At 71.5% G+C, this 105,508-nt stretch carries 85 protein-coding genes and 1 pseudogene (1 of these 86 only partly in view); 51 read left to right on the forward strand and 35 right to left on the reverse strand.

Translation table 11 applies throughout. The features are described 5' to 3' along the window. The 4 genes from adh to NQU54_RS15290 all read right to left on the reverse strand — a co-directional run. Positions 1 to 868 carry the 5' portion of an aldehyde dehydrogenase gene (gene adh / locus NQU54_RS15275; protein WP_257631533.1) on the reverse strand. 656 nt of this gene lie to the left of the window's left edge, so 868 of the gene's 1,524 nt are visible here — the first part of the coding sequence; its start codon is at positions 866 to 868; the stop codon falls past the left edge of the window. A gap of 258 nt (positions 869 to 1,126) precedes the next feature. Then, positions 1,127 to 2,476 (reverse strand): GAF domain-containing protein, encoded by a 1,350-nt coding sequence (locus NQU54_RS15280; RefSeq protein WP_257631534.1) that lies wholly within the window; start codon positions 2,474 to 2,476, stop codon positions 1,127 to 1,129. Positions 2,477 to 2,566: 90 nt separating this feature from the next. Next, complete coding sequence (locus NQU54_RS15285) at positions 2,567 to 2,701, reverse strand: hypothetical protein (RefSeq protein ID WP_257631535.1); 135 nt, start codon at positions 2,699 to 2,701, stop codon at positions 2,567 to 2,569. Positions 2,702 to 3,025: 324 nt separating this feature from the next. Further along, on the reverse strand, positions 3,026 to 4,288 hold the full coding sequence (locus NQU54_RS15290) for a glycoside hydrolase family 18 protein (RefSeq protein ID WP_257631536.1): 1,263 nt from the start codon (positions 4,286 to 4,288) through the stop codon (positions 3,026 to 3,028). A gap of 382 nt (positions 4,289 to 4,670) precedes the next feature. Between NQU54_RS15290 and NQU54_RS15295 the strand changes: the two genes are divergently transcribed. Next, on the forward strand, positions 4,671 to 5,843 hold the full coding sequence (locus tag NQU54_RS15295; RefSeq protein ID WP_257631537.1) for an acyl-CoA dehydrogenase family protein: 1,173 nt from the start codon (positions 4,671 to 4,673) through the stop codon (positions 5,841 to 5,843). Positions 5,844 to 5,889: 46 nt separating this feature from the next. On the opposite strand, the gene NQU54_RS15300 is transcribed toward NQU54_RS15295, so the two are convergent. Next, positions 5,890 to 6,255, reverse strand: coding sequence for a hypothetical protein (locus NQU54_RS15300; protein ID WP_069867502.1), 366 nt, complete (start codon positions 6,253 to 6,255; stop codon positions 5,890 to 5,892). 218 nt (positions 6,256 to 6,473) lie between these two features. Here NQU54_RS15300 and NQU54_RS15305 point away from each other — a divergent pair, with 218 nt between their 5' ends. The 5 genes from NQU54_RS15305 (at position 6,474) to NQU54_RS15325 (ending at position 12,573) form a co-directional block, all read left to right on the forward strand. Then, positions 6,474 to 6,914: an Lrp/AsnC family transcriptional regulator gene (locus NQU54_RS15305; protein WP_069867501.1), complete on the forward strand. Its 441-nt coding sequence runs from the start codon at positions 6,474 to 6,476 to the stop codon at positions 6,912 to 6,914. A gap of 123 nt (positions 6,915 to 7,037) precedes the next feature. After that, entirely contained in the window at positions 7,038 to 8,690 is a 1,653-nt protein-coding gene (locus tag NQU54_RS15310; protein WP_257631538.1) for an amidohydrolase, read from the forward strand. A gap of 575 nt (positions 8,691 to 9,265) precedes the next feature. After that, positions 9,266 to 11,101 (forward strand): apolipoprotein N-acyltransferase, encoded by a 1,836-nt coding sequence (gene lnt / locus NQU54_RS15315; protein WP_257631539.1) that lies wholly within the window; start codon positions 9,266 to 9,268, stop codon positions 11,099 to 11,101. 320 nt (positions 11,102 to 11,421) lie between these two features. Then, complete coding sequence (locus NQU54_RS15320) at positions 11,422 to 12,243, forward strand: polyprenol monophosphomannose synthase (RefSeq protein ID WP_257631601.1); 822 nt, start codon at positions 11,422 to 11,424, stop codon at positions 12,241 to 12,243. 141 nt (positions 12,244 to 12,384) lie between these two features. Continuing rightward, entirely contained in the window at positions 12,385 to 12,573 is a 189-nt protein-coding gene (locus NQU54_RS15325) for a Rho termination factor N-terminal domain-containing protein (protein ID WP_069867498.1), read from the forward strand. Positions 12,574 to 12,607: 34 nt separating this feature from the next. Here the strand turns inward: NQU54_RS15325 and NQU54_RS15330 are convergent, their stop codons facing one another. Next, positions 12,608 to 12,838 carry a hypothetical protein gene (locus NQU54_RS15330; RefSeq protein ID WP_257631540.1) on the reverse strand — a complete coding sequence of 77 codons (231 nt, stop codon included), beginning with the start codon at positions 12,836 to 12,838 and terminating at the stop codon, positions 12,608 to 12,610. Between the two features lie 603 nt (positions 12,839 to 13,441). On the opposite strand from NQU54_RS15330, the gene fxsA reads away from it, so the two are divergent. Further along, a complete protein-coding gene (gene fxsA, locus NQU54_RS15335) occupies positions 13,442 to 14,044 on the forward strand; it encodes an FxsA family membrane protein (protein ID WP_441005745.1) in 603 nt (200 codons plus the stop codon). Positions 14,045 to 14,354: 310 nt separating this feature from the next. On the opposite strand, the gene NQU54_RS15340 is transcribed toward fxsA, so the two are convergent. Together NQU54_RS15340 and yczE are read right to left on the reverse strand one after the other, a co-directional pair. After that, entirely contained in the window at positions 14,355 to 14,729 is a 375-nt protein-coding gene (locus tag NQU54_RS15340; protein ID WP_014056358.1) for an RNA polymerase-binding protein RbpA, read from the reverse strand. A 256-nt stretch (positions 14,730 to 14,985) separates the two neighbouring features. Then, the gene (gene yczE, locus NQU54_RS15345) at positions 14,986 to 15,654 is read right to left on the reverse strand and encodes a membrane protein YczE (RefSeq protein WP_441005746.1); all 669 of its coding nucleotides are present in this window, start codon (positions 15,652 to 15,654) and stop codon (positions 14,986 to 14,988) included. Between the two features lie 96 nt (positions 15,655 to 15,750). Here yczE and NQU54_RS15350 point away from each other — a divergent pair, with 96 nt between their 5' ends. Further along, positions 15,751 to 17,274, forward strand: coding sequence for an SCO1417 family PLP biosynthesis transcription factor (locus NQU54_RS15350; RefSeq protein ID WP_257631541.1), 1,524 nt, complete (start codon positions 15,751 to 15,753; stop codon positions 17,272 to 17,274). A gap of 101 nt (positions 17,275 to 17,375) precedes the next feature. On the opposite strand, the gene NQU54_RS15355 is transcribed toward NQU54_RS15350, so the two are convergent. Both NQU54_RS15355 and NQU54_RS15360 read right to left on the reverse strand, forming a co-directional pair. Beyond that, positions 17,376 to 19,007: an ATP-binding protein gene (locus NQU54_RS15355; protein ID WP_257631542.1), complete on the reverse strand. Its 1,632-nt coding sequence runs from the start codon at positions 19,005 to 19,007 to the stop codon at positions 17,376 to 17,378. Between the two features lies 1 nt (position 19,008). Further along, the gene (locus NQU54_RS15360; protein WP_069867492.1) at positions 19,009 to 19,203 is read right to left on the reverse strand and encodes a hypothetical protein; all 195 of its coding nucleotides are present in this window, start codon (positions 19,201 to 19,203) and stop codon (positions 19,009 to 19,011) included. Positions 19,204 to 19,401: 198 nt separating this feature from the next. On the opposite strand from NQU54_RS15360, the gene NQU54_RS15365 reads away from it, so the two are divergent. The 6 genes from NQU54_RS15365 to NQU54_RS15390 all read left to right on the forward strand — a co-directional run bounded on the left by NQU54_RS15365 (position 19,402) and on the right by NQU54_RS15390 (position 24,720). Beyond that, positions 19,402 to 19,824, forward strand: coding sequence for an ankyrin repeat domain-containing protein (locus NQU54_RS15365; protein WP_069867491.1), 423 nt, complete (start codon positions 19,402 to 19,404; stop codon positions 19,822 to 19,824). 141 nt (positions 19,825 to 19,965) lie between these two features. Further along, a complete protein-coding gene (locus tag NQU54_RS15370) occupies positions 19,966 to 21,246 on the forward strand; it encodes an ROK family transcriptional regulator (RefSeq protein ID WP_257631543.1) in 1,281 nt (426 codons plus the stop codon). Positions 21,247 to 21,375: 129 nt separating this feature from the next. Continuing rightward, positions 21,376 to 22,635, forward strand: coding sequence for an ROK family protein (locus NQU54_RS15375; protein WP_257631544.1), 1,260 nt, complete (start codon positions 21,376 to 21,378; stop codon positions 22,633 to 22,635). Positions 22,636 to 22,742: 107 nt separating this feature from the next. Next, a complete protein-coding gene (locus tag NQU54_RS15380; RefSeq protein WP_257631545.1) occupies positions 22,743 to 23,600 on the forward strand; it encodes a glycoside hydrolase family 16 protein in 858 nt (285 codons plus the stop codon). A 295-nt stretch (positions 23,601 to 23,895) separates the two neighbouring features. Then, positions 23,896 to 24,204, forward strand: a complete 309-nt coding sequence (locus tag NQU54_RS15385) for a hypothetical protein (protein ID WP_079259703.1) — start codon at positions 23,896 to 23,898, stop codon at positions 24,202 to 24,204. Between the two features lie 60 nt (positions 24,205 to 24,264). Beyond that, positions 24,265 to 24,720, forward strand: a complete 456-nt coding sequence (locus NQU54_RS15390) for a peroxiredoxin (RefSeq protein ID WP_257631546.1) — start codon at positions 24,265 to 24,267, stop codon at positions 24,718 to 24,720. Positions 24,721 to 25,170: 450 nt separating this feature from the next. Here NQU54_RS15390 and NQU54_RS15395 read toward each other — a convergent pair whose 3' ends face one another. Further along, positions 25,171 to 28,101 (reverse strand): glycoside hydrolase family 2 TIM barrel-domain containing protein, encoded by a 2,931-nt coding sequence (locus NQU54_RS15395; protein WP_257631547.1) that lies wholly within the window; start codon positions 28,099 to 28,101, stop codon positions 25,171 to 25,173. A gap of 151 nt (positions 28,102 to 28,252) precedes the next feature. Here NQU54_RS15395 and NQU54_RS15400 point away from each other — a divergent pair, with 151 nt between their 5' ends. Further along, positions 28,253 to 28,615: a DUF4180 domain-containing protein gene (locus NQU54_RS15400; RefSeq protein WP_257631548.1), complete on the forward strand. Its 363-nt coding sequence runs from the start codon at positions 28,253 to 28,255 to the stop codon at positions 28,613 to 28,615. A 52-nt stretch (positions 28,616 to 28,667) separates the two neighbouring features. Here NQU54_RS15400 and NQU54_RS15405 read toward each other — a convergent pair whose 3' ends face one another. The 9 genes from NQU54_RS15405 to NQU54_RS15445 form a co-directional block, all read right to left on the reverse strand. Beyond that, a complete protein-coding gene (locus NQU54_RS15405) occupies positions 28,668 to 30,269 on the reverse strand; it encodes a penicillin-binding transpeptidase domain-containing protein (RefSeq protein ID WP_257631549.1) in 1,602 nt (533 codons plus the stop codon). Between the two features lie 70 nt (positions 30,270 to 30,339). Then, complete coding sequence (locus NQU54_RS15410; protein ID WP_257631550.1) at positions 30,340 to 30,531, reverse strand: hypothetical protein; 192 nt, start codon at positions 30,529 to 30,531, stop codon at positions 30,340 to 30,342. Positions 30,532 to 30,721: 190 nt separating this feature from the next. Beyond that, a complete protein-coding gene (locus tag NQU54_RS15415) occupies positions 30,722 to 31,414 on the reverse strand; it encodes a LutC/YkgG family protein (RefSeq protein WP_257631603.1) in 693 nt (230 codons plus the stop codon). Between the two features lie 143 nt (positions 31,415 to 31,557). Then, positions 31,558 to 33,027, reverse strand: a complete 1,470-nt coding sequence (locus NQU54_RS15420) for a lactate utilization protein B (protein ID WP_257631604.1) — start codon at positions 33,025 to 33,027, stop codon at positions 31,558 to 31,560. A gap of 29 nt (positions 33,028 to 33,056) precedes the next feature. Further along, a complete protein-coding gene (locus NQU54_RS15425) occupies positions 33,057 to 33,809 on the reverse strand; it encodes a (Fe-S)-binding protein (RefSeq protein ID WP_257631551.1) in 753 nt (250 codons plus the stop codon). Then, positions 33,800 to 35,341, reverse strand: coding sequence for a rhamnulokinase (locus NQU54_RS15430; RefSeq protein ID WP_257631552.1), 1,542 nt, complete (start codon positions 35,339 to 35,341; stop codon positions 33,800 to 33,802). The genes NQU54_RS15425 and NQU54_RS15430 overlap by 10 nt, the downstream gene beginning before the upstream one ends. A gap of 225 nt (positions 35,342 to 35,566) precedes the next feature. Then, positions 35,567 to 37,606, reverse strand: a complete 2,040-nt coding sequence (locus NQU54_RS15435) for a bifunctional aldolase/short-chain dehydrogenase (protein ID WP_257631553.1) — start codon at positions 37,604 to 37,606, stop codon at positions 35,567 to 35,569. 228 nt (positions 37,607 to 37,834) lie between these two features. Continuing rightward, on the reverse strand, positions 37,835 to 38,995 hold the full coding sequence (gene rhaI, locus NQU54_RS15440) for an L-rhamnose isomerase (protein ID WP_257631554.1): 1,161 nt from the start codon (positions 38,993 to 38,995) through the stop codon (positions 37,835 to 37,837). 30 nt (positions 38,996 to 39,025) lie between these two features. Next, positions 39,026 to 42,229, reverse strand: a complete 3,204-nt coding sequence (locus NQU54_RS15445; RefSeq protein WP_257631555.1) for an alpha-L-rhamnosidase — start codon at positions 42,227 to 42,229, stop codon at positions 39,026 to 39,028. Between the two features lie 318 nt (positions 42,230 to 42,547). On the opposite strand from NQU54_RS15445, the gene NQU54_RS15450 reads away from it, so the two are divergent. The 6 genes from NQU54_RS15450 to NQU54_RS15475 all read left to right on the forward strand — a co-directional run bounded on the left by NQU54_RS15450 (position 42,548) and on the right by NQU54_RS15475 (position 49,815). Beyond that, positions 42,548 to 44,317, forward strand: a complete 1,770-nt coding sequence (locus NQU54_RS15450) for a sugar ABC transporter ATP-binding protein (protein WP_441005747.1) — start codon at positions 42,548 to 42,550, stop codon at positions 44,315 to 44,317. Further along, positions 44,314 to 45,366, forward strand: a complete 1,053-nt coding sequence (locus NQU54_RS15455; protein WP_257631556.1) for an ABC transporter permease — start codon at positions 44,314 to 44,316, stop codon at positions 45,364 to 45,366. Before NQU54_RS15450 ends, NQU54_RS15455 begins: the two co-directional genes overlap by 4 nt. Next, a complete protein-coding gene (locus NQU54_RS15460) occupies positions 45,363 to 46,334 on the forward strand; it encodes an ABC transporter permease (protein ID WP_206333771.1) in 972 nt (323 codons plus the stop codon). Before NQU54_RS15455 ends, NQU54_RS15460 begins: the two co-directional genes overlap by 4 nt. A gap of 51 nt (positions 46,335 to 46,385) precedes the next feature. Beyond that, the gene (gene rhaS, locus NQU54_RS15465; protein ID WP_257631557.1) at positions 46,386 to 47,459 is read left to right on the forward strand and encodes a rhamnose ABC transporter substrate-binding protein; all 1,074 of its coding nucleotides are present in this window, start codon (positions 46,386 to 46,388) and stop codon (positions 47,457 to 47,459) included. Positions 47,460 to 47,647: 188 nt separating this feature from the next. Continuing rightward, complete coding sequence (locus tag NQU54_RS15470; protein ID WP_257631558.1) at positions 47,648 to 48,673, forward strand: LacI family DNA-binding transcriptional regulator; 1,026 nt, start codon at positions 47,648 to 47,650, stop codon at positions 48,671 to 48,673. A gap of 122 nt (positions 48,674 to 48,795) precedes the next feature. Beyond that, positions 48,796 to 49,815: a LacI family DNA-binding transcriptional regulator gene (locus NQU54_RS15475; protein WP_257631605.1), complete on the forward strand. Its 1,020-nt coding sequence runs from the start codon at positions 48,796 to 48,798 to the stop codon at positions 49,813 to 49,815. Positions 49,816 to 49,869: 54 nt separating this feature from the next. Here NQU54_RS15475 and NQU54_RS15480 read toward each other — a convergent pair whose 3' ends face one another. After that, on the reverse strand, positions 49,870 to 50,967 hold the full coding sequence (locus tag NQU54_RS15480) for an NAD(P)-binding domain-containing protein (RefSeq protein ID WP_257631559.1): 1,098 nt from the start codon (positions 50,965 to 50,967) through the stop codon (positions 49,870 to 49,872). Positions 50,968 to 50,974: 7 nt separating this feature from the next. Continuing rightward, entirely contained in the window at positions 50,975 to 51,286 is a 312-nt protein-coding gene (locus tag NQU54_RS15485) for a hypothetical protein (RefSeq protein WP_257631560.1), read from the reverse strand. A 255-nt stretch (positions 51,287 to 51,541) separates the two neighbouring features. Here NQU54_RS15485 and NQU54_RS15490 point away from each other — a divergent pair, with 255 nt between their 5' ends. From NQU54_RS15490 to NQU54_RS15500, 3 genes are all read left to right on the forward strand, one after another. Next, positions 51,542 to 52,372, forward strand: a complete 831-nt coding sequence (locus NQU54_RS15490) for a helix-turn-helix domain-containing protein (protein ID WP_257631561.1) — start codon at positions 51,542 to 51,544, stop codon at positions 52,370 to 52,372. 1 nt (position 52,373) lies between these two features. After that, the gene (locus tag NQU54_RS15495; RefSeq protein ID WP_257631562.1) at positions 52,374 to 52,586 is read left to right on the forward strand and encodes a DUF397 domain-containing protein; all 213 of its coding nucleotides are present in this window, start codon (positions 52,374 to 52,376) and stop codon (positions 52,584 to 52,586) included. Between the two features lie 462 nt (positions 52,587 to 53,048). Further along, positions 53,049 to 53,681, forward strand: coding sequence for a class I SAM-dependent methyltransferase (locus tag NQU54_RS15500; protein ID WP_257631563.1), 633 nt, complete (start codon positions 53,049 to 53,051; stop codon positions 53,679 to 53,681). A gap of 360 nt (positions 53,682 to 54,041) precedes the next feature. Here NQU54_RS15500 and NQU54_RS15505 read toward each other — a convergent pair whose 3' ends face one another. Together NQU54_RS15505 and NQU54_RS15510 are read right to left on the reverse strand one after the other, a co-directional pair. After that, positions 54,042 to 55,256, reverse strand: coding sequence for an RNA-guided endonuclease InsQ/TnpB family protein (locus tag NQU54_RS15505; RefSeq protein WP_257631564.1), 1,215 nt, complete (start codon positions 55,254 to 55,256; stop codon positions 54,042 to 54,044). A gap of 18 nt (positions 55,257 to 55,274) precedes the next feature. Further along, positions 55,275 to 57,149 carry a LamG-like jellyroll fold domain-containing protein gene (locus NQU54_RS15510; RefSeq protein WP_257631565.1) on the reverse strand — a complete coding sequence of 625 codons (1,875 nt, stop codon included), beginning with the start codon at positions 57,147 to 57,149 and terminating at the stop codon, positions 55,275 to 55,277. A 654-nt stretch (positions 57,150 to 57,803) separates the two neighbouring features. Between NQU54_RS15510 and NQU54_RS15515 the strand changes: the two genes are divergently transcribed. The 4 genes from NQU54_RS15515 to dmpG all read left to right on the forward strand — a co-directional run bounded on the left by NQU54_RS15515 (position 57,804) and on the right by dmpG (position 62,079). Then, a complete protein-coding gene (locus tag NQU54_RS15515) occupies positions 57,804 to 58,925 on the forward strand; it encodes a 50S ribosomal protein L11 methyltransferase (protein ID WP_257631566.1) in 1,122 nt (373 codons plus the stop codon). A gap of 273 nt (positions 58,926 to 59,198) precedes the next feature. Then, positions 59,199 to 60,065 carry a 2-keto-4-pentenoate hydratase gene (gene mhpD, locus NQU54_RS15520; protein WP_306278733.1) on the forward strand — a complete coding sequence of 289 codons (867 nt, stop codon included), beginning with the start codon at positions 59,199 to 59,201 and terminating at the stop codon, positions 60,063 to 60,065. Continuing rightward, positions 60,062 to 61,027, forward strand: a complete 966-nt coding sequence (locus NQU54_RS15525; RefSeq protein ID WP_257631567.1) for an acetaldehyde dehydrogenase (acetylating) — start codon at positions 60,062 to 60,064, stop codon at positions 61,025 to 61,027. The genes mhpD and NQU54_RS15525 overlap by 4 nt, the downstream gene beginning before the upstream one ends. After that, a complete protein-coding gene (dmpG, locus tag NQU54_RS15530; protein ID WP_257631568.1) occupies positions 61,024 to 62,079 on the forward strand; it encodes a 4-hydroxy-2-oxovalerate aldolase in 1,056 nt (351 codons plus the stop codon). The genes NQU54_RS15525 and dmpG overlap by 4 nt, the downstream gene beginning before the upstream one ends. 195 nt (positions 62,080 to 62,274) lie before the next feature. On the opposite strand, the gene NQU54_RS15535 is transcribed toward dmpG, so the two are convergent. Together NQU54_RS15535 and NQU54_RS15540 are read right to left on the reverse strand one after the other, a co-directional pair. Beyond that, the gene (locus tag NQU54_RS15535; protein ID WP_257631569.1) at positions 62,275 to 63,009 is read right to left on the reverse strand and encodes a polysaccharide deacetylase family protein; all 735 of its coding nucleotides are present in this window, start codon (positions 63,007 to 63,009) and stop codon (positions 62,275 to 62,277) included. Positions 63,010 to 63,049: 40 nt separating this feature from the next. Continuing rightward, positions 63,050 to 64,438 carry a glycoside hydrolase family 10 protein gene (locus tag NQU54_RS15540; protein WP_257631570.1) on the reverse strand — a complete coding sequence of 463 codons (1,389 nt, stop codon included), beginning with the start codon at positions 64,436 to 64,438 and terminating at the stop codon, positions 63,050 to 63,052. 339 nt (positions 64,439 to 64,777) lie between these two features. On the opposite strand from NQU54_RS15540, the pseudogene NQU54_RS15545 reads away from it, so the two are divergent. From NQU54_RS15545 to NQU54_RS15605, 13 genes and pseudogenes are all read left to right on the forward strand, one after another. After that, positions 64,778 to 65,302 (forward strand): annotated as a pseudogene (locus tag NQU54_RS15545) (carboxylesterase family protein); the annotation flags it as partial. A 220-nt stretch (positions 65,303 to 65,522) separates the two neighbouring features. Further along, the gene (locus NQU54_RS15550; protein WP_257631571.1) at positions 65,523 to 66,812 is read left to right on the forward strand and encodes an ABC transporter substrate-binding protein; all 1,290 of its coding nucleotides are present in this window, start codon (positions 65,523 to 65,525) and stop codon (positions 66,810 to 66,812) included. A gap of 52 nt (positions 66,813 to 66,864) precedes the next feature. Continuing rightward, entirely contained in the window at positions 66,865 to 67,803 is a 939-nt protein-coding gene (locus tag NQU54_RS15555) for a carbohydrate ABC transporter permease (RefSeq protein WP_079259729.1), read from the forward strand. Positions 67,804 to 67,819: 16 nt separating this feature from the next. Next, positions 67,820 to 68,647 carry a carbohydrate ABC transporter permease gene (locus tag NQU54_RS15560; RefSeq protein WP_069867456.1) on the forward strand — a complete coding sequence of 276 codons (828 nt, stop codon included), beginning with the start codon at positions 67,820 to 67,822 and terminating at the stop codon, positions 68,645 to 68,647. Further along, positions 68,644 to 69,687: a LacI family DNA-binding transcriptional regulator gene (locus tag NQU54_RS15565; RefSeq protein ID WP_257631572.1), complete on the forward strand. Its 1,044-nt coding sequence runs from the start codon at positions 68,644 to 68,646 to the stop codon at positions 69,685 to 69,687. The genes NQU54_RS15560 and NQU54_RS15565 overlap by 4 nt, the downstream gene beginning before the upstream one ends. Before the next feature lie 72 nt (positions 69,688 to 69,759). After that, positions 69,760 to 71,694: a glycoside hydrolase 5 family protein gene (locus NQU54_RS15570; protein ID WP_257631573.1), complete on the forward strand. Its 1,935-nt coding sequence runs from the start codon at positions 69,760 to 69,762 to the stop codon at positions 71,692 to 71,694. After that, the gene (locus NQU54_RS15575) at positions 71,691 to 73,961 is read left to right on the forward strand and encodes a glycoside hydrolase family 3 N-terminal domain-containing protein (RefSeq protein ID WP_257631574.1); all 2,271 of its coding nucleotides are present in this window, start codon (positions 71,691 to 71,693) and stop codon (positions 73,959 to 73,961) included. The genes NQU54_RS15570 and NQU54_RS15575 overlap by 4 nt, the downstream gene beginning before the upstream one ends. 109 nt (positions 73,962 to 74,070) lie before the next feature. Then, positions 74,071 to 76,011: a glycoside hydrolase family 5 protein gene (locus NQU54_RS15580; RefSeq protein WP_257631575.1), complete on the forward strand. Its 1,941-nt coding sequence runs from the start codon at positions 74,071 to 74,073 to the stop codon at positions 76,009 to 76,011. Between the two features lie 244 nt (positions 76,012 to 76,255). Then, complete coding sequence (locus NQU54_RS15585) at positions 76,256 to 77,083, forward strand: ABC transporter ATP-binding protein (RefSeq protein ID WP_257631607.1); 828 nt, start codon at positions 76,256 to 76,258, stop codon at positions 77,081 to 77,083. Further along, positions 77,080 to 77,985 (forward strand): ABC transporter permease, encoded by a 906-nt coding sequence (locus tag NQU54_RS15590; protein WP_257631576.1) that lies wholly within the window; start codon positions 77,080 to 77,082, stop codon positions 77,983 to 77,985. The genes NQU54_RS15585 and NQU54_RS15590 overlap by 4 nt, the downstream gene beginning before the upstream one ends. A 44-nt stretch (positions 77,986 to 78,029) precedes the next feature. After that, entirely contained in the window at positions 78,030 to 79,184 is a 1,155-nt protein-coding gene (locus NQU54_RS15595; RefSeq protein WP_257631577.1) for an ABC transporter substrate-binding protein, read from the forward strand. A gap of 168 nt (positions 79,185 to 79,352) precedes the next feature. After that, positions 79,353 to 80,741, forward strand: a complete 1,389-nt coding sequence (locus tag NQU54_RS15600; RefSeq protein WP_257631578.1) for a cytochrome P450 — start codon at positions 79,353 to 79,355, stop codon at positions 80,739 to 80,741. 176 nt (positions 80,742 to 80,917) lie between these two features. Beyond that, positions 80,918 to 81,988 carry a fatty acid desaturase family protein gene (locus NQU54_RS15605; RefSeq protein ID WP_257631579.1) on the forward strand — a complete coding sequence of 357 codons (1,071 nt, stop codon included), beginning with the start codon at positions 80,918 to 80,920 and terminating at the stop codon, positions 81,986 to 81,988. 117 nt (positions 81,989 to 82,105) lie between these two features. Here NQU54_RS15605 and NQU54_RS15610 read toward each other — a convergent pair whose 3' ends face one another. Together NQU54_RS15610 and NQU54_RS15615 are read right to left on the reverse strand one after the other, a co-directional pair. Further along, positions 82,106 to 82,321, reverse strand: a complete 216-nt coding sequence (locus NQU54_RS15610) for a hypothetical protein (protein WP_257631580.1) — start codon at positions 82,319 to 82,321, stop codon at positions 82,106 to 82,108. After that, positions 82,314 to 82,619, reverse strand: coding sequence for a hypothetical protein (locus NQU54_RS15615; protein ID WP_257631581.1), 306 nt, complete (start codon positions 82,617 to 82,619; stop codon positions 82,314 to 82,316). The genes NQU54_RS15610 and NQU54_RS15615 overlap by 8 nt, the downstream gene beginning before the upstream one ends. On the opposite strand from NQU54_RS15615, the gene NQU54_RS15620 reads away from it, so the two are divergent. The 4 genes from NQU54_RS15620 to NQU54_RS15635 all read left to right on the forward strand — a co-directional run bounded on the left by NQU54_RS15620 (position 82,560) and on the right by NQU54_RS15635 (position 88,298). Further along, on the forward strand, positions 82,560 to 83,408 hold the full coding sequence (locus NQU54_RS15620; RefSeq protein ID WP_257631582.1) for a helix-turn-helix domain-containing protein: 849 nt from the start codon (positions 82,560 to 82,562) through the stop codon (positions 83,406 to 83,408). The genes NQU54_RS15615 and NQU54_RS15620 overlap by 60 nt on opposite strands. After that, positions 83,405 to 83,614 carry a DUF397 domain-containing protein gene (locus tag NQU54_RS15625; RefSeq protein WP_257631583.1) on the forward strand — a complete coding sequence of 70 codons (210 nt, stop codon included), beginning with the start codon at positions 83,405 to 83,407 and terminating at the stop codon, positions 83,612 to 83,614. Before NQU54_RS15620 ends, NQU54_RS15625 begins: the two co-directional genes overlap by 4 nt. 272 nt (positions 83,615 to 83,886) lie before the next feature. Next, positions 83,887 to 84,828 (forward strand): NAD-dependent epimerase/dehydratase family protein, encoded by a 942-nt coding sequence (locus tag NQU54_RS15630; RefSeq protein WP_257631584.1) that lies wholly within the window; start codon positions 83,887 to 83,889, stop codon positions 84,826 to 84,828. Positions 84,829 to 84,899: 71 nt separating this feature from the next. Beyond that, the gene (locus NQU54_RS15635) at positions 84,900 to 88,298 is read left to right on the forward strand and encodes an aminotransferase class I/II-fold pyridoxal phosphate-dependent enzyme (RefSeq protein WP_257631585.1); all 3,399 of its coding nucleotides are present in this window, start codon (positions 84,900 to 84,902) and stop codon (positions 88,296 to 88,298) included. A gap of 22 nt (positions 88,299 to 88,320) precedes the next feature. Here the strand turns inward: NQU54_RS15635 and NQU54_RS15640 are convergent, their stop codons facing one another. From NQU54_RS15640 to NQU54_RS15655, 4 genes are all read right to left on the reverse strand, one after another. Beyond that, entirely contained in the window at positions 88,321 to 88,890 is a 570-nt protein-coding gene (locus tag NQU54_RS15640) for a toxin (RefSeq protein WP_069867448.1), read from the reverse strand. Positions 88,891 to 88,903: 13 nt separating this feature from the next. Continuing rightward, positions 88,904 to 89,344: a helix-turn-helix domain-containing protein gene (locus tag NQU54_RS15645; RefSeq protein WP_257631586.1), complete on the reverse strand. Its 441-nt coding sequence runs from the start codon at positions 89,342 to 89,344 to the stop codon at positions 88,904 to 88,906. Positions 89,345 to 89,663: 319 nt separating this feature from the next. After that, positions 89,664 to 90,824, reverse strand: a complete 1,161-nt coding sequence (locus NQU54_RS15650) for an MAB_1171c family putative transporter (protein ID WP_257631587.1) — start codon at positions 90,822 to 90,824, stop codon at positions 89,664 to 89,666. Between the two features lie 40 nt (positions 90,825 to 90,864). Further along, positions 90,865 to 91,593 (reverse strand): TetR-like C-terminal domain-containing protein, encoded by a 729-nt coding sequence (locus NQU54_RS15655; RefSeq protein WP_257631588.1) that lies wholly within the window; start codon positions 91,591 to 91,593, stop codon positions 90,865 to 90,867. A gap of 157 nt (positions 91,594 to 91,750) precedes the next feature. On the opposite strand from NQU54_RS15655, the gene NQU54_RS15660 reads away from it, so the two are divergent. The 5 genes from NQU54_RS15660 (at position 91,751) to NQU54_RS15680 (ending at position 100,484) form a co-directional block, all read left to right on the forward strand. Beyond that, on the forward strand, positions 91,751 to 94,972 hold the full coding sequence (locus NQU54_RS15660; protein WP_257631589.1) for an NACHT domain-containing protein: 3,222 nt from the start codon (positions 91,751 to 91,753) through the stop codon (positions 94,970 to 94,972). A 181-nt stretch (positions 94,973 to 95,153) separates the two neighbouring features. Continuing rightward, a complete protein-coding gene (locus NQU54_RS15665) occupies positions 95,154 to 97,214 on the forward strand; it encodes a P-loop NTPase family protein (protein ID WP_257631590.1) in 2,061 nt (686 codons plus the stop codon). Between the two features lie 6 nt (positions 97,215 to 97,220). Further along, entirely contained in the window at positions 97,221 to 98,810 is a 1,590-nt protein-coding gene (locus tag NQU54_RS15670) for an ABC transporter substrate-binding protein (RefSeq protein ID WP_257631591.1), read from the forward strand. Positions 98,811 to 98,907: 97 nt separating this feature from the next. After that, entirely contained in the window at positions 98,908 to 99,849 is a 942-nt protein-coding gene (locus tag NQU54_RS15675; RefSeq protein WP_257631592.1) for a quinone oxidoreductase family protein, read from the forward strand. A 41-nt stretch (positions 99,850 to 99,890) separates the two neighbouring features. Then, positions 99,891 to 100,484 (forward strand): TetR/AcrR family transcriptional regulator, encoded by a 594-nt coding sequence (locus NQU54_RS15680; RefSeq protein ID WP_257631593.1) that lies wholly within the window; start codon positions 99,891 to 99,893, stop codon positions 100,482 to 100,484. Positions 100,485 to 100,517: 33 nt separating this feature from the next. Here the strand turns inward: NQU54_RS15680 and NQU54_RS15685 are convergent, their stop codons facing one another. Then, positions 100,518 to 101,315, reverse strand: coding sequence for an SAM-dependent methyltransferase (locus tag NQU54_RS15685; RefSeq protein WP_257631594.1), 798 nt, complete (start codon positions 101,313 to 101,315; stop codon positions 100,518 to 100,520). A 207-nt stretch (positions 101,316 to 101,522) separates the two neighbouring features. Continuing rightward, on the reverse strand, positions 101,523 to 102,404 hold the full coding sequence (locus NQU54_RS15690) for a VC0807 family protein (RefSeq protein ID WP_257631595.1): 882 nt from the start codon (positions 102,402 to 102,404) through the stop codon (positions 101,523 to 101,525). A gap of 420 nt (positions 102,405 to 102,824) precedes the next feature. On the opposite strand from NQU54_RS15690, the gene NQU54_RS15695 reads away from it, so the two are divergent. Further along, positions 102,825 to 105,020 carry an MMPL family transporter gene (locus tag NQU54_RS15695; protein ID WP_257631596.1) on the forward strand — a complete coding sequence of 732 codons (2,196 nt, stop codon included), beginning with the start codon at positions 102,825 to 102,827 and terminating at the stop codon, positions 105,018 to 105,020. On the opposite strand, the gene NQU54_RS15700 is transcribed toward NQU54_RS15695, so the two are convergent. Then, the coding region (locus tag NQU54_RS15700) for a hypothetical protein (RefSeq protein WP_257631597.1) at positions 104,997 to 105,508 on the reverse strand (512 nt) is incomplete at its 5' end. The two genes, NQU54_RS15695 and NQU54_RS15700, sit on opposite strands and share 24 nt — an antisense overlap.

Genomic DNA, 105,508 nt, shown 5'->3' on the forward strand with positions numbered 1-105,508 from the left:
CTTCGAGCGCCTTGTCCAGGAAGTCGTCGTCGGTGGCCGAGACGTCGTCGAAGAAGATGTTCGGGCTCTTGCCGCCGAGTTCCAGGGTGACCGGGATCAGGTTCTCGCTCGCGTACTGCATGATCAGCCGGCCGGTGGTGGTCTCCCCGGTGAAGGCGACCTTGGCCACCCGGGAGTTGGACGCCAGTGGCTTTCCGGCTTCCACGCCGAAGCCGTTGACGATGTTGACCACACCCGGCGGCAGCAGATCGGCCACCAGGCTCATCCACAGGTGGATCGAGGCGGGCGTCTGCTCGGCCGGCTTCAGCACCACCGCGTTGCCCGCGGCCAGCGCCGGGGCCAGCTTCCAGGTGGCCATCAGGATCGGGAAGTTCCACGGGATGATCTGGGCGACCACGCCGAGCGGCTCGTGGAAGTGGTACGCGACCGTGTCGTGGTCGATCTCGGAGAGGCTGCCCTCCTGGGCCCGGATCGCGCCCGCGAAGTAGCGGAAGTGGTCGATGGCCAGCGGGATGTCGGCGGCCAGGGTCTCCCGGACCGGTTTGCCGTTCTCCCAGCTCTCCGCGACCGCGAGGGCCTCCAGGTTCTGCTCCATCCGATCGGCGATCTTCAGGAGCACCGAGGCGCGCTCCGCGGGCGCCGTACGGCCCCAGGCGGGTGCGGCGGCGTGGGCGGCGTCCAGGGCCCGCTCGACGTCCTCGGCGGTGCCCCGGGCGATCTCCGTGAACGGCTGTCCGTTGACGGGTGTCGGGTTCTCGAAATAGCGGCCCCGGGCCGGCGGTATGTACTCCCCGCCGATCCAGTGGTCATAGCGCGGCTGATAGCTGACGACCGAGCCCTCGGAGCCGGGGCTTGCGAAACGCGTCATGGGGCGGCCTCCCGTGGTGTACGCGTGGTGGGTCTCGTTGCCGGGACGCGGCTTGGCACATCCCGGCTCCGCCCGCGCCGACACGGGCGGAGCCGACGGGGAGGCTAGGGGCGGTTACGTTGCGCGGACGTTGCGTCCCGGTGGCCGTCCCCTTGCCGTGGAGCCCGGCCTTCCTGGTGGGTGCCCCCCGGCCGTAGAGCTCGGCCTTCCTGGTGGGCGCCCCGGCCGCCGGGCCCTGACTTCCGAGCGGGCACGCCTTCACCGTCGGGCCCCGCCGCCCTGGCGGGCGCTCCCTCCGTGGTGGGCTCCGCCGCCCTGGAGCGCGCCGTCTTCGTGGTCGAGGCCGCCCAGTCCGTACAGCTCCCGCAGCCGCCGCACCCGGGCCGCCGGGACCGCCCGGCCCGGCGCATGGGCCGGAAGCGCGGTCAGCAGCGCCTCCGCGACCTCCAGATCCTCCTCGCCCCACGGCGTCTGCGCCCAGCGCCGCAGCAGTTCCGGATCGCCGTGGGACAGCACGGCGCGCCGCAATCCGTCCTCCAGCACCTGCCGCATCCGGCACACCCCCGGCGCCTCCGACAGCGGCAGCAGCGGCCCCGGGTACGCCCGCAGCGCCGTATACGCGTCACCGGAGGCCAATGCCTCGGCGGCGTCCGCCAGATCGGTGCGCACGGGTCCGCAGAGCCGGTACGGGCGCGAGCCCAGCAGCGGGCCCACCAGGCGGCGCAGCCGCGACAGCTCGGCCCGCAGCGTCACCGGGGAGCGATCGTCGGCCCGAGGGCCGTAGAGCTCGAGCGTCAGCTGGTCGCCGGACAGCCCCTCGGGATGGCCGGCCAGCAGCACCATGATCTCGCTGTGCCGCCGTCCGAGCCGCAGCCGCCGCCCGTCGACGGCCAGCAGCGCCTCGTCCCGGCCCAGCGCGGTCAGCGAGATCCGCGGGCCGCGCGTCCGCGGCGCCTCGGCGAGCAGCTGGGCCTCGGCGGCGCGGGCCGTCGCCTGGACCAGGGCCAGGCTGTGCGGGGCGGCCAGATGGTCCCCGCCGGTGATGTCCACCGCGCCCAGCAGCCGTCCGGTGTGCGGATCGTGGACGGGGGCGGCGGCGCAGGTCCACGGCTGCACGGTGCGGTTGAAGTGCTCGGTGGCGAAGATCTGCACCGCATGGTCGACGGTGAGCGCCGTCCCTGGCGCGTTGGTGCCCGCATGGCGCTCGTCCCAGCGCGCCCCGGCCACGAAGTTCATCCGCTCGGCCCGGTTGCGTACGCCCGCGTGCCCCTCCACCCACAGCAGCCGGCCCTGTTCGTCGCAGACCGCGAGCAGATGGGCCCCGTCGTAGGCGATGGTGCCCAGCAGCTCCCGGAACAGCGGCATCACCCGGGCCAGCGGATGGTCCGCGCGGTAGGTGTCCAGCGCGTCGTCCGCCAGGTCGATCGGTGCGCTGCCCTCCTGGGTGACCCGCGCGTCGGCCGAGCGCCGCCAGGATTCCGCCACCACCGGCCGTACGGCCGGACCCACCGCCTCTCCGGTCAGGAACGCCTCATGGGCGCGGCGCACGGCGCGGGTGCGCTCAGCGGGGTCGGTGCCGGACGCCATCGCCAGCCAGGGATTGACCATGGTGCCTCGCTCAGCGGTACGGAGGGGCGGAGTGGAGGGGTTCGCGCTGTCAGGCTTTCATGGATCGGGCCGGGTGGAGCAGTCGGCGGGTCAGGTACGGGCGGGGAGTGAAGGGGCGGGCACGACCCCGGGCGGGGAGGCATAGCCGCAAGAGTGGCAGATCTTCCACCCGTCCTGGTTCACGGCGAGTTGGCCGCCACAGCTCGGGCACTGCTCGGAGCTCATGTTCGTTCCTTTGGTTCATGCGCACCAGGTGGTGCGGGCCACCCGTGCGCTCAGATTTCCTTGTGGGGCGGATGCCCCGCAATACTCAGAACAAGCCGCGTTGGGGTACGAGCCCTGGATGGAGCGCGTTCACAGGGGGTGCGCGGCGCTGCCGCGGGATCTCCCCGCATACACTCCCCGCGCCCCCTCGCACCCCGCTTGAACGTGTCGCAGCGGTCGGCCTGCCGATTTTGCCCGGTGCGCGCCTCGCCCGGGGCGCACGACGAAGCGGGCGGGGAGCCGGTGAGGGCTCCCCGCCCGCGTCGTCAGGGGGTGCGTATGGGGTCAGTTGATGGACTTGATCAGCTCACCGTTCGAGGTGTCGCCGCTGAGCTCCCAGAAGAAGGTGCCGCCCAGGCCCTGCTGGCGCTTGTAGTCCATCTTCCCGCCGATGGTGGAGGGGGTGTCATAGCTCCACCACTGGTTGCCGCAGTGGGCGTAGGCCGTTCCCGCGACCGTGCCGTTGGCCGGGCAGGAGTTCTTGAGCACCTTGTAGTCCTCGATGCCCGCCTCGTAGGTGCCGGGTGCGGCACCGGTCGCCGTGCCACCGGGGGCGTCCTGGGTGACACCGCTCCAGCCGCGTCCGTAGAAGCCGATGCCCAGCAGCAGTTTCGACGCCGGGATGCCGAGGCCCTTGAGCTTCTGGATGGCGGCGTCGGTGTTGAAGCCCTGCTGCGGGATGCCGTTGTAGGAGTTGAGCGGGGAGTGCGGGGCGGTGGGGCCCTGTGCGGCCCATGCGCCGAAGAAGTCGTACGTCATCGGGTTGTACCAGTCGACGTACTGCGCGGCGCCGGCGTAGTCGGCGGCCTCGATCTTGCCGCCGGAGGAGCCGTCGGCCGTGATCGCGGCGGTCACCAGGTTGGACGAACCGAACTTGGCGCGCATGGCGGACATCAGGTTCTTGAAGGCGTCCTTGCCGCTGGTGTCACAGGTGAGACCACAGGCGTTGGGGTACTCCCAGTCGATGTCGATGCCGTCGAAGACATCTGCCCAGCGCGGGTCCTCGACCAGGTCGTAGCAGGACTGGGCGAAGGCCGCGGGGTTCTTCGCGGCCTCGGTGAACCCGGAGGACCAGGTCCAGCCGCCGAAGGACCACAGCACCTTCAGGCCCGGGTGGAGCTTCTTCAGCTTGCGCAGCTGGTTGAAGTTGCCGCGCAGCGCGCCCGCGTCCCAGGTGTCGGCCTGGCCGTCGACGCTGCTCGCCGCGTCGTACGCCTTGTCGTAGTCGGCGTAGGAGTCGCCGATGGCGCACTTGCCCCCGGTGACATTGCCGAAGGCGTAGTTGATGTGGGTGAGCTTGGCGGCCGAGCCGGAGGTCTCGACGTTCTTGACGTGGTAGTTGCGCTGGTAGATGCCCCATTCGGTGAAGTAGCCGACGACCTTGTCACCGGCGGCCTTCGTGGTGGGGGTCTGGGCGGCCTTGGAGGTGGCCTGGGGGGTACCGGCGCTCCGGGGTTCACCGGCGGCGGCCGAGCCCGCGAGCAGAGTGGCGGTCAGGACCGCCGTACACACCGCCGCGAGCGCGGCGGACAGTCTGGGTCTGAGCATGGAATCTCCTCGGTGGGGGGTGAGGGGAGAGTGAACTGCCCGACGACCTGCCCATAGCTTGACATGAACGCGCAGGACAGGGTGGGGAAACGGTAGAAGGACTAGACCACTCGGGTCAATGGTCTGGGCCAATCTGTTCCGCCGTGCGACGTTGGTGGGAGAGCGGGTAGGAAGGTGGTGGGCGTACCTGTGCGAAGTTGGTTGAAGCTCGGGCAACCGGTGCCGGAGCGCTCCGGATCGGGCATACTCCAACCGCCGTAGTGCAGGTCATCACCGATCGCGATCCGACGGGGCGGCCGGCCGGCGGCAGCAACACCGGCGGCGCCGCCTCACCCCGGCGAACGTCGCCGCAGCGCCTGACTAGGGGAGAGGAGAGCGCGCCATGACCGACCACGTCCCGCTGCCGGTGGAACGCGAATTGCCCACCGAAGAGGCCCGCGACCTGATGTCGCTCGTCCGCGAGCTGATCGAACGGGAGATCAAGCCCCGGGCCGCCGAGGAGGAGGCCGCCGGGCGCTTCCCCCGCGAGCTGTTCACCCTGTTGTCGCGGTCCGGGCTGCTGGGGCTGGTCCACCCCGAGGAGTTCGGCGGTGGCGGCCAGCCGTACGAGGTCTACCTCCAGGTCCTCGAGGAGTTCGCCGCGGCCCGGCTGCCCGTCGGCCTCGGCATCAGCGTCCACACCCTGGCCTGCCACGCCCTCGCCGGCTACGGCAGCAAGGAGCAGCTGGCCGAGCACCTTCCCGCGATGCTGGGCGGCGGTCTGCTCGGCGCGTACTGCCTCTCCGAGCCCTCCTCCGGCTCCGACGCGGCCGGGCTCACCACCCGGGCCACCCGCGACGGGGACACCTGGACGATCGAGGGCACCAAGGCGTGGATCACCCACGGTGGCATCGCCGACTTCTACACCGTGCTCGCCCGCACCGGCGCCGAGCGCACCCGTGGCATCAGCGCCTTCCTGGTCCCCGCCGACGCCCCGGGGCTTTCGGCGGCCGCGCCCGAGCACAAGATGGGCATGGCCGGTTCGCCGACCTCCCAGATCCATCTCGACGGGGTGCGGGTCCCCGACGCCCGCCGCATCGGCGAGGAGGGTCAGGGGTTCGCGATCGCCCTGTCCGCCCTCGACGCGGGCCGTCTTGGCATCGCGGCCTGCGCCGTCGGCGTCGCCCAGGCGGCGCTGGACGAGGCGCTCGCGTACACCGCGCAGCGACGGCAGTTCGGCAGGCCGATAGCCGACTTCCAGGGGCTGCGCTTCATGCTCGCCGACATGGCCACGCAGATCGAGGCCGGGCGCGCCCTGTACCTGGCGGCGGCACGACTCCGGGACGCGGGGCGGCCGTTCTCCAAGCAGGCGGCGATGGCCAAGCTGTTCTGCACGGACGCCGCGATGCGGATCACCACCGACGCCGTCCAACTGCTGGGCGGATACGGCTACACGGCGGACTTCCCGGTCGAGCGCTATATGCGCGAGGCGAAGGTCCTCCAGATCGTGGAGGGCACCAACCAGATTCAGCGAGTGGTGATCGCCCGCGCTCTCGCGGGGCCCGAGACCGGCTGAGCCGGACGTTTCGGTTGGGGGCGCGGCATGCGCCCCCGCCGCTTCGCTACCGCTGTGCCACCGGGAACCGGACCGGGCGGGAGCCGGGGCCGCCGAGGTGGGAGAACGGCTGCATCCGCCAGTCAAGGCCCGCCGGAAGCGTCAGCAGCAGCGCCGCGTTCTGCTCATGCGCCTCCAGCGACGCGTCGGCGGGCGCGGCGTCGGCCGCCCGGCGGCCGGTGCCGGCGCAGACCGTGAGCCCGAACGGGTCCCACGGGGAGGAGCACAGCGCGTGCTCGGGAAGAACGTCCTCGTCGGCGAGGAGTGCGATGGGACGGGCGCAGTCCGGGCAGATCACCCGGAACATCTCATAGGTGTCGTTGATGTCTTCGGTATCGATGTCGCCTGCGTCGAGGCGCTCGAGATGAGGCATGAGTTTCCCCCTCGGGTGGGCTGGTCAGGCGCGTCGGCCTCGACCACAGCAAGCATTTCCCTCGCGGCCGCATAGGTAATCGCCGCATCTCATAGGACACCCATGAGGAGATGTGGTGTTCGTCACATGCCCGATGCGGATGCGCCCGTACCAGCGTCTCCGTCCGCTGTGCCGACCCGTTGTGCCCGAGCGCCCCCGACCACATAAGGTGATCGGCTGTGGAGGAGTTGGACAGACAGATCGTGGAGCTGCTCGTCAAGGACGGCCGGATGAGCTACACGGACCTGGGCAAGGCCACCGGCCTGTCCACATCGGCCGTGCACCAGCGGGTTCGGCGCCTCGAACAACGGGGTGTGATCCGCGGCTACGCCGCCGTCGTGGACCCCGAGGCCGTCGGGCTCCCCCTTACCGCGTTCATCTCGGTCAAACCCTTCGACCCCAGCGCGCCGGACGACATCTCCGAGCGGCTCGCCGACGTGCCCGAGATCGAGGCGTGCCACAGCGTCGCGGGCGATGAGAACTACATCCTCAAGGTGCGCGTCGCGACCCCGCTGGAGCTGGAGCACCTGCTCAGCCGGATCCGCTCGCTGGCCGGTGTCTCCACGCGCACCACCGTGGTCCTCTCCACGCCCTACGAGGCGCGCCCGCCGCGCGTCTGAACGCCGGGTTCCTGAACGCCGGGCGCCTGCTGAACGCGCCCCACCCTGCTGAACGCGCTCCATCTCCGCTCCGAACACACCCCGTATACGTCCCATCCGACACCCCAGCCGAGGCAGCCCGCCGTGAACGACCCGACCCCCGCCCAGGCCCCCGAAAGCCGTACCGTCCTGCTGCGCGGAGGTGAGGTCCACAGCCCCGCCGATCCGTTCGCGACCGCGATGGTCGTCGAACGCGGCACCATCGCCTGGGTCGGCTCCGAAGGGGCCGCGGACGGTTTCGCGGACGGTGTGGACGAGGTCATCCAGCTGGACGGGGCGCTTGTCACCCCCGCCTTCACCGATGCGCATGTGCACACCACCGCAACGGGGCTCGCCCTCACCGGACTCGACCTCAGCGGCGCCCGTACGCTCGCCGACGCGCTGGAGCGGGTGCGTGCCCACGCCGCCGCCCACCCCGGCGACCGGGTGCTGCTCGGCCATGGCTGGGACGCCGCCCGCTGGCCCGAGGGACGACCGCCCTCCCGGGCCGAACTGGACGAGGCGACCGGCGGCCGCGCCCTCTACCTCACCCGCATCGATGTGCACTCCGCCGTCGTCACCACCGCGCTCCTGGACCTTGTGCCCGGCGTGTCGGACCTGGCCGGCCACCATCCCGGTCGGAGCGGCGCCCCCCTGACCGGCGCCGCCCACCACGCCGTCCGGGCCGCCGCCCACGCGGGCGTCACCGAACGGCAGCGCACCGACGCCCAGCGCGCCGCCCTCGCCCGCGCCGCCTCGCTCGGCATCGGCACCCTCCACGAATGCGCCGGGCCCGACATCTCCTCCGAGGACGACCTCACCGGGCTGCTGAAGCTCGCCGCCGGTGAGCCGGGGCCGCGGGTGTACGGCTACTGGGCCGAGGCCGCGAGCAGCGCCTCCGACCTGGACAAGGTGCGCGAACTCGGCGCCATCGGCGCGGCCGGCGACCTCTTCGTCGACGGGGCGCTCGGCTCGCATACGGCGTGTCTCCACCAGCCCTACGCCGACACGCCGCACACCGGCACCGCCTATCTGGACGCGGCGGCCGTCGCCGCCCATGTCATCGCCTGCACCGAGGCCGGGATCCAGGCCGGTTTCCACGCCATCGGCGACGCCGCCGTCACGGCCGTCGTCGAGGGCGTACGGGCCGCCGCCGACACGGCCGGGCTCGCCCGCGTCCGCGCCGCCCGCCACCGCGTCGAACACGCCGAGATGCTCACCCCCGAGACCATCGCGGCCTTCGCCGACCTCGGCCTCACCGCCTCCGTCCAGCCCGCCTTCGACGCCCTCTGGGGCGGCGAGGACGGTATGTACGCCCAGCGGCTCGGCCCCGAGCGGGCCCGCACCCTCAACCCTTACGCGGCGCTGCTGCGCGCCGGAGTGCCCCTGGCGCTCGGCTCGGACAGCCCCGTCACCCCGCTCGACCCCTGGGGCACCGTGCGTGCCGCCGCCTTCCACCGCACCCCGGAGCACCGGATCTCCGTCCGCGCCGCCTTCACCGCCCACACCCGCGGCGGCTGGCGGGCCATCGGACGGGACGACGCGGGCGTTCTGGTGCCCGGCGCGCCCGCCGACTACGCGATCTGGCGGACCGGTGAGCTCATCGTGCAGGTGCCCGACACGCGGGTCGCCGGATGGTCGACCGATCCGCGCTCCGGCACGCCCGGACTGCCCGACCTCACCCCCGGCGGCCAACTGCCCGTCTGCGTGCGCACGGTGGTGGGTGGACGCACCGTCCACCTCCGGCCGGACGAGTGACGCGCGGACGCCCCGTACCGCCGAACGATGAGCCCCCGGCCTGTCGTGGCATCTGAACACCGTCCGTACTGACCTGGTCATTTGAGGAAACGGCGCAGGTCATGCGGCTGTTGACAGGGTGCGGTCGGTGGCGGGTAGGTTCGGCCTCGTCCACCACAGGACGCCCGACCGGGGAATCTTCACGCAGTCGTCGAACGCCGCTGGGCCAGAGGGAGACGCGCCACCGCGGTGCGCCACCACTGGGAGCCAGGTCCAGTGCACGGGGGCGAGGGAGGGACGCCCGGGTCGGCAGGTGCGACCCGGGAGGGGCCCGGACGCTCAGTAGACAACGGCTCTCGGTCGATCCGCAGCCAGCGGGTCCCAGGTCGGCCCGAAGGGCGTCGGGCCCCCACTCCGCTCGCGCACACGGCGGGACCGCCCCCGGCGCGGGGGCGGGCCGCCGCCGGGACAGGGAACCCCCGCCATGGCCGAAGCGTTCCGTACCGCGAGGTCACAATCCGCACCTCGGGACCACTTCCGCGCGCCCGCGTTATACGGTCACCTCACCACAGCACGACCTGTAGGAAGGCCGCACCGTGCCATCGGGTTCCGACACCACCGCCGAAGCCGCCCCCACCGGGCCGGACGCAGACCGCCCGGGCCAGCGGCCCGGCTCCGCCGCCACGCCGCCCACCGGTGGTGCCGTGGAGGGCCGTGACGCCGCCGAGAGCGGCGAATCCGGCGCGGCCGGGACGACCGGGACCACCGGGGCCGGGACCACCGGGGCCGGGACGGCCGGTGCGGCCGGTGCGGCCGGGACCGGGGTCGCGCCGTCCACCGGAGAGCGGCGGCCCGGCCGGCTGCGCCGTCTGGGCCTGCTCGCCCGCCGCGAGGCGCGGCGCAGCGCGCTCGCGGCGGTCAGCGGGCTCGCGCTCGGCCTCGCCTTCCCGCCGTTCGGGGTGTGGCCGCTGTCCCTGGTGGCCGTCGCCGCCCTGGCCCTGCTCACCCACGGCCGGACCGCCCGCCAGGGCGCCTGGACGGGCTTCGCCTTCGGGCTGCCGTTCTTCCTGCTGCTGCTGAAGTGGCTCAGCGTGGTGGGCTGGGATGCGGTGGTGGGCCTGTCCATCATCGAGGCGGTCTTCCTCGCGCTGATGGGCGCGGGCCTGGCCCTGGTCTCCCGGCTGCCGGTACCGGCCCTGTGGCCGCTGTGGACGGCCTGTCTGTGGGTCGCCGAGGAGTGGGCCCGCGACCGGGTGCCCTTCGGCGGCTTCCCCTGGGGCCGGCTCGCCTTCGCCAACACCGGCTCGCCCTACACCCCGCTCGCCGCGCTGGGCGGCGCTCCACTGGTCACCTTCGGCGTGGCGCTGACGGGCGGGGCGCTCGCCTGCGCCGCGCTCGTCCTGTGGCGGCTGCGCGGCGCCGGGGGCTTCTCGGCGCGCCGCGCCCTGCCCGCCGCCGGGGCCGTGGCCGTCGCCGCCGCCGTGACGGCGGCCGGATTCGCGGTGCCCATCCCCACCGCCGCCGACGACTCGGTCGACATCGCCGTCGTCCAGGGCAATGTGCAGCAGCCCGGGATGGACTTCCTGGGCCGCCCCATGATGATCCTCGACAACCACGCGAAGGCGACCCTGAACCTGGCGAAGGACGTCAAGGCCGGCCGGATCGCCAAGCCCGATCTCGTCATATGGCCGGAAAACGCCTCCGACCTCGACCCCTTCCAGTACCGGGAGGCATACGCCCGGATCGACGAGGCCGTGCAGGCGATCGGTGTTCCGGTGCTGGTCGGCGCCCTGGTCGACCATCCGACCAAACAGGGCTATGTGGAGAACCAGGGCATCGTCTGGGACCCGAAGAGCGGTCCCGGCGCCTCGTACACCAAGCAGCATCCGGTGCCCTTCGGTGAGTACGTCCCCTTCCGCCAGGAGCTCAGCAAGATCATCACCCGGCTCCAGCGGGTGCCCCGCGACTTCTACCCCGGCGACCACACCGGTGTCCTCAAGGTCGGCCCGGCCCGGCTCGGCGATGTGATCTGCTTCGAGGTCGCCTACGACGAGATCGTGCGCGACACGGTCAACGCGGGCGCGCGGGCGATCGTCGTCCAGACCAACAACGCCACCTACGGTCGCAGCGGCCAGCCCGAGCAGCAGCTGGTCATGTCCAAGCTGAGGGCGATCGAACACGGCCGGCCGGTGATCACCGCGGCCACGAGTGGGATCAGCGCCGTGGTCTCCCCGGATGGCACGATCGAGCAGCGGACGAAAGAATTCACGCAAGATGTGCTCACCGCGCGCATCCCGCTGCGTGACGGCAAGACCCTGGCCGACCGCGTCGGTGCGATCCCCGAGTGGGTGCTCGCTATGGTGGGCGTTCTGTCCTGCGCGGCCGCGATCATGATCGGCCGTCGGGGACGTACGGACGAGAAGGGGCAGTAGCCGTGAGCGACGCACGCGAGGCCGACGAGCCGCGCCGGAGCAACGACCGTGATGACTCGCCTCGCGGGCGGAGAAGCGAGCAATCCGATGCCGTGAGCGACGCACGCGAGGCCGACGAGCCGCGCCGGAGCAACGACCGTGATGACTCGCCTCGCGGGCGGAGAAGCGAGCAATCCGATGCTGCGAGCGACGCACGCGAGGCCGAGGAGTCTGGCGCCAAGGCCGAGGAGCTGAGCACCAAGGCCGACGAGCCGAGCACGAAGGCAGGCGAGCCTGGCGCCGAGGCCGACGAGCCGCGTAGCGGAGCCGACGAACCGGGAATCGAAGGCGCGGAATCGGGGCCGCGCCGTGCGCGTCAGGATGACGGTGGCCGGCGGAAGTACGGGCTGCTCGGTTCGACCTTGGTGATCATTCCGACCTATAACGAGGCGGAGAACATCAGGCCGATCGTCACGCGGGTCCGGGAGTCCGTTCCGGACGCGCACATCCTCGTCGCGGACGACAACAGCCCGGACGGCACGGGCAAGGTCGCCGATGAGCTGGCTGTCGAGGACGACCACGTCAAGGTGTTGCACCGCAAGGGCAAGGAGGGCCTCGGCGCCGCGTATCTGGCCGGGTTCCGCTGGGGCATCGAGCACGGCTACGGCGTGCTGGTGGAGATGGACGCCGACGGCTCCCACCAGCCCGAGGAGCTGCCCCGGCTGCTCACCGCGCTCAAGGGCGCGGATCTGGTGATCGGTTCCCGCTGGGTGCCCGGCGGCCGCATCGTGAACTGGCCCAAGTCCCGCGAGTTCATCTCCCGGGGCGGCAGTACGTACTCCCGCCTCCTCCTCGACGTCCCGATCCGCGATATGACGGCCGGGTACCGCGCGTTCCGCAAGGAGACGATCGAGGGCATCGGCATGGACGAGGTCGCCTCCCAGGGCTACTGCTTCCAGATCGACCTGGCCTGGCGGGCCATCAAGGCGGGCTTCCACGTCATCGAGGTTCCGGTCACCTTCATCGAACGCGAGCGCGGCGAGAGCAAGATGAGCCGCGACATCGTCACGGAGGCGGCCTGGCGGGTCATGTCCTGGGGCGTGGGCACACGGGTCAACAAGGTGCTGGGCCGCAAGGACTCCAGGGACTCCAAGGACTTCTAGGCCCGCATCCCGGGCCTGGGACTCCCGGGCCCGCATCCCCGCCCTCGCCGCGGCCGTCCGATCCCCGGCTCCGCGCTCGGAGTAGTCCCGCGGGCGTTGTTCCGCCCCGTACCGGACACTTGAGGCGGAAGGAGGCGGAACATGGCTAAAGCGACCGCCAAGAGCGGGAAGACGACGGCGCGCGGCTCGATGGCCCGCGGAAGCGCCAAGTCGGGCAGCATGGAGACGCGGACCAAGGAGGACCTGTACCGCGAGGCCCAGAAGGCGGGCATCGAGGGCCGGTCCCAGATGTCCAAGAGCCAGCTGATCTCGGCACTGCGCCACCGCTGACCACGGGGACCACGGGATCGGGCCCGGCTCGGTCTCAGCGGATCCCCGGGACGGTCAGCACCGTGAGCAGTGCCGTCCCGGCGACCAGCCAGGCGACGTAGTCGCCGATATGCCCGGACTGGAGTCGCCGTAGGGGCGCGAGTAGCGCGGCCGTCCCGGTGTGGACCGGCCGCCGTACCGCGAGTGTGGCCAGGGTGATGGCGAGGGCCGTGGAGAGCAGCCCGAGCAGGATCCCGGTCGTCTGCCAGTGCGGCGGCACATACACCGGGGCGGCCGCGGCGCGTCCGTCGAGGAGCGTGCGCCGGTAGCCACCGGTGTGGGTGAACAGCGCCCCGGCCCGGCCCCACCGCGGACGCCACGGCCGGGATCACCCCGACGGCCGGCGACGCGGCCGGCAGCGCGGCGGGCACCGCAAGCAGCGGCACCGGGATGCGCCGGAGGCGGCCGCTGGTCTCGGGCTCCTCCTCACCGGTGGTCTCCGGTCCGCTGTCCTTCTCGCCCCGGGGCCTGCGGCCCGCTCCGGTGAAGATCCGCAGCCCGGCGCGCAGCACCGCGCCCCCGGTCACCGCCGACACCCGGTCAGCGCCGCCCACCACACGAGGACCTCCAGCACACCGGTCATTCGACACCTCCGCCGGCGGCGGGTACCCACGACCGCCGCGGCCGATTCTTCGCGATCCGCTGCCCTCGCGATCAGCTGTCCTCGCGTCGGCACGTCCTTGCGACCTCGCGGATTCGGTGCGGTCTTCTCCGGACTTCCGGACCCTCCGGGACCCGTCGCACGTTGGAACCCATGAGATCTCCTCGATCCCCATGACCATGCGACCCGGGCTCCAGATCGCTCACGGCCCCGGGCACACTTGGAGGCATGATGACCGGCGCATCGCAGCAGAGCGACCCGACCCGCCCGAAGCGCTCACGCGCCCGCACCTTCGTACCGCTGGGGATCGCCGCCTGGCTGGTGCTGGAGATCTGGCTGCTGACCCTGGTGGCGGACCTGGCCGGCGGGGTGACCGTCTTCCTGCTGCTGGTGGCGGGCGTGGTGGTGGGCGGGGCCGTGGTCAAGCGCGGCGGCCGCCGGGCGTGGCAGAGCCTGGCCGGGTCGATGCGGCCGGGCGCCGGGGAGCCCTCGGCGCGGCCCGGAAGCTCCTTCACGATGCTCGGCGGGCTGCTGCTCATGGTGCCTGGGCTGATCTCGGACGTGGCCGCGCTGCTGTGCCTGTTCCCGCCGACTCAGGCGCTGCTGCGGCACCGCGTGGAGAGCGCGCTGTCGCGCCGGATGGGCTTCGTCCCCGGATCGCCGTCCGACCCGTTCCGCCAGGCGCGTGAGGAGTGGGACCGCCGGAACGGGCAGGAGCCTCCGGAGCGGGGCACGGTCATCCAGGGCGAGGTGATCCAGGACGGGGACGACCGGGGCCGGGGCGGTGACGGAGAGCCGGGTCCCGGGCTGCGGCCGCGCGACCGGGGCTGAGACCACCGGGGGCCGTGGCCCGGCCGGACGCGAACCGGGGGCCATGGCCCCAACGGACGCGGACCGGGGCCATGGGCCCACCGGACGCGGACCGGGGGCGCCATTGCCCCGCGCCACCACGGCGCCCTGGCCCCGTCGGACGTGGACCGGGGGCCGTCGCCCCGCTGGGCGTAAACCGGGGGCCATGGCCCCACCGGACGTGGACCGGGGGCCGGCGCCCCGCCGGACGCGAACAAGGGCCGGGGCCACTGCTCAGCAGTGGCCCCGGCCCTCATTACCTCTGGTGTTATCGCAGTGCTGCCGCTCGCACTCAGGCAGACTTACGGGTGTCCCGCGGATGCACGGCGATGTTCATGGCTCCGGAGCGCAGGACCGCCAGCCGCTCGGCCAGCACTTCCTCCAACTCCTCGCGGGTGCGCCGCTCCATGAGCATGTCCCAATGCGTGCGCGCTGGCTTGCCCTTCTTCTCCTCAGGACCATCGCCGTCGACGAGGAGTGCCATGGCGCCGCACGCCTTGCACTCCCACTCCGGCGGGATCTCCGCCTCTACCGAGAACGGCATCTCGAATCGATGGCCGTTCTGGCATGCGTACTCCACCGCCTGGCGCGGGGCCAGATCGATGCCGCGGTCGGTCTCGTAGCTGGTCACCACGAGTCGCGTGCCGCGAAGAGCTCGCTCACTCATGAATCGTGCCTCCCGGGCTTGTCGCCCACAGGACAGGTGTCGCTGTCGTCGTCATCCGGTCAACGTCCGGTCGGCGGTGAAGATTCCCGTATTGGGACATGCGTCGCCCGTCGTGCCGCCCCGTTGTTCTACCCACAGGCGCCCGGTTTGTCACATCTGGCAGCAGATGTCACCCAGCGTTTCTGGTACTTTAGCGCGCAGTAACGGTCCGCCTGGTAGGCCAAGGGCGTACACTACCGCCCCGACCGCGTCAGCTCTAAATCAGGTCCCGGACCTGGGGCTCGACGGCGCCCTGTGCCACGATTCCGGACCCCGTCCCGGCGGGTGCGGGAATCGCGAAGACGCGCAGGAAGAGCTGCGACAGCGGCCCGATGGCCAGCGCGAACAGCACCGTGCCCACCCCCACCGACCCGCCCAGTGCGAAGCCGGTGGCCAGCACCGCCAGCTCGATCCCGGTCCGCACCAGCCGGATCGACCACCCGGTGCGCTGGTGCAGCCCCGTCATCAGCCCGTCCCGTGGGCCCGGCCCGAACCGCGCCGAGATATAGAGCCCGGTGGCCACGCCGCACAGCACGATCGCGAAGAGCAGCAGCGGGATCCGCGCCGCCAGCGCCTCAGGCTGTGGTGTGAGCCACAACGTGGCGTCCATCACGGGCCCGACCACCAGCACGTTCGACACCGTGCCAAGACCCGGCCGCTGGCGCAGCGGGATCCACAGCAGCAGCGCGGCGACCCCGACGGCGACCGTGACCGTGCCGATCGACAGCGGGGTGTGCTCGGTCACGCCCTGGTGGAAGACGTCCCACGGGTCGAGGCCGAGGTTGGCGCGCAACTGGAGCCCCATGGACGCCCCGTAGAAGACGAGCCCCACATACAGCTGGACCAGACGGCGCGGAAGGCGACGGCGCGGACGGCGATCGGACAATGCGTGCTCCTGGTGTGAGTGGCCTGCGGCATGTCACTCTGTGGCCCGGAACCAGTCCAGTTCCACGGCCAATTCCCGAAAGGTGGACCGCTTTCGATGAGTCCATGGACGTCCGCGGTCGGGGCACCCCAACTGGCCCGGCTGCTCGGGTCGCAGCACACCCGCGACGGCGTGGTCGCCGGGGCCGCGGCCTCGCTGACCGGGGGCCGCCGCGTGCCCGCCTACCGCTCCCTCGCCGATGGCGTACGGCTGCTCATCCTGGAGGGCCGGGTCGCGGTCGCGGCACGCCTCCCCGCCGAGCGCGAGCTGGCCACGGCGCTCGCGGTCAGCCGCACCACCGTCGCCGCCGCCTACGAGGCGCTGCGCGGCGAGGGGTTCCTGGAGTCCCGGCGCGGCGCCGGGAGCTGGACCGCCATGCCCGCCGGAAGCCCGCTGCCCACCCGGGGGCTCGATCCGCTGCCGCCCGAGGCCGCCGCCTCCGTGATCGACCTCGGCTGCGCCGCGCTGCCCGCCCCCGAGCCATGGCTCACCCGCGCGATGCGCGGCGCCCTCGACGAACTGCCGCCCCACGCCCGCACCCACGGCGACTACCCCGCCGGGCTGCCCGCCCTGCGCCAGGCGCTCGCCGATCGCTACACCGCCCGTGGCATCCCGACCATGCCCGAGCAGATCATGGTCACCACCGGCGCCATGGGGGCCGTGGCCGCCACCTATCAGCTGATGGTCAGGCCCGGGGAGCGGGTCGCCGTGGAGTCGCCCAGTTACGCCAACATCCTCCAGCTGATGCGGGAGGCGGGCGCCCGGCTCGTCCCCGTGGCCATGGCCGACCGGCTCGCGGGCTGGGACATCCCGTCCTGGCGCCAGGTCCTCAGCGCCGCCTCACCCCGGCTGGCCTATGTCGTGGCCGACTTCCACAACCCCACCGGCGCCCTCGCCACCGAGGAGCAGCGCAGGCAGCTCGTCGAGGCGGCCCGCTCGGCCGGAACGATCCTGGTCGCCGACGAGACCATGGCCGAACTGCGGCTGGACGAGGAGGTGGAGCTGCCCCGCCCCGTCTGCGCCTTCGACCCGGCGGGCAGTACCGTGATCACGATCGGTTCGGCGAGCAAGTCGTTCTGGGCGGGTCTGCGCATCGGCTGGGTGCGCGCCGCGCCCGATGTCATCCGCAGCCTGGTCGCCGCCCGCGCCTACGCGGACCTGGGCACCCCCGTCATCGAACAGCTCGCCGTCGCCTGGCTGCTGAACACCGGGGGCTGGGAGCAGGCCGTCGAGGTGCGCCGCGACCTCGCGCGCAGCAACCGGAACGACCTCGTCGACGCCCTCCGGCGCCATCTGCCCGACTGGGAGTTCACCGTTCCGCACGGCGGGCTCATGCTCTGGGCCCGCACCGGCGGCCTCTCCGGCTCCCGTATCGCGGAGGCGGGCGCCCGGCTGGGGGTCCGGGTGCCGTCGGGGCCCCGCTTCGGGGTGGACGGCGCGTTCGAGGGGTACGTACGGCTTCCGTTCACCGTCGCGGGAGCGGTCGCCGACAAGGCCGCCACCCGGCTGGCCGCGGCCGCCGACCTGGTGGCCACGGGCGCCACGTTCGAGGCCGAGTCGCCCCGTACGTACGTGGCCTGACCGGCCGTCGCCGCTCGCCCCGATACGTCACCCCGGCGGGCCATCCCGGCGCACCCCCGGCGGTTCAACCGTGGCGCGGCATCCCGGCACGCCCCGGCCGCTCACCCCCCGACGGGTGCCGGGGCCGCCGGCGCCGCGGGGTCCGGGGCGGGCAGCAGCCGGAGCACTGCCTGCCGCTCGGCCTCGCTGGCCGCCTCGTCGTACGGATCGGGCGTGGCCGGCACCTGGAGGCGGTGCACCGGCCCCGCGCCCAGGCGGGCGTAGCCGCGGCCCGGTGGGACCTCGGGCGTCGGCGTGGTGTGCGGTGGCGCCCCGAGGACGGCCGCCACCCGCTCGGCCGAGACCGGGCCCAGCACCACCCGGGCCCGGGTGTGGCTCCGCACGGCCTCGCTCAGCGCCTCCGCGGCGTCCAGCTGATCGGCCACCACGACCCGTACGTTCGCCGCCCGTCCGTGCCGCAGCGGCACGGCCAGCAGCTCCTGCGGATCGGTGCGGCCGTCGGCCGCCGCGAGATGGCTCATCACCGACGGCCGGTCCAGCAGGATCCACAGCGGGCGCCGGATGTCCTCCGGCGGGGGATGCCGCAGCTGGCGGGCGCGGTTGGCGGCGATCAGCCGGCGCTCGGTCTCATGCCCCGCCCACTCCAGCGTGGCCAGCATTCCGGCCAGCCCGCACTCCACCGCCAGCACCCCCGTCCGTCCGCTCAGACACGCGTACTCGCCGGTGCCGCCGCCGTCCACCACCAGCACCTCGCCATGGGGCAGCGCCTGAAGCGCGATGGAGCGCAGCAGGGTCGTGGTGCCGCTTCCGGGCTCGCCGAGCGCGAGCAGATGCGGCTCGGTGGAGCGCGGGCCGGTGCGCCAGACCACCGGGGGCACGTCATGGGTCTCCGGTTCGTCCCCCGCCGCCTTCTCGAGGCCCACGCCCGGTGTTGTGCCGTCCGAGCTCTCCTCGCACGTCTCCGGAGCCGCCAGCACCGGCAGCGTCCGCTGCACCGACGACGGGTCGGTGAAGCCCAGCACCGTCTCGCCGGGCGTGGTGACGAAGCGCTGGGCGTGGATCGTGGTGGACAGGGCGGGGAGCACGGTGAGGGTGAGGCCGTTGGCCTCCTCGTCCCACTCGAACAGATATTCACGGCCGCGTCCCGACTTCGCGTACAGCAGTTGCTCGATCCGGGTGCGGGCCGCGGGCTCGCCGTCGGTGAAGTACGCGGGGTACTGGAGATGCAGCCGGGTGAGCCGTCCGCCCTCGTCGAAGGTGAAGGAGTCGAACGCCTTGGACCAGTCGCCGCCGTGGCTGTAGAGCGGGCTGGGGTCCTCGGCGGCGGAGAAGTACGGCACCAGGGCCTCGTAGAGCGTGCGCAGCCGCTCGGCACCGTCCGCGCCGGGCGTCCGCGGTTCGGCGGTGGCGCGCCCCCGTCCGGCCCAGCCCGCCGCGCCGATCAGGCTGATGGCCGCCGCCAGTGGGCCGTACGGCAGCAGGAAGAGAACGAAGCCGCAGGCGACCACGAGGACGAACACCGGTCCGCGGCGGTCACCCGGCAGCTCCACCCATTTGCGCCGCCCGGCGGTGGCGAGCACGCGCAGCCCCCGGGAGAGCGCGACCAGGGGGTGGAGCACATCGGCGACGCCGTCGGCCGCCGTGCGGGCGAACGCGCGGCCGCGGACGAGCGGGACGAGCGAGGAACCCGCGGTGCTGCCGAGGCGGAGGCGGGGGAGCGGTCTCCGGGCCACGTCAGATCTTGATCCCACCCAGGAGACTGGCGAGGCTCGCGCCGCCCGCCTTGATGCTCGGAGCGATCGCGGTGGACGCGAGATAGAAGCCGAAGAGCGCGCAGATGATCGCGTGCGTTCCCTTCAGGCCGTCCTTGCGGAAGAAGATGAAGACGATGATGCCGAGCAGTACGACGCCGGAAATGGACAGGATCATCACGGTCTCCTGGCTGATGGGGGACGGTCAGTCACCATGAGGGGTTCCAGGATCACAGCATGTATCCGCCGGGCGAAAGGTGCAATTGGGTGGATTATCGGTGTAATCATCACCATGGAGGCGTGGCGCTCCGAGCCGACCGCCGTCCTTAGGGTGGGTGATCACATACCCAGGTAGCGAAGCCGGAGGCGACAGGCCATGACCGAATCGAACCCCGAGAGCGAGCCCGCACACGACCCGGAGGTGCTCCAGCTGGCGGCCAAGGTCTTCGACCTGGCCCGGCAGGGTGACACCGATACGCTCGCCGCCTATGTGGACGCGGGCGTCCCGGCCAACCTCACCAACGACAAGGGCGACTCCCTGCTCATGCTCGCGGCCTACTACGGCCATCCCGCGGCGGTGTCGGCCCTGTTGGAGCGCGGCGCCGACCCCAATCGGGTGAACGAACGGGGCCAGACGCCCATCGCCGGGGCCGCGTTCAAGGGTGAGGAGGAGGTGCTGAGGGTGCTGCTGGCCAAGGGTGCCGACCCTCGTGCCGGGTCGCCCTCGGCCGTCGAGACGGCGCGGATGTTCGGGCGGGAGGATCTGCTCGCGCTGTTCCGGGCCCCGGGTGCGGAGTAGCGGGGTATTGGGACGGCAGTCCCCATTGACCGTTCAAAAAGTGAAGCGCGAGACTTCATTCAGACCGTGAGTTAAGCGATGAAACCAGTCGGCGTCAAGAGCGGTCGCGTCAGGTAGGTTCGGGCAGGGGGAAGGAGCCCGATGGGTCAGATGAACCGACGGACCGTCCGCGACCTGCGGCGCGGCAACCGCTCGACGCTGCTGCGCCAGCTGTACTTCCAGGGCCCGGTGAGCCGTCAGGAACTGGGGACGCTCACCGGGCTCAGCTCGGGTTCGGTCAGCAATGTCGTCGGCGAACTGCTCGCCGACGGGCTGGTGGAGGAGGCCGGGTCCGTCGAGTCCGACGGCGGCCGCCCCCGTACGCTGCTGCGGGTCGCGCCGGGCAGCGGCCAGCTCATCGGGGTCGACGTCGGCGAGACCCATGTCCGCGTGGAGCTGTTCGACCTCACGCTGACCGAACTGGCCAGGTGGGAGCATCCGCTGACGCCCGGAGGGCTGGAGCGGGAGCCGGAGCCGGTCGTCGGCCACATCCTGACCGGCCTCGACGCGGTGGTCGCCAAGAGCGGCGCGGAGCCCGGGAAGGTCGTCGGCGTCGGGGTCGGTGTCCCCGGCGTCGTCGAACAGGGGGACGAGGCGCTCGTCCACGGCCCGACCGCCGGCCGGGACGCGGTGCCGCTGGAGCGGCTGCTGCGCACCGGCACCGAACTGCCGCTGTTCATCGACAACGGCGCCACCGCGCAGGGCCAGGCCGAGATGTGGTTCGGGGCGGGCCGCGGCGCGGACAACGCGGTGATCGCCTTGATCGGCTCCGGGGTCGGCGCCGCCATCGTGACGGCCGGGATGCCGTACCGCGGCGCGACCAGCAGCGCGGGGGAGTGGGGACATACGGTCGTCCAGGTCGGCGGGCGCGCCTGCCGGTGCGGCGCGGTCGGCTGTCTGGAGGCGTACGTCGGGGCGCAGGCGGTGCTCGACCGCTACGGGCGCCGGGCGGGCGGCGTGTACGGGGGCGCCGAGGAGGACGCGGCCGCCGCCGGTGCCGCCGCCGGTGCCGCCGCCGGTGTCGGTGCCTGTCTCGGTGCCGGTGAGGACCAGCAGGCCGCGTTCGCCGCGATCGTCGGGGCCGCCGGAACCGAGGCGTGGGCGCGCGAGGTGCTGGAGGAGACCGCCGCCTACCTCGGCGCCGGTATCGCCGATCTGATCAATCTCTTCAACCCGGAGCGGATCATCCTCGGCGGCTGGGCCGGGCTGCTCCTCGGCGGCCGGATGCTCCCCAGGATCCGGGCCGCCACCGCCGCGTACGCCCTGCACCGGCCGTACGCACAGACCGAGATCGGCCTTGCCGAACTGGGTCCCGACGCGGTGGCGCTGGGCGCGGCCACGCTTCCGCTGGCGCACTTCCTCGCCACCGGCAGAGCCCGCTGAGGGTTCGACTTCTGTCGGTTCAGGGGGAGTTGGGCCGGAGCCCGCCTCAAATTCTTTGATGCAAGAAGGTCCAGACCTATTGACATGCATCGAACAGGGCTGGACATTGTGTCTCCCCGGAGGTGACCGATGACGGCCCAGGCGCAGGCAGCCCAGCCCTCGCTGCGCACCACCGTGCGCAATCCGCGGCGCGTCAGCCGCTCAGCACTGCTGTGGACGCTGTACCTCCGCGCTCCGCTCACCCGTCAGGAACTCGTCCGCCATACGGAGCTCAGCGCCACCACCGTGAACGCGGTCATCGGCGAACTGATCGCCGAAGGCGTCGTCACCGAGGTGGAACCGGACCCCGGCGCCGGGGTCCGGCGGACCCGGGCCCGCTTACGGCTGGTTCCCGAGCACCGGTACGTCATCGGCGTCGACATCGCCGATACCCGGGTGCGCGTCGGGCTGTTCGACCTCGCCCGCACCCAACGGGCCGGTGTCAGCTACCCGTTGCCCTCGGACGGGTACGACGCCCGGATCGTCGTCGGCCGTATCCTCACCGGCCTCGACGCCGTCGTCGAGGCGGCCGGCATCCCCCAGGGGCACATCGTCGGCATCGGCATCGGCGTGTCGGTCACCGGCTGGGACGCCGTCCCCCTGGAAGGGCTGCTGCGCACCGGTACCGCGCTGCCCCTGCACATCGACAGCGCCGCCGAGGCCATGGGCCGGGCCGAGATGTGGTTCGGCGCCGGACGCGGTGTCCAGCACGCCGTCGTGGCGCTCATCGGCTCCGGTGTCGGCGCGAGCGTCATCACCCACGGCGCCTCCTACCGGGGCGCCACCAACAGCGCGGGCCAGTGGGGCCACACCACCGTCCAGGCCGGGGGCCGCAGCTGCCGGTGCGGCGCCCGCGGCTGTCTGGAGGCGTACGTCGGCGCCGACGCGGTCCTGGAGCGCTTCCGCCAGGCCCGGCGCGGCCGCATAGCCCCCGGCGCGGACAAGGAGTCCGCGTTCGCCGCGCTGCTCGCGGCCGCCGACACCTCGACCGCCGCACAGCGCGTCCTGGAGGAGGCGGCGGTGTACCTGGGCGCCGGAATCGCCAACCTCGTCAATCTCTTCAACCCCCAGCGGATCATCCTCGGTGGCTGGGCCGGGCTGCTGTTCGGCGCCCGTATGCTGCCCCGGATCCGCGAGACGGTCGCCGCGCAGGCGCTGCGCCGGCCGTACGCCCACACCGACATCGGGCTGTGCGGGCTCGGCCCCCACGCCGTGGCGCTCGGCGCCGCCGCCCTGCCCGTCCGCCACTTCCTCACCGAGGGCGCGCAGCGTGCCGCCCGCCGCCCGGCCACCACCCCCCGAGGAGCGCGGACGCGCGCCGCCCCTACCACCCGTATGCCGGTGCCCTAGCACCCGTGGACCCCGGCCGCGGCCAGCTGCCGGAGCCCCACCTTCCCCCCCCACCGGACCGGCACCCAGCCGGTCCCATCCCCCACACAGGAAGGCACCACCGTTCGATGAGAAAAACCGTGCGCAACACCGTGATCGGTCTGCTCTCCGCGACCGCGCTCGCCGCCACTCCCTGGTTGACCGCCCCGGCCACGGCCACGACCACCCCCCAGGCGAAAGCCGCCGCGGCCGAGTTCACCGACAACTTCGACGGCGCGGCGGGCAGCGCGGTCGACGGCTCCAAGTGGGGCCTGGAGACCGGTGACAACGTCAACAACCACGAGCGGCAGTACTACACCGACGGCAACAAGAACGCGGCGCTGGACGGCAACGGCAACCTTGTCATCACCGCCCGCAAGGAGAACCCGGCCAACTACAACTGCTGGTACGGCCAGTGTGAGTACACCTCCGCGCGGCTGAACACCGCGCAGAAGTTCACCACCGCCTCCGGCCATGTCGAGGCCCGGATGAAGCTGCCCCAGGGCCAGGGCATGTGGCCCGCCTTCTGGATGCTCGGCGACGACATCGGCAGCGCGGGCTGGCCCAACTGCGGTGAGATAGACATCATGGAGAACGTGGGCTTCGAGCCCAGCACCGTCCACGGCACCCTGCACGGCCCCGGCTACTCCGGCGAGGGCGGCATCGGCGCCGGCTACACCCTGCCCGACGGCGGCAAGTTCTCCGACGGCTTCCACACCTTCGCCATCGACTGGTCGCCCAACAAGATCACCTGGTCCGTCGACGGCAACGTCTACCAGACCCGCACCCCCTCGGACCTCAACGGCAACCGCTGGGTCTTCGACCACCCCTTCTACATCATCCTCAACCTGGCCGTCGGCGGTTACTGGCCCGGCGACCCGGACGGCAACACCTCCTTCCCGCAGCAGCTGGTCGTCGACTACGTCAAGGTGACGGGCGGCAGCTGACGTCTGCTGCCGATGTGGAAGCCCACTGAGCGGTGGCTTCGCTGGTCAGCATGGGGCGGACCGCCTCCGGGACCACCGCGACGAGGGCTTCCACATCGGCCCCCGGGGTGAACCAGCCGCCCGGCACGACCGGGGGACGGACGCCGCCGAAGACGACGAACGGACCGTCGTACGTGGCCCGGTCGGGGGCGGGCGAGCGGCTACGGGGATGGGCCTCGATGCGGAGTCGGTCCTCGTTCGGCCCTCCGCACCCGTATGATTGGTATCCACTCCCATGTACGGAGTTGGGGGCCAGATGACTGCCACGTGGTGGCTTATGCAAGGTGAGGCCGCGGTCGGCGAGTTGCGGCAGTACGGGGTCGACCAGCCCGTTTTTCTGTGTCACTTCACGCCGGGACCGGCCTGGGAGGCCGTCCGGGAACAGTTCGAGGCGTGGTCCGCGCTGCGTGGACCGGACCCCGACGGCAGCCGTACTGCCAAGGTCATCCGGTCCATCATGGACCTCGGACTGCGGCTTGTGCCCACCGACGACAGCCCGTCGATGGCGCTGTTCACCGAATGCATCCTGCGCATCGACGGCCATACCGCCCGGTTGCGCTATTGACTCGGCGGCTCGTGAGGAGTCCGTGCGGCAGGGGCTGGGATCGCCCGGTAGCGTGCGGTCATGAACATCGGTGATGTGGTCGAGGACTTCGAACTGCCGGATGAGACCGGCGCTGTCCGTTCGCTCAGTGGGCTGTTGGTGGACGGTCCGGTGGTGCTGTTCTTCTATCCGGCGGCCTTCACCCCCGGCTGTACCAAACAGGCGTGTCACTTCCGGGACATCGCGGCGGAGTTCAAGGCGCTCGGCGCCCAGCCGGTCGGGATCAGCGCCGATTCGGTCGAGAAGCAGGCGGAGTTCGCCCATGCGTACTCCTTCGGCTATCCGCTGCTGTCGGACCCGGAGGGGACCGTGCGGGCGCGGTTCGGGGTGAAGCGGGGGATCGCGGCGGTGCCGACCAAGCGGGTCACCTTTGTGATTGATACCGATCGCAAGGTGCTGGAGATCGTCAAGAGTGAGTTTCGGATGGGTGTGCACGCGGATCGGGCAATTGAGGCTTTGCGCGGCAGAAGCGCGTAAGGCCGCGGGACGCGGGGGTCCTTCCCCACCCCGCCCCTCCCCGAAACCGGGGCCCAGCCCCGGCCCCCACCGGGGCTCCGCCCCACCCCCCACTCCGGGGCTCCGCCCCCGAGCCCCCGCTTGGGTTCCGCCCCGGACGCCCCTTCGGGGGCTGCGCCCCCGGCCCCCGCCGGAGCTTCACCTCAGCCCCTTTCGGGGGCTTCGCCCCCCAACCCCCGCCGAGGGCTGCGTCCCAGACTCCGTTCGCGGGGCTCCGTCCCCCGACCCCGCCGAACCCAGCCCCGCCCCTTGGGCTGTCCCTGGTGGGCTCGCTACGGGGGCATGGGCCGGGGCCGCGATTGCTATGCGTTCGGGGCGGGTCGAGGGGCTGCCGTCGCGCTTGTTTGGGGGGTGGGGGCGTACGGTCGGGTTGGGTGTTGGGGGGCGGCCCGACCGTACGTAACCGTCGGGTCAGGTCAGCCGCGAGAAGGTGAACGAGAACTCCGCGGACGTCGCGTTCAGGCGGTGTTCGGCCAGCACTCCCGGGCCGCAGGACTGGCTGCCGATGCCGTGCTGGCCGTGGTCCAGGTTCAGCCACACCGTGTCGTTCGACGGGTCGAGATCCGGTGTGTGCTCGGCCGCGTCGAGCTGCTCGGTGGTCCAGCGGCGCGCGGTGAACCAGAAGGCCGGGTCGCCCTCGATCCGGACCCCCGAGCCGTCGGGCGCGGTCAGCCGCGCCCAGCGGACGTCGATCCGGGCGCCGTTCTCCTGGGGGCGGACGTATGGCGTCTGGAGTTCGTCCACCGGCAGCGCCCACCGCCCCACCCGGGCGGCCGTGCGGGTGTCCGGGTACGCCTCGCCGGGGCCGCCGCCGAACCACTCGGCGTCGCCCAGTGCCGCCGGGACCCCGAGCCGCAGGCCCAGGCGCGGCAGTGGGCAGGGCCACTCGCCCAGCGGGGTGACGGAGACGGCCAGGCTCAGCCGTCCGGCCGCGTCGGCGGTCCAGCGGTAGACCGTCTCCAGGCCGATGTCCACGGCGGCGGGCGCGACACGGGTACGGACGGTCAGCGCACCGTCCGGTGTCGTCTCCACCGCGTCGGTGCGGTGCCGCACCCGATGCAGGCCGAGCCGGCGCCAGATGACGCCCCAGCGCTCGTCCGGCTGCCAGGACGCGCCGTTGTCGTTGTCGGTGGGCGCGCGCCAGATGTCCAGGCGGGGCGGCTCGGTGACGGGGAGCCCGCCGAGGGACGTCAGGGCGCCGGTGGCCGCGTCGAAGACGCCGGGGCCGAGCACGATCCGGTCGCCTTCGCGGCGCGGCGCCTCCCCGGAGGCGAGGGCGCGCGCCCCGGCGCCAGGGGCGGTGGCGGGGAGCTGGGCCCAGGCCACCGTATGGCCCGCCTCCGCCCACGCCGTCGCGGCCGCGAGCCGCGCCTCGACGGTCCACCAGGTCTCCGCCCCCGCCTCGGCGCCGGGCGGCGGGGCCGGGAGCTTCAGCTCGACGGACTCGCCCGGGGGCAGCGGCGGCACCGTCAGTTCACCCGAGCCGATCGCCTCGCCCTCGGCCTCATAGGTCCAGGTGAAGGCTAGATGGGATAGATCGGCGAAGTCGTGGCCGTTCGTGATCCGGACCGTGCCATCCGCCTCGTCGCCCTCGATCCGCACCGGCTCGATGACCTTCTTGTACTCGATCAAGCCGGGGGAGGGGGTGCGGTCGGGGAAGACCAGCCCGTCGCATACGAAGTTCCCGTCGTGCAGCTCTTCGCCGAAGTCCCCGCCGTACACATGGTAGAAGCGGCCGTCGGGGGCGCGCCGGGTGAAGCCGTGGTCGATCCACTCCCACACGAAACCGCCCTGGCAGCGCTCATGCGCCTCGAAGAGCCGCTGGTACTCGCTCAGCCCGCCAGGACCGTTGCCCATGGCGTGGGCGTATTCGCACTGGATGAACGGCAGCGCCCGGCGCTTCGCGTCCAGCTCCGGATCGCTCCACGGCGGCTCGGTGCGCCGGCCGATCAGGTCGACCTCCTCGTGCGGCGCGTACATCCGTGAGTAGACGTCCGTGTCGGCGCAGGAGTGGTCGCCCTCGTAGTGGATCACCCGGGACGGGTCGCGCTCCCGGATCCAGTCGGCCATGGCGGACAGCCCGCGCCCCGTGCCGCACTCATTGCCCAGCGACCACATCACCACGGCCGGGTGGTTCTTGTCCCGCTCGACCATCCGCTCGGCGCGGTCGAGCAGCGCCGGGGTCCAGCGGTCGTCGTCCACCGGGTTGTTCCGCCAGTCCAGCACGCCGAAGCCATGGGTCTCCAGATCGCATTCGTCGATGACCCACAGCCCCAGCTCGTCGCAGAGCCCGAGGAAGGCCGGATGCGGCGGATAGTGGCTGGTGCGCACGGCGTTGATGTTGTGCCGCTTCATCAGCACCAGATCGCGGCGCATGGTCGCGAGGTCCACGGCCCGCCCGTTTTCCGGGTGGAACTCATGCCGGTTGACGCCACGGAAGAGCACCCGCCGGCCGTTGACCTTGAGCAGCCCGTCCTCGATCACCACGGTACGGAACCCCACGCGCAGCGAGACGCTCTCGCCCACCGTGGTCAGCCACGCCTCGTACAGCCGGGGCGTCTCCGCCGTCCACGGCTCGACGGGGACGGTGGCGCTCTCCCCGGTGGCCAGGTCGAGCCCCAGCTCGGGGACGGTGATCCGGCCGCCGGGGTCGGAGTCGATCCGCAGGGTGCCCTCGCCGGTGGTGTGGTCGTACGAGGCGTGGACGAAGTAGTCGGCGAGCGAGCCCTCGGGGCGGTGCTCCAGCGTCACCTCGCGGAAGATGCCGGGCAGCCACCACTGGTCCTGGTCCTCGAGATAGCTTCCGGAGGACCACTGGTGGACGCGGACGGCCAGCACGTTCCCCGACGGCTCGAGCAGACCCCCGACCGGGAACTCATGCGGCAGCCGGCTGCCCTTGAAGGTGCCGAGCTCCTCGCCGTTGAGCCAGACCCGGGCGCAGGATTCGACGCCCTCGAAGCGCAGCACCGCGTCCCCGCCGTCCGGCCAGTCGCGGGGCAGGTCGAAGACGCGCAGATGGTCGCCGGTCGGGTTCTCGGCGGGGACGTGCGGCGGGTCCACCGGGAAGGGGTAGCGCACATTGGTGTAGATCGGCGCCCCGTGGCCGTGCAGCACCCAGTGGCCGGGCACCGGGATCTCGTCCCAGCCGCGGGCGTCGTAGCCGGGGCGGGCGAAGGCGTCGTCCTCGGTGGTGGCGGTCGGTGACAGCCGGAAGGACCACGTCCCGTTCAGGCTCAGCCGCGCGGCGTCGGAGGACGGGGTCCAGGGTCGGGGCGGCAGCGTTCCCGCGCCGGGGGAGACGTCCTCGTAGTAGGGCAGTGGCGTGTGCTGCGTGGAGCTCATCGTTCTCCTCGGTCAGCCCTTGATACCGGTCTGTGCCACACCCTGCACCAGTCGGCGCCGGAGGGACACGAAGACCACCGAAGACGAGGACAAGTGGCGGGACTCGTAATGCCGTCGACCGCGCCCGTGTGCGGCAATTAGCCTGGCCGCCATGAGCGACCTGCGAACGATCCATGACGTCCCCGTCCTGATGTGCGCCGCCGACGGCGAGACCATCGGCGCCGAACGCGACGCGCTGGATCTCATCGGCAACGCCTCGTACCAGGGTGCCCAGTGGGTCGTGGTCCCGGCCGAGCGGTTCGACGAGGCGTTCTTCCGGCTGAGCACGCGCGTCGCCGGGGACATCGTCCAGAAGTTCGTCACCTACCGGATGGGGCTGGTCGTCCTCGGTGACATCTCCCGCCATACGGAGGGCAGTTCGGCGCTGCGGGACTTCGTCCGTGAGTGCAACCGGGGGCGGCAGACGTGGTTCCTGGCGGACGTCGAGGAGCTGCGGGAGCGGCTCAAGAGCTGATCGGCCGAAGTGCTCAGCGGCCGAGGCACCGACGGGGAACTCGGGGGAGGGGTCAGCCCGCTTCGAGTACGGCGCGGACGACCGGCCCGGCGGCGTCCCCGCCGTGCCCACCGCCGGTGACCACGGCGGCGGCCGCCACATCGTTCCGATAGGCGGTGAACCAGGCGTTGGTCTTGGGCTGGCCGTCGATCTCGGCCGAACCCGTCTTGGCGCCTATGTCACCGGTGAGCCCGGACATCGCGCGGGCGGCGGTGCCGCTGGTCGCGGTCAGCCGCATCATGGCCTTGAGCTGCGACACGGTGGCCGGGCTGAGGCTGCGGTCGCTGGTGGCGATCTCCCGGTGGTCCACGGAGCGCGGCACGATGACGGGCTGTTTGAAGGTGCCGGTCCGGGCGGTGGCCGTGACGGAGGCGATGGTGAGCGGATTCATCTGGACCGCGCCCTGGCCGATCATGGCGGCGGCCTTGTCGTCGCCACTTCCGCCCGGCACCTCGCCGTCGAAGGTGGTGACGCCCACCCGCCAGTTCAGCCCGAGCCCGAACACGGTGCGCGCCTCCTGGGCCAGCGCGCCATCGGGCACGGCTCCGGCGAGCGAGACGAACGCGGTGTTGCAGGACGCCGCGAAGTCCTGTGCGAAGGTGGCGCCGGGGTTCGCGCTCCCCTCGACGTTGTGGAACGTCATGCCCTGTGCGTACGCCGCCGTCCTCGGGCAGGGCACCGGGCGGCTCGGGCTGACCGTGCCCGCCTCCAGCAGGGTGGCCGCGGTGACTATCTTGAACGTCGACCCCGGCGCCGTCTGCCCCTGCAACGCGGCGTTGAACTCGGCCTGATCGGAGTTGGCCACCGCCAGGATCTCGCCGGTGCTGGGTTCGAGCGCCACCACGGAGGCGCCGTCGCGGGTGGCCACCGCCTTCTCCGCGCTCTTCTGCACCCCGGCGTCGAGTGTGGTGCGCAGCGTGCCCGGGGTGCCCTTCGTCACCACATGAAGCGTCGCCCCGGAGGTGCCGTCGGGCTTGACCGCCGCCACCTCCACCCGCGCCGTGCCGCCCGCGTCCGCCCCGTATCTCGCGCGCAGCGCGATCAGCACCGGGTCGAGCGAGGGGTAGCGGCCCTGCCGCAGCTCCTTGCCGTCGCGGTCCAGCACCCGCACCGGTGGATTGTCGGCCAGGTCCGTCCGCAGGGACTCATCGGCGCCCAGTCGGGGATGGAGGACGGAGGGCCTCCAGTCGACCAGCGGCTTCTTGGTCGTCCGGCCGCGCACCACGGTCAGCCGCGACTCATACGTCCAGCTCGATCGGGCCTTGCCGAAGGTCACCTCGGCCTTGACGGTGAACGGCACCGTGGTGCCCCGCGCCGCGCCCGGGGTGGTCGTCACCCTCTTCACATGGCCGTCGTCGCGATAGCCGCTCAGCGCGCCGATGGCCGACTCGGCGTCATTGGTGAGTCCGGCGGCGAGCATGTCATTGCCGTCCGCCCATGCGTCCAGGAACTCCCGCGCGGTCCGCCGGGTCTCGTCCGCGGTCACCGGACCGTCATGGGCCGCGGTGGTGTCGCCGCCGGTCACGCCCGTGTAGAGGTTGTATCCGCCGTATCCGGCGATCCCCAGGAGCCCCGTTAAGACCGCCCCGAAGACGACCTTCCCCACCGCCCGCATGGCGTCCCCCCGATGTTCAACTGTGACCGCTTTTCAGCTGTGGTCGGCTTGTGCGCCGCCCAGTCGCCGCTCAGGCGGCCTTCTCCACCTCGCAGCGCAGCGCCCGGGTGTAGACCTTCAGCAACCGGCTGTACTCGGCCCGCTCCGAAGGCCGCAGTGCCCGGCCCGCCCGGGCCCGCAGAAAGACGCGAATCGCCTCGTTGGCCTGATCGGTGGAGGAGGTGGTCAGTAAGCCGGGTTGTTGAGTAGGAGTCGGACGCATGCCATAAGACTAGATGCCCCTACCGACAACGGCACCGGCGTAAACCGCCCAACAGCGGTGTTACCGCCGGTATGTGAGGAACGCCGCATCGTCCGCACGGGTGTTCCCCCTCCATGCCCCCATGGCATATGCCCCGCCACGGCCGGGGTATGCCTCCTGGAGCCCACGGTGCTCGGCAGCCGCTTCTCCATCAGCTCCGACCAGCGGTTTGCGGCCCGACGAGGATCACTTCGAGAGTGCGGGGGCCGTGGACGCCTTCGACGCGGTCGAGTTCGATATCGCTGGTCGCGGACGGGCCCGAGATCCAGGTCAACGGGCGGGCCGGGTCGAGGCGTTCGAGCGCCTCCGGGACGGAACCCACGACCTGGTCCGGGACGCGGATCACACAGATGTGGTGGTCGGGCACCAGGGTGATATGGCGTCGTCCCTGGTCGGGGGCGGCGTCCAGGACCACCGTGCCGGTCTCCGCGATGGCCACCGCGCAGGCCGTCACCACGCTGGAGACCGCGTCCAGGTCGTGCGGAGTCAGCTCCGCCGCGTCCGGAACCCGGCGCACCGCGTCGGGGACGTCGGACAGCCAGGAGGCGGGGAGGCCCGGGGGCACGGCCACGCTGGTCGCGCCGCGGTCGGCGAGGAGACGGGCGATCAGGGCCGGGAGGGACGGGGCGCCAGGGGCGCCGGGGGCCTCGGGGGCGCCGGTGTGGTCGGGGGTGTCGGCGCGGTGGACGATCGCGCGGTAGTCGGCCAGGTGCTCCGCGAGGAGGTCCACGGTCTCGGCGGAGCCGCGGTCGCCGTGGACGCGGTGGTAGGTGCGCTCGACCGGCACCTCACCGGGCGTCTCGGCGCGCGGCACATCGGCCAGGGCGCGGCGGATGCGGGCCATGACCAGGGCACGGGAGCCGAGGCCGGGGGCACCTGGGGCGTGGGGGCCGGGGTCCTGGGTGCTCCGCGTGCCGGGGGCGTGGGCGCCCTGGGCGCCGGGGTTGCCGGGGTCGTCGGGGTTCCGGGAGCCGGGGTCTCGCGGGGTCATGTGGTCTTCCTTCCCTCCGTGCGGCTCCCGCCCCGGGTGCGCTGCCACCAGTCGCGGAACGACTCCTCCGGCACGCTCGGCAGCTCACGCGTATCGCTCCACGCCCGCCCGGGACCGGGCAGCCGGCGCGGATGGAAGCGGCGGGTGCGGGAGGCCAGGCGCTGGCCGGTGCGCAGCACCAGGGGGTGGTCCAGGGCCCAGCGGGCGGCGCGCATCGCGGCACGCTCGGCGGCGTGGCCCTTGGCGGGTTTGATGACCGCACGGGTGCCGCGGACGGAGGCGGGCCCGCCCTCGACCACGCGCTCACGCAGATGGACCAGGACCTCCGGGATGTCGATGGCCACCGGGCACACCTCGTAGCACGCCCCGCACAGGGACGACGCGTACGGCAGCGAGGCGTCCACCTCGCTCTGGGTGCCGCGCAGTTGGGGGGTGAGGATCGCGCCGATCGGCCCCGGATACGCCGATCCGTAGGCGTGGCCGCCCGCCCGCTCGTACACCGGGCACACATTGAGACACGCCGAGCAGCGGATGCAGCGCAGCGCCTGGCGGCCCACGGTGTCGGCGAGGGTGTCGGTGCGGCCGTTGTCCAGCAGCACCAGATGGAAGGTGCTCGGCCCGTCCGCGTCCGTGGTGCCGGTCCAGGTGGAGGTGTACGGGTTCATCCGCTCGGCGGTCGAGGAGCGGGGCAGGAGCTGGAGGAAGACCTCCAGGTCCTGGAAGGTGGGGACGATCTTCTCGATGCCCACGACGGAGATCAGCGTCTCGGGGAGGGTCAGGCACATCCGCCCGTTGCCCTCGGATTCCACGACCACGAGTGTGCCGGTCTCCGCGACCATGAAGTTGGCGCCGGAGATCCCCACCTTGGCGTTCAGGAACTTCTCGCGGAGGTGTAGCCGCGCGGCCTCCGCCAGGTCGGCGGGCGCGTCGGTCAGCCCCTCCGGGGCCGGGCGGCCCCACTGGGCCATCTTCGCCGCGAAGATGTCGCGGATCTCGCCCCGGTTGCGGTGGATCGCGGGCACGAGGATGTGGGAGGGGAGGTCGTCGCCGAGCTGCACGATCAGCTCGGCGAGATCGGTCTCGTACGCCGTGATCCCGGCCGTGGCGAGCGCGTTGTTCAGACCGATCTCCTGCGTGGCCATCGACTTGACCTTGACGACCTCGCGTTCGCCCGTCGCCCGCACCAGCTCCGTGACGATGCGGTTCGCCTCGTCCGCGTCCGCCGCCCAGTGCACATGGCCACCGGCCGCCGTGACCGCGCTCTCCAGCCGCTCCAGATAGTGGTCGAGATGGCGCAGCGTACGGTCCTTGATGGCCGCGCCCGCGGCGCGCAGCCGCGACCAGTCGTCCAGTTCGGCCACCGCCGAGGCGCGCTTGGCGCGGATGGTGTGCGTGGCGTGGCGGAGGTTGGCGCGCAGCTGGGTGTTGCGGGTCGAGGCGTCGGCGGCCGTCGGGAAGGCGGGCATCCCGAGGTAGGTGGCCTGATGGGGTGCGTTCACCAGACGTCTCCTTCCGTGCTGGCCAGGATCTCGGCGAGGTGGATGGGACGGACCGTGGATCCCTGGCGGGCGAGTGTGCCGCCGATGTGCATCTGGCAGGAGTTGTCGAGCGTGCACACGGCCTCGGCGCCGGTCGCCGTGATGTTGCGCGCCTTGTCCGCCCCCATGGCCGCCGAGACCGCCGCGTTCTTGACGGCGAACGTACCGCCGAAGCCGCAGCACTCCTCGGCGCCCGGCAGCTCCACCAGGTTCAGCCCCCGCACGGCGGCGAGGAGCGAGCGCGGGCGGTCGCCGAGCCGCAGCATCCGCAGCCCGTGGCAGGTGGGGTGGTAGGTCACGGTGTGCGGGTAGTACGCACCGACATCGGTGACCTTCAGGACGTCGGTGAGGAATTCGGTGAGCTCGTACGTCTTGGGGACGGCCTCGGCCGCCGCCTCCGCGAGCTCCTGGCCGCGCCCCTCGGCGGCGGCCTTGGCACCCATCCGGGGGTAGTTGTCGCGCACCATCGCCGCGCACGACCCCGAGGGGGTCACCACGTATTCATAGTCCCGGAACGCCCTGGCGTAGCGGAGCAGCAGCGGTTCGGTCTGGTGGCGGTAGCCGGTGTTGAACTGCGGCTGGCCGCAGCAGCTCTGCCCGTCCGGGAAGCCGACCTCCACACCGAGCCGTTCGAGGAGCGTGACCACGGCCTGGCCGGTGCGTGGATAGAGGGTGTCGTTGACGCAGGTGATGAAGAGCGCTACGCGCACGGTTCCTCCTCGTCGCCCTGGCCGGTGGCGGCCCCTGTGACCTGCGCGTCCCCCAACCGGGCGGCTGCCCGGTCCCACGCCGAATGATCACCTGTGGGCTCATACTGCCTCAGCGGCTGGGTGCTGTGAAGCAGCGCGCGCAAGTCGGTCAGACCACCGGTGATCGCTCCGGCCGTCCGGGCCTGGACCAGTACGTTTCCCAGGGCCGCCGCCTCGGCCGGGCCCGCGACGACGGGGAGTCCGCAGGCGTCGGCGGTGAGCTGGCACAACAGTGTGTTGTGCACCCCGCCGCCGACGATGTGCACGGTGCGGACCGTACGGCCGGACAGACGGGTGGCGTCCTCGATCGCCCGGCGGTGTGCCAGGGCCAGGGAGTCCAGGACGCAGCGGGTGGTCTCGGCCGGGGTGCGGGGGACGGGCTGGCCGGTGCGGCGGCAGGCGTCGGCGATGCGGTCGGGCATATGGTCCGGGGCGATGAAGGCGGGGTCGCCGGCGTCGACCACGGAGCGGAGGGGGGTGGCTCGGGCCGCCTCTTGGAGCAGCGCGGTGAGGTCCGTGCCGGCGCCTCGGGTGTGCTCGGCGTTCCAGGTGCGGACGCACTCCTGGAGCATCCACAGGCCCATGATGTTGCGCAGGTAGCGGACCGTGCCGTCCACGCCCAGCTCGTTCGTGAAGTTCGCCGCGCGGCTCGCCTCCGTGAGCACCGGCGCGTCCAGTTCGAGCCCGGCGAGGGACCAGGTGCCGGTGGCGATGTACGCGAAGTCGGGTGTGGTGGCCGGGACGCCGACGACGGCGGACGCGGTGTCGTGCGAGCCGACGGCGGTTACGGGGACGGGGCCGGCGAGCCCCGTTTCGGCGAGGACTTCCGGGCGCAGGGTTCCGGCGGGGTCGCCCGGGTGGCGCAGCGGCGGGAAGAGCGACAGATCGATGCCCAGGGCCGCTGCCACGGGGGTGGCCCAGCCGCGGGTACGGGGGTCGATCAGCTGGGTGGTGGACGCGTTCGTCAGTTCGGTGCCGAGCTCGCCGGTCAGCCAGTACGAGATGAGGTCGGGGATGAGGAGGAGGCGGTGGGCGGCGGTGCGGGCGGAGGTGCCCTGGGCCGCCATGAGCTGGTAGATGGTGTTGAAGGGGAGGTGCTGGATGCCGGTGGCGGCGTAGAGGGCCCGGGGCGGGAGCGCCGCCGCGACCCTCTCGGCGGCGCCGGTGGTGCGGGTGTCGCGGTAGTGCACGGGGTTGGCGAGCAGGGTGCCGTCGGCGGCCAGCAGTCCGTAGTCCACGGCCCAGGTGTCGATGCCGATGCTGGTCAGGCGGTTGTGCGCGGTGTGCGCCGCGGCCGCGTTCAGCCCTTCGAGCACGCCCTGGTACAGGGACAGGACGTTCCAGTGCAGGGTGCCCAGGACGCGGGTGGGCTGGTTGGGGAAGCGGTGCGCCTCGTGGAGGGTCAGCCGGTCGGGGGCGACCTCGCCGACGATGACGCGGCCGCTGGACGCACCGAGGTCCACGGCGGCGAAGCAGTGTTCTGTGGTGGGCACGTGGACCTCGTGGTGGGTGGGGCGCGTGGGTGGTTGCTGTGGTTCGTACGGGCGGGGGCCGGGGCCTCCGGGGCGGGGCCCTGGACCGTATATTTACGGCGCCGACGGCCGTTGAGCGTTGGGTTGGCCGGAGATTGGCGCCACAAATACGCCCCTGGCCTTCGGCATGGGGAACCCCGAGCGTCCAGGACCCCACCCCTGCGACCCCGTCCCCTCACGCGCGTGTCAGCGCAGGAACGCCGCCGCGACCCCCGCGTCGACCGGGATGTGCAGACCCGTGGTGTGGGTCAGATCGCCGCCCACGAGTGCGAAGACCGCGTTCGCCACATGGGCCGGGAGTACTTCGCGCTTGAGCAGGGTGCGCTGGGCGTAGAACTCGCCCAGCTTCTCTTCGGGGACGCCGTAGACCGCCGCGCGCTGTGCGCCCCAGCCGCCTGCGAAGATGCCGCTGCCCTGGACGACGCCATCGGGGTTCACACCGTTGACACGGATGCCGTGCTCGCCCAATTCGGCGGCGAGGAGGCGGACTTGGTGGGCCTGGTCGGCCTTGATGGCGGAGTACGCGATGTTGTTCGGGCCCGCGAACACCGCGTTCTTGGAGGTGATGTACACGATGTCACCGCCCATGTTCTGGGCGATGAATGTCTTTGCGGCCTCGCGGGATGCCAGGAAGCTGCCTCGCGCCATGATGTCGTGCTGGAGGTCCCAGTCCTCGGTGGTTGTTTCGAGGAGGGGCTTGGAGATGCTGATCCCGGCGTTGTTGATGAGGATGTCCACGCCGCCGAAGTCCAGCGCGGCTTGGGCGAATGCCGACTTGATCTGTTGTTCCGAGGTGACGTCGGCGGTTACGGCGGTGGCCTTGTCCGGGCCGCCCAGTTCTTGTGCGACGGCCGTGGCCGAGTCCGCGTTGTTATCCGCGACCACTACGCATGCGCCCTCGGCCACGAGGCGGTGGGCGATCGCCTTGCCGATGCCTGAGCCCGCGCCGGTCACCAGGGCGATACGGGTCGCGAGGGGCTTCGGCTGCGGCATGCGCCGGAGCTTGGCCTCTTCGAGCGCCCAGTACTCGATGCGGAACTTCTCCGACTCCTCGATGGGGGAGTAGGTGGAGACGGCTTCCGCACCGCGCATGACATTGATCGCGTTGATGTAGAACTCGCCCGCCACGCGGGCTGTTTGCTTGTCCTTGCCGTAGCTGAACATGCCGATGCCGGGTATCAGCACGATGGCGGGGTCCGCGCCGCGCATGGCGGGGGAGTCTGGAGTGGCGTGGCGTTCGTAGTAGGCCGCGTAGTCGGTGCGGTACTCGGCGTGGAGCTCCTTGAGACGGGTGATCGTCTCGTCCAGGGGCGTATCCGGGGGAAGGTCGAGGACCAGGGGGCGGACCTTCGTACGGAGGAAGTGGTCCGGGCAGGAGGTGCCGAGGGCCGCGAGGCGTGGGTGTTCGGCGCGGGAGATGAAGTCCAGGACGGTGCCGGAGTCCGTGAAGTGGCCGACCTGGGGGCGGTCCGTGGAGGCCAGACCGCGGATCACGGGAGCCAGGGCGGCGGCTCGGGCGCGACGCTCGGACTCGGGCGGGGTGGGGTGGATGACCGGGCCGAACGGATCCGCCTTGCCGCGTGTGGTGAGGAACTCCTCGGCGGTGCGGATGATGCGGAGGGAGTTCGCCTCGCATTCGGCGGAGGTGGCGCCCCAGGCGGTGATGCCGTGGCCGCCGAGGACGCAGCCGATGGCCTGCGGATTGGCCTTCTTGACGGCGGCGATGTCCAGGCCCAGCTGGAAGCCGGGGCGGCGCCAGGGCACCCACACGACGCGGTTGCCGAAACACTCCTTGGTGAGCGCCTCACCGTCGGCCGCGCAGGCGAGGGCGATACCGGAGTCGGGGTGGAGGTGGTCGACATGGGCGGCGTCGACCAGGCCGTGCATGGCGGTGTCGATGGACGGCGCGGCGCCACCCTTGCCATGCAGGCAGTAGTCGAAGGCCGCGACCATCTCGTCCTCGCGCTCCACCCCCGGGTAGACCCCGGTGAGGGCCCGGAGCCGGTCCAGACGGAGCGCGGCGAGGCCGGAGTGGGTGAGCGTACCCAGATCGCCACCGGAGCCCTTGACCCACATCAACTCGACGTCCCGCCCCGTGACGGGATCGATCGCCGTGCCCTTGGCGGAGGTGTTCCCGCCCGCGTAGTTGGTATTGCGAGGATCGGCGCCCAAGCGATGCGAACGCTCCAGCAGCGCGGCCGCCTCGGAGTGAGGTTCTGCGGTCATGTCGTCCTCATGGTGTCAGTGGCCCTGTCTCAGCGAATGCGATGAAGCGAGGCGCGCCCCCCGCGCAAGTCCGCCCCGGGGGCGGACCCGGGCCCGGGGCGGCCGGTCGGGCGAATGTGGCGCCCCGGGGGTTTGGGGGCGGAGCCCCCGCCGGGGTTCGGGGCGGAGCCCCGAGGGGGGCCGGGGGCTCCGCCCCCGGTTTTCCGGGAAGCACACGGCGCCAAGGCGCTACGCGCCCCACCCCGCCTGCCGTCCCCCCACCCGCTCCGCCACGATCCGCTCCGCCCACCCCGAGTCCCGGTACGCCCCCATCGGGTCGGGGTCGATGCCCAGTTCCTCGCGGACCTCGGCGAGCAGCGGCCGTACGTCGGTGTTGTACGCGTCCATCAGGACCGCGTTGGCACCGAGGACGTCCCCGCCGCGCTGGGCCGCCGCGAGGGCGTCGCGGTCGACCAGGAGCGCCTTGGCCGTGGCCTCCTGGACGTTCATGACGGAGCGGATGATCGCCGGGATCTTGGGCTCGATGTTGTGGCACTGGTCGAGCATGAAGGCGACCCCCGAGGTCAGCCCGCCGCCGCGGACCACCTCGTACATGATGCGGAAGAGCTGGAAGGGGTCGGCGGCGCCCACCATCAGGTCGTCGTCCGCGTAGAAGCGGGAGTTGAAGTCGAAGGCGCCGAGCTTCTTCTCGCGCAGGAGGAGGGCGACGATGAACTCGATGTTGGTGCCGGGGGCGTGGTGGCCGGTGTCCACGCAGACCTGGGCCTTGGGCCCCAGCTTGAGGCAGTGGGCGTAGGCGGTGCCCCAGTCGGGCACGTCCGTGGCGTAGAAGGCGGGCTCGAAGAACTTGTACTCCAGCAGCATGCGCTGCTCCTCGCCGAGCCGCTCGTAGACGGCGCTCAGCGCCTCGGCGAGGCGGTCCTGACGGGCCGCGATGTCATCCTGCCCGGGATAGTTCGTGCCGTCGGAGAACCAGAGCTTGAGATCGCGGGAGCCGGTGGCGTCCATGATGTCGACGCACTCCAGGAGGTGGTCCAGCGCCTTGCGGCGGACCGCGGGGTCGGGATGGGTGACCGAGCCCAGCTTGTAGTCGTCGTCCTGGAAGACGTTGGAGTTGATGGCGCCCAGTTTCAGTCCGCGTTCCTCCGCGTATTTGGCGAGCGCCCCGTAGTCCTCCACCGTGTCCCAGGGGATGTGGAGGGCGACGGTGGGTGCCACTCCGGTGAAGGTGTGCACCTGGGCGGCGTCGTCCAGCTTTTCCTGGGGGGAGCGCGGCACACCGGGCTGGGCGAAGACCTTGAAGCGGGTTCCGGAGTTGCCGTACGCCCATGACGGCGTCTCGACCGCCTGGCTCTTGAGGGCCGCCTTCACGGCTGGAACGTCAGACATGAATCTCCTTCATGAAACGATTCAAGAAACCTAGCCGCGCGGTCCGCCACGCGTCAAGAAGTGGTGCGTCCCCGACCCCGCGGCGAACACCGCGCAGCCGTCCGCCAGTCGCAGGAAGCGTGCGCCGCGGCTGGTCACATCCGCCGCGCGGCGCGCGGGGACCCAGACCTCTGCGGTGGTGTTGACCGGGATGGACACCGTGAGGCTGAAGTCCTCGCCCTGCGACCAGCGGGTGGTGACCGGGCCGTGCGGGGAGTCGTAGCGGCCCTCGGCGGAGCGCACTTCGCCGCCGGGGCGGGGCCGGATGAGGATCTCTCGGAAGCCGGGGGCGGCGGGGGCGATCCCGGTGATGTTCTGGTACATCCACTCGCCGACCGAGCCGTAGGCGTAGTGGTTGAAGGAGTTCATCCCGACGTCCTGGAAGCTGCCGTCCGGTTTGATGGAGTCCCAGCGCTCCCACATCGTGGTCGCCCCCCGGTCGATCTGGTACCCCCAGGAGGGGAAGGTGCGCTGGTGGAGCAGGCGGTAGGCGACGTCGGTGTGACCGGTCCCGGTGAGGGTCGGAAGCAGCCGCGGGGTGCCGAGGAAGCCGGTGGACAGATGCCAGTCGCGGTCCTGGACGAGGGCCACGAGCCGGTCGGCGGCGGGCTTGCGGAGGTCGGCGGGGAGCAGGTCCATGGAGAGCGCCAGGACGTACGCCGTCTGGGTGTCGCCCTTGACCCTGCCGTCGGCGGAGACATAGGCGCGGTTGAAGGCCGCCTTGATACGGACCAGGAGGTCTTCGTACGGGGCCGGGTCCTCGCCCAGGACGTGTGCGGTGCGGGCGACGAGGTCGGTGGCGTGTGCGAAGTAGGCGGTGGCGATGACGTCCTTGGGGGTGTCCGCCTCGACGCTGAGCCAGTCGCCGTAGCCCTCGGCGGGCCGCAGCAGATCGGTGCTGTGCCGCTCCAGGTAGGTGATCCAGCGCCGCATGGCCGGCCAGTTCTCGCGCAGCACCCGGGTGTCGCCGTACGCCTGGTAGAGGTTCCAGGGCACGGTCACCCCGGCGTCGCCCCAGCCCGCCGCGCCGTTGCCGACGTCGCCGAGGTGGGGTGCCACATCGGGGAAGGAGCCCTCCTCGGTCTGGCCGTCGCGCAGGTCCTGGAGCCACTTGGTGAGGAAGCGGGCGGACTCCACGGTGTAGGCGGCGGTGCTGGAGAACACGTTGATGTCGCCGGTCCAGCCGAGCCGTTCGTCCCGCGCCGGGGTGTCGGTGGGGATGGAGAGGAAGTTGCCGCGCAGCCCCCAGGTGATGTTGGAGTGCAGCTGGTTGAGCATCGCCGAGTCGGTGTGGAAGGACATCGTGAACGGGGCGTCGGTGTGCATGACCCGGCCGGTGACCGCGTCGAGGGGAGGCTTTCCGGGGTAGCCGGTGACCTCGACGTAGCGGAAGCCGTGGAAGGTGAAGCGCGGCTCGTAGGTCTCGGGGCCGCCGCCCTTGAGGGTGTAGGTGTCGACGGGACGGGCGGTGCGCAGATTGGGCGTGTAGGCGGTGCCATCCGGGCCCAGTACCTCGGCGTGGCGGATCCGGACCTTGCGGCCGGCCGGGCCGGAGACGGTGAGGCGGACGCTGCCGACCATGTTCTGGCCCAGGTCGAAGAGGTGGACACCGGGGGCGGGTTCGGTGACCTCGACCGGCTTGAGCTCGCGTTCCACCCGGGTCGGGGCGTCGGTCTGGGCCACGACCTCGGCCGTGATGTCCGCGGCCGTGACGGCGGGCTGCCAGCCGGTGTCGTCGAAGCCCGGTGAGGTCCAGCCCGGGGTCTCCTTACGGGCGTCGTACTCCTCGCCCATTAGCAGATCGGCCGTCAGCAGCGGGCCGGTGGCCGCGCGCCACTGCTGGTCGGTGGTGATGCGCTCGGTGCTGCCGTCGGTGTACGTGACCTCCAGCTGGGCGAGCACCGCGGGGTGGTCGCCGTAGCGGCCCTGGCCGAACCAGGCGATGTTCCCGGCGTACCAGCCGGGCGCGAGGGTCACCCCGAGGGCGTTGGCCCCGCGACGGAGGGCGTCGGTGACGTCGTAGGTCTGGTACGCCACGCGCTTGCGGTAGTCGGTCCAGCCGGGCGCCAGTTGGTCGCGGCCGACGCGGACGCCGTTGAGGTGGGCTTCGTAGAGGCCCAGCGCCGTGGAGTGGAGCCGGGCGCGTGCGACGGGCTTGGTGAGCCGGAAGGTGCGCCGGAGTTGGGCGGGGGACTGGAGGGGGAACACCCTGCCCCAGGGGCCGCTGCCCCAGGGTGCCAGCTCCTTGGCGGTGGCCCAGCCGCTGTCGTCGTAGTCCGGATCCGCCCAGCCGGCGGGCGGTTCGGCGTCGGTCGTGCGCCAGGTGGCGTCCGTGTGGTGGTGGGTGGTGGTGCCGTCCTCGGTGGTGAGCTCCAGGGTGGCCAGCAGCCCCGCCGGGCCCCGCTCGGCGTTGGTGGCCGCGATGGCCAGGGTGGCGGCGCCCCGGCGCAGGAATTCGGTGATGTCGACGGTGACCGGATGGCTCCACGCCTTGAGCACGCCCAGCGCCTTGCGGGCGGCGACCTCCGTGCCGTTCACCTGGGCGGTGAAGCCGTCGTCGGCCGCCACCACCAGCCGGGCGCGGCGGATGGCGCCCGCGGCGTGGACGGAGCCGCGGAACCACCGGGTGGCCGCGGGGGCGTCGGCGGCCGGATCCCCTTCGGGGAACCAGATCCAGGAGGCGCCGTCCAGGGCCGGGGGCGCGGTCAGCGCGGCGGGCGCGGTGATCCAGCGGGCCCGCCACCGCTCGGCGCCCAGCAGTCCGGTCTCCCACCAGGCGGGGGCGGACCACGGGGAGGGGCGGCCGTGGCCGTCCCAGACCCGCACCGACCAGTGGTACCGGGTGCTCGGGCGCAGGGCCGGACCGTCGTAGGGGACCAGGACCGACTGGTGTGCTGCCGTCCTGCCGCTGTCCCAGACGTCGGGGTCGCCGAGCCGGTCGGGGGAAGTGGCGACCCGGATGTGGTACGCGCTCTGCACCTGGTCGTTCGCGTCCGAGTCGAGGACCCAACTCAGGCGGGGGCGGGGGGTGTCGAGGCCGAGCGGATGGGGTGCGTACTCCACCGTCGTGCTCCGGACCCGCAGCCCGGCGCCGGGCCGTTCCCCGGCGGTGGCGGACGGGGTGAGTGCGGGCAGACCCGTGAGGGCCGTACCGGTGGCGGCGGTGGTGGCGAGCAGGTGGCGTCTGCTGATCACGAGCGTCCTCCAGTGACGACTGGGTACGGCTGGGTACGGCTGGATTTCCAGGAACGGTTGACCGAGTCACGCAGGAACGGTTGGCCGGGCCACGCGGGAACGGTTGGCCGGGCCACGAAGACGAGAGAGACGAAAAACGATTCAACCCAAGGCGCCTGGACCGTAGGGCCGGACGTCAGGGTGCGTCAAGGGGGCTGAATCGATATGGGCATATCCCGTGCGCACCCCCTTGACGGCCGCATAGTGCAGGGCTAGCTTCCCGGAATCCGGCATTGAAACATTTCATTTATTGCCCCTGCGTACGCGTCAGGAGACTCCGTGAGCCAGCCTGCTACGACCGGTGTGCCGGTCCTCGCCCTCGAGGGGGTGAACAAATCCTTCGGCGCCGTACGGGCCCTCCGGGACGTCTCGCTCGAGCTCTTCGCCGGTGAGGCCCATGCCCTGGCCGGTGAGAACGGGGCGGGCAAGTCCACGCTCATCAAAACCCTCGCCGGGGTGCACCGGCCCGACTCCGGCCGGGTGCTGCTGGACGGCGAGCCGGTGGTCTTCCACGGCCCCGCCGGAGCGCGTGACGTCGGCATCGCCGTCATCTACCAGGAGCCGACGCTCTTCCCCGATCTGTCCATCGCCGAGAACATCTTCATGGGCCGTCAGCCCCGCCGGGCGCTCGGCCGGATCGACCACAAGGCGGTACGGACCTCCACCGCCGCCCTGATGGCGCGGCTCGGCGTCGAACTCGACCCGGACCGGCCCGCCAGGGGCCTGTCCATCGCCGATCAGCAGATCGTCGAGATCGCCAAGGCGCTCTCCTTCGACGCCCGGGTGCTGATCATGGACGAGCCGACGGCGGCGCTCACCGGAAGCGAGACCGCCCGGCTCTTCTCGGTGGTCGAGACGCTGCGCGCCGAGGGCGCCGCCGTGCTGTTCATCTCCCACCGCCTGGAGGAGATCTTCGAACTCTGCCAGCGGGTCACGGTCCTGAGGGACGGCCGGTGGGTGGCCTCCGAGCCGCTGGCGGGGCTGACCCAGGACGATCTCGTCCGCCGCATGGTGGGCCGGGACCTGGCCGAGCTCTACCCCAAACAGGACAGCCGGGTCGGCGAAACCGCGCTGTCGGTGCGGCGGCTGACCCGTGAGGGCGTCTTCCGGGACGTCTCCTTCGATGTGCGGCGCGGTGAGATCGTCGCGCTCGCCGGGCTGGTCGGCGCCGGGCGCACCGAGGTCGCCCAGGCCGTCTTCGGGGTGGACCGGGCGGACGCGGGCGAGGTGCGGGTCGGCGGGTCGGCGCTGCGGCCCGGTTCGCCGACCGCCGCCATGGACGCCGGGCTCGCGCTCGTCCCCGAGGACCGGCGCCAGCGGGGCCTGGTGATGGAGATGTCCATCGAACGCAACATCGGGCTCACCGGCCTGGACCGGCTGGGCCGCGCGGGGCTGGTGAAACGGGCGCTGGAGCGCGGCCGCGCGGCCGACTGGGCGGTCCGGCTCCAACTGAAGTACGGCAGCCTCGCCGACCACGTCGGGGTGCTCTCCGGCGGCAATCAGCAGAAGGTCGTGCTCGCCAAGTGGCTGGCCACCGAGCCCACGGTGCTCATCGTCGACGAGCCCACGCGCGGGATCGACGTGGGCACCAAGGCCGAGGTGCACCGGCTGCTGTCGTCGCTGGCCGCCGATGGCCTCGCGGTGCTGATGATCTCCTCCGATCTGCCCGAGGTGCTGGGCATGGCCGACCGGGTCCTGGTGATGCACGAGGGTCGGCTGGTCGCCGAGATCCCGCGCGCCGAGGCCACCGAGGAGTCGGTGATGGCCGCCGCGACCGGGCTCACGGATGGCGCCGATGGCGCCGGTGAGGCCGGTGAGGCCGGTGAGGCCGACGCCACCGGGCTCCCCCGCGACGCCGACGCGACCGGGCCCACTGGCGACCCCGCGGCGATCGGGCACACCGACGCCACCGGTGACACGGGCGCCAACGGGCCCACCGGCGCCACTGGGCCCACCGGGGCCACCGGCACGAGCGGGCACCCCCACGCCACCGGTGACACGGGCGCTACCGGGCCCACCGGCGCCACCGCAGAAGGGACCCGCACGTGAGCGTGACCATCGAGAAACCCGAGAAACCAGACCAGCCCGCCGCCGCGCCGGAGACGGCACGCTCGGCGCGCTCGCTCGTCGACGCCGTCTTCCGCGCCCGGGAGATCAGCATCGCCGGGGCCCTCGTCCTGCTGGTGCTGTTCACATGGATCGCCGAGCCGCGCTTCCTCAATGACCAGGGCATCAAGGACCTGCTGCTCAACGCAGCGATCCTGGTGCTGCTCGCGGTCGGGCAGTCGGTGGTGGTCATCACCCGCAACATCGATCTGTCGGTCGGCTCCGTGGTGGGCCTGTCCGCCTTCGCCTGCGGGAAGTTCGTCTCCGGCACCGACCACGGGGTGCTGACGGTCCTGGCTCTCGGCATCCTCGTCGGCGCGGCCTGCGGCATCGTCAGCGGTGCGCTGGTGAGCTTCGGGCGGGTGCCCGCGCTGGTGGTGACCCTCGGAATGCTCTACATCATCCAGGGCGTCGACTACTGGTGGGCGCAGGGGGAGCAGATCAACGCGGCCGATGTGCCGCAGCCCGTGCTGGACCTCGGCAGCGGCAGCGTGCTGGGCATTCCGTACCTGCCGCTGATCGCCTTCGCGGCGCTCGCCGGGACCGCGTACGTCCTGCGCACCTACCGCGCGGGCCGTGAGCTGCACGCCATCGGCTCCAGCCCGGAGGCCGCCCGGCTGGCCGGGGTGCCGATCCGGCGGCGGGTGCTCGCCGCGTATCTGTTCTCCGGCGCCGTCTCGGGCTTCGCGGGCGCGCTGTGGCTGGCCCGCTTCGGCACCGTCGTCGCGGACAACGCCCACGGCTGGGAGCTGACCGTGGTCAGCGCGGTGGTGGTCGGTGGCGTCGCCATCGTCGGCGGCACCGGCACCGTGTGGGGTGCCGCGCTGGGCGCGCTGCTGCTCACCACCATCGGCAGCGCCCTGGCCGTGCTGAAGGTCGACTCCTTCTGGCAGGACGCCATCGCCGGTGCGCTGCTGCTGGCGGCCATCAGCGTGGACCGGATCGTGAGGGTGCGCATGACCCGTGCGCTGAGGAAGAGGAGCGCCCGATGAAGCTCAGGTGGGACACCGCCGTCGGGGTGCTGCTGGTGGCCGTCTTCCTCACCGGCCTCGGCACCACGGACGGCTTCGCGAGCCACGACAACCTCGCCTTCGCCTTCAACGACATCGCCGAGGTGGCGCTGATGGCGCTGCCGATGACGCTGCTGGTGGTGGCCGGGCAGGTGGATCTGTCGGTGGCCTCGATGCTCGGTCTTGGCAGCGCGCTCACCGGCCAACTGTGGGACGCGGGCTGGGCGTTCGAGACCATCGTGCCGATCGTGCTGCTGGTCGGGGTGGCCGGCGGGCTGCTCAACGGCTGGCTGGTCACCCGGGTCGGGCTGCCCTCGCTCGCCGTCACCATCGGGACGCTCGCCCTCTACCGGGGGCTGGCCTCGGTGGTGCTCGGCACGGGCGCCATCACCGACTTCCCCGAGACGTACGCCAAGTGGGCCGTGGACACCACCACCGTGCCCGGCACCTTCCTCACCTATCCGGTGGCGCTGTTCATCGTGCTGGCCGTCATCGCCGCCGTGGTGCTGCACGCCACGGGCCTGGGCCGGTCGCTGTTCGCCATCGGCGCCCAGGAGGACGCCGCGTACTTCGCGGGCATCCGCGTCAAACGCGTCAAGCTGCTGCTGTTCGTCGTCAGCGGGCTGATCTCGGCCTTCGCGGGGGTGGTGTTCACCCTGCGGTACGGCAGCGCACGGGCCGACAACGGCCAGGGCTTCGAAATGCTCGTCATCGCCTCCGTCCTGCTCGGCGGGGTCGACTTCGACGGCGGGAAGGGCACGCTGTTCGGCGCCGTGGCCGGGGTGCTGCTCATCGGCGTCCTGAAGAATCTGCTGACCCTCAACGACGTGGCCAACGAGGTCCAGGTGATCGTCACCGGGCTGCTGCTGGTGGCCTCAGTCCTCACCCCCCGTCTGATCACCACCGTGAGCGCCTGGCGTCACCGGCGCGCCGCCGCCTCGACCAGCTGATCCGCGCACCCCACGCACCCCACGACCCCACGCACCTCGAAAGGTCCCTCCATGATGAGCTTCCCCGGACGCCGCGCCGCCACCGCCGCCGCGGTCTGTGCCCTGGCCGTGGCCCTGGCCGGCTGCGGCGGCACCACCAAGAAGGACAACGACAACGGCGGCGCCGCCAGGAGCGACGCCAAGGCCGACCCCGACGCGCCCCTGAAGAAGGGCCTCAAGCTGGCCTTTCTGCCCAAGCAGATCAACAACCCCTACGAGAAGCTCGTCGACGAGGCGGGGATCGCGGCCGTCGGGGAGTTCGGCGGCAAGGGCAAGGAGGTCGGCCCGTCCGACGCCAGCGCCTCCTCTCAGGTGTCCTACATCAACACCCTGATCCAGCAGCGGCAGGACGCCATCCTGATCGCGGCCAACGACCCCAACGCGGTGTGCGGCCCGCTCAAGCAGGCCATGAAGAAGGACATCAAGGTGGTGGCGTACGACTCCGACACCGCCCCGGCCTGCCGTCAGCTCTTCATCAACCAGGCCAGCTCCGAGGAGATCGGCCGCAGCCAGGTCCAGCACCTCGCCAAGCAGCTGGACTACAAGGGCCAGATCGCGATCCTCTCCGCGACCCAGAACGCCACCAACCAGAACACCTGGATCCGCTTCATGAAGGACGAGCTGAGCAAGCCCGCCTACAAGAACATGAAGCTGGTCAAGACGGTGTACGGGGACGACGACGACCAGAAGTCCTTCCAGGAGACCCAGGGCCTGCTCAAGGCATACCCCAAGCTGAAGGGCATCATCGCGCCCACCACGGTCGGCATCGCCGCGGCCGCCCGCTACATCAGCGGCTCCTCGTACAAGGGCGAGGTCGTGCTGAACGGACTCGGCACGCCCAACCAGATGCGCAAGTACGTCAAGGACGGCACCGTCGAGCAGTTCGCGCTCTGGGACCCCAAGAAGCTGGGCTACCTCGGTTCGTTCGCCGCGGCCGCGCTCGCCTCCGGGCAGATCACCGGGGCCGAGGGGGAGAAGTTCAAGGCCGGGAAGCTGGGCGAGTACACGGTCGGCAAGGACGGCGAGGTCATCCTCGGCCCGCCCACCGTCTTCGACAAGGCCAATATCGACAAGTTCCACTTCTGATTCCGAGGCGGTCGGCGATATCGACACAGTCCCGCGCCCCTTCGGGGCGCTGCCGAACCGTAGCGGACTTTCTCCGAAACCGTATGTCCAACGACGCAGAACGGAGACGCCCGGATGAGACCCCTCGCCGCCGTCGCCCTCGCCACCTCCCGGTTCCGCGTCATCGACTTCGCACCCCCCTCCTGACGATGGCACCAGGGGTGGGCATCAAGGAGGTGGCGCGTGCGGCCGGGGTCTCGGTCGGCACCGTCTCCAACGTCATCAACCGCCCGGAGTCGGTGTCCGAGGCCACGCGCGACCGGGTGCAGGCGGTGATCGAGCGCCTGGGCTATGTACGCCAGGAGTCGGCGCGTCAGCTGCGGGCCGGTCACAGCCGGATCATCGCGCTGCTGGTGCTGGACATGGCGAATCCGTTCTTCGTGGACGTCGCGCGGGGTGCGGAGCGGGCGGCGCGGGAGGCGGGGCTGGGGGTGATGGTGTGCAACAGCGCCCAGAGCCCGGATGAGGAGGCCGACTACCTCGGGCTCTTCGCCGAGCAGCGGGTGCGCGGGGTGCTGATGACACCGGCCGATATGACCGGGCGCAACCTCGCCTCGTTCCGGCGGCAGCCCATCCCCTTCGTGCTGGTCGACCGGGTGCTGCCCAGCGCCGAGGGGTGTTCGGTGTCGGTCGACGATGTCACCGGCGGTGAACTCGCCGTCCGCCATCTGCTGGACCTGGGCCATCGCGGCGTGGCCTATGTGAGCGGGCCGATGCGGCTGGCCCAGTGCCGCGACCGCCGCGATGGCGCGCTGCGCGCCCTGGGCGAGCGGGGGCTCGGCGAGTCCGCGCTGCGCCATGTCGAGGTGGAGCGGCTGGACGTGGCCTCGGGCCGGGACGCGGGGGCCCGGCTGCTGGGCATGTCACCGCGGCCGACGGCGGTGTTCTGCGCCAACGACCTGCTGGCCCTCGGGGTGCTCCAGTCGATGTACGGGGCGGGGGTTTCGGTGCCGGGAGAGGTGGCGCTGGTGGGCTACGACGACATCGAGTTCGCGGCGGCGGCCGCGGTGCCGCTGACGTCGGTGCGGCAACCCGCCTTCCGGATGGGTCGTACGGCGGCCGAGCTGCTGATCGAGGAGACGGGGGAGCGGGCCGGGGACCACCGCCACCAGCGGATCGTCCTCCAGCCCGAACTCGTCGTCCGCGGGTCGAGCCTGGTCCGCGCCCGCGGCTGAGGAGGCGGCTGGGCGGGCATCTGGGAGGTGACGGTCCTGCCCGACCGGTCGAACAGAGCACTACGATGTTCCCGCGACCGCGGTAGGTCGCGGGAAGGCGGAGGGCCCGGGTCGTGGGACGCATGGTGGGGATCAAGGACGTCGCGCGGCAGGCGGGAGTGTCGGTGGGCACCGTCTCGAACGTGATCAACCGGCCCGAGATGGTCGCCGAGACCACCCGCGACCGGGTGCAGGCGGTGATCGAGCGCCTGGGCTACGTACGCCAGGAGTCCGCGCGCCAGCTGCGCGCGGGGCGCAGCCGGATCATCGCGCTGTTGGTGCTGGACATGGCGAACCCGTTCTTCGTGGATGTGGCGAGCGGTGCGGAGCGGGCGGCGCGGGAGGCGGGGCTGGGGGTGATGGTGTGCAACAGCGCGCAGAGCCCGGATGAGGAGGCCGACTACCTCGGGCTCTTCGCCGAGCACCGGGTGCGCGGGGTGCTCGTCACCCCGGCCGATGTCACCGGCGGCAACCTGGACGGCTTCCGGCGCCATGACATCCCGTTCGTCTTCGTGGACCGCGAGGTGCCCAGCGCCGAGGGGTGTTCGGTGTCGGTCGACGACATCGAGGGCGGTGCGCTCGCCGGCCGCCATCTGATCGCCCAGGGCCACCGCTCGGTGGTCTACGTCAGCGGTCCGATGCTGCTCCCGCAGTGCCAGGACCGGCGCGCCGGGCTGCTCAGCGCGTTCGCGGAGGAGGGACTGCCCGCGGAGACGATGATCCACATCGAGGCCGAGCGGCTGGACGTGGCCTCCGGCCGGGACGCGGGCGCGCGGCTGCTGGGGATCTCACCGCGGCCGACGGCGGTGTTCTGCGCCAACGACCTGCTGGCCCTGGGGGTGCTCCAGGCCCTCTTCGCGGCCGGGGTTTCGGTGCCGGGGGAGGTGGCGCTGGTGGGGTACGACGACATCGAGTTCGCGGCGGCGGCCGCGGTGCCGCTGACGTCGGTGCGGCAGCCCGCCTTCCGGATGGGGCACACGGCCGCTGAGCTGCTGATCGAGGAGACCGGCGAGGACGCGGACATCCATCACCACCGGCGCATTGTGCTCCAGCCGGAACTGGTGGTCAGGGACTCGACGTTCGCCCCCAAACCGGTGGCTTGACCATCGCCTCGGCGGGGCCGGCCCCCTCGGCACCGTTGTGCACCCCGGGCGGGGCTAAGAGGAATACGCCGGGGCCAGGGGCGATGCCGGAGCGGCGGTCAGCAGCGCCTTGATGTCCCGTACGGCGGTGCGCCCCGCGCGGTTGGCCCCGACCGTGCTGGCCGACGGCCCGTAGCCGACCAGATGCACGCGCGGATCGCGGACCGCCCCGGTCCCCTCGACGGCGATCCCGCCACCCTGTTCGCGCAGCCTCAGCGGGGCGAGGTGGTCGATCGCGGCGCGGAAGCCGGTGGCCCACAGGATCGTGTCCGCCTCGACATGGCGCCCGTCCGCCCAGACCACCCCGTCCGGGGTGATCCGCTCGAACATCGGCAGCCGGTCGAGTATCCCCTGCTCACGGGCGCGCAGCATCGCCTCCGTCAGAGGCAGCCCGGTCACGGACACCACACTCCGCGGCGGCAGGCCCTGCCGTACCCGCTGCTCGACCATCGCCACGGCCTCCCGCCCCTGCACCTCGCCGAACGGCCCCTCGCGGAACACCGGCGGGCGCCGGGTCACCCAGGTCGTCTCGGCGGCCACTTCGGCGATCTCCAGCAGATGCTGCACCCCGGAGGCCCCGCCCCCGACGACGATCACCCGCCGCCCGGCGAACGCCTCTGGCCCGGGGTACTGCGCGGTGTGCAGCTGCCGCCCCCGAAAGGTCTCCTGGCCGGGGTAGCGGGGCCAGAACGGCCGGTCCCAGGTCCCGGTCGCGTTGATCAGCGCCCGTGCGGACCAGGTCCCGGCCGAGGTCTCGACCAGCAGCCGCCCATCGTCCCCGTCCCGTACGGCGGTGACATGCACAGGGCGGACAACCCGCAGATCGAAGGCGCGCTCATAGCGTGTGAAGTACGCGGGGATCACCTCGGACGAGGGCCGCTCGGCATCCGCCTCGTCGGTGGTCAGCCGCATACCGGGCAGGTCGTACATCCCGTGGACCTTGCCGTACGTCAGCGACGGCCACCGGAACTGCCACGCCCCGCCGGGCGCGGGCGCGTGGTCGAGCACCACGAAGCCGGTGCCGGGCTCGTACCCGGCCCGCCGCAGGTGGTAGGCGGCGGACAAGCCCGCCTGCCCGGCACCGATGACCACGACGTCCACGCTGTTGTTCATGCTTCTACTAACTCTGCTCGGGTGCGGTCTCTTCCCGGTCCTCCAGCCGCCGCCCCCGGCTCTCGGCCACCCGCAGCGCGTCATGCAGCGCCTCGGCGAGCCGATGTCCCACAAAGCGCAGCTCAAAGGCGTCGGCCTTGCGGTCCCGGAGCAGCGGCCGGGCATGCCCGAGAAGGTCGGCCCCGGTCTGTAGCTGTACGGCCTCCATCTCGTCGGCCAGCCGGGAGAGGTAGCTGGTGCCGGTGTTGTCGGTGACGAGGAAGCAGGGCTGCCCGTTCAGTCCGGGCCAGGGCAGCAGACGAGGGCGTGATGAAGGCATGAGGGCTCCATGGCGTTCCGAGGTTCGGCTACCGCGAGTGATGGGGCGGTGGCGGAAACAGCTTCACGGTCGTGAGACTTGCTGTGCAAGGGTGATTGAATTTCTCGCTTGAGATGGCATATGTGACCGAGTGGGCTGTTGTCAGAACAAAGCGGGTTCTCGGTGCCAGACTCGGAACTCGCACCACGGCATGGCAGGCTCAACCCACCGGGAGGCATACTCGTGGCAGCGCCAACAGGACCCACGGTCCGTCGCATGCAACTCGGCTGGGAGCTCAAGCGGTTGAGGGACAAGGCCGGATTCACTCTCGCGGAGGCGGTGGACGGGTTGACGTTCTCCCCTTCGAAGCTCCATCGCGTGGAGAACGGGCTGACCGGCCTCAAGACCACCGCGGAGCTGCGGACTTTGCTGGACCGCTACGGAGTCGAGGACGAGGAAGACGTGGACTTCCTGGTCGAGATCCACCGGGACTCGCTCAACCGGGGGTGGTGGTCGCTCTATCGCAGCGTGCTGCCGTCCGGCATGGGGATGTACATCGGGCTGGAGAGCGGTGCTCGGAGCATCCGGGCTTGGCAACCGAATGTGGTCCTCGGGTTGTTGCAGACCGAGCGATACGCCCGTGAGTTGTTTCAGGCGGCGAAGTCCATCGAGGAGACGACGACTGAGTTCGTCGAGCGGCACATCCAGATCCGTATGGAACGTAAGCGGGCCCTCACTCGCAGGGAGGACCCGCTGGAGCTGTGGGTCATCCAGGACGAAGCCTCGCTGCGCCGGGTGGTCGGGAGCCCGGACGTGATGCGCGAGCAGTACGAGGAGATCATCAGGGTCGCTCAACTCGACAACGTGACGGTGCAGATCCTCCCCATGTCCACGCCCACCTACCGTCCAGGTGCCAACTTCACCCTCCTGGAGTTCGGCTCCCCATTGCCGACGGTTGTGCAATCCGACGTCGCCGATGGGTCCGACATCAGCGACAAAGACACCACGATCTGGTCCTTCTCTCGCAGGTTCGAGGGCTTGCGCGCAGCGGCTCTCGCCCCTGTTGAGACACCAGCATTCCTGCAACGACTAGCACGAGAGGTCTGACATGACCCACCGCATAGCATCCGACACCGCACCGGAACGCGCCTGGTTCAAGTCCTCCTACAGTGAGGCGAACGGCACCGCGTGCGTCGAGATCGCCCACCTGCGCCACACCGCTCAGGTCGGCATCCGCGACTCCAAGGACAAGAACGGCCCCGCCCTGGTCGTCCCCTCCGGGGCCTGGGCGGAGTTCGTCGCCGCAGTACGCAAGGTCTGACGGCGCTGGGGAGGGGCGACCAGGCGCGGGCATCGTCTCGCGCCTTCGGCGCATGTGAGCAGCGGGGCAGGGGGTGCCGGGCCGGGCTCGCGTCGCCGGCCGCCGGGCTGGGTGGGGCGTGGCGCCGGTGGCGGCTTCTGTGCTCGGTGGCCGGGGCCCCTCCGGAGCGCGGGCGACGGGGGTTCGGTACCCCCTTCTTAAAAACGCTTGATCTGGCGCAACTAATTTGTCAAACGTTTTCCAGGGGTACCCCACCCCCCGCCGCAGTCCGGACCGGTCCTCAACATGGGCCGACGGAGGCCGCCACCGGGCCTCGCCCCCACAGGCCCGGTGGTCGGCGACGGAGCCTGGCCAGGGCACCCCCGGACCCATGCTCAAAGGCGCCGGAGGCGCGAACGGCGCCGCACCGACGCACGAAAACCGTTCGCGGAACGCGCCCGCCCCGAACTACCGTGCCTGGCCGTGGACATTGACGACCCCAAGGACGTGGTCAGGCGCGGTTACGACGCGCTCTCCCGCCACTACGAGCAGTCCTACGCCACCGAGACCAAGTACCAGCCCTGGCTCGGTGCCCTCCAACAGCGCATCCCGGCCGCCGCCACCGTGCTGGACCTGGGGTGCGGCAGCGGCGTACCGGTGGCCCGCACCCTGGCCTCCGCCGGGCACCGTGTGACCGGTGTCGACATCAGCGGGGAGCAGATCCGCCGGGCGCGGCAGCTCGTGCCGGAGGCCGAGTTCCGCCGGGCCGACGCCACGGCCGTGGAGTTCCCGGCCGCCACCTTCGACGCGGTGGTCTCCCTCTACGCCCTGATCCACATCCCGCTGGCCGAACAGCCTCCCCTCCTCGCCAGGATCGCCACCTGGCTCCGCCCCGGCGGCTGGTTCCTGGCCACCACCGGGCACACCGCCTGGACCGGCACCGATGACAACTGGCTCGGCGGTGGCACCACGATGTGGTGGAGCCACGCCGACGCCGCGACCTACCGGGACTGGCTCACCCAGGCCGGACTGACCGTCGAGGGCGAGGAGTTCGTTCCCGAGGGCGACGGCGGCCACGCGCTGTTCTGGGCGCGGCGGCCGTCGGCGGGGGAGTGACGCAACGGGTTCAGTCGACCGGGCCGTCCTCGCCGGGCTTCTGCCAGGCGCAGATCCCGAGCGTGGCCCGTCCCTTCTCGACCAGCGGGTCGGCGATCGGGGCGGGTGGCATGGTGCTGTGGCCCCGGTAGCAGATGACCGTGCGGTCCGTGTGTCCGGCGAGGTCTACGAGGATCTGGTCCCATTGACCTCCTCCATCGCCCTAAGGGGCGAGGATTTTCCGTCGGGGGGTGGTCCTCATGGGTGGGGACCGCCCGCTTCGGGTGGGTTCCTGGTTCCTTCCCACCTGGGTGGGGGTTGTGCGCGCTGCCGGGCTGCTGCCTGGTCTTACGTGCGCTCCGCAGGCGTTTACCGCTGCCGTTACCGGCGTCGGGCCCCAGGTCCTGGGGTGGGTGGTGCTGTCGCCGCGAGGATGCGGCGGCCTTCAAGGCGAACGTTCTTGCCAGCGTTCCAGTCGCGGTCGTGCGGGGTGTCGCAGTTCGGGCACGTCCACTCGCGTACATGCAGCGGCTTGGGTCCGTCCCGGAAGCCGCAGGCGGAACAGATCTGCGACGACGGGAAGTGCCGGTCGACTTTGGCGAAGGAGCGACCACGCCGGGCCGTCTTGTACTCCAGCATCGTCACGAACTGTGTCCAGCCCGCGTCGTGCACGCCCTTGGCCAGGCGGGTACGCGCCAGTCCACGCACGTTCAGGGTCTCGGTGAAGACGGCTTGGTTCTCGCTCGTCAGCTTGTGAGACCACTGGTGATGGAAGTTGCGGCGCGCGTCCGCCACGGCGGCGTGTGCGCGGGCGATCTTGGTCCGGGCCTTGTCCCGGTTGCTGGATCCCTTCTTCTTCCGCGACAGCTCACGCTGCCGCTTCTTCAGCTTCTTTTCTGCCCTTCGCAGGTACTTCGGGGAGGCGATGTGCGAGCCGTCCGCGAGGACGGCGAACCGGGTCAAGCCCAGGTCGATTCCCTGGTCCCCGTCCGCAGGCGGCAGGATGTCGGCGGCAGGGTCGGTCTCCACGACAAAGGATGCCCAGTACCGGCCGGAACGGTCCTTGATCAGTGTTACCGAGCTGGGTGCGGACGGCAGGTCCCGGGTCCACTTCACTGTGAGGTCGCCTATTTTCGGCAGCCTCAGTTTGCCGTTCTCGGTGATTAACCACCGGTCGGAGCGGGTGAACCGTGCGCTTTGCCGGTTGTCCTTGCGGGACTTGTACTTCGGCGGGGCGACCTTCGGTCCCTTCCGCTTGCCGGTCTTGGAGTCCTCGTGCGCCTTCCATGCCGCGTCCAGATCCCGGAGCGTCTGCTGGAGTACACCGACCGGCGCGTGGGACAGGAATACCCGCCCGGGGGTCTTCTTCGCGTCAGTGATCAGGGTTTTGGCCAGGTCCGGGTTCTTCGGGACCAGCCGGTACGGGCCCTGGGCGATCCGGTTCTTCGGGTTCCCGAGCAGCTTGTTCGACGCCTTGACCGGTTTGATCCGGGCCAGGGCGTCATTCCAGACCACACGCCTGCACCCGAAAACCCTGGCCGCGCGGATGCGCTGACCGGGCGTCGGGCAGACGCGGAACTGGTAACGAAGCTGCATACACGTGATCGTAAGACACTAGGCGCGGGCCGTCATGAAGTCCTTCGGCGCCAGGGCTCGTTTGACGATGCGGGTGTCGCCGATCCAGCCGTAGAAGCCCTGGCCGAACTTCTCCTCGAACTGGGTGGCACCGATCACAAAGGGCTTGCCGAGGGTGGCGATGCCCGTCGAGGGCTGGCCGGGGTTGCGGGCGATCTTCGAGCCGTCGACGTACACCACGGTGTGGTGGCCGTCGTTGACGACGGCGATATGGGTCCACCGGCCCACGGGCAGGGCGTGGCTCCAGGAGGTGGGATCGGCGTCCTGCACCTGGGGGTAGACCACGAACTGGAGGAAGCGTTCGGGGGTCACATTGAGGCTGCACGTGGGCTCGTCGGGGGACCAGCCGGTGGTCTTGCCCGCGTCGCCGTTGCGGCCCTCCCAGCTGAGGATGCCCATCCAGGCGTGGTCGCCCTCGAAGGGTTCCGGGAGCTTGATGAATGTCTCGATGGTGTAGCCGCTCGTGAACTTCTCGGAGTTCAGCGGTGCGGTGGCGGAGGTGGTCAGGGTCGCGCCGCGGTCGGGCGCCTTGCCGCCGTCGAAGCGCAGACTGGCGTGGGCGGGCTGGTCGCGGTGGTGGTCGCCGGACCACGTCAGGATCTCGGGCTTGCTGTCGTGCAGCCGTGTCACCCGGAGGTCGTTGCCGTGGCCGGACAGGTCGCGGACCACCGTTTCCGTTCCGACCGGTCCGTCCGCGCCCGCGCGGGAGGCGGTGCCCGAGGCGTCGAAGCGCCAGTACGCGAGGGTGCCGCGCGGCATGACCTCGGAAGCCGGGCGCGGCTTCCGCGGCACGACCGGCGCGAAGCCGGAGAAGCGGCGCTCGAAGTCGATGCCGAGGCTGAACCGGTCGGTGGGGCCGGTCAGCTCGATGGTCTCCGCCTCCAGAGGTGTTCTCTTCTCCGGGTCGCGGCTGAGGAACCAGGGCGAGAACGTCTCGACGTCGATCACGTTGCGGACGAGGTCGAAGGCGTAGAGGCGGATCATCCCGGCGCCGCCGTAGTACCGGTCCTGGTAGTTGGTGATGTGGACGTGGACATCGTTGCCCTCGTCGTTGGTCAGGACGGTGCGCCCCGGGGGCCAGTAGTGGCCGCCGAGGGCGAGGAAGATCTGGTCGTTGCCGCGGATGAGGCCGTCCCACAGCCGGCGGCCGTTGTCCGAGAGCTGTGCGCTGCCCTCGTCGTCGGCCCAGACCAGGTCGTGGGTGGTGAGGATCGCGGGCAGTGTGGGGTGCGCGTCGAGCACCTTCTGCGCCCAGCTCAGCCCGGAGGCGGAGAGCCGCCAGTCGAGGGCGAGGACCAGCCACTCGCGCCCGCCCGCGGTCAGGACGTGGTAGCTGTTGTAGCCGTCGGACGAGGCGCCGCCGAAGGTGGGCATGGCGGAGAACCGCCGCGGGCCGAAGGCGTCGAGATAGGCGCTGTCGCCGCGCTGGTCGTCGGTGCTGGAGTCGATGTCGTGGTTGCCGGCCAGGACGCTGTAGGGGACCTTGCCGTGGATGGTCCCGAACGTGGACGCGGCCAGCGCGATCTCGTCCCGCGAGCCGTGTTCCGTGACATCGCCGAGGTGCGTCATGAAGGCGATGTTGGCGTCCTCGCGCTGGGACACCAGATACCGGAAGGTGGCCCGCAGCGGTTCCGGGTCGGAGCTGTCGGCGTCGAAGAGGTACTGCGTATCCGGCAGGACCGCGAGGCTGAACCGCGGTGAGTCCTGGTCGTACCGGTGGCCGCCGGACTTCGCGGTGGCGGCGTGGCCGGGTGTCGTACCCGATGTGACGGCCACCGTGCCCGCGGCCGACACCGCGGCGGTGGCCCGCAGGAGTGTCCGTCTGCCCAGTTGGTTGCGTTCCGCCGCGTTCATCCGCACTCCCGCGCATCGTGTGAAGAATCGGTGACCTCGGCTCGCACTGTGGTCAAGGGCCGTGACCACGTGGGGGCGGCCAGATGAACGGCGCCTGATCCGTTGCGGGCGGAACGGCCGTAGGGGGGAGACGACTTGGCGGGCCCTCCGCGGCCGATATTCCTTCAACTTTCATATTTCTCTGGGTCATCCGGGGGAGATGGTCCGCCGTCGGTGCAGTGGCCATGAGAGCGTGTCTCGTCAATTACTACGGATAACCGTATTAGTAATTTGGCGGTGATTATTTTCGGACGCTCCGGCGGTGGATCCGGCGGTCCATCCGCGAAATCCAGCCGAATCCACCTCCACAAGCAACCTCCGTACGGTCGCGGACATGCCAATTTCCCATCGGGGCCTGTTCCGTGGAGGCGCCGCACGGCGGCGTAAAGCCCGTCAGCGCGCGTCGTCGGAGGTGGCGGCGGTCGGGCGGGGCGGCACCGGGGGAGCGGGTGCCGATCGCGCCGCCCACGGTGCTTTGTCATCGCTTTAACCACGCTATGTGTGAGCTTTATTCAGCTATGACGAACGCAATTCCTAGGGAATTCCAGGTTTTCCGGCCTGGCATGCTGGCCCTGAAAGTCGCCTCGGGGGAGGACACAGAGAAAGGTTCAGAAGATGCAGCGTTCCTTCGTCGCGGAGTTGGCGACACCGGGCCACAAGGTGCCCGTTCGGGCCTGCGATCTGGAGTCGAACCCGGTCTGGCTGTTCGCTTCGATCGGTGAGTATCCGGTGTACGACGACGTCGCCTACGAGGTGATGATCAAGGATGAGCGTCGGATGAACCGGTACTCCGAAGCCGTCCGGCGCTACGCCCCCGGCCGTACGGTGCTCGACATCGGCACGGGTCAGGACGCGGTGTGGGCACTGGCCACCGCCCGCGCCGGAGCGCGACACGTATGGGCCGTGGAAGTCATCCCCAGGTCCGCGCAGATCGCCCGGAAGAACATCGAGCAGGCCGGTTTCGCCGACCGGATCACCGTGGTCGAGGGGCTGTCCACCGAGATCGAACTGCCCGAGCCCGTCGAGATGTGTGTCTCCGAGATCATCGGCACGCTCGGTGGCTCGGAGGGCGCCGGCCGCGTGCTGCGGGACGCGCGGGAGCGCCTGGTGCGGCCCGGCGGGGTGTTCATCCCGCACCGCAGCGCCACCACGGCCGTCGCCCTCGATGTGAGCAGCGCCAACCTCGGCGAACCGCTCGGCTTTCCGCCCCTGGTCCTCCCCTATGTGGAGAAGGTGTTCGCCTCGGTGGGCCGTCCCTTCGATCTGCGGCTGGTCCTCGAGGGGGTGCAGGACAATCCGAAGGTGCGGGAGCGGGCGTATCTGTCCGACGTCGTCGAGGTGGAGCCGCTGGAGTTCAACGGCGATCTGCACCCGGAGGGCGTCGACGCCGCCGAGCTCACCTTCACCCGGGAGGGCCGCTTCTCCGGGCTCGCGCTGGGCATGCGGCTGTGGGTGGCCGAGGACGATGAGCCGATCGACTCGCTGTTCCAGCCGAGCAGTTGGACCCCGGCGTACGCCCCGCTGGCGGAGGAGGGTCTGCCGGTGCGGCCGGGCGACCGGTTCGAGTTCGACTTCACCACGGTGGTGAGCGACGACGGCGTACACCCCGACTACGGACTCGTCGGCGAACTGCACCGGGCCGGCGCCCGGCCGGCGCCGCTGAGCTGGGGCTCGACACACCATGCGGACGGTTTCCGTACGACGCCCTTCTACCGCTCGCTGTTCCCCCGGCCCTGACGCGTCAGAGGTGGCAGCCGTCCGGCTTCGGCTGTGCCCAGCCGGCCGGGCGCCTCCACACCGCTCGAGCCCGTTCACCGGGACAGTTCCGTCAGGCGGTACGGCGCCTTCGGCCGGAGGGGAACATGAAGGTCACTGCGGCCTCGCCCGGCCCGCCGTCGCTCGCCACGTTCCATGTCGCGGAACGAAAGTTGGCTCGCGGCGGGTGGCGCGTCTATACCGGAGGCACATCGAGAGCGCAGGGGCCCGGCCCCCATGTTCTTCCTCAGGAGGTTGCCCGTGCCGAATGTTCCCGGCCACGTCCCGCAGGACGCCTTTCCCGCGGCCGTGGTCAAGGTCGCCGACGCGCTCGCGGACGCCGCCCGCCGCGGGACCCCGTGTCCGCCGGTGCGCACACTCCTGACCGATGGTGCCGATGGTGCCGATGGTGCCGAAGGCGGCATCGAGGCCGCCTACGCGGTGCAGCGGCTGAATCTGCAACGCGAGCAGGCCACCGGCCGCCGGATCGTCGGCCGGAAGATCGGTCTGACCTCTCCCGCCGTGCAGCGCCAACTCGGCGTGGACCAGCCGGACTTCGGCGCGCTGTTCGCGGACATGGCCGTACCGGAGGGCGGCGAGGTGCCCGCCGGACGGCTGCTCCAGCCCAAGGTGGAGGCCGAGGTGGCGCTCGTGCTCGGCCACGACCTGCCACACCGCCGGTGCACCGTCGTGGACCTGCTGCGCGCCACGGACTTCGCGCTGCCCGCGCTGGAGATCGTCGACAGCCGGGTGCGGGACTGGGACATCTCCATCGTCGACACCGTCGCCGACAACGCCTCCTGCGGGCTGTACGTCCTCGGCGCCTCCCCGGTGCCGCTGGCCGGGCTCAACCTGCGCTCCGTGCGGATGACCATGACACGCAACGGCGAGACGGCCTCCCAGGGGACCGGTGCCGACTGTCTCGGCAGCCCGCTCAACGCGGCCGTCTGGCTGGCCTCGGCCCTCGCCGAGCGCGGCGATCCGCTGCGGGCGGGCGACCTCGTCCTGACCGGGGCGCTGGGACCGATGGTCCCCGCCGCCCCGGGCGATGTGTTCCACGCCCGGATCTCGGACCTGGGCGCCGTGGAGGTCCGGTTCGCCGCGGAAGGAGACCACCGGTGAGCGGCGCGACGAACACCCGCACCAAGGTGGCGGTCATCGGGTCCGGCAACATCGGCACCGATCTCATGATCAAGGTGCTGCGGCTCTCCGACACCCTGGAGATCACCGCGCTGGCCGGGATCGACCCCGACTCCGACGGTCTGGCCCGCGCCCGCCGCCTCAAGGTGGCCACCACCCATGAGGGCGTGGACGGGCTGGTGGCGATGGACGAGTTCGCGGATGTGGAGATCGTCTTCGACGCGACCTCCGCCGGTGCCCACCAGCGCCACGACGAGGTGCTGCGCCCCCTCGGCCGTACCCTCGTCGACCTCACCCCGGCGGCCATCGGCCCCTATGTGGTGCCCCCGGTCAACGGCGACGCCCACCTCGGCGCGCCCAATGTCAACATGGTCACCTGCGGCGGCCAGGCCACCATCCCGATCGTCGCCGCGGTGGGCGCGGTTGCCCCCCTCCACTACGGGGAGATCGTCGCCTCCATCTCCTCCCGCTCCGCGGGCCCCGGCACCCGGGCGAACATCGACGAGTTCACCGAGACCACCGCCTCCGCCATCGAGCGCGTCGGCGGCGCCGCCCGCGGCAAGGCCATCATCGTCCTCAACCCGGCCGAACCACCGCTGATCATGCGCGACACCGTGCACTGCCTGGTCTCGGGCTGCGCCACCGAGGAGGTCACCACCGCCGTCGAGGACATGGTCGGCCGGGTCCAGGCGTACGTACCCGGCTACCGCCTCAAGCAGAAGGTGCAGTTCGACCAGGTGGGGTCCGACGACCCGCTGCGCTCCCTGCTGCCCGCCGACGCCACGCACACCGACGCGGTGAAGGTATCGGTCTTCCTCGAGGTCGAGGGCGCCGCCCACTACCTCCCGGCCTACGCCGGAAACCTCGACATCATGACCTCGGCCGCGCTGCGCACCGCGGAGCGCATGGCCGCCCACCGCACCGGCGAGGAGGCCGCACGATGACCACGCCCGACGCCGGCGCCACCGCCGCCGCTCCGCCCGCCCTGTACATCCAGGACGTGACCCTGCGGGACGGCATGCACGCCATCCGCCACCGCTACACCGTCGAGCAGGCCCGCACCATCGCCGCCGCCCTGGACGCCGCCGGGGTGGCCGCGATCGAGATCGCCCACGGCGACGGCCTGTCCGGCTCCAGCATCACCTACGGAATCGGCGCCCACACCGACTGGGACTGGATCGAGGCCGTCGTCGAAGCCACCGGCAAGGCGACCCCCACCACGCTGCTGCTGCCGGGCATCGGCACCCTGCACGACCTGAAGCGGGCCCATGCCCTCGGCATCGGCTCCGTGCGCATCGCAACCCACTGCACCGAGGCCGACATCTCCGCCCAGCACATCTCCGCCGCCCGCGAGATGGGCATGGACGTGGCCGGGTTCCTGATGATGTCCCATATGGCCGAACCGGCCGAACTCGCCCGCCAGGCCAAGCTGATGGAGTCCTACGGCGCCCACTGCGTGTACGTCACCGACTCCGGCGGCCGGCTGACCATGGACGCTGTCCGGGACCGCTTCCGCGCCTACCGCGATGTGCTCGACCCGAACACCGAACTCGGCATCCACGCCCACCACAACCTCGCCCTCGGCGTGGCCAACACCGTGGTCGCCGTCGAGAACGGCGTCACCCGCGTCGACGCCTCCCTCGCGGGCCAGGGCGCCGGGGCGGGCAACTGCCCGCTGGAGGCGTTCATCGCGGTGGCCGACCTGATGGGCTGGAAACACGGCTGCGATCTGTTCCCGCTGATGGACGCCGCCGACGACCTCGTCCGGCCGCTCCAGGACCGTGAGGTCCGCGTCGACCGCGAGACCCTCACCCTCGGCTACGCGGGCGTGTACTCCAGCTTCCTGCGCCACGCCGAGACCGCAGCGGCCCGCCACGGGCTGGACACCCGCGCGATCCTGGTCGAGGTCGGCCGCCGCAAGATGGTCGGCGGCCAGGAAGACATGATCACGGACATCGCACTCGACCTGACCGCCCGCCCGAACACCGCCTCCTGACCGCCCTGTCGGCCCCGGCCGTGTCCTCCGTGTCGGCTCCGCGGTGCTGCCCGCCCCGCGGCCGGACGGCGGCCGGTGACAGCGCCAGTCGCCGGCGCCCCGGCCGCGCACCGCCTACCGCGGTGGCGAACACATGGGCGCCGGCGATGCGGGAGCATCGGAGCGCGCTCGGACGCAGTGCTCAGGGCGCGGTGCTCAGGGCGCCGTGACGACCGCCCCGCCGCCCGCTCCGGCCGTGATCCTGCCGGGGCACAGCCCCCGTGCCGCGAGCCCGCTGAGGATCTGCGGCACGGCGGCGACGGTGGTCTGGTAACCGCCGTCGTGCATGAGGATGATGCTGCCCGCCCGCATGGTGGCGGCGGCCTGGACGATCTGCTGGGTGCCGGCCCCGTTCCAGTCCTGGGAGTCCACGTTCCACAGCACCTCGGTCAGCCCGAGACGGGCCTCATCGGCCTTGACCTGGGCGTTGGTCTCCCCGTACGGCGGCCGGAACAGCGTGGGCGTCTGTCCGGTGATGCGCCGGACGGTGTTCTGGGTGCCCGCGATCTCGTTGTACGCCGCCGGTTCGCCGATCTGGGTGAGATGGGGATGCGTGGTGGTGTGATTGGCGATCCACATGCCCGCCGCCTGCTCGGCCCTGAGCAGATCCGGGTACTGCTCGGCGTGCTGCCCCCAGATGAAGAAGGTGGCCTTCGCGCCGCCCGCCCGCAGGGCGTTGAGCAGGGTCTGCGTCGACGACGGGTTCGGCCCGTCGTCGTACGTCAGACCCACGTATCCGTTCGGGCAGTCGGCCCAGGCCGTGTCGGTGCCCGCCGCGCCGGGCGTGGCCGCCGGGGACGGTGCGGCGGAGAAGGCCGCCAGGGCTGCCGTGGCCGCGGCCACGAGCGCGATCCGCAGGCGGTTTCCGCCGGCCTTTCCTCGTCCGGTCATATTCCCTCCTGAAGTGCGGGTGTTGTCGCCTGCCGGTCGGTTAGGAGGCGGTGCACGAGCCGACGGCGGGGGCCGACCAGTCCCCGTTCGCCATTACCGTGAAGCCGAAGCTGGTGGTCGCTCCGGCGCCCAGGTTGCCGTTGCCGTTGGGCCGCATCGTCATGACCTTGCCGCTGCCGTCCCAGCTGGGGCTGCCGTTCCAGGTCGTGGAGACGCTCTGGGCGGAACGCAGGGTCACCGTCACCGTCCAGCCGCTGATGGCGGAGGATCCGGCCCGCACCGTCACCTGGCCGTTGAAGCGGTCGCCCCACCGCTGTGTCTCGGAGTACGTCGCGGTGCACGTCCTGCCACCGCCACCGCCACCGTCGTCGCCACCGCCGCCGGTGCCGCCCAGCGCGGTGAGCACCGCCTGGTAGGCGGGCTTCTTGCCGTAGTTGTCGTCGAACAGCAGCGGGGTGCCGCTGGCACGCCATGAGTACTTGTCGGGGATGCCCCATACGGTCATGCCGGTGCAGCGGGACACCGCCAGGCACGCCTGTGTGACACGGCGGTAGTTGTCGGCCTGGGCCGAACCGGAGCCCTCGATGTCCAGCTCGGTGATCTGCACATCCACGCCGAGGTCGGCGAAGCGCTGGAGGTTCTGCTGGTAGTCGCCCGGGACCGGGGACTGGCTGTTGAAGTGCGACTGGAAGCCCACGCAGTCGATCGGCACCCCGCGGGCCTTGAAGTCCTTGACCAGGTTGTAGACCGCGTTGCTCTTCGCATTCTGACCGTCGGTGTTGTAGTCGTTGTAGCAGAGTTTGGCGTTGGGGTCGGCCGCACGCGCGGTGCGGAACGCCTCCTCGATGAAGCCGTTGCCCAGCTTGTCCTGGAACGGCGAGCTGCGCCGGGCGCCACTGTTGCCGTCCTGGAACGCCTCGTTGACCACGTCCCAGGCGTAGATCTTGCCCTGGTAGTGCTGCATCACCTTGGTGATGTGGTTGTTCATCGCCGAACGCAGGTCGGTGGCGTTCAAACCGCCCACCCAGCCGGGCAGTTGGGAGTGCCAGACCAGTGTGTGGCCACGGATCTGCATGCTCTTGCCCTGGGCGTGGCCGACGATCTGGTCGGCGCGGGAGAAGTTGAACGAGTCGCGGGAGCTTTCGACGGCGTCCCACTTCATCTCGTTCTCGGGGGTGACTGAGTTGAACTCGGTGTCCAGTGTGGCGGCGTACTGGGACTCGCCGAGGTGGTTGGCGGCCACGGCGGCACCGAAGTACCGGCCCTTGGCCGCCGCCGCGCCACCGAGGGTGCTCGCCGCGTTGGCGGGACCGGACAGGCTCAGAACACCGGCGGCGGTGAGCAAGCCGACGACACCGAGGCTGAGCGCCCTCCGGACGGGTAAGCGGAAACGCCTCTCCGCGCGTTCCTGACAGGAGTCGATGACCATTGCTGTCCCTTCTTCGGGGGCCGAACGCTGTCGAGCGGATCGTCCGGCCGTGCTGGGGGTGCACCTTTTCGCGGGACTGCCGACCCGCCCGGGGGCCGGTGGGCGGGTGGTGGCAGTGGTGTGCCGATGGGCAGCGATCGATGCGGAGTATGCTGCGCGGCTGACGTAACGTCAACGCTTCTTTCCGGAATGATTCCGGTAGAAGTCTTCGTCGGTGCTTCCATCGATTCACCTCTGAGCTGCGGCTCTATGGCGTGTGTGCATGTCCTGTGGCCGTAAAGAGGATCTATCAGTACTGGGCTCCGAAAAGTTTTCGGAGCGGTGGTGATGTGTTATCGGGTGGGCCATCTGACGTCCTCGACCGAGGAGGACGTCCTCGCCGCGGCGGCGCGCTCCCACCCCGCCCCGGAGAAGCTGGTGGAGGTCTACCGCCAGGAGCGGCCCGGGGCGTCCGCGGGCCGGCTGCGGTCCGCCATCATGACGGACGCCCTGTTCGGCGCGGGCACGCGGCGGCTCGCGGCCGCCCACGCCCGGCACCCCTCGTCGGGTACGCACGTCTACGAGTTCGCCTGGCGGTCGGAGGCCCTGGACGGCCGGCTCGGCGCCGCGCACGTCGTGGAGCTGCCGTTCGTGTTCGACCGCACCGGGCTGCCGGGGCTCCACGGCCCCCAGGCGATCCTCGGCCCGGCCGAGCCGCCCGCCGACCTCGCCCCCCGCGTCCACGCCACCTGGATCCGGTTCGCGAGGACGGGCGACCCCGGCTGGCCGCGGTACGACAGCGCGCACCGGACGACCATGCGCATCGCCCGGACATGGACGCGGGTGGCGGACCCCGCCGCCCGGATACGGCTGGCCTGGGACTGAGCGCTCCGCCGGAAGTGCCCTGACCCGCCGTCGACCGTCCGCGGCGCCGTCGCGGACAGTTCGCACCCCATCCGTTCTCCGGAACGGGTGGGGTTGTGCGCGTGCGGTGTTTTTCGCTTCCGGCGAGGGCTTGACCGGAGGCGAAGTGGCTCCTACATTCCTCACACCCTCGAGGTAGATCGATTAACCACTCGTTAACCGCCTGGTTGGAGACCCCGCAGTGCACTCACCGCTGACTCGGCGCGGCTTCCTCGCCGCCGGTTCCGGCCTCGCCGCCGCGACCGTCCTGCCCGGCCTGTCCGGCTGCTCCGCCCTGACCGGAGCGGACTCCGATCCCGATACGCTCGTGGTCCACAGCCAGCTGGGCACCACCGCCCCGGGATCGCCCACCTACCTCGCGGCCCTCGACCGGTTCCGCAAGGAGAATCCGGGACTGAAGGTCAAGAACCTCATCAACGGCGACGACCTCGCGCAGGTCTACGAGACCTCGCGGCTGGCCCGCAAGGAGCCGGACGTCGTCATGGTCAACCTCTACGACAAGACGCTGGCGTGGACGGACGTCGGCGCCACGGTCGACGTCAAGGGCTATCTGGACGACTGGGGGCTGCGGACACGTGTGCTCCCGCAGGCGCTGGCCGAGTGGACCGACGCCAAGGGCCGGGTGCGGGCCTTCCCCTACTTCGCCACCAACTGGCCGATCGCCTTCAACCGGGCCCTGCTGGACCGGGCGGGTGTCGACGCGATACCCGCCACGGGCGATGAGCTGATCGCCGCCGCGCGCAAGCTGCGCGCCAAGGGGATCGCGCCCGTGACCGTCGGTGGCAACGACTGGACCGGGCAGAAGCTGCTCGCCCAGATCATCCAGACGTTTCTCACCGAGGACGAGGCCAAGCACGCCTACACCACGGGGGACTTCGGCAGCAGGGGCGCCCGGGAGGGCATCGAGTACTTCGTGACGCTGCGCGACGCGGGCGTCTTCGCCGACAAGGCGCAGGGCCTCATCGCGGACACGATGTTCACGCAGTTCAACACGGGGGCGGCGGCGATCGAGTCGGCCATGTCGTCGGCGCTCGCCAAGGTGCCGCCCACAGTGGCCCGGCACACCGAGGTCGGCGGCTGGCCCCTGACCGAAGGCGCCGTGCACGACAAGCCCACCATCCTGCGCACCTACACCCTGATCGGGTTCTGGATCAGCCCCAACGGCACCAAGAAGATCGACGCCGTCGAGAAGTTCCTGCGCTTCATGTACCGGCCCGACACCGTCGCCCGGTTCATCAAGGAGAGCGGCCGCGATATGGCGCTGCGCTCCGACGTCGTCAGCACGGATTTCCCGCTCGTGGCCGCCGCGCAGCAACTGGGCTCGAAGGTCGGCCAGGCGCTGCTGCCCGATGTGTACGTCCCGCCCGCCGCGGCCCAGCCGCTGATCACCGCGACCAGCACCTCCTTCACCCGCGGCACCGGCGCCGCGAAGGTCCGCGCCGTGCTCGAAGCCGCGTACCGCTCCGCGTGAACCGCCCGCCCGTTCGCTCATTTCCCGAGCCCGACTCCACGGGAGCCACCTCATGACGACGTTGACGTCGACCCCGGGCGGGGCCGCGATCCGCCAGCCCGCTCCGCCCTCCGCCACAGGCCGTTCCCGGATACCCCGGCAGGGCGGCACGATCCTCGCCGTCCCGGCGCTGGTCTGGTACGCGATCTTCATGATCGGCCCGGTGATCGCCATCTTCGTGATCGCCGCCCTGCACTGGCCCGGCATGCTCCAGCCGGTGTCCTTCGCCGGTCTGGGCAACCTCCGCACGGTCCTGGACGACCCCATCTTCTGGGACGCGGTGCGCAATACCGCCGTCCAGCTGGCGGTGGCGCTGCCGATCATGATCGTATGCGCCTACATGCTGGGCTACTACGTGGCGCAGAAGCCGCCAGGACACCGGATCATCCGCTATCTGCTGTTCATCCCCGGCCTGATCTCCACCCCCGCCAAGGCGATGGTGTTCTACGCGGCGCTGTCGCCGGACGGGCTGGCCAACGGCGCGCTCCAGTCGGTGGGGCTCGGCTCGCTCACCGACGCCTGGCTCGCCTCGCCGTCGACCGCTCTGGCCTGCCTCATCGCCCTGGACGTATGGAGTGGCATCGGCTTCACCGCCGTCCTGTTCGCCGCCCGCCTCGACAGCGTGCCCGACGACCTCGGCGAGGCGGCGCAGCTGGACGGGGCCGGGCACTGGCGGACCATGTGGCGCATCCACTTCCCCGTGATCCGCGACTACGTCGGCGTCGTCACCATGCTCCAATTCCTGTGGACGCTCTTCGGCTCGGCGCAGCATGTGCTGCTGCTCACCCAGGGCGGTCCCGGCAGCTCCTCGACGACGCTGTCCTTCCTCGTCTACCAGAAGGCGTTCATCGCGGCCGACCTGGGCTACAGCCAGACCGTCGGCGTCATCCTCTTCCTGGCCGGGCTCGTCGGGCTGCTCACCATCCGCCGCGCGTTCCGCCAGAACTACTGATCGAAGGCGGCTCACCATGAAACTCGGCAAACGCTGGCTGCCCGCACACCTGCTGGTGTGGACCTACGCGGTGCTGCTGATCGTGCCGCTCTACTACTTCCTCGCCTCCGCGTTCAAGAGCAACGAGGAGATCTTCGCCCACCCCTTCGCGCTGCCGTCGTCGTTCGGCTTCGGCAACTTCCGCACCGCCTACGACAGCGCCGACCTGGGGACGGCCGTCGCCAACTCGGCGCTGGTGACGGTCCTCGCCCTGGTGCTGACCCTGTTGCTGGCGCTGCCCGCGGCGTTCGCGCTCGCCCGCTCGACGGGACGGCTCGCCTCGGCGATGGAGAAGATCTTCTCGCTCGGCTTCCTGATCCCGACGTTCGCGGCGCTCTTCCCCACGTTCCTGCTCGCCGCCGCCACCGGGCTGTTCCACACCCGGCTGTTCATGGTCTTCCTCCTGCCCGCCACGGCGATGCCGCTGTCGGTGGTGATCCTGGTGCAGTTCATGCGGACCATCCCCAGGGAGATGGAGGAGGCCGCCCGGATGGACGGGGCGTCCACCTACGCGGTGCTGCGGCACATCTACATACCGATGTGCCTGCCCGGTATCGCGACCGTGCTCCTCCTGAACTTCCTCACCTTCTGGAACGAGTACCTCTACTCGCTGGTCATCATCGGCCCCGACCCCGAACAGCGCACCGTACAGGTGGCCCTGCCCACCCTGAAGGCGATCACCGGCACCGACTACGGTGTCCTGACCGCCGGCACCGTACTGACCCTCATCCCGGTGTGGATCGTCTACACGGTGCTCCAGAAGCGCATGCAGGAGGCACTCGTCAACGGAGCGGTGAAGGCGTGAGCGTGCCCACGGCGAAGCCGGGTCGGCGGCCCACCATCAAGCAGGTGGCGGCCGCCGCCGGAGTGTCGACCGCGGCCGTGTCCCAGGCGTTCAACGACAAGGGCCGGCTGTCGGAGCAGACCAGACGGCGCATCCTGGACACCGCGACGGACCTGGGCTGGTCGCCGAGCGCGTCCGCCGCCGCCCTGCGCTCCGCCCGTACCCGCACCCTCGCCCTCGTCGTCAGGCGCCCCACCGATGTACTCGGCGCGGACCCGCACTTCAGCGAGCTGATCACCGGTATCGAGGGCGAACTGGCGCCCCGTGGCTACGGTCTGCTGCTGCACCTGGTCGCCGGCGCACACGAGGAGAACGCCCTCTACAAGCGGCTCGCGGCCGAAGGCCGGGTCGACGGAGCCGTGCTGACCGACGCCCGCGCCGACGATCCGCGCCCCGCCCTGCTGGCCCGCCTCGGACTGCCCGCGGTGCTGCTCGGTCCCCCCGACCGCGCCGCCTCCGTGCCGCGCATCGGCCTCCGCCACCAGGGCGCCGCCGTCGAGGAGGTCGTGCACCATCTGATCGGGCTCGGACACCGGCGCATCGCCTATGTGGCGGGCCCCGCCGACCTCCAGCACACCCGGCTGCGCGGCGGTGTCTTCGAGACGGCCCTCCGGCAAGCGGGCCTGCGGCCCTACGCGGTGCTGCACACCGACTTCACCGAAGTGTCCGCCGTCGCCGCCACCGAGGCCCTGCTGGACGCCGACGACCGCACCACGGCCATCGTCTACGCCAACGACTCCATGGCCATGTGCGGCATCGGCGCGGCCCGGCGCGGTGGGCTGCGCGTCCCCGAGGACCTGTCGGTCGTCGGCTACGACAACCTGCCGCTCGGCCGCTGGCTGTACCCCCGGCTGACCACCGTCGACCAGCAGGTGCAGCGGGTCGGCGCGGCCGCCGCCCGGCTGCTCCTCGCACGCTGCGGCGAGGACGTCGAGGAGACGGTGCTCGACGACCGGCCGCGGCTGGTCGTCCGCGAGTCCACCGGACCCGCCCCCGGCTGACCCCCGACCGCATGAACCCCGGACCCGTTCCGGGCACCCCCCACCCCGTACCACCGACATCCGAGAAGGACCATGCGACGCCACAGCGCCCAGCTCACCCACCACCCCGCCGTCCTGCCCTGGCTCGGCGCCAACTTCTGGTCCCGCACCGGCGGGCCCCTGATGTGGCGCGACTACGACCCGACGACGGTCCGCGCGGAACTGCGGGTGCTGCGCGAGCACGGCCTCACGATGACCCGGTCGTTCTTCTACTGGCCCGACTTCCACCCGCAGCCCCACACCATCGACGAGAGGCTGTGCGAACACTTCCGCGACTTCCTCGATGCCCACCGCGAGACGGGCATGGGGACCGTGCCCACCTTCATCGTCGGACATATGTCGGGCGAGAACTGGGACCCCGTCTGGCGCGGTGGCCGCGACCTCTACGAGGACGTGTGGATGGTCGGCCGCCAGGCGTGGTTCGTGTCCCAGATGACCCGCCGCTTCAAGGACCACCCGGCGGTCACGGGCTGGCTCATCACCAATGAGATGCCCGGCTACGGCCGGATCTACCAGGTGGATCCGCCCAGCTCCGATGTGGTGACGGCCTGGGCGCAGGCCATGTGCAACGCGGTACGGGCGGCCGGCGGCACCCAGCCCGTCTCCCTCGGCGACGGCGCGTGGGGCATCGAGGTCACCGGCCGCGACAACGGTTTCTCGCTGCGCGAGACCGCCGAGTACGTGGACTTCGTGGGCCCGCATGTGTACCGCTCGGACACCGACCGGCCCCGTCAGCATCTGCGCGCCGCCTTCGAATGCGAACTGGCGTCGGTCACCGAACAGCCCGTCGTCCTGGAGGAGTTCGGCCTCTCCACGGACACCGTGTCCGACCGCAACGCGGCGGTCCACTACCGGCAGACCCTGCACAACTCCCTGCTCGGCGGGGCCACCGGCTGGATCGCCTGGAACAACACCGACTACGACGATCTGTGGGACCGCCCGCCGTACGACCACCACCCCTTCGAGATGCACTTCGGCATCACCGACAGCACCGGCGCCCCCAAGGCCCCGCTGCTCGAACTCGCCGCGTTCGCCGAGGTGTTGAAGGCCGTGGACTTCGCACACTGCCGACGCGCCGACGCGGACGCGGCCCTGGTGGTGCCCGCCTTCCTGGAGCGCGGTTACCCGTACAGCAGGCCCGCCGACCGGCCGCTGATCTTCACCTCGCTGCACCAGAGCTATGTCGCCACCCGCGCCGCCGACCTGCCGGTGGGCTTCACCCGGGAGGCCGACGGACTGCCCGGCGAGGCGGCCCTCTATCTGCTCCCGGCCACCCGCCAGCTCACCACGCGCACCCGGCGTGAGCTGGAACGCCGCGCCCACGAGGGCGCCACCGTCTACCTCTCGTTCTGCTCCGGTGAGCACCCCGCGACCCGCGGCCCGTGGTTCGACGACCTGGACGGGCTGTTCGGCGTCGAACTCCAGCTCTCCTACGGTGTCGCCGAGCCCATCGAGGACGACGTCCTGGAGATGACGTTCACCGAGGACTTCGGCGGGCTGACGGCCGGGACCTCGCTGCGCTTCCCCGTCGCGGGCAACGAGGACAGCCGGGCCTATCTGCCGGTCGTGCCGCGTGACGCCCGGGTGGTGGCCGTCGACGCCCACGGGCGGCCCGCCCTGCTGGTGCGCGACACCGGGCAGGGCCGCACCGTCCTGGCCACCTATCCCCTGGAGCACATGGCCGCCCGCACCGCGCGCGCCAACCCCGAGGAGACCCACCGGCTGTACGCGGCGCTCGCCGATGTGGCCGGGGTCCACCGCCCGGTGACGGTCGACAGCCCGCACATCGGCGCGGACCTCCTCGTCCACCAGGACGGGCGGCGCTTCGTATGGCTGGTCAGCCAGAGCCCCGACGAGCTCCGTGTCCGCCCGGCCGCCGACGGCACCCTGCACGACCTCGCCACCGGCACACCGGTCACCGACGTGTCGCTCGACCCGTACGGCGTGCGTGTCCTGGAGCTGAGGTGACCGGCCCCCGCTACCGCGACCCCACCGCGCCGGTGGCGGAGCGGGTCCGCGACCTGCTGGGGCGCATGACGCTCACCGAGAAGGTCGGCCAGGTCAACCAGCGCATGTACGGCTGGCACGCCTATGAGCGCGACGGCGGCGGCCACCGGCTCACCGACGCCTTCCGCTCCGAGGTCGCCGCGTACGGCGGGATGGGGGCGCTGTACGGGCTCCAGCGGGCCGACCCGTGGTCCGGTGTCGGCTTCGCCGACGGCATCACGGCGGCGGACGGGGCGCGGGTCGCCGACGCGGTGCAGCGGCATGTCATGGAGAACTCCCGGCTGGGCATCCCGGTGCTGCTCGTGGAGGAGGTTCCGCACGGCCACCAGGCCCTGGACGGAACCGTGTTGCCGGTCAACCTCGCCGTCGGCGCCACCTGGGACCCGGGGCTCTACGAGGCCGCGGCGGCCGCGGTCGGCGCGGAGGTACGGGCGCGGGGCGGCCATGTGGCACTCGTCTCCGCGCTCGACCTGGTGCGCGATCCGCGCTGGGGCCGCGCCGAGGAGTGCTTCGGCGAGGACCCGTACCTGGCGGCCCGGCTCACCGAGGCGCTGGTGCGGGGCGCGCGCACCGCCGATGTGGCCGTCGTGCTCAAGCACTTCGCCGGACAGGGGGCCACCGTCGGCGGGCGCAACAGCGCGGCCACCGAACTGGGCGCCCGCGAGCTGCACGAGATCCATCTGGCCGCGGCACGGGCCGGGGTGCGGGCCGGTGCCGCCGGGGTGATGGCGGCGTACAACGAATTCGACGGTCTGCCGTGTGTGGCCAGCGAGCCGCTGCTGACCGAACTCCTCAGGGAGCGGCTGGAGTTCGACGGCATCGTGATGGCGGACGGCGGCGCCGTCGACCGGCTGGTCCGGCTCACCGGCGACCCGGTGGCCGCGGGCGCCCTGGCCCTGAACGCCGGATGCGACCTCAGCCTCTGGGACGACTGCTTTCCCCGGCTGGCCGAGGCGGTGGAGCGGGGGCTGGTCGCGGAGGGGACCCTGGACACCGCCGTGGCCAGAGTGCTGGCGCTGAAGTTCCGCCTGGGGCTCTTCGAACGGCCCTACGCGCCTGCCGTGGACCGGCCCTCCGACCCGCGCGAGCTGAGCGAACGCATCGCCCGCGCGTCCATCACGCTGCTCGCCCACGACGGAGATGTCCTCCCGCTGCCACCGTCGATCCGCCGGATCGCCGTACTCGGCCCGAACGCCGACTCCATCGCCCAGCAGATCGGCGACTACACCGCGCCGCAGCGCCCCGGCTCCCACCACACCACGGTCCTGGACGGCATCCGCTCGGCCGCCCGGCCGGGCACCGAGGTCACCCACGCGCCGGGGTGCGATCTGGTCGGCGGCGACCTCTCCGGTGTCCCCGGGGCCGCCGAGCTGGCGGCAGCGGCGGACATCGCGGTACTCGTCCTGGGCGGGTCCAGCGCACGGTCGGGCGACACCACCTTCGACACCAATGGCGCGGCCATCGTGACGTCCGCCGAACCCACCGGTATGACCTGTGGCGAAGGTGTCGACCTGGCCGATCCACGCCTGCCCGATGGGCAGTTGACGCTGCTGGACGCGGTGGCGGCCACCGGTGTGCCGGTCGTCGTGGTCCTTGTCCAGGGCCGGCCACACGCCCTGCCCGACCTCTCCGGCACGGCCGGGGCGGTGCTGAGCGCGTGGTATCCGGGTCCGTGGGGCGGACGGGCCGTCGCCGATGTGCTGTTCGGCGCGGCCGAGCCCGAGGGGCGGCTGCCGGTGTCGATCCCCCGGTCGGCCGCCCAGCTTCCGGTGTTCTACAACGCCAAGGACCACGGCTACCGGGGCTATGTGGACCAGCCGGCCACCGCCCGGTACCCCTTCGGCCACGGACTGTCGTACACCACGGTCGGCTACGCGTCACCGCGGCTCTCCCGCACCCGGGTGACCCCGGACGACCCCGCCCTGACCTGCCGGGTCACCGTGCGCAACACCGGGGAGCGGCCGGTGCGCGAGACGGTCCAGCTCTACGTACGGCGGCTCTCGGGCGGCTCCTCGTGGCCCCGCATCCGCGAGCTCCGCGGCTTCGTCCGCCTCGCCCTGGGACCGGGGGAGGAGGCCGACGCCGTGTTCGAGATCGACGCCGAAACCCTCGCCTCGGTCACCCGTGACCTCGGCCTCGCCGTCGAACCCGGAGGGTTCCTGCTGGAGACCGGACCCTCATCCGCCGAAACGCGGGGCGCGCGGCTGGTGGTCGAGCGGCCTGGCTGACCGCCCGCCGTCTGGACGGTGATGTGAGCGGCGGTCACTATGGTGCTCGGGCGCGCCGGGTCCGCCGGAGCCGCGTTCGGGCACCATCGCTCACCCAGGGGGAGGCCGCATGCCGACCAGGAGATCAATCAGGTATCTGACCGGACTCGTGTCGATCCTCGCGCTGCTGGCCACGGCGCCGGGGCCGGTCGCCACCGCGTCGCAACAGCCCTCCGCGCGGACGGCCTCCGCCACGTCCCCGGCCGCCCCCGCCACCACCCCGGCGGCCGATACGTGGCAGCCGCCGCTGTCGACCCGTGGCCGGTACATCGTCGACGCCAAGGGCGACCGCTTCCGGCTGAAGTCGGCCAACTGGGATGGTGCGCAGGGGTCGTGGACCGGGAGCGGCAGCGTGGACGATCCCGCCAACCACCACGGCGGGCAGAACTCCTTCGGCATACCCCTCGGGCTGGACCGAGTCCCGCTGCCGACGCTGCTCGCCGACTTCCACCGGCTCGGCGTCAACAGCATCCGGCTGCCGTTCTCCAACGAGATGATCCACGCCACGACGCCCGTCCCGGACGGCGCCGTGGCCGCCAACGCCCAACTGCGCGGAAAGACACCGCTGGAGATCTTCGACGCGGTGGTGTCCGCGCTCGGCCGGGACGGCTTCGCCGTCATCCTGAACAACCACACCAACACCACCCGGTGGTGCTGTGGCATCGACGGCAACGAGCGGTGGAACAGCGGCCAGTCCACCCAGCGGTGGATCGACGACTGGGTCTTCATGGCCCGCCGCTACGCCGACGAGCCAGGTGTGGTGGGCGCCGACCTCTACAACGAGGTGCGCCGCGACATCCTGGACGATCCCAACTGGGGGCTCGGCGATCAGCACGACTGGTACGCCGCCGCGCAGAGCGCCGCCGACCGTATCCTCACCGAGGGCGACCCCGACCTCCTCATCGTCATCGAGGGCATCAACTGGACCGGGCTGCCGGTCGACGGACTGCCCCATGAGCGCCCCACTCTGGCGCCCGCGCGCACCCTCTCGCACACGCTGGTGAACTCCCACAAGCTGGTCTACTCCGCCCACTTCTACGGATACACCGGCCCGCGCCACAGCGGCGCCACCGGCGTGGGCGAAACACACGACCCCCGGTACCAGGACCTCAGCCGCGAGGAGCTCCACCGGGTCCTCACCGAGCAGGCGTTCTTCGTCGCCGAGGACAGCGAGCGGCACTACACCGCACCCGTGTGGATCAGCGAGTTCGGCATCGGATCGGGCGAGACGGGCACCGCCCCGCGCACCTGGTTCACCAATATCACCGACTACTTCGCCGACCACGACGCCGACTTCGCCTACTGGCCACTCGTGGGCTGGGAAGGCCACGACGGCTGGTCGCTGCTGCGCTACGACTCCGCGGGCCGCCGATCCGGAATCCTGGACCAGGCCGACTGGCGCGGCACCGCCTGGAACCGGCTGATGACCGCGCCCGAGCGCACCGGGCCCGTCGACCCCGTACCCGTCTGGCGCATGCTCGTCACCGACCACGGCGACCATGTGCAATCCCTGATCGAGCGGGGCCGGGGCGACTGGGATGCGGGCGCCTACAAGGCCGTGTGCCCCGACGGGCTGCGGCTGATCGGTCTCAGCCACACCGCGGGGCGCGGACTGTGCACAGACGCGGGCGCCGACGACCCCCGCGCCCCCGGCACCGCCCATACGGTCGTCACGGACGAGCGGTATGTGCCCGCCGGTGGCGACTGGGCCTCGGGGTACACCAAGTTCCAGTGCCCCTCGGACCAGTTCCTCATCGGCTACAGCCGCCGCGGCGCCCGGGTGTCCGCCGCTCTGTGCGCCCCGGCCCGCACCCCGCTGGGCACCACGGGACGCACCGTGTGGTTCGACCGGTCCGACAACCGGCCCGCCGACGCTGCCGGTGGCGACTTCGCCAACGGCGCCTACAAGGGCCAGTGCGCGGACGGTGAGTACGCCGCCGGTATCGCCTTCACCACGCGGGTGGGCAGCTCCGGGAGGCCGGACGCGCTGCTGTGCCGGGGCCTGACCTGAGCGCCTCGCACGGTCGCTGCCCTGTGCCCACCCGCCGCATGTCCTGAGGCCCGCGCGGTCGCTGCTCTGAGCTCATCCACCGCGAGCCCGCGAGCCCGCGAGCCCGCGAGCCCGCGAGCCCGCGCGGTCGCGCCGCGACGCGACCCTTGCCTGAATCTGACGGACCGTCATATCTTGAGACGGTGCGCGCAGCCGTTGTCGCACGACATCCGCCGAACCGATCAGAAGTCACGGGGTGGAGCCGGTGGAGCCGCACACCACACCCGGGGCCGCGCCGAAGGTCCGTGCCCGCGCGGTGACCCGCACCTTCGGGCACGGAACCCGGCAGGTGCACGCCCTCGGACCACTCGACCTGGACATCCGGCACGGGGAGTTCTGCTGCATCGTCGGCCCGTCCGGATGTGGCAAGTCCACGTTCCTGCGCATCGTCGCCGGACTCGTCCGCCCCAGCGGTGGCGAGGTCGAGATTCGCGCGGGGCGCCGGCATCCGGCCGCGATGATCCCGCAGGACTACGGCATCTACGACTGGAAGACCGTACTGGCCAATGTCCGTTTCGGACTCGATGTGCAGCGCGTGCCGCGCAAGGCCGCCGACGCGCGGGCCGGGGACTGGCTGGAGCGGCTCGGTCTCGCCGACTTCGCCCACGCCTACCCGGCCACCTTGTCGGGCGGGATGCGCCAGCGGGTGGCGATCGCCCGCGCGCTCGCGGTGGAGCCCGAGGTGCTGCTCCTGGACGAACCGTTCGCCGCGCTCGACGCCCAGCTGCGCACCATCCTCCAGGACGAGTTGCTCGCGGTGTGCCAGGCGACCCGTACCACCGCGCTGTTCGTCACCCACAGTCTGGAGGAGGCGATCGTGCTCGGGGACCGGGTGGTGGTGATGTCGGCCAGGCCCGGCAGGGTGATCGCCGAACGCCGCCCGCCGTTCGAGCGCCCGCGCACCGGGGCGATGCGCCGCGCCCCGCGGTTCGCCGCGCTGCACGCCGAGCTGTGGGAGCTGTTGCGCGACGAGGTCCAGCGGGCCGGGGCCGGTGCCGCCACCCCGGCGGACAGGGTGGGGAAGCCCTCATGAGGAGCGGGAGCACGGCCGCCTCGGCCCGTACCGCACAGCCCGGTGAAGCAGCCGCGGGCCCCGCCGAGACCGTGCTGGTGCGGCGCCCGGGACCGGGGGAGCGCGAGCCCGTCCGGGCCCACCGGCGCCGCCGCGGCGTCGAGCTCTCGCTCGCCCTCGCCGTGCCCGCCGCGCTGATCCTGCTGTGGCAACTCGCCGCGCATCGGCACTGGATCGACCCGCGTATCTACCCCGCGCCGTCCACGATCGCGGCGGACGGCTGGCAGCGCGCCGCCGACGGCAAGCTGTGGCCGGACGTCTGGGCCACCCTGAAACGGGTGCTCGCCGGGTACGCGCTCGGCACGGCCGCGGGCTATCTCTTCGGGCTGCTGATGGGCGCGCTGCGGATGGTCCGCGCGGCCCTGGAACCGCTGCTCGACGCCCTGTACGTCGTGCCCAAGCTGGCGCTGCTCCCCGTCTTCCTCAATATGTTCGGCCTCGGCGAGGGCCCCCAGATCGCGCTCGTGGCGACCACCGTCTTCTTCTTCGTATGGATCTCCACGATGGCCGCGGTGATGGGCGTCGCCGAGGGCTACCGGGAGGCCGGACGGGTCTTCGGCGCCGGTCCCTGGCAGATGTTCCGCCATGTCCTGCTGCCCGCCTCGCTGCCCCAGGTCCTGGTCGGCATGCGGGTCGCGGCCGGAGTGGCGGTACTGGTCATCGTCGCCTCCGAGCAGATCGCCGCGAACGACGGCCTCGGCCACCTGATCTTCGACTCGCGGGCGCTGTTCCAGAACGACGTGATGTTCGTCGGCATCGTCTGCGTGGCCGTGCTCGGCGTGGTCCTCTCCGAACTCGTGCGGCTCATCGGCCGCAGGATCACCCCCTGGGCGCCACGCGACCGCGGCCGTCCCCGGTCCTGACCCCTGCCCGGCTCCGAATCCCCAGCCCCCGGAAGGCGACACCCATGGCACGGACACCTTCCCTCGCCCGCGCCCTGATCACGGGCGTGACCCTGCTGGGCGTCCTCGGCTCCCTCGCCGCCTGCGACGCGCAGACCTCGGACTCGGCGCGCTCCGGCACACCCGGCGAGCCCCGTCCGATCACCCCCGTCGCGGGCTGCGCCAAGGGCTGGACCGACCCCTCCGACACCTCCGCCACCCGCAAGCCCGCTCGCTGCGTGCCCGGTGCGCCCGCGCCGAAGCCGCTGAAGAAGAAGACGAAGATCGTCGTTTCGGCCAGCACGCTCACCGCCGAATATCTGGCGCCGCTGCGGATCGGCATGGCCAAGGGCGAGTTCAGCAAGGAGAAGCTCGATGTCGAGGTGAAGCTGCTGCCCACCCCGGACGCGCTTCCGCTGCTGGCCAAGGGCGATATCGACGTCCAGTACGCGGCGCCGGAGGCCGCCGTGCTCAACGGTGTCCGGCAGGGGTTCGACATTCGCTGGGTGGCCGGCAACTTCACCCCCGCGCCCGGATCCAAGAGCGGATTCTGGGCCAGGCTGCGGCCGGGGGAGACGGCGGACGAGGTCAGCCTCAAGGACCGCTCCGTCGGCACGCTCATCGGCAAGGGCTCGGTGATCATGTACCCGATGGAGAAGGTGCTCTCCGCACACCGGGCCGACGTGGACAGCGTCCGCTTCCAGCAGCTCGGCCCGGCCGAGGTCCTCACCTCGCTGAAGAACGGCGGAGTGGACGCGGCATGGCTGCTCGACCCGGTGTGGCGCCAGGTGGACGGCGACGCGGGCTACGCCTTCCTCGGCGGTCAGCCGCGGGGCGAACCGCTCGGCGGGCTGCTGTTCGGACCCGATCTGCTGACCGGGGACCCGGACGCGGGAGTGGCGTTCCTGCGCGCCTACATCCGCACCGTCAACACCTACTTCGCCGGGGACTACAAGAAGGACAAGGCGTTCCTCCGCGAGCTCGGCGAAGCGCTCAAGACCGAGCCGGACACGCTGGCCGCCGTGCCGTCGCTGCGTATGGACTGGGAGATCCGCGCGGGCACGGTGGACCGCCTGGGGAAGGCGTACGAAGCCGCCGGGGTGATCGAGGGCGACCCACCGGCCGAGAACCAGGTCGTGGACCGCTCCTTCTACACCGAGGCGGTCGGCCACAAGCCTTAGCACGCACCGCGCGACGCTGGTCAGCCGTGTGGTCGGCCGCTAGTCTGGCCTGCGCCGTAGCGGGCCGCTTCTCCCCTCCGTGCCGCGCGTCCGTTTCCGTGTGGCTTCCCCACACGGACCTCATGGCCCGGCCGGAACGGCCCAGCTGTCGACTTGAGGACATCGAACATGCAATTCCCTCCATCCGAGCCGTCCGAATTGGCGGCCCTGGCCGTCGAGCCGCTGATGACACGGGACTTCGAGACCAGGCCCGCCACCGTCTACGCACGGCTGCGGGCCCGGTACGGACCGGTGGCGCCGGTCGATCTGCACGGGGTCCCGGTCTGGCTGGTGCTCGGCTTCGGCGAGGTGAGGGAGGTGCTGCGCGACGAGAGCGTATGGAAGAAGGACGTCCAGCACTGGCGGTGGCTGCGCGAGGGCCGGGTGCCCGCCGACTGGCCGCATCTGCCCGGCTATCAGGTCAGCCATCTGCTGGTCCAGGACGACCAGCGGCACAAGGCGACCCGCGCCGCCGTCGAGGAGGCGCTCGCCCCCTTCCAGGACGCCGACGCGCCCCAGTCCTGGGAGCTGGCGAACGCCGTCTCCCGCCACGCCGACGAACTGATCGCCTTCTTCGCGGACGGCGGCGACGGCGGATGGGCGGACCTGGGCGCGCAGTTCGCGCGGGCGCTGCCGTTGATGGCCGTCAACCGGCTGTTCGGCTTCCCCGTCGAACAGGGCGACGACGTCTTCATGGACTCCTGGCGGATGGTGGACGGCGGCCCCGATGCCGCCGCGGCCGTGGGCCGGCTGGTGGCCGCGACGACCGAACTGGCCGCGTACAAGCGGCAGAACCCCGGCGACGACCTGACCACCCGGCTGCTCGCGGTCGAGCCCCCGCTGACGGTGGAGCAGATCGGCCTGGAGCTGTACGCGATCATCGTCATCATGTCGGAGCTGGTCAGCCACGCCATCACCAACAGCGTGCTGGAGGTGCTGGCCGGGGAGGCCGGGACGCGGGACGGTCTGATGGCGGGGCCCGTCGAGGAGCTGGTCAACCGCGTGCACATCGCCTCGCCACCGTGGGTCAACCTCACCTTCCGCTTCCCCGCCGCCGACACCGACCTGGGGGACTTCCGGCTCGCCGCGGGCGATGCGGTCGTGCCCTCGATCGCCGCCGCGCACGGCGACCCGATGTTCGCGACCCCCGGCAGCCAGGAGGCGTCGGTGAGTTCGCGCGCCCATCTGGCCTGGGGCGCGGGGCCGCATCAGTGCCCGGGCCGGGGGCTCGCCGACATGATCGTCACCACCGCGGTGGGCAAGCTGTTCGAACGGTGCGACCTTGAACTCGGTCTTCCCGTCGACCAGTTGCCCTGGCGCTCATCCACACATGTACGCGGCCTGAAGTCCTTCCCGGTCCGGTACCGCATGCGGACGCGCCAGGTCCCGGTGGCGGCTCCGGCCGCCGAGGCGGCGGCGCCCGGCCCGGCGCCCGAGCCCGTGGCACCCGCCCCCGCCGAACCGGAACGGCTCCGCTCCGCGCTCTGGCGCTTCCTGGCGAGCCTGCGCCGGGGCTGAGCCGGCCACCGGCCACGGTCGGGCCACCCGGGCGGGGGTGTTGCTAACCCCCCTCCGGGTTCCGGGGGCTGTCCCCCGTATCCTCAGGGTGCTGACGCCATGGTGCCGCATGGTCTTCGGTCCGTACGTTTAAGCAGCTCAGAGTGTTACTGACCAATCCAGGACCGGAGTCCTCCATGCCTCAGGCCATCGCGCCGTCCGTCACCGTCGCGCCGTCCGTGTCCACCGCTCCCGGTGGCGGCCGCGCGGCACCGGGGAGCGAGTTCGCCCCCCTGCTGCGGAAGGTCAAGGAACGGGGGCTGCTGGAGCGCCGCAAGGGCTGGTACACGCGGATGATCGCCGGGAACCTCCTCGCCCTGGCCTTGGTGGTGACCGGACTCGTCCTCGCCGGGGACACCTGGTGGACGCTGCCGCTCGCCCTGCCGCTCGCGATCCTGTCCGCCCGCACCGCCTACATCGGCCACGACGCCGGACACGCCCAGATCGCCGTCGGCCGCCGGGTGAACCGCGCCATCGGACTCCTCCACGGCAATCTGCTGCTGGGCATGAGCTACGCGTGGTGGAACGACAAGCACAACCGGCACCACGCCAACCCCAACCACATCGAGAAGGACCCGGACGTCGGCGTCGGCGCACTCGTGTGGACGGCCGAACAGGCCGCGGTGCGCCAGGGGTTCGCCCGCTGGGTCACCCGCCACCAGGCCCTGCTGTTCTTCCCGATGCTGCTGCTCGAAGGCATCGCCCTGAAGGTGAACAGCGTCCGGGACCTGTGGCGGCAGTCGCCGCGCGAGCGGGCCGTCGAGGGCGTGCTGCTGGCGCTGCACATCGCCGGATACGCGACCCTGTTGCTCACCTGTCTTCCGGTGGGCAAGGCCATCGCGTTCGCCCTGCTCCACCAGGCGTTCTTCGGACTCCACCTGGGCATGGCCTTCGCGCCCAACCACAAGGGCATGGAGATGCCCGACCCGGCCGGTGAGCGCTGGGGCCATCTGCGCCGGCAGGTCCTGACCTCGCGGAACGTCCGGGGCGGGCCGGTCACGGACTGGCTGCTCGGCGGGCTGAACTACCAGATCGAGCACCACCTCTTCCCCAACCTGCCCCGGCCCCACCTCAGGCTGGTCCAGCCGCTGGTCCGGGAGCACTGCCGCGGCCTCGGGATCCCGTACGCCGAGACCGGACTGCTCGACTCCTACCGGCAGGGGCTGGGCCATATGCACACGGTCGGCGCCGCGGCCCGCCCCCGGTGAGCCCGCCCCCGGCCGCCCCGCGCTGTCGGCTGACGCCCCCGCCCTGCCTCAGTCCACCCCGAGCCATTCACCCTCGCCCCGCCACGAGAGTCGGGGGGCAGGGGCGGACGGTGGTCTTCAGGACCGCTTGAAGCAGTCGGGGTTGTTGTGGTCGCGGTGGCGAGGGCACTGGCACGGCGGCCATGCCTGCCCCAGTGAATAGGCGTCGCTCTTCTCCCCGGCGAGGACGGCCACGATCGCGCGGCGGGTGGTGACGATCCCGTTGTGCGCCATGGTGTAGACGCGCATCGTCATCTTCGGCCGTTTGTCCGGCTCCGGTCGGCTGTCAGCCATCAGCGTTCTCCTCCACCGTGACCGGCGCGAGGAGCTGGAGCAGACAGCGCAGGCTCCGCTTCACCGCGCCGAGGTGATAGGCCAGTTCCTCCGGCGCGGCCTCGGCGAGGCTCAGGGCCTCGGCGGCGGCCAGGCTCTGTCCGGCGACGATGACGACCGCCTGTTCAAGGCCGTCGCGGGTGGGCTTTCCGGCCGTGACGCACGCGGGGCACAGGCCCGAATGCGGCTCGGTGGGGTTGTGGGGTCCGAAGTCGCCGGGGGTGGCGCACAGGGCGCACCCGGGGGACGGGACGGGCACGCGGCGTTTGGGTACCGTCTACGCATGTTGCGCGACGAGCGCGGCTGGACTCAGGACGAGCTGGCGGAGCGCATGGAATGGTCCGCGACGCATATCTCTGCTATCGAAACTGGTCGCCGCCCTCCAACTCCGCGTTTCGCGGCACGTGCTGACCGGGTCTTCGGCACCGGGGACAGACTCGAACGCCAGAGCCGCGCCCTTCGGCATACGGCCCTGTTGGAAGGGTTCCCGGAGTATGTGACGCATGAGGCACGCGCGGCGGAGATCAGGCTCTATGAGGTCGGAGTCATCCCCGGCCTGCTCCAGACACCGGAGTATGCGGCGGCGCTGGAGGCGGACGTCGTACGTCGGGAAGCGATCACCCCCGAACAAGCCAGTGAGCGAGTCCAGTTGGTGACGCAGCGGCAAGCCGCACTTGCCCGTACCCCAGCACCCTTGATCCTCGCGGTGCTTGATGAGGGGTGCGTCCTCCGGCCGATGGGTGATCGCGCGATCATGGACGCTCAGTTCGCCCGGCTGCTGGAGTTCGCCGCGCGTCCGAATACCGTGCTTCAAATCGCCCCGTTCCGCATGGGGGCACGTCGGCCATTCAGCCTGCCCATTACGGTGCTGACGATGCCCGATCGCTCGCTCATGTCATACGCCGAGTCTGCCCACCGGGGGCACCTGGAACGAGAAAGCACGTTCGCACTGCCCTTCCTGACGGCCTACCATCAGCTACAGGCCGAAGCCCTCTCTCAAGCGGCATCCGTGGCCATGATCGAGCAGTTACGAAAGGGCACCCCGTGACGACCGAATCCCCCCGTTGGTACAAGTCCTCATACAGCGGCAACGGCGGCCAGTGCATCGAGGTCGCCGCAAACCTCGTTGCCTCGCGCGGCGAGGTCCCCGTCCGCGACAGCAAGGACCCGCGCGGCCCGGTGCTCGTCTTCGAGCCGTGCGCCTGGTCGTCGTTCGTCGCCGCCGTCAAGGGCGGGGAGTTCCCCGCCACCTGACACACACAGCACCGGCCACCAAAGCGAGCGGCCCCCGTGACCGGGGCCGCCGTCATGTCGGCACGCTCCCGCTGGTGCGGGCGGTAGAGGGCATGTGGGTGTCCTGGCGCCGGATGGAGCGTGCTGGGTGGCGGCGGACAGGTGAACGGTGCCCGTTCCGCCGGGGGCGGAACGGCTTCACAACGGCCCACGACCCCGGGCCCCGATCACGGCGCGCCCACGCCGGGAAAACGTTCGCGAGACTGACAGACACTCGCGCTAGTGTGCGGCGCGTGAGCCTACATGTCGTCATAGGATTCGGGCCCGCCGGAGCCGCCACCGCCAGGCTGCTGGCCGAAAAGGGCCATTCGGTACGGGTCATCACCACATCGAGCCGAAGCCCGGAACCGGGCATCGAACATGTCGCGCTGGACGCGACGGACAGCAAGCGACTTTCCGAGGCCGCGCAGGGCGCGGCCGCCATCCACAGCTGTGCCGCACCGCCCTACCACCGCTGGGCGGCTCATTGGCCACCGCTGGCCGCATCGCTCTGCGCGACCGCCGAGGCCACCGGGGCCGTCCTGGTCATGCTGGGCAATCTCTACGCCTACGGCCCGGTGGACGGCCCCATGACCGAGGAGCTGCCGCTCGCGGCGACCGGCACCAAGGGGCGGGTGCGCGCCGCCGTATGGGAGCAGGCGCGGCAACTCCATGAGCAGGGCCGTATCAAGGCCGTCGAGGTGCGGGCTTCGGACTTCTTCGGGCCCGGGGTGACCGACGGCGGGCATCTGGCCGCACGGGCCATGCCCCGAGTGCTGCGCGGCAAGCCGGTCTCCTCGCTCGGGGACCCGGACACCCCGCACAGCTGGAGCTATATCCCCGATGTGGCCGCGGCGTTGGCCGAGGTCGCGGGCGAGGAACGGGCCTGGGGGCGGGCGTGGCACATGCCGACGGCGCCCGCGCTGTCCACCCGGGAGATGGTGGACCGGCTGGCCACAAAGGCGGGGACCGGGCCGGTGGCGGTGCGCCAACTGCCGTCGGCCGTACTGAATCTGGCGTCGCTGGTCTCCCCGCTGCTGCGTGAACTCAAGGAGGTCCGCTACCAGTTCGACCGCCCCTTCGTCATCGACTCCAGCGCCTACGAAGCCGCGTTCGCGGTGCGCGCCACCCCCGTCGAGGAGCAGGTCAAGGCGACGGTGGAGTGGTGGCGCGAGCGACTGGCCACCACCGGGTGACATCCGAGACAGCGAGGGATTCCACAGTGGGTTCAGCTGGAACGCGGCGCGATGACGTCGCGATCGTAGGAATGGCCTGCCGGTTCCCGGGGGCCAGGAACGTCAACCAGTACTGGCGGCTCCTCACCGATCCACGGGCGCAGTTCGCCCCCATCCCGGACTCGAGATGGCGCACCGCCACCTTCGTCAGCGACAACTTACGCGACACATCCTCGACCTATACGGACACCATGGCGCTGCTGCCGGACGTGGGCCACTTCGACGCCCCGCACTACGGCATCCCGCCACGGCGGGCCCGATCGATGGATCCGCAGGCCCGGCTGCTGATCGACCTCGCCCGTGAGGCGATCCAGGACGCCGGATGGGAGGCCGAGGGCTTCGACCGCGAGGAGACCTCGGTGATCACGGCGCTCACCGAGAGCGGCTATCGCGAGCTCAGCACCATGCGGATCCGGATGCGCCAGCTGACCGGCGGCGAGTTCGGGGCGCGGGCCACCGACCCCCGGTGGCCGGAGACGGTCCGCGCGGTGGACGGGCTGCACGGCTCCTCCGTGGCCGGGCTGCTGCTCAACATGGGCCCCAGCACGGTCAGTTCGGTCTTCGATCTGCACGGCGAGAGCTATGCGCTGGACTCGGCGTGCTCCGGTGGACTCATGGCCGTGGCCAACGCGGTGTTCGCGCTCCGCGCGGGCCGGTGCCGGATCGCGCTCGCGGGCGGCGCCCAGCTGATACTCGCCCCGGACCTGCTGGTGGGGCTGTGCCGGATCGGCGCCATCTCGCGCAGCGGCAGATGCCTGCCGTTCGGCGCGGAGGCCGACGGCTTCGTGCTGGGGGAGGGCGCCGGGGTGCTGGCGCTGCGGCCCCTGACCGACGCGCTGGCCGCCGGCGACCGGGTCTACGCGGTGATCCGGGGTGTGGGCACGGCCAACGACGGGACCGTGCGGGGCGGGATGCACCCCCAGGCGGCCGGTCAGCTCAGGGCGTTGCGCCGGGCCTACCGCGACGCGGACCTGCCCCCGGACTCGGTGGGCTACCTCGAGGCGCACGGCACCGGGACCACGGTCGGCGATCCGGTCGAGGTCGGTGTGTTGCGGGAACTGCGGGGCGAGCGGGGCGCCCCCGCCTTCCTCGGCGCGGTGAAGGCGGTGGTCGGGCATGCGCTCAACTCCGCCGGGATAGCCGGACTCGTCAAGTCCGTGCTGGCCGTGCACCGGGGAGTGATACCGCCGCAGCCGGAGTTCGACCTGGCCGACCGCTCCGGGCTCGACGCCGCGCGGCTGACCATCCCGACCAAGCCCACCGGATGGCCGGAGTCCGGGCAGCCGCGCCGGGCGGGGGTGAGCGCCTTCGGCTTCGGCGGCACCGGCGTCCATATGGTGGTGGAGGAGTGCGCCACGGCGCCGGCCCGCCGGGCCCCGGACGAGGGGCCGCAGCTGCTGGTGCTCAGCGCCCGCGACCGGGCCGGGCTGGCCCGTTACGCCCGGGAGCTGGCCCACACCCTCGCCGACGACCGGCCGCCGCTGGCCGGGGTGGCGGACACCCTGGCCCGCCGGGCTCCCCTGGCCGAACGCCTCGCCCTGGTGGCCGAGGACGCCGCCGACGCCGTCACCAAGCTGACCGCCGCCGCCGAGGCCGTGGCGGACGGCCGCACCGGAGAGCTCGGGCCGGGCCAGATGGCCGGCACGGTGCCACCCGGGGAGCCGCCGGAGGCCGCCGTGCCCGCGCCGGGCTCGCTGTCCGCCGACGCCCGCTCGGCCGCGCTGGCCCAGCTCGCCGAGCGCGCGGTCACCGGCTCGGGGCTTCGGCCGGTGATGGAGCGCGTACCGCCCCACACCCTGCCGCCGAGCCCGCTCGCCCCGCGCCACCACTGGGTGGTGGACGAGTCGGCGCGCGCTCCCGCGGACAAGGCCCACACGCCCGCGGAGGTGGGGGAGGGCCGGGCGGAGGCGGTGGACTCCCCGGCCGGTGCGGCGCCCGCCGCGTCCATCGTGCTGGAAGAGCTGTCCCGGACCGGCGTCTTCCCGCTCGCCGACCTGTCCGAGCGGATGCGACTGGTGACCGACCTCGGCTTCGACTCCCTGATGCTCCAGGAACTGGAGGTCAACATCGGCAAACGAATACCGGGATTCCGCACCGAGGAGATCTTCTCGCCCGACCTCACCGTGGAGCGGCTGGTCGCGCTGGTCGATCCGCACCTCCCGAGGGAGCGGGAGCCCGCCCCCGGTGAGCCGCCGCCGCGGGAGACGCGGACGGACTGGGACACGGCGACCGCGTGCGCCGACGACTTCCCCGAGGTGCGGCAGTTCGAGGAGCTGCTGACCTCGATCACCGGCAGTGGCGCGGACTTCCCGTACTTCCGCGTCCACCAGGGCACCATCCGCGACACCACCGTGGTCGACGGCCGGCCGTATCTGTCCTTCGGCAGCTACAACTACCTGGGGCTCTCCGGCCATCCGGCGGTCAACGAGGCCGCGCATGAAGCGGTGGACCGGTACGGGACCTCGGTCTCCGCGAGCCGGATGCTCTCCGGTGAACGGGAGCCGACCGTACGGCTGGAGCGTGCGCTCGCCGACTTCCTCGGCGTGGCGGACTGCCTGGCGCTGGTGAGCGGCCACGCCACCAATGTGACCGCCATCGGGCATCTCGTCGGCCCGCGGGACCTCGTGGTGCACGACGCGCTCGCCCACGACAGCATCCTCCAGGGCTGCGCCCTGTCCGGGGCGGCGCGGCGCCCGTTCGCCCACAACGACATCGACGGGCTGGAGGCCACGCTGCGGCGCAACCGGTCCCGGTTCAGACGGGTGCTGATCGTCGTCGAGGGCGCCTACAGCATGGACGGCGATCTGGTGGACCTGCCGGCGGTGATCGAGCTGAAGCGGCGCTACGGCGCCCTGCTGATGGTCGACGAGGCGCACAGCATCGGCACGGTGGGCGAACGCGGCCGTGGCGTCGGCGAGTTCTTCGGCGTCGACCGCACCGATGTCGATCTGTGGATGGGCACCCTGTCCAAGACGTTCGCCAGCTGCGGCGGCTATCTCGGCGGCTCGGCCCGGATGGTGCGGTGGCTGCGCCATACGCTGCCCGGCTTCGTCTACAGCGTCGGACTGACCCCGGCCAACGCGGCCGCGGCGCTCGCCGCCACCGAGCTGATCGTCGCGGAACCGGACCGGGTGCGCGCCCTGCGGCGCAACGCGGAGCTCTTCCTGGGCCTGGCCACCTCGGCCGGTCTGGCGACGGGCAGCAGCGCCCACACACCGATCGTGCCGTGTCTCCTCGGCGACTCGGCGAGGACCCTGCGCGTCGCGGACCGGCTGTTCGGCCGCGGTGTCATCGCCGATCCGATCTTCCATCCCGCGGTGGAGGAGGGGCTCGCCAGGCTGCGGTTCTTCATCACCAGCGAGCACCGCGAGGACGACATCCGGCGGACCGTGTCGATCCTGGCCGAGGAGGTGGCCGCCGCCGGGGGATGAATGAGGCACCGTCGGATCCACGTCAGATCAGGGTGCGTTCGATCCGGCTGAGCATGGCGTCCTTGCCGGATTCCCCGGTGCCCCCGGACGGGTGCGCGCCATGCCGCCCATCGGTGCCGCCCACCCGTTGGGAGAGCAGATAGGCGATGATCTCCGCCTCCTGCTCCTGGACATCGTCGTAGGTCGCGCGCAGGAGCATGTCACGCACGAGGTCGGGGTCGAGGTTGGGGAAGAGGAGGCGGGCGCTCGCCTCGTCCAGCCAACCCGCCCCGCGATGGCAGCAGATGATGTGGCCCAGCTCATGCAAGATGATGTGCTCCTGATGCGCGCTGGTCGTGTTGGCGTCGTAGAAGATGAGGTCCTCGTCGCGCGCGGCGACCCACATACCGCACGGGTGCGTGGCCGGCATCTGCATCGGGACCAGCGTGATGGGGCGGCCGCGGACCTCGCCGAGATGGCGGCACAGCTCCGCCACATCGGCCACCTCCGGCAGTTCGAGGTCGGCGATCCGCCGCGCCCCGGCCTTGCGGAGCCTCTTGAGCTGACTGCGGCGGTCGTGGTCGGCCGACCGCCCCTTGCCTGTGCCCCTCACCCAGCCGCACCCCTCATTCCGGGTCCGAAGGGTCGGCGACGGGCGGGAGGCCCTGCAACTGCCGGTACTGATCCATGATGGTCGTGATGGCCTCGAGGTTCTCCTTCTTCATCCCGGCCGCCCGCATGGCCACCGCGCGCACCCCGGCCTGGCGGAGCGCCTCGATGGCGGCGACCTCGCTGAGCACCGACTCGGCCACCTGGTCGTCGAAGAAGTAGGCGACCGACACGCCGAAGAAGCGCGCCAGCGCGGCCAGCAGGTCCGGTGAGGGATTGGAACGCTTGCCCGTCCGCAGCTGCGACAGATACACGCCCCCGACCTTGAGTTGGGGGTTGGCCCGCTTCAGCTCCTCCGCGACCTCGGCGTTGGTCCAGTGCCTGCCCTTGGGACGCACCGTCTTGAAGAGGTCGTCCAGACGCACTGCCAGCACGGGCCGGTCATCGGTCTCGGACATGCGAATCTCCCTCCCTCACCTCCTCGGCTTTGCCCCCGGCTATTCGGCAGTTTTGCAGATTAGCGGTCAGTTGACAATCGGGCCGGACTCCGCCACCGTGGACCTCGTCGATAGCTGCCAGCTAACTCCGCTCACGGGGGTGGTCGAGTTGACTGGCAGTCATATCGACCTGGTCCGGCCCCGGTCTTTCCGGGCCGGATCCGGTCCGGGCCGGGCGGGGAACACCCGCGCGGCCCGGAAGGAAGAAACGGGGGACACGGGGGAACCACGGGGGATATCCCGCTCGGCCTGACGGGGGCAGACCGGGCGGGATCCCGCCTCAGCGCGCGTTGTCGAGCTTCCGGTAGGCGGCGGCCACCTTGGTGAGCCAGACGACCTCGGCGGTGAAGTTGTCCGTGTCGCGGTCCTCGAAGTCGCCGGTGTCCGCGTTGTCGTCGGGGATGGTGCCGGTGCGCTTGGCGTGCAGGGCCTGTTTGATCTGCGCGGCCTCGGCGAACGCCTGCCGGGACTCCTCGCCGCCCCGGAAGCCCGCCCCGCCGTCGCCCTCGCCGCCCGTGGTGCGGTCGATGTAGGGGCGCAACTCCCGCCATCCGTCCCGAATTTCGATGACCCGCCGGTGCAGCCGGTAGTCGAGGTCGGAGACCGCGGCCCCGGGCGGCTCCAGGACGATGTCCGGCGAGGACTCGTACAGATCCCGCCACAGCGGATACAGCGCCCGGTAGGACCGGTAGCCGTGTGCCCACTCCAGCAGCCTGGTGGCCGAGGGCCCCCAGGAGGAGATGGTCAGGGCGAGCGAGAGGGTGGCGATGCCCAGCGCGCTGAAGACCGAGGCGGCCAGGGTCCAGGCGCCGATGTCCAGCCCGCTCGCGGCCGTGAGGATGTTGACCACCCGCGCCAGGCAGTAGAGGAAGAGGATCACCGCCGCGACGGAGAGCATCCGCAGGGCCTGCCGCAGCGAGGTCTTGCTCGCCATCCGGGCGTAGGGCACGCACTGGCGCAGGATGGTGACGCACGGAACCGCCTGGGAGACCATGAAGACCAGGAGGTAGGTGAGGATCAGCGGCCGGCCGCTGCCGGTGTTGAAGTCCTCGGCCGGGCGGCCGGGGCCGTCGGCGATGAAGAACAGCGCGGTGAGCAGCGCGTTGAGCGCGATGCCGGTGATCAGCCAGTAGCGGGCGCCGCGCGCCGACTCCTCGGAGCCGGTCGCCCAGCGCAGCAGGATGATCTGCGCGCTGACGCAGAAGGCGACCGCCGACAGGTGCATCACCAGGATCGCGAGGTTGCCGACGCCCAGGAAGCGCTCGCTCCCCATGGCGACGGCGCCCATCGTGAAGGTGAGGCACTGGAACAGCAGAGTGATCAGCAGTGTGCGGTAGGTGCTGTCCCGCCAGCTGCGTCCGACTTGGAGCAGCCGGTAGACGAGGGCGGCGTACGACGAGAGCGCCGCGATGACGAAGCAGAGAGTCTTGATGGTGTTCACGGCCCTTTCCCCCACAGGTGCCGCGCACGCGGCGGACGGTTCAGTCGGTGTTCTCGCCCAAGGGAACCTCGAGTCCGATCCCTTCGGCCGCCACCGCGATGGCGTAGTCGAAGAAGGCGGCCTCGTCCCGGACGCTGTCATGGGTACGGCTGAAGACCTGGAAGACCAGCAGCCCGATCAGATTGCTCCACAGCACGATGCCGCGCTCGATGAGGTCCGAGTACGGGGCCTCGGGCGTGCCGCCGAAGAGCTGCACGGCCTCCGGCAGGAGCAGCGGCGGCCCCGGCACTTCCCGCCGGGGCGCGGCGAGTTCACCGGCCTCCAGCGCCGAACGCACGATGCCGGCCAGGACCGCCGGGGTGCGCGAGGCGGGCGGGACGGTGTCCTGCGGGGCGTGGTAATCCGGCACGGGCGAGCCGTAGACCAGCGTGAACTCGCCGGGGTTGGCGAAGGACCAGCGCCGCAGCGCGCGGGTGGCCGCGAGGAGCCGCGCGCCCGCGGACGCGCCGGCCTCCCGGGCGGCTTCATCGGCCTGCTCCATCGCGGCGGCGGAGTCGTCGTAGGCGTCGATGAGCAGCGCCGTCAGCAGGTCGTCCCGGTGCGGGTAGACGGCTTCCACCTCGCTCACGGCGAGACCGCTGTCACAGGCGACGGCATCCAGGGACAGCCCTCCGGCCCCCCGTTTCACCAGCAGCTGGCGCGCGGTGGTCTTGATGACCGCCCGCGGCCTGGCGTTTTCATCGGCGGAGCTCGTTCCGGAAACATCCATGGGCCAAACCGTAGCGGTACGACGGCACTTGCGCCCCGCGGACCCTGACCTGAACCCTGACTTCACAGGGGTCTTCGCGGCTATGGTGAGCGGGGATCGCGGGGTTGTACGGGGCTCGGCGGAGGACGCGCGCCGACGCCGCGAGGGAGGGGCTGCTGTGGACGGCGGCACGGTGGGTCTGCGGATCGCGTCGGCGGTGGTCGTGCCGGTGGTCAAACGGCTGCTGGTGCCGCCCGCGAGCGCCCCGGGGGCGGAGTACGGCGACCGGCCCGTTCCGATCCGCCGGCTCGTCTCCTTCGCCAGGGAGCACCGCACCCTCACCGAGGACGATCTGCACAAGCTCGCCCGCGAGCTGGTCCGCCGCGCCGTGCGGGCCGCCGGGCCGCACGATCCGCCGATCGGCGCCGATGAGCACGACTCCGTCGGGCAGGCGCTGACCCGCACCCTGCACGCGCTCGGCGATCTCGACATGGACGACGTCCACGCCTTCGCGCTCGGCCCCGAGCGGCTGGCCGCGGAGCTGTCCCGGCGCGCCGGCCCCGATACGCGCAGGCTCCTCAGCGACGACGCGGCCCGCTTCCACGACCGGCTCCTGGAGACGGCCTGCGTCCACCTCATGCGCTTCTTCAGCCAGCGGCCCGGATTCGCGGCCCGAGCCCAGATCGAGCAGAGCCGCGAGATCCGGGAGCAGAGCGAGAAATTGGACAGAATCCTGCGGCGGCTGCCGGACATCAGCCGCCAGGACACCGAGTTCGAGGAGGAGTACGCGCGCTATATCGTCGAGTGCCACGGCAGGCTCACGATCTACGGTGTCGACCTGCGCGAACCGGACGGCCAGGACTGGCCGCTGGAGACCGCGTATCTGAGCCTGGAGGCCAGGCCGTACCGCGACGGCACCGACCGGGTGCCGGTGGTGAACGGCGAGCCGGGCGCCGACCGGGACACCGAGGCCGAGCGGGCCGCGGTCCCGGCCGAGGCGGTCTTCGCCAGCCATGAGCGCGTCCTGCTGCGCGGGCTCGCCGGCACCGGCAAGACGACCCTCGTCCAGTGGCTGGCCCTCTCCACGGCACAGCAGGACCGGGTGCCGGGCGGGCTTTCGCAGCTGTTCGGGCGCGTCCCCTTCGTCCTGCCGCTGCGCACCCTGGCGCGCAAGGACTCCGAACTGCCGATGCCCGACGACTTCCTGCGCTGGATCGGCTGCCCGCTGGTGGGCACCGAGCCCGACGGCTGGGCCGCGCGGGTGCTGCGGCACGGGCGCGGGGTGCTCCTGGTCGACGGGGCGGATGAGATCCCGAAGGACGACCGGGCCCGGGTGCGGGCCTGGCTCAGGAAGCTGCTCGCCGTCTTCCCCGGCAATCTGTGGCTGCTCACCTCCCGGCCCTCGGCCCTGGAGCGGGGCTGGCTGGTCCGCGAGGGCTTCCAGGAGTTCGCGCTCGCCGCGATGCGCCCGGCCGATATGAAGCAGTTCATCCGGCGCTGGCACACCGCGGCTGGCGCCTCGCAGGAGCTCGGCGAGTCGCTCACCCAGTCGCTGCGCAGCAGCCCCGAGCTGAGCCGGCTGGCGACCAACCCGCTGATGTGCGGCCTGATCTGCGCCCTGCACCGGGAGCGGCGCGGCTTCCTGCCCCAGGGCCGCGCCTCCCTGTACGAGGCGGCGCTCTCGATGCTCCTGGAGCGGCGCGACCTGGAGCGCGAGGTCTACGGCCGCAGCCGCCGGCCCGTACTGGACCAGAAGTCGGCCACCGAGCCGCTCCAGCGGCTCGCCTACTGGCTGATCCGCAACGAGCGGACGCAGCTGGACCGCCCGGACGCGGTGAACGTGGTGCGGCGGCTCCAGCCCTCCGTACCGCGCCTCGCGGAAGTCGGCACGGCGGAGGAGGCGCTTCAGCATCTGCTGGAGCGCTCCGGACTGCTGCGCGAACCGGCCCCGGGCGCCGTCAACTTCATCCACCGGACCTTCCAGGACTTCCTGGGCGCCAGGGCCGTGCTGGAAGAGCGTGATATGGGCATGCTGGTGAACAACGCACACCTGGACCAGTGGGAGGACGTGGTGCAGATGGCCGTCGCACAGGCTCGACACCAAGAGCGTGCCGACCTGCTGACCCGTTTGCGGGAGCGGGGCGACCGGGAGCAGGACGCGACCGTCCAGGCGCGGTTACGGCTCCTCGCGCTCGCCTCCCTCGAACAGGCCACCCGTCTGGAGCCCACGGTCCGCGAGGCCATCGAGGACCGGGCCGCCGCGCTGCTTCCGCCGCGCAGTCTGCGCGAGGCCAGGTCACTGGCGCAGACCGGCCCGCTGCTCATCGGCCTGCTGCCCGACGCGAAGGACCTGGAGGGCGACGAGGAGCTGGCCACCGTCCACGCGATCTGCCAGATCGGCGGGGACGCCGCCATCCCCAGGCTCCGGGAGTTCCTGGGCACCGGCCAGCCCGCGGTGCGCGCCCAGCTCCTCGCCCACTGGGACCGGTTCGACACCAAGGTGTACGCCGAGGAGATCGTGCGGCCGCTCCTCGAAACCGCGCCCGAGGAGATCGTCACGGTGCGCTCCCCCGCGGAGCTGGAGGCCCTGCGCACCATGTCCGGCTATCAACGCGTGGGCCTGCACGGCGACTTCGGCCCGGAGGAGATCCGCGCCTCGCTCGACCCGAGCCGGCTGCGCGAGCTGCGGCTGCGCAACTCCCTCCAGCTGGAGGACCTCGATCTGCTCTCCGCCTACCCCGAGCTCGAGACGCTCGCCCTCCAGGGCTGCCGGAATGTGAAGGACCCCGCGCCGCTGACCCGGCTGCCCTGTCTGCGGAGGCTGGAGCTGCGGGACCTGCCCCAGTTCGAGCCGTTGCTGAAGCTGGCGGAATGCCCGCGTCTTGACGGGCTCCTCGTCGGTCCCGAGGTGCCCTGGCGCGGTCTGTCCGACCTGCCCCGCCCCGCCGAGCTGCGGCTGCTGTCGCTGCCGTCGTCGGCGGCGCAGCTCGCCGGGATCGTGGAGTGCCGGGAGCTTCAGGAGCTGCGTCTCCAGGACGCCAGCGAGCGCCTGACACCGGACGAATGGGGCTCCCTCATCGCGGAGTTGCCGAATCTGCGCAAGCTGACGCTCTCCCCGCAGCAGCTGAGCCTGCTGCTGTTCGCCCCGCGCACCGAGATCCCCCAGGTCACCCATCTGGATGTGTGGGCCAGGGCCGGTGTCGCGGTTCCGCTGCGGCGGATCGCCCGGCGCCTTCCGGGGCTCGAGGAGATCCATCTGTCGCAGGTGGCGGAGCTCGACCTCGCCTCCCTCGCCGGACTGCGCCGGCTGCGCCGGGTGCGGCTGGTCTACCCCGGCGAGATCCGCGGCGCGGACTCGCTCCCCGACAGCGTCGAACTCGACATATACCCGCACCCCTGACGGGCACTACCGCATATGGTGCGGCGTTTACCTGGTGGGATGTTTACCCAACGGGTAAGTTCAGGATCGTAGGCGTAGTTGGTACGGATGTCAGCGGCTGATGTCTCGGGGGAGCGGTGCCGCCCGTCTCCGAGGTCGCGGCTGCCGGGCAGCAGAGGACGACTGAGGCGGGACACGGCGAATGCGCGTATCGGAAGGGTCACCGCTCTATGGCCGGGATCCGCTGCTGCGCTCGCTCGTGCCCCGGCTGACCGGTCTGGCCTACGACGAGCGGTCGCGGACGGGCCGGGAGCACCAGGGAGACCTGCCTGTGGTGCTGGTGACGGGATACCACGGCATGGGCCGCAGCGCCGTCCTCGAAGAACTGGCCGCGCGCTACCGGGACCGGCTGCCGCTGGCCCATGTCCGGGCCGTGGCGAGCGAATCCGCCGCCTTCCCGCGCGCCCCGGCCGACGGCGGCGCCCCCACCGCCTCGACCCTGGTCGAGATCCTCGCGGAGCTGGTGTGCGGGCTCGCCCCCGATCTGCGCCGCCGCTTCCCCGTTCTGGTGCCCGGTCTGTTCGCCGTCTCCGGCTGGCACCATGGCAACGGCGAGCAGCGGGACGCGGCATGTCTCCGGTTCGCCCGGCTGCTGCTCGCCTGCCGCCTCGCCGGCGGCGACGAGAACGCGCTGCGACACGCCTGGGCCACCGCCGTCGAAGGCCGCCTGGAGACCGTCGACGCGGAGGCCGACGCGGAATGGCGCCGGGACGCGGTCACCGCCGCCGTGGTGGCGGAGTACGCCGACCGGTATCCGCCCGCCGCGGCCCAGGAGTGGTACCGGGGGCGCTTTCCGCGGGGCGCGGACGGCCAGGATCCGCTGGTGCTGCTCGGGGAGTGGTTCCAGCGGGGCGGCGACTACCGGCACGCGGCCGAGCAGACCCTGATGGCCGCCTTCCTCCACGATGTCGCCTCCTCCTACGGCAGGCTCCAGCGCTGGAACCGCGAACCCTGGCCGCTGATCCTGATCGACGACGCGCACTGCCCGCCGGGCCAGGACTTCCTCGATCTGCTCCTCGAACACCGCGCGCTGCCCGAACGCCCCGACCGCGAGGAGCTCGTCGTCGTGGCCACCCGCCTCGGCGGCTTACCCGAGAACGCGTCGGACGCCGTCCGCCGCGACCTGCCCGACCTGGTGAAGTCCTCCGGCTGGCAGCGCAGGGGCCTGGCCCCGTCCGCCGGGCTGCTCGCCGTACCGCTCACCCCGCTCAGCCGGGACGACATCCTGCCCCTGCTGGTGCCGGACTGGCCCGCCCGGCCGCTCCACCCCTATCTGGCCTCCGCCGTGCACTCCCTGACCGGCGGCCACCCCGCGGTGACCACCGTCCTGTGCGCGGCGGTCCTGGACGCCACCAAGCGGGGCCGCAGCGTGAGCCCGCGCGACCTCCTCGAACTGACCGCGAAGGACGGCCGCCCCGTCACCGAGGCCCTCCTGGAGCGGCTGCTCCCCGACCGGCGCCAGCGTGACCGGCTGACCCTGCTCTCGCTCGCCCGCGACAGCACCGCGGCGGAGGCGCTGGCCGAGCATCTGCGCCTCCAGGGCCCGGACCAGCTGCCCGCCAACTCCGCCACCGACTACCTCGAAGAGCAGCAGTGGCAGCAACTCACCCCGCCCGACCAGCCGTTGGTCACCGACGCGCTGCTGCGGACACTGCTCGTACACGAGGCGCGCCGCACCTCGTCGCGGGCCGAGGACGGCCGCGGCTGGCAGGACATCCACCGCTTCCTGCGGATGCACCACGCCCAGCGCGGGGAGAGCGGCGAGGCCGACGCCCTGCGGCACACCCTCGCCGCCGGAAACGCCGAGACGGTGGTGGCCATGCTGGCGGAGGAGTTCCAGTCGGAGAAGGACGCCCAGGCCGCCGCGCACTGGCTGCTGTGCCTTCAGTACGCCGCCACCGCGCCCACCCCGCCGGCCGGGGACTGGACCGATGAACGGATGCAGATCGCGCTCGGCGCGCACGACGGCCGGTACGCCGAGCTGCATGAGATCGAGCGCTGCGTCAACCGGCTGCTGCACGCCCTGTGGCATGTGTCCGAGCCGCACGCCGAGCCGGACCCCGACATGTGCAAGGCGGTCGGCGAAGAGCTGGCCTACCTCTCACCGCGCCATCCTTCCTGGCACGCCGTCCTGGGGCAGGCCGCCCGCAGCTGGCCCGCGGCGGCACGGAAGAAGCGCCCCTTCCCTATCTCCGGTCAGTGAGGAAGCATGCTGCCCCGTCTGTTCCGCCGTCACCCCCGTGAGTGGGGGCCGCTCGAATGGCTGGCCGTCTTCGGGCTCGGCGCCCTGGTCGCCGTCGCGATCACCGTCGCCGTCACCATGGCGCGGGGCCCCGGCAGGTGCGGTGACGATCTGCGGGACATCGGCGGGGACTGCGTGGGCGTCACCGCGGAAGCCTTCGAGGCGGACCCGGGCATCGAAGGTCTCATCGGGGCGGTGGCGGACGAGAACGCCCGGGTGCGCCAGGACTGGGAGGACCCGCCGAGCGGCCCCAAGATCCCGTATGTGCGCATCGCGCTGATGATGCCGTTCACCGCCGACGACCACAGCGCCATGACGAAGGACATGATCCGCCGCGGACTCGCCGGTGCCCTGGCCGCCCAACGGCAGGCCAACCGCTTCGGAGGCCCCCACTACCAGCTGCTGCTCGCCCCCGACGGCCGGAACCTCGACCAATGGGAGCCCGTCGTCACCCGCCTCGCCGAGCTGACCAAGGACACCCGGGCACCGCTGGTCGGCGTGACCGGCATCCCCAGCAGCACACCGGAGACCCGGAAGGCGATCGCCGCGCTCAGCAAGCACAGCATCCCCACCGTCGGCCCGGTCATCACCGCGGCCAATATGAACTCCCCGTACTTCTTCAAGACCTCGCCGAACAACGACCAGTTCGCCCGCGCCCTGGGGCTCTACCTGGAGAAGAAGCCGGCCCGGCACAGAGGCTTCCTGGTCTGGGACAACCGCAACGAGGACGTCTACTCCCAGAATCTGCGCGCCGTCTTCGAGCGCCACTTCGGCGACGCGTACGACCTGACCAACCACAACTCCAACTTCACCGGCACCTCCGGAACGGACAAGGGCATACCCCAGCGGTTCACCGACGCCGTGCAGAAGATCTGCAACGAGAAGTCCGACACCGTCTTCTTCGCCGGCCGCGACCAGGACCTGCCCGCGTTCATGGAGCGCCTGGCGCAGGAGGGCGGCTGCGGGCGCACCACGGCGCTGCGCATCCTGAAGGTCGGCATCGGCCTGGAGCCCACCCTCACCGCGGACGCGCCCACCAGATGGCTGGACGAGGCACGGGCCACGATCGTCGACGCGTCCGCCGTGGACCCCGCCTGGTGGGCGGGGAAGAGCAAGCCCAAGAAGGCGCTCGGCCGCTTCCTCGACCGCTTCGAGGAGATCCAGAAACAGTACGAGCTGGGCAGCAAGCCGCTCGACGACGGCTACGCCGTGATGTACCACGACGCCTTCGCGCTGCTCGCGGGCGCGGTGGACCGCACCTTCGCCGAGATCAACGAGGGCGGTAGGAAGGCGCCGGAGGCAGTGAGCATCCCGACCAACGACGACGTCTACAACACCCTCATCATCCCGAGCATCGCCGGTGACGCGTGCAGCTCCTGCCTGGTCGGTGCCGGAGGGACCTACGGCTTCGAGGGTCCGGGCAAGAACGACCAGTGGGCCGTCTGCAAGCCCGTGCCCGTGGTCGAGTACCCGCCGGGCACCCGCTCCGGCGACAGCGGCGCACCGGGCCTCTACCGCACCTACCGGAACGGCTCCCAGGGCGCCTGCCCCTCCTGACGCGAACGGTACGCGGCATCCTCGCGCTGTTGACGCTCGACGGATTCCATCATAACGTTCCGACCCGGATCGGAACGTTATGATGGAGGAAGCAGTCATGAAAGCCGTGGTCGTCAGGGCGTCCGGGGAGCTCGACGTGGTCGACGCACCGGAGCCCGCTCCCGGGCCGGACCAGGTGCTCGTCGACATCGACGCGATCGGCGTCGGCTATGTGGACGTGATGGCCCGGCGGGGCGAGTACCCGTACTTTCCCGGTGCGGGTTCGGTGCCTGGCCTGGAGGTCGTGGGCCGTGTGACCTCGGCCGGGCCGGACGCGCCCGAGGCGACGGACGGGCACCGGGTGCTCGCCCTGCCGCCCTTCGGCGGCTACGCCGAGAAGGCCGTCGCCGACGCCGACCGGGTCCTTCCGGCTCCGCCGGGCATCGACGCGGCCGATGTGGTGGCGCTGGGTGTGAACGCGCTGGTCGCCGAGGGCGTGCTCGACCGGGCGGGAGCGGCCCCCGGAGAACGTGTGCTGATCCGCGGCGCCGGTGGCGGGATCGGCGTGCTCGCCACGCAGATCGCCGCCGCCCGCGGCGGCGAGGTCACCGTCGTCACCTCGTCCGCGGCCCGCGGTGAACGGCTGCGAGCGCTGGGTGCCGCACGGGTCGTCGACCGGACCGGGTCCGCCCTTCCCGACGAGACCTATGACGTCATCGTGGACACCGTCGCCGGCCCCGATATGGGGAAGTACCTCGAACTCCTGCGGCCCAACGGGCGTTATGTCCTCTGCGGTGCCGCCGGTGGAGCTCCAGGACCGGAGTCGTTCGAACCGCTGCTGAGCCGCTTCCACACATCGCCGACGCTGATCGCGTTCAGCCTGAACTCGGTGGCCCCCGAAGACCTCCGGACCTCGTGGGCGAGGGTCCTCGCCATGCTGGAGGAGGGCCGGCTCTCGCCCGTGCTCGACCGGAGCTTCCCGCTCACCGAGGCCGAGGCCGCGCTTCGGCTGGTGGAGAGCGGCAAACCGTTCGGCAAGGTCGTCCTGAACCCCCGATAGGGTGGCCGGACGACAGGGTTTCGTGTTTCCAGGAGAGTCCGATGGCACGCCGGCGGGACGAGCGGATCGACCACGCCGTGCTGGCCGCGGTGCGCGAACTCGTACGGGAGATTGGTTATCCGGCCCTGACCATGGAGGCCATCGCGCAGCGGGCGGACACCACCAAACCCGCCATCCGCCGGCGCTGGAAGAGCCAGAAACACCTGGTCGTCGAGGCCATGGCGCGGGACCGGGCCGGTGTGGTGGAGATGGACACCGGATGCACGCACTGCGACATCGTCGGGCATCTCGAAGCGCTCCGCGTCGCCATGGACGACCCGGTCCTCGGCCATGTGCTCCCGGCGCTCGTGGCCGACCTCGCGGACGATCCGGAGCTGCGGGAAACCTTCCTCACCGCGGTCTGGGCACCGCGCCGGGAAGCGTGTGAGGCGTCGCTGCGGAAGGGCGTCGCACGCGGCGATCTGCGCCCGGACCTCGATGTCGACCTCGTGCTGGACCTGTTCGCCGCCCCGGTCGTCTTCCGGGCCCTCTTCGGCCACTCCGGACTCGGCCCGGATTTCCCGGCGGACGTCGCGCGTGCCGTGCTCTCCGGGGTGGGCACCGGCGGCGGACACCGCTGCCCGGGAAACGGCTGACGCCGCTGCTCTCAGGAAACGGCTGACGTCCGCTCAGCCGGTCTTGCGGGCCACGCCGCCGTAGTAGCCGATCTCCCCGGGTCCGGTCGGCGGCGGGGCGTCCGGGCGCCAGAACGGGACCTCGGCCAGACCGGGCTCGACCAGGGTGAAGCCGTCGAAGAAGCGCTCGATCCGGGCGCGCGACCGCAGGGTCAGAGCGGCGGTGGCATCGTCGTACACGGCCTGGGCCGCGCTGCGGTCGGCGAAGTCGTCCGTGGCGTGGGAGAGCACCAGGAAGCTCCCGTCCGGGAGCGCGTCGCGCAGCGTGGCGAGGACCCGCTCGGGCTCCTCCGCCTCGGTGAGGAAGTGCACGATGGCGACGAGGAGCACCGCGACCGGCTCGCCGAAGTCGATGACCCGGCGGACCTCGGGGTGGTCCACGATGGCCCGCGGGTCGCGCAGATCGGCGAGCGCGATGCTGGTCGAGGCGGAGCCGCGCAGCAGCACATTGGCGTAGGTGTTGACGATCGGGTCGTTGTCGACGTACGCGACGCGCGTGTCCGGCGCCAACTCCCGGGCGATCTCATGCACATTGGGCGAACTGGGCAGTCCGGTGCCGATGTCGAGAAGCTGCCGGACGCCGCTGCCGACCACATACCGCACGGCGCGCCGCAGAAAGTCGCGGTTGGCCCGTACGCCGCTCCACACCTCGGGTGCCGCGGTGGCGAGCCGGTCGGCGGCCTCGCGGTCCACCTCGTAGTTGTTCTTGCCGCCCAGCAGGTAGTCGTAGATCCGCGCGGGGTGTGGCCTGCTGGTATCGATCTCCTCGGCACGGAAGCCGTTCTCCGCCACGCTGTGCTCCTCTCGACGGCCGCCACGGCCCCCGTCCGCGTTCGACTGTCGCACAGCTTCCCATATCAACGCCGGTGCCGGACGCCGGAATTCACCGCGTCCGGCCCGCTGGTCAGGCGGCCGGCACCGTGCCGCCACGGCTGCTGCTCCGCGCGTTGCCCGACGCCGAGGATGTGGCCGCCACGACGAGCGTGCGCCGGTGGCCGGTCAGACCTCGGCCTCGGTCTTGGTCTCGGTCTTAGTGGTCTCGGCCGCCGGTGCCTTGGTCTCGGCCGTCTTGACCGTCTCCGCAGCCGGTGCCCCGGCTTCCGGTGTCTCGGTCGACGCCTCGGCCGCAGTCGTCTCGGCCGCCGCCGCGGCGGCAGCGGCGGCGCGTGCCTGGCTCCTGCGGCGCGACCGCTTGCCGTACCAGGCCGTCCATACGCCCATGGAGCTCAGCACGGCGTAGATGAGGACGGGGCTCAGCACGACCATGGTGTCGGTTCTCAGCGTGTAGGACAGCACGATCCGCACCGCGGACTCCATGCAGTAGACCACGCCCCACACGGTCGTCATCGTGATCATTGCCTTGCGGAAGCCGTCGACCTGCCACAGGCCGTTCCACCAGGCGGTGCTCCGCTCGGTGCCGTCGGTGGAGAACTTGCGACCCAAGTAGAAGATCAGTGGGCGCGGCGTCAGCAGCGTCGCCAGGCACAACAGGCCGAACAGCCCGGTGACGGCCGAGTCCTTGATCAGCAGAGCGCGGGCCGAATGCGCGCCGACGGTCGACACCACGGCCGTGATCACGACGAACACCAGCGTGACGATGGCGAGTTCATCGAGGCGGCGGCGCCAGGCGATGTGCACGGCACTGTCGATCACCAGCCAGACGCTGCTGATCAGCAGTGCGGCGAATTCGCTGAAGCCGTGGTCGCGCAGTGCGTTGTACGTGATGATCGGCGCGACGACGGTGAGGCTGAGCGTGACGGTCCAGCCGAGAATGGCGGCGCGCTTGGACCGGGCGGGCGCGGGCGGGCGCTCGCCGGTCGGTGGCGCTTGTGCATCCGGTGCGCTTGAGGCGCCTTCCGAAGTTGTGTCCTGAGTGAGCACGGTTCCCCTGCAAGTGTTCCTGGTGGTAACGGGAGAGGGGAACGTAAAACAGCCCCCTCGTAAGAGGACAGTACCGGGACGCCAAATGTCGCCAAAATCTCGGCGGAAGGCCGTTTCAAGGCGGTGGTGAGGGTCAAGTGACTGCTTTGGATTGACATTCCGTCGCCCCCTTCGGCTTTTGGGAAGTCAAAGGCCATTGCGGTGAGAGGCCCTGAGAAGAACCCCTTTGTGAAAACGGTCCAGTAAACGACGGTTTCCGTTGTGTACAGGTGCACCGGAAAGTCCGGTCGCCACCCCTGATAGCGGGTCATTGCGGGGCTTCTCCACACACCGATGTGACCTGGAGGAGGGTCGTTCGTTGGGTGTCCTGCGCGGCCGTCCCCTTCGGGCGCCGCGCGGTGACCCAGGGGAGGGGGTGGCATGTTCGTCCGGCTGGGGCGTTTCGACGTCGCGCGCAGGGTCTGGGTGCTCGCGGGCGCGGCACTGGTGCTGGTGGTGTCCTGCTGGGCGTGTGCCGGGCTGCCCGGACGGCTCAGCTACGGCGGCTTCATGGCACCCGCCGCGGAGGCGAGCCGGGCGGCGGACGCGATCAGGGCCGAGGTCGGGCAGGGCGGCGCCGATGTCCTGGTCACCTTCCGCAACGAGGGGCTGACCGCCGATCGGCCCGCCTTCCGGGAAGCGGTGGAGGAGGCGCTGCGCCGGGCGCCCAAGGGCACCGTGGACCGGGCGACGACGGCTTGGTCCACGGCCAATCCGCTGCTGGCCTCCCTCGACCAGCACTCGACCGTGGTGCCCGTCCTGCTGCGCGGCGACGGCGAGACCGGCCGCACCCAGAGCTATCTGGCGCTGCGGGACGCCCTGCGCGCGCCGGGGTTCGAGGTCTCCTGGACCGGGCCCGGCGCGATCATCTCCGAGATCGTCCAGCGGTCCCAACACGACCTGGTGCGCACCGAGTTGATGGTGCTGCCGCTGATGATGCTGCTGATGGTGTTCGTCTTCCGGGGCGTCGTCGCCGCGCTGCTGCCGGTGGTCACCGGAGTCCTGGCGACGGCCGCGGCCCTCGCCGCGCTGCGCGCCGTGGCCGATGTCATCGAGGTCCCGTATGTGACCGTCAACCTGGTGGTGGCCATCGGGCTCGCCGCGGGCGTCGACGCCGGTCTGCTCATCGTCAGCAGATTCCGGGAGGAGCTGCGAGCGGGACGAACCCCCGCGGAGGCCGTCGCCGTCACCGTCGACACCGCCGGGCGGACGGTGGCCCTGTCCGGCGTCGTCATGACCTTCATCGCCGTGGGCCTCGCCTTCTTCCCGCTCGGCTTCGTCCGCGCGCTGGGGATCGGCGCGGCGGCCGGGCTGCTGGTGGGCGCCCTTGTGACGGTGACGGTGCTGCCCGCGCTGCTGTTCTGTCTGGGCGAGCGCGTGGACGCGCTCTCACCGGCCTGGCTGCGGCGCCGGGACGGCCAGCGCGACGGTGTGCTGTGGGGCCGGGTGGCCCGTGCGGTGATGCGGAAGCCCATCGCCTACACCTGCGCCGTCTCCGCGCTGCTGATCGCCCTCGCGGTGCCGTTCCTGCACACCGTCATCGGCTTCCCCGACCAGCGGATGCTGCCCGCCGGGGCGCCGGCCCGGGTGGCGGCCGAGCGCATGGAACACGACTTCGCCGTCTCCGGCCTCGGCACCTTGCAGGCCATCGCCACCTTCGACCACCCCGTGGACCGCGGCCGCGGCCACGCCGACCTGCTGACGTGGACCCGGAACGTCTCCGAACTGCCCGGCGCCCGGGGCGTGCTGGTGGCCGGGACGACCGGGAACAAGGCCGTCATCTACGTCGGCCAGAGCCACCGGGTGGAGAGCGACTCCGCCAAGTCGCTGGTACGAGCCGTGCGCGCGCTGCCCGTGCCCGGTGGCAGCGGGGTGCTGGTGGGCGGCGCCTCCGCCCTCGCGGTGGACACCATGGACACCTTCTACCGGCTGCTGCCCCGGGTGCTGGCCTTCATGGTCGTCACGAGCCTGGTACTGCTCACCGTCGCCCTGCGCTCGCTCGTGCTGCCCCTCAAGGCGCTGGTGATGAACGCCCTGTCCATCGGCGCCTCCTTCGGCGCCCTCACCTGGATCTTCCAGGACGGACACGCCGGCAGGCTGCTCGGCGCCGAGCCGACGGGCTATGTGGACGCGCTGGCACCCATCGTCATGCTGTTCCTGCTCATCGCGGTGTCCATGGACTACGAGCTGTTCCTGCTGCTGCGCATCCGTGAGCAGTACCGCCTGCTCGGGGACGACCGGGAGGCGGTGGCGGTGGGGATCCAGCGCTCGGGACGGGTGATCAGCGCCGCCGCGGCGGCCGTTCTGGTGGTGACGGCCTGCTTCGCGACCAGCGGTGTGGTGATGGTCAAGGAGATCTGCGTCGGGGTCTTCCTGGCCGTGCTGATCGACGCGGTGCTCGTACGGGCGGTTCTGGTGCCCGCCGTCATGCGGCTGCTCGGCGCCGCGAACTGGTGGTGGCCCCGCTTCTCCGGGAACTCGCACACGGGCAAGGGCGTGCGGCCGGAGGCCGCCCCGGAACACGCGGCGCGGCTTCCGGCCCCCGCCGAGCCGTCAGCCGAACGTCAGCCGCGCTGAACCGCTGCCGGAACCACCGGCCAGCCTGCCCTGTGTCCAGCAGTCCCGGCCCACACCGCGGTTGTCCACGGCGATTTCGACGCCCACGGAGCCCGCGAAGAGGCCCCTGGTGATCTGTACGTTCTCGGCCCTGAAGGTGACGTTGCCATCGGCGTCGTTGGTGAAGCGGAGCTTGCCGCCGCCGCTGCTGGTGCCGATCCGTTCACCGCCCGGCCCGAGCCACTCCGCGGTGCCCGTGCCGGTGCCGGTGGCCGCCGCGCAGGTGCCCTCGGCCATGCCCTCCAGGGTGACCCGCACCGTGGAGACCACGGCGGAGCCCAGACAGCTCCCGGTAATGGTGGCCCGGTAGCCCGCGACACCACTGCGGTCGCGCTCCAGAACCAGGTCGGGGTCGGTGGGTTCCACCGTGGCCGTGCCCTTGCAGGTCAACGGCAGCGGAACCGCCGGCGCTTCGGCGGCCGCGCGGGCCGGGGGCTGCTGCCCCAGTA

Source organism: Streptomyces malaysiensis subsp. samsunensis (assembly GCF_024519315.1).
In the GTDB taxonomy this organism is placed as follows: Bacteria; Actinomycetota; Actinomycetes; order Streptomycetales; family Streptomycetaceae; genus Streptomyces; species Streptomyces malaysiensis.

Bases quoted from the DNA above. Each gene is read 5' to 3' on its own strand.
- NQU54_RS15280 (WP_257631534.1), bottom strand. From the start codon at position 2,476: ATGGTCAATCCCTGGCTGGCGATGGCGTCCGGCACCGACCCCGCTGAG.
- NQU54_RS15285 (WP_257631535.1), bottom strand. From the start codon at position 2,701: ATGAGCTCCGAGCAGTGCCCGAGCTGTGGCGGCCAACTCGCCGTGAAC.
- NQU54_RS15290 (WP_257631536.1), bottom strand. From the start codon at position 4,288: ATGCTCAGACCCAGACTGTCCGCCGCGCTCGCGGCGGTGTGTACGGCG.
- NQU54_RS15295 (WP_257631537.1), top strand. From the start codon at position 4,671: ATGACCGACCACGTCCCGCTGCCGGTGGAACGCGAATTGCCCACCGAA.
- NQU54_RS15300 (WP_069867502.1), bottom strand. From the start codon at position 6,255: ATGCCTCATCTCGAGCGCCTCGACGCAGGCGACATCGATACCGAAGAC.
- NQU54_RS15325 (WP_069867498.1), top strand. From the start codon at position 12,385: ATGGCTAAAGCGACCGCCAAGAGCGGGAAGACGACGGCGCGCGGCTCG.
- fxsA (WP_441005745.1), top strand. From the start codon at position 13,442: ATGATGACCGGCGCATCGCAGCAGAGCGACCCGACCCGCCCGAAGCGC.
- NQU54_RS15340 (WP_014056358.1), bottom strand. From the start codon at position 14,729: ATGAGTGAGCGAGCTCTTCGCGGCACGCGACTCGTGGTGACCAGCTAC.
- NQU54_RS15350 (WP_257631541.1), top strand. From the start codon at position 15,751: ATGAGTCCATGGACGTCCGCGGTCGGGGCACCCCAACTGGCCCGGCTG.
- NQU54_RS15360 (WP_069867492.1), bottom strand. From the start codon at position 19,203: ATGATCCTGTCCATTTCCGGCGTCGTACTGCTCGGCATCATCGTCTTC.
- NQU54_RS15365 (WP_069867491.1), top strand. From the start codon at position 19,402: ATGACCGAATCGAACCCCGAGAGCGAGCCCGCACACGACCCGGAGGTG.
- NQU54_RS15370 (WP_257631543.1), top strand. From the start codon at position 19,966: ATGGGTCAGATGAACCGACGGACCGTCCGCGACCTGCGGCGCGGCAAC.
- NQU54_RS15375 (WP_257631544.1), top strand. From the start codon at position 21,376: ATGACGGCCCAGGCGCAGGCAGCCCAGCCCTCGCTGCGCACCACCGTG.
- NQU54_RS15380 (WP_257631545.1), top strand. From the start codon at position 22,743: ATGAGAAAAACCGTGCGCAACACCGTGATCGGTCTGCTCTCCGCGACC.
- NQU54_RS15385 (WP_079259703.1), top strand. From the start codon at position 23,896: ATGACTGCCACGTGGTGGCTTATGCAAGGTGAGGCCGCGGTCGGCGAG.
- NQU54_RS15390 (WP_257631546.1), top strand. From the start codon at position 24,265: ATGAACATCGGTGATGTGGTCGAGGACTTCGAACTGCCGGATGAGACC.
- NQU54_RS15395 (WP_257631547.1), bottom strand. From the start codon at position 28,101: ATGAGCTCCACGCAGCACACGCCACTGCCCTACTACGAGGACGTCTCC.
- NQU54_RS15400 (WP_257631548.1), top strand. From the start codon at position 28,253: ATGAGCGACCTGCGAACGATCCATGACGTCCCCGTCCTGATGTGCGCC.
- NQU54_RS15405 (WP_257631549.1), bottom strand. From the start codon at position 30,269: ATGCGGGCGGTGGGGAAGGTCGTCTTCGGGGCGGTCTTAACGGGGCTC.
- NQU54_RS15410 (WP_257631550.1), bottom strand. From the start codon at position 30,531: ATGCGTCCGACTCCTACTCAACAACCCGGCTTACTGACCACCTCCTCC.
- NQU54_RS15415 (WP_257631603.1), bottom strand. From the start codon at position 31,414: ATGGCCCGCATCCGCCGCGCCCTGGCCGATGTGCCGCGCGCCGAGACG.
- NQU54_RS15420 (WP_257631604.1), bottom strand. From the start codon at position 33,027: ATGCCCGCCTTCCCGACGGCCGCCGACGCCTCGACCCGCAACACCCAG.
- NQU54_RS15435 (WP_257631553.1), bottom strand. From the start codon at position 37,606: ATGACCGCAGAACCTCACTCCGAGGCGGCCGCGCTGCTGGAGCGTTCG.
- rhaI (WP_257631554.1), bottom strand. From the start codon at position 38,995: ATGTCTGACGTTCCAGCCGTGAAGGCGGCCCTCAAGAGCCAGGCGGTC.
- NQU54_RS15460 (WP_206333771.1), top strand. From the start codon at position 45,363: ATGAAGCTCAGGTGGGACACCGCCGTCGGGGTGCTGCTGGTGGCCGTC.
- rhaS (WP_257631557.1), top strand. From the start codon at position 46,386: ATGATGAGCTTCCCCGGACGCCGCGCCGCCACCGCCGCCGCGGTCTGT.
- NQU54_RS15470 (WP_257631558.1), top strand. From the start codon at position 47,648: ATGGCACCAGGGGTGGGCATCAAGGAGGTGGCGCGTGCGGCCGGGGTC.
- NQU54_RS15475 (WP_257631605.1), top strand. From the start codon at position 48,796: ATGGTGGGGATCAAGGACGTCGCGCGGCAGGCGGGAGTGTCGGTGGGC.
- NQU54_RS15480 (WP_257631559.1), bottom strand. From the start codon at position 50,967: ATGAACAACAGCGTGGACGTCGTGGTCATCGGTGCCGGGCAGGCGGGC.
- NQU54_RS15485 (WP_257631560.1), bottom strand. From the start codon at position 51,286: ATGCCTTCATCACGCCCTCGTCTGCTGCCCTGGCCCGGACTGAACGGG.
- NQU54_RS15490 (WP_257631561.1), top strand. From the start codon at position 51,542: ATGCAACTCGGCTGGGAGCTCAAGCGGTTGAGGGACAAGGCCGGATTC.
- NQU54_RS15495 (WP_257631562.1), top strand. From the start codon at position 52,374: ATGACCCACCGCATAGCATCCGACACCGCACCGGAACGCGCCTGGTTC.
- NQU54_RS15505 (WP_257631564.1), bottom strand. From the start codon at position 55,256: ATGCAGCTTCGTTACCAGTTCCGCGTCTGCCCGACGCCCGGTCAGCGC.
- NQU54_RS15510 (WP_257631565.1), bottom strand. From the start codon at position 57,149: ATGAACGCGGCGGAACGCAACCAACTGGGCAGACGGACACTCCTGCGG.
- NQU54_RS15515 (WP_257631566.1), top strand. From the start codon at position 57,804: ATGCAGCGTTCCTTCGTCGCGGAGTTGGCGACACCGGGCCACAAGGTG.
- dmpG (WP_257631568.1), top strand. From the start codon at position 61,024: ATGACCACGCCCGACGCCGGCGCCACCGCCGCCGCTCCGCCCGCCCTG.
- NQU54_RS15535 (WP_257631569.1), bottom strand. From the start codon at position 63,009: ATGACCGGACGAGGAAAGGCCGGCGGAAACCGCCTGCGGATCGCGCTC.
- NQU54_RS15540 (WP_257631570.1), bottom strand. From the start codon at position 64,438: ATGGTCATCGACTCCTGTCAGGAACGCGCGGAGAGGCGTTTCCGCTTA.
- NQU54_RS15555 (WP_079259729.1), top strand. From the start codon at position 66,865: ATGACGACGTTGACGTCGACCCCGGGCGGGGCCGCGATCCGCCAGCCC.
- NQU54_RS15560 (WP_069867456.1), top strand. From the start codon at position 67,820: ATGAAACTCGGCAAACGCTGGCTGCCCGCACACCTGCTGGTGTGGACC.
- NQU54_RS15570 (WP_257631573.1), top strand. From the start codon at position 69,760: ATGCGACGCCACAGCGCCCAGCTCACCCACCACCCCGCCGTCCTGCCC.
- NQU54_RS15580 (WP_257631575.1), top strand. From the start codon at position 74,071: ATGCCGACCAGGAGATCAATCAGGTATCTGACCGGACTCGTGTCGATC.
- NQU54_RS15590 (WP_257631576.1), top strand. From the start codon at position 77,080: ATGAGGAGCGGGAGCACGGCCGCCTCGGCCCGTACCGCACAGCCCGGT.
- NQU54_RS15595 (WP_257631577.1), top strand. From the start codon at position 78,030: ATGGCACGGACACCTTCCCTCGCCCGCGCCCTGATCACGGGCGTGACC.
- NQU54_RS15600 (WP_257631578.1), top strand. From the start codon at position 79,353: ATGCAATTCCCTCCATCCGAGCCGTCCGAATTGGCGGCCCTGGCCGTC.
- NQU54_RS15605 (WP_257631579.1), top strand. From the start codon at position 80,918: ATGCCTCAGGCCATCGCGCCGTCCGTCACCGTCGCGCCGTCCGTGTCC.
- NQU54_RS15610 (WP_257631580.1), bottom strand. From the start codon at position 82,321: ATGGCTGACAGCCGACCGGAGCCGGACAAACGGCCGAAGATGACGATG.
- NQU54_RS15635 (WP_257631585.1), top strand. From the start codon at position 84,900: ATGGCCTGCCGGTTCCCGGGGGCCAGGAACGTCAACCAGTACTGGCGG.
- NQU54_RS15645 (WP_257631586.1), bottom strand. From the start codon at position 89,344: ATGTCCGAGACCGATGACCGGCCCGTGCTGGCAGTGCGTCTGGACGAC.
- NQU54_RS15655 (WP_257631588.1), bottom strand. From the start codon at position 91,593: ATGGATGTTTCCGGAACGAGCTCCGCCGATGAAAACGCCAGGCCGCGG.
- NQU54_RS15665 (WP_257631590.1), top strand. From the start codon at position 95,154: ATGCGCGTATCGGAAGGGTCACCGCTCTATGGCCGGGATCCGCTGCTG.
- NQU54_RS15670 (WP_257631591.1), top strand. From the start codon at position 97,221: ATGCTGCCCCGTCTGTTCCGCCGTCACCCCCGTGAGTGGGGGCCGCTC.
- NQU54_RS15675 (WP_257631592.1), top strand. From the start codon at position 98,908: ATGAAAGCCGTGGTCGTCAGGGCGTCCGGGGAGCTCGACGTGGTCGAC.
- NQU54_RS15680 (WP_257631593.1), top strand. From the start codon at position 99,891: ATGGCACGCCGGCGGGACGAGCGGATCGACCACGCCGTGCTGGCCGCG.
- NQU54_RS15695 (WP_257631596.1), top strand. From the start codon at position 102,825: ATGTTCGTCCGGCTGGGGCGTTTCGACGTCGCGCGCAGGGTCTGGGTG.